This is a genomic window from Streptomyces sp. T028, from assembly GCF_048159505.1.
Taxonomy (GTDB): domain Bacteria; phylum Actinomycetota; class Actinomycetes; order Streptomycetales; family Streptomycetaceae; genus Streptomyces.
Window position 1 is genome coordinate 1 of record NZ_JBLRVZ010000003.1, and the last position, 106,760, is coordinate 106,760.

Below are 106,760 nucleotides of genomic sequence, written 5' to 3' on the forward strand. Positions count from 1 at the left end.
CGCCCGGCACTCCCCCAGCCTTCGGCCGGGGGGACCCCCAGAGCACGCACCGAACGCCGCTCCTTCTCCCACGGAGATCCATCAGAAGGGCCCTGGCCCGCGTCAGACGGGTATCCGCACCACCAGGTCCGCCCGCCCCCGGGTCGCGGCCACCAGCTCGGCGTTGCGCCGGTCGCTGCGCTCCACCCAGGCCGTCGCCTCCTCCTGCCCCTTGCCGAACTCCACGTGCCGGGCGACGAGCCGGCGGACCCGGTCGTCCTCGTCGGCCTCGCAGAACCACACCTCGTCCAGCGCGGCGCGTACACGGGGCCACGCGCCCGTGCCGAGGAGGAGGTAGTTGCCCTCCGTGACGATCAGCCGGGCCGTCGGCGGCACGGGGACGGCTCCCGCGATCGGCTGCTCCAGGACCCGTTCGAAGCCGGGTGCGTAGACGATGTCCTCGCCGTCCGTCCCCTCCCGCAGCCGGTGCAGCAGGGCCGCGTACCCGGCCGCGTCGAAGGTGTCCGGCGCGCCCTTGCGGTCCCGGCGGCCGAGCCGGTCGAGCTCGACGTCGGCGAGGTGGAAGCCGTCCATCGGGACGTGCGCCGCCCAGCGGTCGCCGTCCCCGTTCAGTTCCCGTACCAAACGCTCGGCGAGGGTCGTCTTGCCCGCGCCGGGGCTTCCCGCGATGCCGAGCAGCGCGCGCCGTCGGCCGTCCCCGGCGAGGGAACGGGCCCGGTGCAGCAAATCGTCGAAAGTGAGCACACAGCAGAGTGTCGCAGTCTCCTGGAAGGAGACCCGCAGCGAGAGGAGGGCGACCGTGTCCGACGACGAGACGCAGATCCGCATCCTGATCACCCGCTGGGCCGACGCCGTCCACCGCGGGGACCTCGACACCGTCTGCGCGGGCCACGCCGAGGACCTCGTCATGTACGACGTGCCGGCGCCGCACGAGGGCATCCGGGGCCTGGCCGCGTACCGGGCCTGCTGGCCGCCGTTCTTCGCCTGGCAGGCATCCGGCGCCCGCTTCGACATCGACACCCTCGACGTCACCGCCGGCCCCGACGTCGCCTACGCCCACGCCCTGCTGCGCTGCGGAACGCCCCAGGAACTCGCCGAGAGCCCCACCCTGCGGCTGCGCCTCACCTTCGGCCTGCGCAAGGAGCACGGCCGCTGGCTGATCGCGCACGAGCACCACTCCTTCCCCCACGACTGACGTCATACAGGCGGGGCTCCCGGGGAACCGGACTCTGTATGACGACGACGCTCGGCCTTCCCGAAGCCATCCAGGCGTGCCTCTTCGACCTCGACGGGGTCGTCACCCGGACGGCCGTGGTGCACGCGGCCGCCTGGAAGGAGACCTTCGACGCCTTCCTGCACGCGCGCGAGGGCGAAGGATTCCGGCCCTTCGACGCGGGCGAGGACTACGAGCGGTACGTCGACGGCCGCCCCCGCGCCGACGGCGTGCGCACCTTCCTCGCCTCCCGGGACATCCACCTGCCCGAGGGCGGCCCCGACGACCCGCCCGACGCACCCACCGTCCACGGCCTGGGCAACCGCAAGAACCGACTCCTCCTGGACCGGATCCGCACCGAGGGCGTCCAGCCCTACGACGGCACCCTGCGCTACATCGAGGCGGCACGCGCGCGTGGACTGCGCACGGCGATCGTCTCCTCCAGCGCCAACACCAAGGACGTCCTGCAGTCGATCGGCGCCGAGCACCTCTTCGACGTACGGATCGACGGGGTCGTGGCGGCCGAGCGGGGCCTGCCGGGCAAGCCGCGCCCCGACACCTTCCTCGCCGCCGCCCGCGACCTCGGCGTCACACCGGCCCGCGCCGCCGTCTTCGAGGACGCGCTGGCCGGGATGGACGCCGGGCGGGCCGGGAACTTCGGGTACGTCGTGGGCGTTGACCGCGTCGGACAGACCGACGCGCTGTACGCGCACGGCGCCGACGTCGTCGTCAAGGACCTCGCCGAGCTGGGAGGGCAGGCGTGATCACCCACCGTGCGTACACCGTGGAACCGTGGTGCGTGCGCGAGACGGCGCTGGGCCTCGACGTCCTCGCACAGAGCGAGTCGGTCTTCGCCCTGTCCAACGGGCACGTCGGCTGGCGCGGCAACCTCGACGAGGGCGAACCCCACGGCCTGCCCGGCTCCTACCTCAACGGCGTCCACGAACTGCACCCCCTGCCCTACGCCGAGGCGGGCTACGGCTACCCGGAGTCCGGGCAGACCGTCATCAACGTCACCAACGGCAAGGTCCTGCGCCTGCTGGTCGACGACGAGCCGTTCGACCTGCGCTACGGCCGCCTCGTCACCCACGAGCGGGTGCTGGACCTGCGGCGCGGCATCCTGGAGCGCAGCTGCGAGTGGACCTCGCCGGCCGGGACCACGGTCCGGGTGCGCTCGACCCGGCTGGTCTCCCTCACCCAGCGGGCCGTCGCCGCCGTCGCCTACGAGGTCGAGGCCGTCGGCAGCCGCTCCCGGGTGGTGATCCAGTCCGAGCTGGTCGCCAACGAGAGCCTGCCCGACCCGGGCGGCGACCCGCGCGCCGCCCGCGCCCTCAAATCCCCGCTGGAGCCCGAGGAGGACGTCGCCGTCGGCAACCGGCTGCGTCTGGTGCACCGTACGAAACGCAGCGGACTGCGGGTGGCCGTCGCCGCCGACCACACCGTCACCGGACCCGCGCGGACCACCACCAGCAGCGAGAGCAACGTGGACGTGGCCCGGCTGACCGTCACCTCCGTGCTGGAGCCGGGCGAGCGGCTGCGGGTGGAGAAGCTCGTCGCGCACGGCTGGTCCGGCGCCCGCTCCCGGCCCGCGATGAGCGACCAGGTGGAGGCCGCCCTCGCCGCCGCCGGACACAGCGGCTGGCAGGGCCTCCTCGACGACCAGCGGGCCTGCCTCGACGACTTCTGGGCCCGCGCCGACGTCGAGGTCGACGGCGACGAGGAGATCCAGCAGGCCGTCCGCTTCGCCCTCTTCCACGTGTTCCAGGCGGGCGCCCGCGCCGAGCAGCGCGCCATCCCCGCCAAGGGCCTGACCGGCTCCGGTTACGACGGACACGCCTTCTGGGACACCGAGACCTTCGTGCTGCCCCTGCTCACCTACACCGCGCCCGACGCCGTCGCGGAGGCCCTGCGCTGGCGGCAGAACACCCTCCCCACCGCCCGCGAGCGCGCCGCCCTGCTCGGACTGAGCGGCGCCGCGTTCCCCTGGCGCACCATCGAGGGTTCCGAGGGCTCCGCGTACTGGCCGGCCGGCACCGCCGCCTTCCACGTCAACGCCGACATAGCCGACGCCGTCGTGCGCTTCGTCGCGGCCACGGGCGACATCGAGTTCGAGCGGACCACAGGCGTCGAACTCCTCGTGGAGACCGCCCGGCTGTGGCGCTCGCTCGGCCACCACGACACCCACGGCACCTTCCACATCGACGGCGTCACCGGCCCCGACGAGTACAGCGCGGTCGCCGACGACAACACGTACACCAACCTCATGGCCCGCGCGAACCTCCTCGCCGCCGCCGACGCCGTCGAACGCCACCCCGAGGAGGCCGCCCGGCTCGGCGTCGACGAGGAGGAGAGCGCCGCCTGGCGGGACGCCGCCGAGGCGGTGCACATCCCCTTCAACCACGACCTCGGCGTCCACGAACAGCACGCCGGCTTCACCCGCTACCAGCACTGGAACTTCGCCGGCACCCGCCCCGACCAGTACCCGCTCCTGCTGCACTTCCCGTACTTCGACCTCTACCGCAAGCAGGTCGTCAAACAGGCCGACCTCGTCCTCGCGATGTACACCTGCGGCGGCCACTTCGACGACGAACAGCTCGCCCGCAACTTCGCCTACTACGAGCCCCTGACCGTCCGCGACTCCTCGCTGTCCGCGTGCTGCCAGGCCGTGATAGCCGCGCAGGCCGGCCATCTGCGCCTCGCCTACGACTACACCGCCGAGGCCGCGCTGATGGACCTGGCCGACCTGGAGCAGAACACCCGCGACGGACTCCACATGGCCTCCCTCGCCGGCACCTGGACCGCCCTGGTCGCGGGCTTCGGCGGACTGCGCCGCGACGGCACGAGCCTGCGCTTCTCCCCGCGCCTGCCGGAGCGCTTCAGCCGCCTCGCCTTCAGCGTGCAGCTCCTCGGCAGCCGGCTGCGCGTGGAGATCGGCCCCGACAAGGCGACGTACACCCTGCTGTCCGGCGGACCCCTGACGATCCGCCATCACGGCACACCGCTCACCGTGAACGGGGACGGCCCCGTGGTGCGCCCGGTGCCCCCCCCGCCGGTCCGTCAGGCCCCCGGCCAGCCGCCGCACCGGGCACCGAAGAGCCGTTGAGCCGTACACGTGTTTCCCGGCCGCCGGGGGCAGGTAGGTAGTGGGTGTCGGCGACCGCGGGTAGGCGAGGGGGAACGGGCATGATGGTCGCCCACCGCAACACGAGGCCGGACGGCCCAAATGCAACACCGTGACGAGTAGCGCCCCTTCAGGGGCGCGGGGCTCTGCTCATATGCGGCTCCGCCGCGGGGCGCGACCAGCCCCATACAACCCGCACCCGCCCACCGGTCCTCAAGAGGCCCGTACCACCCACTCCCTCCGCCACCGCACCAGCTGCTGAGCAGGATCCCCGGTATAAGACCAAGGCGTACGCGTGGCCCGCTGCCCCAGCACCCGCAGCAACGGCGCGCCCACATCCTCCGCATCCGCCCAACAGGCCGCATGAGCAAGATAGTTGAAGTCCCGCAGCTCACCGGGCGCCACAACCGAGTCCGGCCGCCCGCTGATCCACCGCTCCCACGTGCGGCGTACATCGCTCACCGCCCCGTCGTTGTTCCAGTGCTGGGCGAGCCCCACCCGGGCGGGGCGCCCCTGGGCGGTGTCGGCGGCGTACCGGTACTCCTCGACACGGGCGTACTGCACGAGGACCGGCAGCGGGCAGCCCGGTGGGGCCACCCCCGCCGCGTCGCGGGCGAAGTCGTACATCAGGCCGTGCGACCCGTGCCAGCGGGCCGAGTAGTAGTGCAGCACCTGGAGGTGTCCCTCCATGCTGTACGGGTCGCGCTGGTGCAACTCGTCCCACCAGCGGGCCAGTTCCTGTCGGCGCACCCCGGACGGGTAGAGGCGCGCCACCGAGATCAGCGAGACCCACGGCGTGGGGTCGGCCGGGTAGGCCTCGGCGGCCGACAGGCACGCCAGTACGGCCGCGTCGATCCGTTGCTGGTCGATCGGCACCCCCCGGCCCGCGGAGATGGCCAGGTTGAACGCCCGTGCGGTCTCCGTGGCCGCCCGCAGCACGAGCGCGTCCGCGCTCTGCGGCTCGGCGGCCAGCCAGGTCTCCGCCGTCGAACTGCCCGCGCAGACCTGCGCCAGCAGCCGTACCCGGTGGCCCCGGGCGAGCCAGTCCGGGCCGGTCGTGCGCAGTAGTTCCCGCAGCCCCTGCCAGCGGCCGATGACGATGTCGTGCCGGGCGGAGGAGAGGGACACGTCCCCGCAGTCGGGGTCGAACTCGGGGGTGAATCGGTCGCGCGCCATCGGTCGGGTTCCCCTCAGAAGTCGGTGGGGAGACCCTCGTACGCGGTGGCGTGCGCGGCCGCGTGGCCGTCGGGCGCGTAGTCGGCCTCGACGGTCCGCGAGGCGTCCAGGCGGGCCGGGCGGTAGTAGTCGCTGCCCTTGCGCCAGTACCAGAGCATCGGCACCAGGCCCACGGCGAGCCCGCCGATGCCGATGGCGACGGCCGCCGGCTCCAGTTCGCCGAGCGACTCCGCGAAGATCCAGAACATGAACACGGCGCCGAACAGCGGCCACAGCCCGCCGAGCAGGAAGTCCGACGGGGACCGCAGCAGGGTCTTGCGGTAGGCCACGACCGCCGCGAGCCCGGCGAGACCGTAGTAGATCGCGATCTGCAGACCGATCGCCGAGATCGCGTCGGCGAGGATGTCGCCCACCGAGCCCAGCGCGTTGGAGGCCACGAACATCACCAGTGCCACCCCGCCGACCACCGCGATCGCGATCCACGGCGTGTTCCAGGTGCGGTGCACCCGGCCCAGCGCGGACGGCATCGTACGGTCGCGGCCCATCGCGAACAGCGAGCGCGTGACCTGGATGAGCGTGGTCTCCAGGGTGGCGATCGTCGACAGCATCACCGCGACGATCAGCAGCTTGCCGCCCCAGCCGGGGATCAGCTCCTCGCCGAGCGCGGCCAGCACGTTGGCGCCGTTGTCGTCGATCTGCCGGGCGCTGAGGATGACGTTCACCGCGATGGTGAACACCTCGAAGAGCAGGAACACGATGCCGACGCCGATCAGGCCCGCGAGGCCGGTCGTACGGCGGCTGTTGCGGGTCTCCTCGCTGAGGTTGCTGGTGACGTCCCAGCCCCAGTAGTAGAACGCCGCGACCAGGGCGCCCGAGGCGAAGCCGGAGACCCCGTCGAAGTGGCTGAACCCGAGCCAGGACCAGTCGAACGACAGCGCGTTGTCCTGGGTGTGGAAGCAGGCGAGCAGCGCGAACAGCGCGAGGACCGCCAGCTCCACGCCCGACATGATCAGCTGCGCGCGCACGGTGAGCCGGGCCCCGCCGAGGACCACCGCCAGCATCACCAGGAACCAGGCCGCGCCCACCACCGTCGACAGCGCGGTGTTGTCGGCGAGGCCCTCGTCGAAGAGGGCGAGCGTCATCGAGCCGGCCGGCAGCGAGCCCGCCACCATGAAGATCGTGGCCGAGACGACGAGTGCCCAGCCGCTGAGGAAGCCCAGGAACGGGTGGAGGGTCCGGCCCACCCAGGAGTAGCTGGCTCCCGCGTTGACGTCGATCCGGCTGAGCCGGCTGAACGCGAGCGCGATGCCCAGCATCGGTATCGCGCAGTACAGCAGCGCCGCCGGGCTGGCCAGGCCCACCGCGCCGACCAGGACCGCCGTCGTGGCGGCGATGGAGTACGCCGGGGCACTGCCCGCGACCGCCATCACCACCGTGTCGAAGGTGCCGAGGACGTTCGCCTGCAGCCCTCTTCCGGTGCTGTTGCTCATGCTCGTGCTGCTTTCCGTCGTGCACATGGGGGGTGTGGGTGGAGCGCCGCCGGGCACCGAAGGGTTGACCTCGGGAAACGTCGACGGGGAAAGCCACGGCGGTGACCTTCCGCTAAGCGTCGCGGGACGGTTACACCGAGTGTGCGAGTGATGATAGCCCCACCTTTTCGGCTTTCAAGATTGACGGGTGGGTAACGTGCGCCCCCTCGCGCGCCCCCCCGTGCCGATTCACTCCCCGATCCGGTCCAGCTGCCGCAGCCGGTTGGTGGCGTCGAGGGCCGCGACCTTGTACGACTCCGCGAGCGTCGGATAGTTGAACACCGCGTCGACCAGATAGTCGACCGTGCCGCCGCAGCCCATCACCGACTGGCCGATGTGGATCAGTTCCGTCGCGCCCGTCCCGAAGCAGTGCACGCCGAGGAGCCGGCGGTCCTCGGGCGAGACCAGCAGCTTCAGCATGCCGTGCGCGTCGCCGATGATCTGCCCCCGGGCCAGCTCCCGGTAGCGGGCGACGCCCACCTCGAACGGCACGCTGTCCTCGGTGAGCTGGTCCTCCGTCCGCCCCACGAAGCTGATCTCCGGGATGGTGTAGATCCCGATCGGCTGGAGGTGGTGCATCCGCGCCACCGGCTCCCCGCAGGCGTGGTACGCGGCTGCCCGGCCCTGCTCCATCGAGGTCGCCGCGAGCGCCGGGAAGCCGATGACGTCACCGACGGCGTAGATGTGCGGCACACTCGTGCGATAGTGTTCGTCGACCTCGATCCGGCCGCGCGGATCCGCGACCAACCCCGCCTTGTCCAAGGCGAGTTCATCGGTCAGGCCCTGCCGGCCCGCCGAGTACATCACCGCGTCCGCCGGTATCTTCTTACCGCTGGCCAGCACGGTCAGCGTGCCCCGCGGATGCCGCTCCACGGCGGCGACGGTCTCCCCGAACCGGAAGGTGACCGCGAGATCGCGCAAGTGGTACTTGAGCGACTCGATGACCTCGACGTCGCACATGTCGAGCATCCCGGCCCGCTTCTCCACCACCGTGACCTTGCTGCCGAGCGCGGCGAACATCGAGGCATACTCCATGCCGATGGAAGTCTAGGATTCACTAGTATTCCTTTCCCGGGGGTGATCCATGCCGAGCAGCGGCATCAACGACACGAAGAAGCCCAGATGGAACACCGGCAAGACGGTGCCCCAGACATTCCGCCCCGACAGGCGACCGGGCATCCCGACCAGGCCCTGCCTCTACACGCGCCTCTCCTACTCCCCTGACGGCTCCGTGGAGAAGGTCGAACGGCAGGAGGCAGACGGGCGCGCGATGGGAGCACGTCTCGGCTGGCCCGACTTCTGCTGCGTCTACGTCGACAACAGCCGCTCGGCGTGGCAGCGCAACCGCAAGCGGCCTGACTGGGACCGCATGCTCGTCACGATGGACGCCTCCCGGGCCATGCTGATTTCCGGCGACGCGAAGGCCGACCACGTCCACGACGGCATCATGACCTACCACGGGGACCGCCTGATCCGGCAGCCGTACGACCTCGAGCTGCTGCTGAACATCGCCGATACCCGGCAGATCCCCCTCGCCTCGGTCTCCGGCGTGCGCGACCTGTCCAGCCCTGATGACCGCTTCATCCTCCGGATCGAGGCCGCTCAGGCCTGCCGGGCTTCCGACGACACCAGCCGGCGCGTGAAGCGCGGGCGCCTGGCGACCGCGCAGCGGGGCCGGATGCGGCCGGGCGGCCGGCGCACCTTCGGATGGGGGCTCCCCACGGGTGAGACCCGGAAGGTGATTGACGCGAAGACCGACGAGGTGCGCGAGGTCCGGGTGCTGGACTACGACGCGGTGGTCCCTGAGGAGATCCAGCACCTGAAGCAGTGCGGCGAGCTCGCCCTGGCTGGCATGAGCGTCCGGTCTGCCTTGCAGTGGATGAACAACCACACGCTCACCTCCGGGGGCCGCCCATGGACGTCACGCGGCCTGAAGACGGCACTGACGGGCTACCGGATGGCCGGTCTCGTCGAGAAGAACGGCGACCTCTACGAGGCCGTCTGGGGGCCGGTCTACGCGGATGACCGGGAGACCGCACTGGAGATGGTGGAGGCACTGCGTGCGATCTTCGCCGTCAACCTCGACGAATACGGCTACCACGGCCGCGCACGGAAATGGCTCCTGACCGGAGTCGCCGAATGCGCTGACTGCCACGCACCGAACTCTGCGCAGCCCAACGGCGGCACCTGTCCGACGAGCCCGCTCACCTGCCGAAAGCCACACCGGACGTTCTCCCGCAAGCCGATCAACAACACCCCGTACTACTACTGCACCGGCTGCTTCAAGGGCCGCACACAGGCCAACCTTGACGCCTACATCGAAGGCCGGGTGCTGCGGCTCCTCAACTCCACGCCGTTCCTCAAGCGGCTGGAGAAGAAGCGGCAGGAGGCCCAGGCGAAGCGGCCCAGTTACGCCGCGGAGATCGCGGTACTGCGGGCGCGGAAGAGGGAGACGGAAGAGAAGCTGAAGAAGCTGGCCAATCACCCGAACCTCGACCCGCTCGTACTCGCCGAGTCCCTCGCGAGCTTCGACGAGAAGATCACCGAGCTGGAGGGCAAGGAGGGCGCCGCCGAGCGCACGGACCTGCTGGATCGACTGGCCGGAATCTCCCGGGAGGCGTGGGAGGACCTGGACATCAATGTGCGGGCCGAGGCGGTCAGGATGCTCTTCCGGGTGATCGTGCACCGGACGACACAGCGGGGACCCGGCTTCGACCCGGACACGGTCAAGCTGCTCCGCCGCAGGGCAGGGGAGCACGACGACACCGAGCAGACCGGCGCAGGCGCCGGCCTCACCGTCGTCACGTGACCATCCCCGTTCTGGCCGGGCCGCCGCCTCCGGAAGGTGGGCGGCGGCCATACGCCGGACCTCAGACGCCGAGACACAGCGTCAGCTCCACTAAGGCCCGAACCCTCAGGCACCGGCCGGTGGCGTCGCCGCCAGATGCCGACGGTGTCGGCGTGGTGGGCTCCGACAGCGACGGGGACGGTGGTGAGGGCGAAGGGAGGGCGAAGCTCGGCGCAGCGCGTGAAGGCGCCGCAGAGACGCTCCGAGCGGGGCGTCGGGCTGGCGCAGATGTCACCGCGGATGCCCCCGGGCCCATGCCGACGTCACCTGCACCCGAAGGCGGGGAGCCGGCGGGTGATGACTCCGGGGGCGGAGCGCTCCCGCTGGACGCGCGCCCGCCCGGTGTGCCCGGCTCGGACGAGACGCTCTCCGGCGGCGGCGGAGTGGGCCCCAGGTCGTCCCCTGGTCCGCCGTTCGTCACCAGGAGCAGGGCGGCCGCTCCCAGTGCGATGGTGGCCGCGGCCCCGCTGGCCACCATCGTCGCGCGGCGCCTGTGCCAGGTGTCGCGCAGTCTCGCCAGGGCGGCTGCCACGCCGCCGCCGAGGTACAGGCTGAGATGTCCCTTTCTGCGGACAGGGACCGCTGGTGGTTCGTTCACTACTGGTCTGGATCCCCCACGGATGCCGATCTCGTGCAGGATCCGTTCGCAGTCGCGCTCGACGCGTAGCTGTGTGAGCTGCCAGCTGAGTTGCCTCAGCCGCCGGAAGAGCAGATACACGATCAGAGCGAGTGCGCCGAGTGCGCCCGCGAGAATGGATCCGATCATTCTCATCCCCTACGAGCAGCACGCGGTTCAACTGTTTGTGCAGTGCAGGTGTCGAGAATGCGACAGTATTTGACTAGGTCGCGCGCATATATGCGGATCGTGATCCGGTCGTAACACAGCTATGGGTATGGAGTTACGAAGCGTTACGGCTGGGAGGGTCGCTGCCCTTCTCTGCTTCCTCGGCCGCCTCGATCTTGGAGGCCAGAGTCCGTAGAAGTAGGGCCTTCTCCCTGGCGCTGCGGGGCTTCTCGTCGAGCGCGTTGAGGATGACCCCCTGCTGCCACTCCTCCAGTTCGGCGAGCGGGGCCGCCTCGGCTGGTGGGGCGGCGGCAGCCTTCGAGCGCTCAAGCTCCCGCAGGATCGTGGCTGCGTCCTCCCGGCCCGTCTCGGCCAGCCGGTCGGAGGTGATCGGCAGGACCCAGGCCATATGGGCGAGCGTGATGGCCGGCGCAGTGACCTTGCCCCAGTCCTTCCGGTAGCCCTTTTCGATTTGGCGCCATCGGCTGCCGCTGAACTTGATCTCCATTTTTGCCGCCGCGGACTCCGGGCTGAGCCCAGAGGCCTCTCGGACGAGGCGGATCAGTCGGGCCTCCGCCGGCGGTGGGGGTGACGCCGGTGCTCCCATGGCCGTACTCCCCTGCCCTCTCCTGTTATTGGACTTTGTTGGACTGTACCGGACTGTGAGTAACCCCTGCCTAGGGCTCCACACACAACCTCCACACTTGGAAGATCCGAGTACGAGGCCGAAAGGCAATGTCAAAGAAAGTCACAGCTACCGATCAGTAGCGCCTTGTACTGTCCGACTCAGTCACATACAGTCCTAGACATGAGAACCCCAGTGGATCCCCAGCGACTCACGCATCGCCGGGTCAACGCGGGCCTGAGCCAGACCGACCTGGCAAAGGCAATAGGGGTCAGCAAGCAGCTCGTCTCCGCTGTCACCCTCGGCAAGGCCTCTTTCTCGCCAGAGAAACTCGCCGAAGTCGCGAAGGTTCTGGGCTGCGCGGTCGATGACCTCCTCGTCGACCAGGCCCACGACCGGGTGCGACAACTGGTCGAACTCGTCTCCCTCGGGACGGTTACGGTCGGACCCGAAGACCTCGGCAAGGTCGCCGAGATCCTCGGATGCGACCTCGCCGACCTGCTCCCCGAAGACCTCGCCGCCGTCGCCGAAGTCCTCGGCTGCGACGTCGCCGAGCTGCTCCCGCAGGGCGACGCCAAGCCGGAGCTCGTGCGGAGGCCGGCCTGATGTCCGGGCGGATATGCCGCACGGCACAAGAGGCGTTCCAGGCCGGATGGGACGCGACCTGCGACCACGGCCGTGACCCGGGGGAGTGCCGCCAGTGCGGCCTCACCGACACGGAGATCGCCCGGCTTGTCGTCCTGCTCGGGCATCTGGCAGTCCCGGCGCCTCAGGGACGTGCGGCTGCCTGATGCGCTCCCTGATCGACGTCGTCTGCCGCTGGGTCTGCCAGACGTGCGGCCACCGCAACCCGGTCTTCCGGTTCGAGTGCCGCCGCTGCCGAACCCCCCGGCCCTGAACGCACTGAGGGCCCGCCGGACGCACCCGACGAGCCCTCGATCCACCAGCCATCCATCACCAGAAGACGAAGAAGGTGGACCAGATGGGATCCAGCATCCCATACCTCGACCTCACAGTCCCGAGGCCGACGTTCGTCCCGCCGCTCGACATCGCCCGCGCCCAGGCCTACGAGGTCCTCGCCGAGGCGAACGCGCTGGACCTCGAAGTCGTCGACTCCTTCACGATCGCCCGCCACTTCGGGGGCGTCATCGAGGTGCTCCGCCAGGTCCTGACCGCGCTTGACGCCGAGGACGGCCGCCATGCCTGAGCCGCTCACCGACGAGTACCTGAAGGAGATTCAGGACCGGATCGCCGCCGCATCGAAGGCCCCGTGGACGGTCCGCCTGGACGACCACTTCGGTGAGCCGTGCGGGTTCGGCCCGTTCACCTGGGTCGAGTACCCCGAGGACGACATCGCCCACCTCGATGCCGACATCACGTTCGCCGCCCACGCCCGGGTGGACGTCCGGAACCTGTACGGCGAGGTCTCCCGCCTGAACGGCGAGGTCTCCCGCCTGAACGAGCGCATCCGGCAGCTGGAGCGCGCGCAGGGAGGCGGCTGCTATGGCGCGTGACACCTTCGCCTTCCCCTGGGCCCGCTCGTACGATGCCGACCAGCTGTCGGCATTCATCGAGGACCTCTGGGGTGCCGCGTCCGGCGACGACGACCTCGTCACCCTCGACGCGATCGAGGAGGCCATCGCCCGGCATCAGCCGACGCCTGACCGCCCGATCACGGAGCGGGAAGCCGAGTTCCTCGCGTACCTGGCCGACGGACTCACCTACGGGCAGATCGCGTGTGCGGTTGGCCGTTCGCCTTCGTGCGTCACGACCACATGCAGCAACGCCTTCAGCAAGCTCGGCGCACGCAACGCCACCCAGGCGGTCGCCGTCGCCGTCCACCACGGCTGGCTGCCCCCCTTGCGCCTGCCCGATCCGCCGAAGTCTCTCGCCATACACGGTCCGCGTAACTGGCGGAAACTCCACGCCCAGGCCGCTGCCCAGATGCGCGAGCGCCCCCTGTCCTTCGTCGACGTGGGGCCGTACGCCTCCCGCAACAGCGCCCACCGGGCAGCTCAGCGAGTCAACGCCGGCCTGCTACCCGAGTTCAAGCCAGCGGGGGCGTTCGAAGCCCACCCGCGCCGAACCGACGGCACCCGATGGGGCCTGCGCATGCGCTACCTCGGCGAGCCCGCCAACCCCACCACCGGAGGTACCCCGTGACCGTCGACACGCCCGCCCGGAGCCTCGACTACCGGGGCACGCCCGTCGCGAAGATCCGCACCGGCCGGGCCCCGGCCGCCAACCGGCCCGGCAACCAGGCCCGGATCGGGGGCCGTCGATGAGGTACGCAGTCGTAGCGCCCGACGGCACGCTCACCCACCACACGGGCGAGCCGGACTGGCCCGCGCTCCTCGGCCCCGAGGGCAAGGCCCGCGTCCACCTGCCCGGCGCTGCTGTCGCGGGCTGGGCCAACGACGTAGGCCTGCTCTTCCCCAAGCGGTACCCGCTGAACGTCGTCGGCTCGTGCGTCCTGATCGCCCTCGGCGCCAACGTCCAGCCGTACCACGGTGCTGTCGTCCTCACCGGCTGGAACCCCGCCAACACCCCGCGCGGGCTGCTGGAGATGGAGCCGCTGCCGCAGCCGGAGTTCCTCGACACCGTGCACGGCGACGTCGTCAAGGCGCTCGCCGGGCAGACCCCGCGCGAACTGTCCCCGTCCTGGGCGGAGTCCATGCGCGAGGTCGCCGAGCACATCCGCGCCCCCTTCACCCCGGAGATCACGATCCGGACGGTGAAGCTGTGACCGAGCTCGCGGAAGCACTGCGCCGCATCTGGGACAGCCCGGAGACTGCCCCGAGTAGCCCGTCCGGGCGCGCGTACCGGCCCATCGCCGGATCCGATCAGGACCAGCTGACTCCGGACGGCGTGTCGAACCCGCTGTGGGACGTCGTGCGGTGGATGCCCGCCGAGCCGTACTGGGGCAACGAGGGGCCGTTGAGTCCCTACCCGTACGCCGTCGGGACCAGTGCCATCGGCCGCTTCACCGACCTGGGCGCCGACCGCAGCACCCTGTGCACGAAGTACGCCTGGTCCATCGTCAGCCCCGGCGATGTGGCATGGATGGTGCAGGTCCTCGACGGCCGCGCGGTCGTCGAGATCGGCGCCGGAACCGGCTACTGGGCGTGGCAGCTGGAACAGGCCGGTGTCGACGTCGCCGCCTACGACCCCAACCCGGTTGGCGACAACCGCTTCTGCACCGGCGGCCCGTACACCACCGTGCTGGCCGACGACGCCTCCGCCGTCAAACACCACCAGGACCGCGCCCTGCTCATGGTGTGGCCGCCGTACGGCGGGGAGCACGCCCGGCATGCGCTCGCCTCGTACAAAGGCGACCTGCTGCTGTACGCGGGCGAGGACGCGGGCGGATGCACCGCCGACAACGAGTTCTACGAGCTGCTCGCAAACGAGTGGGACGACGGCGCTACCGCCCCGCAGCACGTCACGTGGTGGGGAATCCACTGCTTCCTGGCCGCCTACCGCCGCAAGGAGGCGACCGCGTCATGACCGAGACCAGCCGCCCGCCGTTCACGTCATCCACCGCCGCCTCGGGCACGCGGGCCGCCGTGGAAGCGAAGGCCGAGGAGGGGCAAAACCGTACGGCCCCGCTGACGCGGCCTGCGGCGGGCGGCTCCCCGACCCCCTGTCCGGCGTCAACGTCATCCGCCGCCGAAAGGACCGGCACGGAAGCGAAGACGGAAGAGGAGCGGCCCTCGCGCGCTGCTTGCGCTCCGATGACCCCGTCTGCGCCGGACAGGGCCCAGGCCGCCGGGACGGCGACAACCCCCACGGCCGCCGTCCCGGCCGCCGGGCCGGAGGCCCTAGTCACAGCCTCCGGCCCGGCCACCCCCACCGCCCGCCTCCTCCTGCCCGCCGGCGCCCCCGAGGACGTGTGGCGCACCGCCCGGCAGACCGGGATCGGCGGCAGCGATATTGCGGCCCTGCTCGGCATGGACCCCCACCGTGGACCGCTCAAGGTGTGGCTGGAGAAGACCGGCCAGGCGCCTGCCGACCGTGACGTCCGCCTGGAGCGCGCGGCCCGGCGCGGCCACCGGCTGGAAGGGCTGGTCGCCGAGTTCTTCGAGGAGGAGTCCGGCCTCACCGTCCTCGACTCGCCGGGCACGCTCCAGCACATCGACCATGCGCACTGGATCGCCAACCCCGACCGGCTTGTCGCTGCTCCCGGCGGTGGCCGCGACGCGTTCGGGATCTGGGAGGGCAAGACCCGCACCTGGCGGTCCGCCCGCCTGGAGGGCTGGCACGGAGACCAGGCACCTGACCGGCCCGCCATCCAAGCCCACTGGTACCTGACGGTGACCGGCTACCGAGTCGGCTACGTCGCCGGGCTCATCGACGACGACCTCGAATGGTTCCGGCTGGAGCGCGACGAGGAACTCTGCGCCCTGCTCGCCGATGCCGCCGACCGGTTCTGGCACGAGCATGTGCTGACCGGCATCCCGCCCGAGGCCGACGGCCTGTCCGCCACCGCCGAACTCCTCGCCCGCCTGTGGCAGGCCCGCGAAGAGGCCACGGTCGAGGTGGACCCGGTCGAGGCGATGCACCTGAACCAGCGGCGCCGCGAACTCAAGGACGCGATCGGCGCCCTGTCCGGCCAGCTCACCACGGTCGAGAACCGGATGCGGCAGCTCGCCGGAGACGCCGAGGTCGCCACGGTCGGCGGCAAGCCCGTCTTCACCTGGCGGCAGAACGGCCAGTTCGCACACGCCCGCTTCCGCGACGAACAGCCCGAACTCGCCGCCCAGTACACCCACCTGGTCCCGGCCGTCGACGCCGAACGCCTCGCCGAAGACCACCCCCAGACGTACCGCACCTACCGCGCGCGCGTCCTGCGTACGCCCTCGGAAGGATGACCATGTCCGAACTCAAGGATCGCGTGAAGGCGGCGGCCGGCGGTGACGAGCAGCCGCAGCAGCCGCCCGTCACCGACCTGGCCGTGGGCGACAGCGTCCGCCAGTGGCTCCAGCGCCGCGAGACCTTCTTCATCGAGGCCCTCCCCAAGGGCGTCGACCCCGTCCACTTCATGTCCGTCGCGCACGCCCTGATGCCCAAGCTCAAGGACTGCACCCCGGCATCCATCCACCACGCGCTGCTCGCCTGCGCCCGCTTCGGCCTGGAACCCGACGGCCGCCAGGCGGCGATCATCCCGTACAAGGAAGTCGCCACCTTCCAGCCGATGTACGAGGGCTACATCGAGCTGATGTACCGCCATCCCCGGGTCGACTCGGTGCACTTCGGCTGGATCCGCGAGAAGGACCAGTGGGACTACGAGCCCACCGCGCCCTCCCCGCGCGACTTCTTCCACAAGCCGCGCGTCGACCTCACCGAGGACGAACGCGGGCGCGTCGTCCTCGCGTATGCCTTCGCGTGGATCGACGGCCGCCGCTCCCAGGTCATCATCCTCAACCGCCAGCAGGCCGAGGCCATCCGCGACAAGTACTCCAAGGCCTACCGGAACGCCGAGCGCAAGGGCCTGAAGGACTCGACCTGGCACACCGACTTCGACGCGATGTGGGCCAAGAGCGCCGTGCTACGTCTCCGGAAGGTCGTGCCCACGTCCATCGACCTGGCCGACCTGCTCCAGGCCGACGACGACATCGACGACACCAGCTCCGCGCCGCCGGTCATCAGGGGCACCGTCATCGCCCGCGACGACCAGGACGGCGAGCAGCCACCGGCCGGCACCTGGCCGGAGACCGCACAGCCCGGCTCCCGCGCGCATGAGACGGACGCCGAGGGCGGTGAGCAGGCGTGAACAGGCAAGAACGAGAGAACCTCGTCAAGCAGATCACCGCACAGGGCAACCGCGCCGTGCTGGAAGAGGAATGGACGCCCCAGCTTGCTCTGGACGTCATCCGCGAGAACCGGCGACGCCACGCAGGCGAGGCCCGCACCCGCGTCCTGTCCCACTTCGGCGGCCACCTCGCCGAAGACCTGGCCGCGAAGACAGGTGTCGCCCCGGCGGACATCGTGACCGTCCTGCTGCTGGTGTCGTCCACCCTCGCCGGGCCCGCGCTCCACCACCAGCTCCCCGGCGTCCTCGTCACCGACCTGCTCGGCTACGCCGCCGACGACCTCGACCGGCAGGCGAACGGCGGTGATGCGTGGTGACCACGCCCGCACTCCAGCTCACCGTGTACGGCACGCCTGGCCCGCAGGGGTCGAAGACCCGTAACGCGCACGGCGCCATGTACGAGTCGTCGGCCAAGGTCAAGCCGTGGCGTGAGGCCGTGAAGTCTGCCGCCCTGGACGCGCTGCACCACGACGACGCATGGGCCGCCCTCGACGGCGCGGTGTGGGTGGACGTCCAGTTCTCCCTGCGCCGCCCGAAGCACCACTTCGGCACCGGCCGGAACGCGGGCCGCCTGAAGGAGTCCGCGCCGCACTTCCCGACCGGCAAGCCGGACTTGGACAAGCTGATCCGCTCCACCCAGGACGCCTTGAAGGACGCCGGGGTGCTCGTCGACGACAGCGTCGTCGCCAGCCTGTCCGCCTCGAAGGTCTACGTGCTCTGGGGCGATGCCCTCCGTACTCCCGGCGCCGTCATCAAGGTCTGGCGCCTGAACGACCTCTACAAGGAGCCCCCGGCATGACGCAGTTGAAGTTCGACTCGAAGGTGTCGGCCAGCGCGCAGGAGGCGTTGGAGCCGCACATCCGGCCGGTGTACGCGACGCCCGCCTCCCGCCGCCTGTTCATCGGCGAGTTCGCGGCGATCGAGCGCACCGAGCCCGCGCCCGGCACGGAGAAGGAAGCGTCGGTCCGGGTCCGCATCGTCTCCCTGGAGCTCCCGAACGAGGGCCAGGAGGGGTACGTCCGGGAGGCGCTCCGCTTCCTCCACCTTCAGCGCACGGCCCGCGGAACCCTCGACGACGACGGGCAGCTGGAGCTCGACGAGTCGACGCTGCGCCTGACCGGCGGACAGCTCGCCTACCTGGAGACCGCGCGACTGCGGGCCGCGCTGGGCCACTGGTCCTCGTACGCCCGCCGCGTCCTGCACACCCCGAACCTCACGGTCTCCGAGGTGCTGCACGAGATGAAGACCGTCGCCGACGGGCTCACCGCTGGCCTCGACGGCGCCATCCCCGACAGCGAAGCCTGACCAACTCCCCGCCCCACCACGCCCCGAGAGGAGGTGACCCCCATGCCTCAACGTGTTCGTGTCCCGCTGCGCATCATCGTCGGCTCGTACAGCGATTCGGTGCTGCCCGTCTACGTGAAGATCGCCGCCCTGGAGCGGAAGACGACCGGCTGTGAGGCGAGGGTCGCCTACCTCGCGCCCCTGGTGGGTCTGGCCCGTTCCACCGTCGAGGCGGCGCTGACGGAGCTGATGCGGCCGGCGCCGGACGACGACGTGATTGAGCTGACCAGCCAGCAGCGTACGAAGTCCGGCGGCGACGGGGAGTCGGCAGTGCGCCGTGTCCGCGCCACCGACTGGCGCAAGGAGCACGGGGCGTGGGTTCCCACCCGCGCCGCCGAGGCTCTGTCGCCGCGCCAACTGCGCTGCTACGCCGCGATCAGCTACGCCACGGCGACCGGCGTCCACATCACGCTGGCCGAACTGGGCCGGGTGCTGCGCCACCGCTCTGGCGAGTCCGCCGATGTGCCGCTCGACGTCCGCTCGGTACGGCGGATCCTGCGGGAGCTGGAGCGGCTCGGCTGGATCAGCGTGCAGAAGCGGGCCGGCTACCGGGGCCGCAACCTCTACACCTGCCACGACGAGCCCACCCACCCGGTCCTGACTGCGGACACTGGGGAGGGGGTGGGTGCGGATCTTGGACAGGGGTCCCTCGCGTCTAAGGAACACCACCAGACTGACTCACCGGATGATCCGCCCTCTGCCGCCTTGGACATCCGCCGTAGGCGAGAGCAGGTAGTAGCGCGAGAGCCTGTGGAAAACCCTCCGCTGCCGCCGTCGCTGCGCCGCCCGTACGCCGGGCCTGAGCTGAGTCTCTCTCCGAGGATCTGGCGAGTCCTCCAGCCAGTGAAGAGCCTGCTGCCGGGGCTGTCGCCGTACGTGGTCCGTGCGTTGGCGCGGGAGATCGGACGGCAGCTCGACGAGGGCCAGGCGCCCGAGCGGCTGCGCCGACGGCTGGAATTCCGCCTCGCGTCCACGGACACCATCCGCGACCCCGGCCGGTGGCTGCTCGGCGCGGCCGTTGTACGCCACGGATGCGGCCTCGTCGCCTGCGAGTCCGGCCGGATCTGGCACAGCGGGCACGAATGCGCCGTCTGCGCCCGCGACCGGGCCGCCATAGCCAAGCTGCGCCGCATCGAAGCCGAGCTCGACGAACGCGAACAACAGCTCGGCATCCGCACTCCCTACCAGCTCCCCGCCGGGCGCCCACAGCCCAAGGCCCTGCCGCCCGGGAGGCCCACATGATCGACGACACCGACCTGCCCCGCCCGGCCACCGGGCAGCTGCTCGCCCTGGCCGAAGCCGCCCGCCCCGACTGGTCCCCCGATCAGCTGCGCGACGTCCTCGGACAGCTCCGATGCCGCGAGGACATGAGCTTCGGCCGCCTCCTGGTCGCCGTCGCCCTGCTGATCGCCGACCCCCAGGCCGAACCCCCAGACCTCCTCGCCGGCCGACCCGAGCCGTGGCGCCACAGTCGGCGCCCGGCCGGTCCCGAGACCTACCAGCGCGGGGTCGCCGCCGCTCGTGCGGCCCTGCACCACACATCCGAATCCGACTGTTCCTGAAGGGAGGCGATGGCGATGACCGCAACGCTGCACATCGGCCGTCGCACCACCCCGCACCACCCGCTCGCCGCGTTCACGACGTGGCTGACCAGGCTTCTTCCCGGCTCCGGGAAGAGGACCACGGGCATCACGCCCGACACCATGGCCGCCTTCGTGGAGGCGATGGACATCGAGGCGCTGCGCCTGTCGCTGCCGCTCGACGACCCCGACCGGCACGCCCTGGAGAACCCGGCCGTTGAGGACGCGTTCGCGCACCTCGCTGACGCCTGCCCGGTCAAGGCTGCCGCCTTCAGCATGCGCCCGGCGGACCGTGAGGAACTGTTGCTGGCCACCTGCGACGCCTGGTTCCGGCACGCGCATCCCGCGCCCGAGCACCGGTGGAGCACGGATGTGCGCGCCGAGTACGAACTGCTCCTCGACTCCGTCCGCCGCTGCTTCCACCCCGGGGGTGCTGAGTGAGCACCCGCCCGACCGAGTTCACGGCGACCGCCGACACCCGGCGCGCCCTGCGCGAGCAGCTGTACACCCTGTTCGGACGCCAGGTGAAGGAGCTCCGCATCACCCGCGTCACCTGGCCGGAGGGCAAGAAGTGGGTGGCCATGGTGATCGGCACCCACGGCCGCGAGGTGCCGGTGCGCGACTCCGGCCTCCACCACCAGGCCGCGCTCGTCATGGGCGCCGCGTTCCCGGCCGCCAACTGGTCCAAGGCGCAGGACTACGACGTTGCCACCGGCGTACTGCGCGAGCACGTCGTACGGCGGCCGGCCGCCCTGCGGGGTGACGACCGGTGAGCCGCGTTCCGGCCCGCGCTCTCGTCTGCGACCGCTGCGGTGAGACGTTCGGCAGCGGATACCTCCCGCTGGTCACACTGCGCCGCCAGGCCCGTACGGCTGGCTGGCGGCAGGGCGTTGCCCCGGACCTCGACCTGTGCCCGGCCCACCCCAAGGACGGTGCACGATGACCCGCCCCACGGGGACGCCGCGCCCGGACCACCAGCACGCTGCCGGGCAGGCCCGTCAGATGCCCGGCCAGTGGGTGCTCGCGGGGACGTACGCGAGCAGCGCCAGCGCGAAGGACACCGCGAACCAGGTCCGTACCGGCGCACGCATCCCCGCGTACCTCCCGGCCGGGTCGTTCGAGGGGCGCATGGAGCTCACCGACGACGGCACCGACCTGTACGTCCGCTACGTCGACGACCAGGCCGTCCGCGACTTCCGCGAGTCCATCGCCTCCGGGCTGACCGAGGACCTCGCCGCCTTCTCCCGCCGCCTCGAAGCGGCCGCCACCAGCAAGGACACCTGACCATGCACGACACGCCACACTCGCTCGCCGGGCAGACCGTCACCGTCCTGCCCGCGGCCCCCCTCTACTCCTACGCGAACACCGAACCCGTGCAGCTGCGTGTGGAGGACTGGCACGACCGCGTCTTCGGCCAGTCCTGGATGACCTACGACGGCCACGCCGCTTCCCTCGGCTACGCGATGCGCTCCGCCATGGGTGGCCTGCCCACCGACAACGAGGTCCTCTACGGCAAGTGCGACCGCGGACTCGGTCACCTCGTGCACGTCAGCGAGATCAAGGACGGTGCCGCATGATCGCCCGCGCCCTCGTGCGTCGCCTGCGCACCTACCTGTCCGACGCGCAGACCCAGCGCCTTCGCGCCCAGCTCACCGAGGCGAGCGACCGCAACCGCCTCCTCGATGAGCGGCTGGCCACCCTCCAGGCCGCGAACGAGGGCGCCTACCGCGAGCTGGAGAAGGCGACCGGCGGTGCCCGCTTCGACAGTGAGCAGCCCCTCGGCAGCGTGCCGCCCGGCGGCCTGTTCGCCTGGACCACCCAGGAGGAGGCGTGATCGAGGTCGTCTTCCTCGCCCTCGGCTGCGGCGGTACAGCGGCCGTCGCCTACGCGGTTGCGCCCGCCGGCCGAGGCCTGCACCGCTACGTCGTTCCCCGCTCCCGACTGCGCGCCGAGGCCGTCCGCCTGTCGGCCGAAGTCGAGGACCTGACCTCCCGGCTGGTCGCCGTCGGTGCTGAGCTGGAGGCGGTCACCGGCCAGCGTGACGAGGGCCGCCGCCTGCTCGGCAAGGCGGAGCAGCTCGTCACGGACGCCGAGGCCGAGACGCGCGAGCTCCGGACGGCGAACCAGCAGCTGCGGGCCCTGCTCGCCAACGCGAACGCGGTCCGGCCGCTGGTGCCCGTCAACGCCCTCACCGCCCCCTCAACCCCCAAGCCGTCGGCGGTCGTCGTGCCCCTGCCCGCCTCCCCGCTGGCCCACAGCCCGGCCGCCGAGCCGAGCTGAACAGACCCGCTCGCCGCCGGGTGTTGGGGCCCCGGCGGCGAGCGGCACCATCAACATCCTGGAGCACACGTTGAAGAAGAAGCCCACCCCCATCACCACCCGCCTGACAACCACCCGCCTGATCGAAGTCGTGGCCGAGGACCTCGGCACGACGCCGAAGGCCGTCCGCGACACCGTCATGGCCGTCTTCGACGCCATCGCCCGCGCCACCGCGAGCGGTCACGACGTCAACGTCACCAACTTCGGCACCTGGGTCTCCTACCGGGTCAAGCAGCGGACCGCCCGCAACCCGCAGAACGGCGACACCTTCCCCGTCGGCGCGCACCGCGCCGTGCGGTTCCGGGTGGCCCCGCACCTGCGTGAAGCCGCTCGCCTCCGCGACCGCAAGGCCACCATCCGCAAGGCGCCGAAGGGCAGCAAGACGCCCCAGGCCCCGGCCGACACCGCCACGGAGTGACCCATGAGCGCATACACCGGGTCCGTCCCCGAAATCGGGGCCCGCCCCCGCGACTGGATGGATCGGATGGCGTGCCGGAACGAGGACCCCGACCTGTTCTCCGACCCCGCCACCGAGCACGAGGCACGCGTCATCTGCGTCATCCGCTGCCCCGTCCGCACCCAGTGCCTCGCCAGCGTCAAATCCGTGGAGGCGGGCACCTCACGCAAGGATAGGGACGGCGTCGTCGCCGGTCTCACCCACAACGAGCGCTGGCGCTGCGACGCTGCGGCGTACCGCTCCAAGGACGCCACGCCCGCCCTCGTGTTCACCGAGGTGCCGCGATGCGGCTCGTACACGGCGCTGCTGCGGCACCTGTGGCTCGGCGAGCTCGTCGACCCGGAGTGCTGGAGCGCCGAGGTGCGCCGCGAGCGGCTGAACCAGACGACGCTGGCCGCCCAGCGCGCAGCAGCGGCCGAGACCACGGCCGATCCGCAGCAGGAACAGCAGCCCGAACCGGCCGAGGAGAAGTCGCGCCCCGAACCGCCGACCAAGGGCGCCACACCGCACGAGCGGCGGGTCTACGGGCTGTGGTCCCAGGGGCTGAGCGACCTGCAGATCGCCCGCCGCATGGCCATCAGCGTCCCCCAGGTGCAGCGCGCCCGGGGGCGGCTCGGTCTGCTGCTGTCGGGCGAGAGCGTGAGGAAGGCGTCATGAAGGTTCGAGCCGATGTCGCCGAGATGCTGCGGGCAGGCGTCCCGCACAGTCGCATCGCCCGCGAGCTGGGCGTCAGCCAGGGGACCGTGCGACGGACCAACCATGCCCTCGGCCTTCCCGCGCCGCTCCGTGGTGGCAGGCCCAGCAGGTACCCGACGCTTGTCGCAGTCTTCCGCGGCAACAGCGAAGAGACCGAGGACGGCCACGTCCGGTGGACCGGCTACCGCGACGCGTCGAGCAACACGCCGCTCCTCTTCTACGCCGGCGAGAAGACCCCCGCGCCGAAGGCGGCGTTCCAACTGCACTACGGGCGCGAGCCGATCGGCAAACCGCTCCCGACATGCGGCATGACGGGCTGCATCGCGGGCGCACACCTCGCCGACCGGCCCATGCGGGAGGCCAACGCGCGGGCCGACGCCGCCTACGACGCGATCTTCGGCGCCCTGTCCACCAACGACGAACCCCCGCAAGGAACCTGATGTCCACCCTCGCCTGGATCGCCACGGCCGTCGCCATGCTGGCCGTCCTCGGCCTCGGCTTCAACCTGCCCGACCACTGGTTCTGCGGCCTGCTCGCCCTGGCCGCCGTCCTCGGCGCCGCCGACGCCGCCTACCGCGAACAGCGCGGCTGGGCGCTCGGCCTGCTCGCCCTGGCCGTGCTGTTCTCCGGCGGCGGACTGCACGCCGCCCTGCGCCCCGGCCGCGAGCGGGGGCCGCGGTGACCGCCGACGACATGCACACCGTCGCCGTCCTCGGCGGATGGTCCTTCCTCTTCACCGCCCTCGCCGTCCTCAGCCTCATCGTCGGCGTCCTCGCCACCTTCTACCGGCTCGCCCTCACCGTCCGCGCCCGCCACCGGCGGCGCCGCGCCGCCCGCCAGGCCGTCGCCGACCTGGCCACCTGCCGGGCCATCGACGCGCTCGGCACCACCACCAACCCCACCGAAAAGTAAGGACCCCACGTCATGCACTACGGCTCCCTCGCCGCCACCGGCGCCAGCCTCACCATCGGCGGCATCGTCCTCGACCAGGTGTGGCTCGTCGGCCTCGCCGTCGCCCTGGTCGTCGGAGGCGCCCTCCTCGTCCGCGCCGGCTTCCGCCGCGGCAAGACCCCCCAGGACATCTGATGCGCGCCCCTCACGCCTGGTGGGCAGGCAACAGACGCAACCTCGCCCTCGCCGCGCTGCCCCTGCTCGGCGCCGCCCTGTGGGCCATCGAGCACGCCATCGCCACCGCCCTCGCCTTCACCGGCCACGGCAACTCGATGGCCTTCGCCTGGCTGGTCAGCTTCCTGCTGCTGTGGTGGATCCCCCTGTCCTGGCTGGAGAAGCCCGCCACGGCCAACCCCCGGCAGCAGCGCCTCCTCGATGCGCTCACCGTCACCGTGCAGGTCCCCGTCTACAACGAGGACGAGAACGCCCTACGCGCCTGCCTGCAGTCCCTCTTCGACCAGACCCGGCCCGTGGACCGCATCCGCGTCGTCGACGACGGCAGCATCGACAAGGCGACGAACACCCCCATCACCTACGAGTCGACGAAGGCCTGGTTCCTCGAGGAAGCCGCCCGCCGGGGGATCGGCGGGACGTGGGACCGCACCGTCAACCGCGGCAAACGGCACGCACAGATGCACGTCCTCGCCGACGACCCGGGCGACATCTTCGTCACCCTCGACTCGGACTCGATCCTCGACCGCGACGCCGTCGGCGAAGGCCTCAAACCCTTCAAGGACCCCAAGGTCAAGTCGGTCGCCGGGTGCGTGATCGTCCTCAACTCCCGCACCAACCTGCTGACCCGCATGCTGTGCATGCTCTACACCCCGTTCACCCGCGGCTTCCGGTCGGCGCAGTCCGTCCTGAAACGGGTCATGGTCAACTCCGGGACGCTCGCCTTCTACCGGGCCGACGTCGTCCGCCCGTACGTCGGCAGCTACGAGAACGAACGCTTCCTCGGCCGGCCGATGCAGATGAACGACGACTCGATGCTGACCATGTACGCGATGCTCGCCGGGGACACCGTCCACCAGCCGTCATCCATCGTCTTCACCCTGGTCCCGGAAACCTGGAAGCACTACCGCAACCAGTCCATGCGGTGGATGCGCGGCACCTTCGTCCGCACCTTCTGGTGGATGAAGTACATGCCGCTCACCGGCGCCGGCTTCTGGATGCCGATCGTCGAACTCCTCCAGCTGCTGCTGTCCGTCGTGATCCCGGTCGCTCTGGTTGCCGACCCCGCCCAGCGCGCCCACGCGAGCAGCCTCGTCTGGTCCGTGATCCTGGTCGCCCTGGCGATGAACTGGCTGATCGCCCTGCGCTTCTTCATGGTCGCCCGCGACGACGAGCCGCTCGCCTTCCACATCTGGCTCGTGCTCCTGGCCCCGCTCGCCGGCCTGTGGCGGATGTTCGTCCTGCGCCCCATGCACCTGTACGCGATGGTCACCTGCTGGAAGGTCGGCAAGTGGGGCACGCGCGACGCCGTGGAGGTCGCCGCAGTCGCCACCCCGAACCTCCCGGCGCCAGTCCTGCCGGACGAGGACACCGTGCAGCTCCCCGGGATCCCCGTCGCCAAGCTCCTCGACCCCGACACGGAGACCACCCTCACCCTGCCCATCCCGCGCCAGCGCACCGCGCGCGAAGCCGCCGCATACGCAACGGCTGAGGAGTCCGGCCGATGAGCGACGACTGGAACACCCCGCAGCCCCGCCTGTTCGTGCTCCAGCGGGACACGGACGTGACGGGCGTGTCCGGTCCCGGGCCGGTGGCTGACGGCGTGCTGTGGCCGGACGGCACGGTCGTCCTGCGGTGGCGTGAGCGCCCGTCCACATCAGTGTGGGACAGCTTGGACCTGATGCTGTCCGTGCACGGGCACGACGGGGCGACCCGCGCCGTGTGGGCCGATGAGGACACGGTCCCGGTGGCCAGCCACCTGGAGGCGGGCGAGCGCGCGCAGAAGGAGATCGAGCGGCTGCGCGCCACCGCCGGGCGGGCCTACTTGCTCGCCGATCGCTGGGAGGCCGCGCACGGAGCCTCGCAGTTCCTCGTGCGGGCCGCCGGTGCCGAGCTGCGCGACGAACTGGATGGCGCGGCGCAGGCCTGCGGCGAGGAGTGCGCGGAGGGGCACGTGTACGCCGGACGCTGCGAGAAGGCGGCCGCCGGGGACCTCAGCGGCTACTACGCGCCCGACCCGCCGATCGGCTGCCTCAACTTGACCCAGGCCGCGCCGGACACCCGAGCGGACAATTCCGGGCCCACAATCCCGAACCACCAGGTCAACGAGGGCGAGTCGGCGGACAGTCCGGCGGACACCGTCACCGACCCGGCATGGCTGCGCGAGCAGTACGCCACCGCCATCACGGCCGAGCACTACCGGCGGGCACGCGAACAGATCGTCGCGTCCCCGGAGGAGCACAGCGCCGCGATGGCCGACGCCGTGATGGGCGTCCGCGACCGCGCGATGGACACGCTGCATCGGCGCGTGGCCTTCGTCCAGGAGATGCGCAAGGGAGGTCGGGAGCAGATTAAGCGCCTGCGCGCCGAACTTCAGCGGTACACGGAGGCCGAGTCGGCCGATGCTGCGGCCGGGTCGTACGCCCACCGCGCCGAGCAGGCCGAGGACGCGCTCACCGAGGCGCAGCAGCTCGTCAGCATGATGGGCGAACTCATCGGCGCGGAGCGGCGGATCGTGTCCACCGCGATGGTCCACCGCGACGACCAGGGCGTACGCGTAGAGGCCTGCGATGGCTGCGGCCGGGACCACATGGCCGAGCTAGAGAAGGAGATCCGGGAAGCCGACAAGGCGTACGCCGAGGTGTTCCCGGCCGCTGCCGACGGGCCCGCGCGCCCGGGTCGTCTCCCCGAGAGTGCCGTCCGCACCCCGCGCCAGCGCGCCTACGAGGCCGTCAACGCGTACATCGAGAGCCTCGGCGACCGGCTGCCGACCACCAGGGCCGCCCGCACTGCGCACATCTGGCTCGCCGTGAACCGCGCCCTCGACGCCGCCGGACACGCCGCCGCCCCCGAGACGCTCTGCCGTCTCCCGCACGAAATGGAGGCCTAACCGATGGCCATCGCCGTGGACTTCGACGGCGTGATCCACGCCTACACCAAGGGCTGGCACGACGGCACGATCTACGACCCGCCCCTCCCCGGCGCCCTCGACGGACTGCGCGCCCTCATGGAACACGACGCGGTGTTCATCTTCACGACCCGCGACGTGCAGCAGGTCGCCAAATGGCTGCTCTCAAAGGGCTTCCCCATCCGGCTGGGACACGACGGCCCGTTCTGGAACGAGCGCGGGCGGCTCCTCGTGACGAACCGGAAGCTCGCCGCGACCGCGTATCTCGACGATCGCGCTGTTCGCTTCGTCGACTGGGACCAGGCGCTCGCCGACCTCGACCGCATGAGGGAGGCGTGATGGCGCGCCGTATCAGGGCCGCGTCGGTCGAGCAGCTGCTCATCGACCAGGGCCACGAGTTCAGCGAGTTCGAGGCCGGCGAGTGGGACCCCGGCTTCCGCGTCGTGCAGGCCGGGACCCGCAGCGTGCACGTCTTCTACGACGGGCCCGGCGAGGCTGACCAGCTGGAGGCCATCACCGCCGAGCTCCGCGCTGCTGGCTACCACGTAGTGGCCACCCAGCAGGACCGCGGCGGCCGTCGACGCCTGGAGGTGACCCGCCCGTGAAGCAGCGTCTCGTCATCGACTGCCACGAGCTGTGGGACAAGGTGGCTGGCCAGCGTGACGGCCTGCGGGCCGTACAGCGGTGGCTGCGCCTGAACGGGATCGAGCCCCGCGACGTGCCGCTGGACTCGGAGATGGTCATCGAGGACAGCGCGTTCGGGATGGTCATCCGCTACACGGCTTACCTGTACGACGACGAGGGCCGGAAGTACGTCGACCCGGACGCCCCAGAGTTCGCAGCCTCCGAGGACCGCACGGCCGTGCTCAGGGTGGCCCCGGAGCCGCAGTGGCTGACCGCGACGGGCGGTGAGATGTGAGCACCCCCACCGAGGAACTGCGGGCCGCCGCGGGGCGCCTGCGCGACAACCGCAACTGTGAGGGCTACCTCGTCGACTGCGACAGCCGCGAGCTGTTGGAAATGGTCCGGATCCTGCTCGGCGCCCGGGAACCTCTGATCCGCTGGCTCGAGGACGCAGCGACCATTCACCTCCCCGACAGCGAATGCGGCTACTGCGATGGACAGCGGAATCCTCTGAAGTTGCCGTGCCCGGCCTTGGTCGTGGCGCGCGCCATCAACACGGCCAGCAACCCGGGCCCCGGGCAGGACGGCCACATCGAGGACAAGCTCAGTGGCCGCTCCCTCTACGAGCAGCTGCGGCGCGCGGCAGGCGAGGCGCTGTGACCGCGCACCCCATCCCCGAGAACGCGGGCTGCTGGTGGCTGGTGTCCGGCAAGGAACGACGCCTGCACGCTGTCACCTTCCTCCTCGTCAGCACCGCCCGAATGCGGGCCTCCACCGACGACATGCGGCCGGTCCCCGCGCGCGCGGTGTGCGGGCTGCGCCGCCGCTGGTCGATGCCCGGCCTGTTCTCCCGCCTCGGCCGGCGCCGCTGCGTCCCCTGCTGCCACGCCCTCGGCATCCCGCCCGGCTACGGCACCCCCGCCAACGAGAGCTACCGCAAGGAGCACACCGATGGACGCTGAACACCGCGTCATCACAATCGACCGCCACGAGTGGGTGCTGAAGACCCCCGCCCACTACACCGAGGTGGAGAAGGCCGTCGCCGCTGCCGAGAACCGGCGGGCCGCCCTGGCCGCCAAGGGCACGCACACCGGGGACGTCCACATCACCGGCGACGGCGACGAGGTCATCGTCTCCTTCGAGGCGGAGCGGCCCAAGAACCCCAAGCGGGGCCGCGACCTCCCGACGTACGAGGCGGAGGCCCCCGATGCCGAGGTCTGAGCATGAGCCCGGCGGTGGCCAGGCACCGGCGACACGGATCGAAGTCCGACAGTCGCCCGGCGGCGAACTGGTGGCGTGGCAGGTCGAGGGGCCGTGGGATCCGGAGGCTCTTGTTGAACTGATCGTTGCCATCGACGAGGAACTGCGCCTGGGCGAACGCCTGGGCATGTCGTTGTGGGACGTCGCGGCAAAGAAGGCGTCAGCCCAGCACCTCGACTACCAGGTCACGAGCCGACCCCGCGCGCGCCGCGTCCTCACGTACCGGCTCAAGGGGGACGACCTGTTTCTCCCCGACGACGCTAAGAACGAGGGCACCAGTGCGGACGCTTGACGCCTTGGTCGCCGACCTCGTGGACCGCTGGACCGGCGACCAGGATCACCCCGGCGACGGCGGCCCCGGACTCATCCACCGCTTGGACGACCTCGCCCTGCGCACCGCTCAGCCCCGGGAGGCCGGCGGTCACTCGACGCCCGGCTCCCGGCCGCCAGCCTCCCTCGACGCCGTGCACTGGGCGACGGCCATCAAGGCCCAGGCGCGGATCCTCGACATGGAGCTGCGCGGCTCGACGCACATGCAGCGCTGGGACCGTGCGTTGAAGGCGCTGCCCGCAGGTGCTGAGGCCACGGGCCGGGTGGGGGAGGTGACGTCGACGGTGGGCCGCTGGCACTCGACGTGCCGGACGATTCTCGGGCTCCAGGCGCCGTCCCGGCTGATGCGGGGCGTGGTCTGTCTGGTGTGCGGTCAGGCGACGATCCACTGTCGGCCGGACGAGGACCGGGCGCGCGCGTGGTGCGTCAACGGGGAGTGCTCCGACGGGGAGACGGGGCGCCCGGCCCGCTATGAGGGGAGCCGCCTGTACCTGCTCACGGCGAACCGGGCGTCGTGAGCGGCGGTGCGCCGGGTGACCGGCGGGTGATCAACAGGGCGTAGTGCGGCGGGTGTTGTCAAAGAAATTACGACTTAGGCATTGTGGCGAGTCGTACATTCTTGTACTCTGTTTGACATGGGGCAGAGCTTTCGCCCCGGCCCAACCGCTGTGAGGGAGGCAGCCGTGAACGCCATCACCCGCCGGACCACCGTCGCCGAATACCTGATGCGGCGCGGCATCCCGGCCGACTGGCGGTACGGCTCGCCCCTCGGCAGGGTCGCCGCCGAGATCTACCGGCAGACGTACCGGCGTGAGCCGGGCCGGGCCTTCCGGTTCATCAACGGCCGCTTCCGCCGTGTCATGGCCTACCGGCCTTCGGAGACGCACGTCCTGACGGCCGCGTGGGACTGCTACGGCAGCACCGCCGGACGCACCCCGGCGCCCGCCGTCCCCGCACGCCGCCCGGCCTCGGTGTGGAGGGGCAGCGGCGACGCCATGCGCTGGACGCCCAGCAGCGCCCCGCTCCGCAGCCACCCGTAACCCGTCCACCCGTCCCGGAAAAGGGGGAGCCATGTCCGACACGCTGCTCCGCGCACTCGACCTGATCGAGCCCGGCGACCTCGTGATCTACCACGGCACCATCCGCAGCCTGCACGGCCTGTGGCTGGCCGTCCCGTGCCCGTGCCAGATCTGCAAGGCCATCGACGCCTTCGGCATCGCGGACGTGCGGTTCGCCCTCGTCGACCCGTGGGCCGAACGGTCCGGACCGCTCCACGCCCGCCGCCAGTCCATCACCCGCTCCGCCGCCTGCGCCTGACCACACCCGGACCAACCCCGGAGGGGGGAACCGTGAGCACCACCGACGTCAACCAGCGATTCCACGACCAGCGCACCGCGCTGGTGAAGGCCACCGGCGCCCGCCGCCGCGACGACGGCACCTACGCCGCCAGCGTCGGCTACGACCGGGGCGAAGTCATCGGCCGAGACGGCCTCGACACCTCGCGCGGCACCGCCGCCCTCTACACGTCCACCCCGGCCTGGCACGGCCTCGGCGAAGTCGTCCCCGGCGGCATCTCCGACATCGACACCGTGCTCCGGGTCGCCCAGATCGACTTCCGCGTCGACAAGGTGCCCGTCCGCTACCGCTACGACGGCCGCGACCGGATCATGGAAGACCGCTGGGTCACCGCACGCACGGACACCGGGGCAGCCCTCGGCACCGTCGGCCAGCGGTACACCGTCTTCCAGCAGCGGCGCATCTTCGAGTTCCTCGAAGACCTCGCCGACACGCACGGCGTGCTGTGGGAATCCGCCGGAGCGCTGCGTGGCGGCCGGAGGGTGTTCGTCACCATGCAGGTTCCCGACTCGATCGTCATCGACCGGGGCGGCCTGGATGACGAGATCCGCCTGTTCATCGTCGCGATCAACTCGCACGACGGCAGCTCTCAGGCCGAAGTCGTCGTCACCCCGTGGCGGGTGGTGTGCGCCAACACCGAACGCTTCGCCCTCGCCGACGCCGCCTCCCGGTGGACGATCCGGCACACGGCCAGCGGCCTGGTGAACCTGGACGAGGCCCGCCGCACGCTCGGCCTGACGCTGCGCTACGCCGAGGCGTTCGAGGCGGAGGAGACCGCGCTGGCCCGCACCGACCTGGCCATCGACGACTTCCACAAGGTGATCGCCGACCTGTGGCCGGTGAAGACCGACGAGGGCGGGGTGGCCACCAAGCAGGCCGTCACCATCCACAACCACCGCCGCGACGTCCTCGACAACATGCTCCGCCGGGAGATCGACCGCGTCGGACAGACCGTCTACGCCGCCGAGCGCACGATCACCGACTACCTCGACCACGTGGCCATGATCCGGCCGCCGAAGAGCATCACCGAGGAACTCGCGCGCGCCACGCGGCTGCTGGAAGGCACCGACGACGACGTGAAGACCAAGGCCCACAAGCGGCTCCTGCTGCTCACCCGGGCCTGACAGACCGGCGGCCGGGCCTCCCCCCTACCGGCCGCCACCCCGGGCCGCGCCCCGTTCCCCCACCCTCCTCGGCGGGGCGCGGCCCACCACAACTCAATACCGAGGTGCTGTAGCTCAGTTGGCAGAGCGCGGATCTTATAAGTCCTGAGGTCGTGGGTTCGAGTCCCACCAGCACTACTCCACCAGCCTTACGCACGACTGGAGTTGTGATGACCGAACCCACGGTCACGCCGTACCCCGAGACGCCCGCGGCCGTTGCGGCCGCCGTCCTCGATCAGGTCGAAGCCCATCCCGAAGCCTTCTACATGGGCGCCTGGGTGGAACTCGGCGCGGGGAACTACCCGGCCCTGCTCGCCAGCGTCGCCCCGGCGTGCGGCACCACCCTGTGCGCCGCCGGATGGGCCGCACACCTCACCGGCTGGCACATCGTGGTGCTCCCCGACGACGACCCCGTGGAGGACATCATCGTCGTCGAGGACGACGGTACCGAGTCGGTGACAAGGGGCTCCGTCTTCGCGGAGAAGGACGGGGAGCGTCGCCTGATCGGTCAGGTCGCCGCCAACGTTCTTGGCCTAACCAGGACGCAGACATTCTGGTACGGCGACCCCGAGACGGCCCTGTCGCGCCTGCGCCAGATCGCGGGCCGCGCCAAGGACGAACACGAGCCGGACATGGACGCGGGCACCGGCCACGGCGCCTACGAGTACCGGTAGCCACCCCCGACCGCCCGGCGGCCGGACATGCGACCGCGTCACACCGCCAGACTCGCTTCCCGTCGCCGGGCCCACCCCCCCGGAGTACCCCGTGCCGTTCACCGTTCAGGTCACCGAAACCGCGACGTACGACGTGCAGATCAGCGACGACCAGGCCGCCGAGATCCTCGCGGAAGTCTTCGCCGACGACACCGACCGGATCGCCGACTACCTCGACACCGACCGCGACTTCACCGCCGTCACCGACCGCAGCATCTCCGGCGCCACGCCGGACAAGACCCACGACTGACACCGAGGACCGTCATGCCGAAGCCCCGCCGACCCCGAGCGGTCCGGCCGCCCGCCCGCGCGGCAGCCCTGCCGCGCCACGGCGGACTGACCGTCCCGTGGATCACCGGCTGGTTCGACGGTCGGCCCTACTTCGGGGTCAACTTCCCGGTCCGCCGCGTCCAGGCCATCACGTACCGGCTGTGCCAGTTCTGCCGCCAGCCGCTGGGGCGCCGTATCGGCCTCGTCGTCCGGCCCGCCGACAGCACCGCCGGATACGTCGACGAGCCCGGCATGCACCCCGAGTGCCTCGACTACGCCGTCGCCGTCTGCCCGATGCTGAACAGCACCATGGACCGGTACCGGGCGAAGCCGCCCGCCGCCGTGGCCGGCCTGCTCGCCTCGACGCCGGCGCGCGCTGGGAAACCCGCCGAAGCGTACGAAGCCTGGTTCATCACCCCGAACGGCTACGAGATCGCCTACGGCCCCGACGGCACGGTGCTCGGCATCCGCCTCGACGTGCCCGTGCTGATGAAGAAGCCCGTGCGCGCTGCCGCACGCCCCCGCCTCACCGACGAGCACGCCGCCCTGCTGCGCGCCGTGCTCGACCTCGAATCCTCACCCGAAGGACCGGCCACACCATGACCACACCCGCCCGCACCCTCACCCAGGCCGCCGAACTGGTCCGCGCCTTCAACCACGACACCATCAGCACCGGCGCCGACTGGCAGTTCCCGCCGCACGCGTACGACGCCATCGGCAACCTCGCCTACCTGGCGCGGATGCTGCCGCAGGCCATCGTGCAGACCCTCCAGCCCGTGCGGACCACGCACGAGCAGGGCCGCGTCACCATCGACGGCGGCGGCGACCCGGCCAAGGCCGTCGAGCACCTGCGCACCGCTGTGGCACACGCCGCCGAAGCCGCCCAGCTGCTCGCCGACGCCCTGGACCACGCGCACGCCGCCGTCAGCCCCATGGGCCTCGACACCCGCGGCCTGCCCGGCTTCGGCGACGAGGGCTGAGCGCAGTGGCCGACCCCAAGCGCGTCCGCGCCCAGGCCGCAGCGGACGCGCAGGCCGCCGCGAAGTGGAAGCGGGTCCACTTCCGCGACAACCGCGACCCGGCCACCCTCCGCCCGCCCCTCATGGTCGGCACGCCGGACGACAAGCGCTGCTGGTGCCTGGAGCCCCTCGGCCACGACTGGCCGGGCAAGGACGACGGTGCACCCCACCCCCGCAACACCCCGAAGGAGAACGACTGATGGCCACAGGGCCGTTCCACTACCGCGAGGCGGAGCGTCTTTCCGGTATGGCGCACCACTTCACCTACGGCGACGGCGCCGATCCGGTTGCTGGCGGAGCGCTCGCCACGGAGGCGCTGGTGCACGCGACGCTCGCCCTGGCCGCCGCGACCGCCATGAGCGCGCCGGTCGAGGGTTCCGAGCCCGGCATGGGATCGCCGGAGTTCGCCGCCTGGTACGAGGCCGCAGGTGTCAAGCCTCAGCTGAAGGACGGTGACCCGGAATGAGCACCACCCCCACGTCGTCGCCGCGCACCGTGCCGTGCCCGCCGTCCCCGGCCGGCTGCGGTGCGCCCGCTGGCGCATCGTGCACGAGCCACGGAGGCACGCGCGAGCGCCACAACTTCCACCGGGCCCGTACGGCCGCCCTGGAGGCCGCACGGATCGCCGCCGTCCCGGCCGCGAAGCTCGTCGCCGACACCGGCGCGTGGGTCCGGCATGGCAAGCACGCCGCCGACCTGCTCGACAAGAACGGCTTCACCGTGGAGGCCGAGCAGCTGCGCCGTGCCGTGTCCGAGGCCAACGGCCACATGTCCGCCAAGCAGGCCATCGCCTTCCTCGTTGACCAGGCCCAGGGTGGTGAGGGCTGATGACTGCACCGCTGACGCCGGAGCGCGAGCGGAAGATCCGCCGGGACTACGCCGACTCCCACCCAGGCGGCACCGTTCCCACGCTGCTCGCCGAGATCGACCGCCTCCGGGACGAGCTCGCCGAGGAGAAGGCCGACCGGAACCCGCGCCTGCGCTGCCTGATCGTGAAGGCCGCACCGGACCAGGACCTCTACGTCGGCTGGTCGAGCATCGCGGAGGGACCCACAGGGGCATGGACCCGCGCCGAGGCGCTGGCGTACGGCTTCCCGCGCTCCCGCCTCGACCGCGCCGACGCCAACGGCAGCAGCGCGCTCGGCGACTACCGGCCCGGCCTCTGGGACGACGACGGGTTCATCGCCGAGCAGCGCGGCATCCTGCGCCGCGACCGCATCGGCGACTACGCCCAGCTGTACCTCTCGGGCCGAGAGGACGCTGCGTTCGATCTGCTGGAGCCCTTCGAGGGAGAGAAGGAGGTGCGCCGGTGAGCGCCGACCCGCAGCGCCCGGAGGTCGACGATCCCCGTGTCCTCGCCCTCGCGAAGGCCCGCCAGCACATCGCCCATAGCAGCCCATTCAACTTCGTCTGCCCGCCGTGGGACGGCCTTAGCGAGCAGGAGCAGCATCTGTCGCTGCTGGACGCCCGGAACTACCTGCGCGCCGCGATCGTCGCCGACCTCATCCCCGCCGCAGGTGCTGTGCCCGGCCGGGCCGGCGACATCGAGCGGGAGAAGGACACCAGCGGCGGGCACGAGCCGGCCGAGGGCGAGTCCACTCCAGCTGAGCCGCTGATTGTGTCCCGGTACGACGCCGCCCTGGAGCCCGCCCCGGAGGAAGAGCCGGTCTTCACGGTCGGGGCGATCGCCGAGGACGGGCATCCGGTCGCTCTGTTCTTCGACCCGGAGGCGCGCCGGAAGGTCGCCGGCTGGCTCGCGCCGGGCGACGCCGCCGAATTGGAGCGCCTGCGCGCCTTCGCCTCCGCGACCGAGCGGCGGCACGACGAGATCCGCGCGCAGCTCGCACGCATCGATATCCGCGACAGTGCCGAAGCGTGGGACCTCGGCATGGCCATCCTGGCCATCCTCGACTGGCCGGTGCACCCCGACAGCCGCCCCGTGCCATCGCTCGCCGACGTATTTCGAGCCCGCATCTACGACGCCCTGACCGAGGCCGCCGAGACCGGGCCCCTATCGGCTCTGGCGCTCGCCCAGATCCGCCAGTACCTCGCCGAGGTCATCACGGCCGGTCTTCTGAGGCGCCATGGCGCGCCATGTGAGCAGGTGGCGCGCGCCACCGATCCTGACGGAGCGGGCCAGTGAACATGCCTGCGCCGCTGACCATCGCCGCGCGCCGCGCCATGGTTAAGGAGCTGATGCGCCAGGAGCCGGGCATCAGCGCCAGGAACATCGCTGCTCGGCTCGGGGTCGGCAAGGACACGATCCGCCGCGACGTCGCCGAGATCCGCCTGGCGCAGAGCCAGGCCGCGCCGCAACCGGCCGTCGGCGAGCCGGAGTCCGCGCCGGATGCGCCGGACGCCGCCCCCGAGGCTGCGCCACCTGCGCCGCCGGAGGAACCACCGTCTGCGCCGGATGCGCCACCCGCCGAGGACCGGCTCACCGTGGCGTACGACGACCAGCTGCTCGCCGGCCTGGCCACGCTCGCCGAGGCCGGGCACACCCCCGAGGACGCCATCCGGCTCGCTGTGACCTTGCTCGCCCGCGCCTATGAGGGCGCCTGGCGGTTCGGCCTCTACCCCCACGGCGTACGGCCGCGCGTGCGCCTCGTCGACCTCTACCCGTACAACCCGAAAGGCACCACCCCGTGAGCCGCGTCTACTTCCACAGCCCCACCCGCGACGCCGAACTGCGCGGCTCCGAGCGAGCCTGGCTGCGCGGCCTCGTCGAGGACCTGGCCGTCGGCATGCTCCGCCTCGACGACACGACCCGCTTCGACCGGCTGCTCAGCCTCGTCAGCCCGCACCACTACGTGGCCAAGCACGCCGACCGGGAGGGCCCCGGCATGCCGCTGGCCACCGTGTACCGGCTCGCCTTCTCCCACGACGACACCTGGACGACACCCCTCATGCAGCACCGCGGCCGACGCATCGACACCTTCTCCCTCACCCTGAACACGGCGATGTTGCTCGGCAGCGAGCAAGTGCGGCTGGCGGCCCGCCTCCACGGCCAGTGCGAGCTTCACGCCTGGGTTGACGGGCCCAACCGGGCGTGGCTCGCCGACGTCATGCAGGCCGGCGTCGACTCCGGCATCTACCGGCGCCGCCTGCCCTACCACGGGCTCAACGGGCCCGAGGCCGGCCGGTGGTCGGAACAGGGCTGGGACGACGTGATCGCCCTGCTGCGCGAGCGGGACGACGAGCCGGTCGTCACCTCCTTCTCCGTCACCGACCAGTTCCCAAACGAGGGCCCGGACGGGCAGTACGGAGACGACTGGTACGACCTGGGGAGCGCCGAGCAGTGGCGCATCGGCATGGAGTGGCTCCGCCAAGCCCCGGGCAACCTGGAGCTGGGCCCCGGCCAGGAGAGCTACCGGTTCGAGCACAACCTGACCATCCTCGACCTCTTCGCGCCGAACTGGGAGGAGCGCCTGGAGCGCGCGCTGAACCCGGAGTCTGGTGCGCAGTCGGGGGAATCCCGGTGAGCGGGGGCAGCGCCATCGCCGGGTACTGCCCGATGGGCTGCGGCGAGACCCTCCAGCGCACACAGGCCGCGACGATCGCCTGCGGCAGCCCGCACTGCCCGCGCCCCGACGCCGTCGCCGCGCTCCTGGCGGATCAGGAGACCGAGCACGTCGTCCAGTTCGACCCTGACGGCTTCACCATCCGCCACCCCTTGCGCGAGCGGCTCGACGACGACCTGATGCGGTGCGAACTCCACCAGTTCTGCACCAGCCTGCCCGGGCCGCCCCGCGACGGCTGCGGTCAATACCGGGCCATCTTCCTCGGTCCCAGGGACTGGGTCTTCCGGCGCACTGGAGGCGAACAGGTGTGAACTACCGCCCGTACCCCGACGCCGACCGCGCCCGGCACCAGGTCGAGCGCCATCATCCCCGGGTGGTCGTCACCATCCAGCCGGACGGCCGTGCGTTCGGCGAGGCCCTGCGCCGGCTGTTCGCCGCGCTGCCCACTGCGGGGGCCTTCGCTGCGAACGCCACCGCCTCCAGCCGCTCCGTCGAGCAAGCAGCCACCGACGCCGAGGCCCTCAGGCAGGCCACCATCGAGCACCCTCGCCGCACCGGGAAGACCACCATCACCGCGGCGATCGCCGAGAGGGTGGTGGAGGTCGGCGAGCACGTCCACGTCACCACCCGTGACGGCCTGCGGTGCGCCGGCGGCGACCCGACTTGCTCGGCTGCGAGCAAGGAGCCGGACCGGTGAGCACCGCCCGCATGCTCGATGCTGCCCTCCCGCTCCTGTGGCTGCTCGCCGTCCTGGTGCTCGTCGCCCATGCCGCCTGCCGGTGGACCGCCCGCCGCCTCGCCCGGTACCTGCGCGCCTACGCCGACCAGATGCAGTCGTACAACCCGCTCCGCAGTGAGCCGCCCGGCATCCGGCACGCCGCCGACCTCATCGACCCACGAGCCCGCAGGAGGTACCGGTGACCGTCATACGCCGGCCCCAGCGCAAGCTCACGGACGCCGACTGGGACGCCGTCAACCGTACGAAGCTGTTGAACCTGCACGGGGCGCTCATCATGGGCATCGTCGACCCGGTGCCCAACCCGTCGCCCATGTCGGAGGCAGACGGGGCGTGGGTGCGTGAGCACGTCTGGCCGGAGCACCTCCACGAGATCGACCGGAAGTACCCGTTCGGGTTCTGGCGGTGGGCCCACTGTGAGCGCGGCACGTGCTGGAACTGCCTCAACCGCCGGTGCGACATCTGCGTCCACCGGCAGGAAGGCGGGCCCGCCGTCGACCGGAACGAGGAGTGGGTCCACAACCACCGCGGCCGGGTCGTCGCCCGCTTCATCCTGCGCCCGGGTGGCGAGCCCTGCGTGTGGTGGTGCCGCTGTCCCTGCCCGAAGACCGGCGCAGCCCCGGCCAGGCCCCAGCGCCGACAAGCCGAGCCCGCCCCTCCACCGCCAGCACCCGCCCCCGTGCCCCCGCCGACGCCCGTCCCTCCCAGCTCCGACCCCCAGGCCGCCCTGTTCAACCTGGAGGTGATCAGCCAGTGAACCTGATCGAGAACCCGGAGGCGGATCCGCTGTGGGGCGGCCTGGTCGTCGCACACGAGGCAGGCTGCCGCTGGATCGCCGTCCGCATGCTCGTCAACCACCGCCTCGTCTGCGTGCCCGACGACGACACCACTTGCTCGGGTGCGAGCAAAGAGCCGGACCGGTTCCCGGCCGGCCCGCGCGACCCCGTGCGCCCGGGGGGGGGTAGAACAGCGGGCATTGTCAGTCCCTCGTGCCATCCTTCCCTCCAACTCTGTACGAAGGGAGGTGAAGACATGTCGAAGAAGCACCAGGCGGCCGTGGTCATGGTCGCCGCTATGGCCGCACAGGCGTACCTGGGCAAGGTCGCCAAGCAGCAGGGCGCTGCCCTCGGCCTGCCCGTCTTGGCGGTCGGCCTGATCGGCTACGCCATCACGGCTGCCCTGTAAGGCAGCCAGGCCCTGGCTCTGCCGCCTCATTCGGCGAAGCCAGGGCCCACCACGTGTGCAAGCCATCAGCGTGCCACACCGCACAACTCACACAATCAGAACCAGCCAGGAGGACGAATGCCTCTCGACCAGGAGACCAAGACCAAGGCCGATGCCCAGGCCGCGCTCTACACGGCCATCACCGAAGCTGTGGCCGAGCTGCGCGAGAACGCCACGGCGACCGCTCAGGCCGAGGGCCTGAAGCACCTCGCCGAGGCCTATGCGTGGGTCAGCAACACTTCACAGCCGCACTGACCGGCTAGGCTGGAGAAACGGCAGGGCGCGCACGCCGACCCGCAAGGGGAAGGTCCTTGGGGCCCGCGCACAAGGACTCCCGCTAAGGGGTGACGCGAAGGGAAGGGAGCCGGAATACCCGGCGAGGCTTCCGCGAGCCTGAAGAGCGGCCCCTGTCACCCCGCCCACTGAGAAGAGCCCCGCCACGACGCTGATCGTGGCGGGGCTCGCTCATGTCACAGCCATGCCACGGAGCATGCACAGCGCATACACCACCCGCACAACACCCCCACAATGACGGCCGTACACACCGTCCTTGGGGGGACCATGAGCACCAGAACCGCGCTCGCCACCATCGCCATCCTCGCCGCCACACTCACCGGATGCGGCAGCAGCGACAACGCCGACGCCAAGCCAAAGGCCGGCCTCTCCGAACCCGCCGTGACCATCACCGCCACGGCAACCAAGCTCCTAAGCGAAGAAGAGGTCAGCCAGCAGTGCACCGATGCCGTCGCCGAGGCCGCTCCTGAGTGGGACGATTGGAACCTGGACCTCGCAGGCTGGCAAGAGGACCCAAAGACGCCCGAAGTCTGTAAGACGCTCGACAATCTCACCTTCAACATCGCGTTCCTTAAGGGCCTGGACATTGCGGCTGCGTGCGATACTCCGGCCGCCCTACCTGGCAAGTGCTGATGGCCGTGACATTCTGAACGTGCCCTTCGTAGCTCAGTCGGGCGGGCAACGGCCCACGGGCTGGCCCCGCGCAGAGCACCGAGCCGGCCTAGCGTTAAACGGTGGTCGCGGGTTCGAGTCCCGCCGAAGGGCTCCACAGAGTTCCCGAGGGGTGGCTGCCGCTCTCCCGTAACCTGGTGCACCCGGCAGATCACTTCGGGAAGCGGTAACCGCGAGGCCCGTGACGGCGTCCCGTCCTAGGCAACGGGACGCCGTGAGCCTTCCATCCGAAGACGTGGCTCGTCGGCGCCCTTTCGAATCCACGGCAGCGGGCACACTTGAGGCATGAGCACACCAGTGGGCAAGGACGGGCGACCGCTCGTGACGACGACCATGGCCGCCTACTCGCTCGGCATGAAGGCGTCTCACTTCCGCGTGTGGGCCCACCGCCACCACATCAGCCCCGCGGACTACCAGCCCAACCCCAGCCGCGGGCAGCGCACAGCCCTCTGGGATCTCGCGGATATCGCCCAGGCCCTTGACAAGAAGCACAGCGCCGCTTGACGCGCTGACCTGCGGTAGCCCATTCTGTGCCATGGTGCACGTAGTGCCTCTGAAGCCCGGCTGAGACAGCCGGGCTTTCTGCTGCCCCGAGGAGTAAGCCCCCATGGCGAACATCGTCTTCAATGTCGCTCTCGGGCGGCTCGCCTACTACGCCAGCCTGCCCGCCGCGAACGACGCCCTGATCATGGTGCCGTTGGAATCGTCGGGGCTCGTCGCGGATTCCACCATGCGCGACTACGACACCCTGTCCGACCTCCTCGCCGGCGCCTCCAACGAGCAGACGACGGTGGGCCGCAAGACTCTCGCGTCGGTGTCCGTGACGATCAACGACACCAACGACCGCGTGGACATCGACGCCGCCGACGTCACCTGGACGTCGCCGACCGGGAATGCGATCGGGGCGCTGGTGATCTGCTACGACCCGGACACCACCACGGGCACGGACGCCGACCTGATCCCGCTCACCAAGCACGACCTGACATGGACCCCGGACGGCAACAACTTCGCCCTGACCATCGCAGACTTCTTCCGGGCCAGCTCCGCCGCATAACACCCAGCAGCCCGACGGCGAGAGCGGGAGGTCGCCGTGGCGAGCTTCACCGACGACTTCAACCGAGCCGACTCCAGCGACCTCGGCGCCAACTGGGTTGAGGTGTCCGGCGACTGGTCGATCGTCTCCAACCAGCTCTCCCCGGGTGCGGCAGGCGGCACGATCATCCTGCGCGCCTCTGGCGCGATGGCGACCAGCGACAACTACGCGCAGGCCACGATCGCCGCCACCACGGCGGCCAGCCATGGCGTGTGGTGCCGCGGCAACAGCAACATCACCAGCGGCTACCTGTGGCGCAACGACGGCACAAGCTGGAATCTCTTCTCGGTTGTCGGCGGTTCGTTCACCTCCATCGGCAGCTACGCGGCCGCAGCAGCGCCGGGCGACGTGGCGAAGGTGCAGGCGGTCGGCAGCACCATCAAGGGCTACGTCAACGGCGTCGAACGCGTCTCGGTCACCGACACCGGCGTCGCGACCGGCACGAGCGTAGGCATCCGCTCCGAGTCCACGTCCGCGATCCGCTTCGACGACTTCGCCGCCGCCGACGTGACCGCCGGCGCGACCCTCACCACCGCGGCCTCCACCGAGACAGCGCAGCCTCTCACGGGCGCGAAGACCGCAGACCTAGGTATCGCCTCCACGTCCGAGGCGGCGCAGCAACTGGTCGGCAGCAAGACGGTCACCCTCGGCACCGCACTGGAAACCGCCGCCGCACAAACCCTCGCGGGGACCGTGAGCCGAACTCTGGGCACAGCCGCATCCGTCGAGGAAGCCCAGCCGCTCACGGGCGCCAAGAGCGCCACCCTCGCCGTGGCCTTGGAGACCAACACCGCGCGGCCCCTCATACCAGCTGGCACCGACGCGGACATCGACATCACCGTCGGGGCACCGTACAGCGCGCCCTACTCGGCAGGCGCACCGCACGCCGACGACTGGGAGGTGGGCACACCGTGGTGATCCCCGCCAGCTCCACCGAGTACCTGCACATCCCCGTCACCGCCCCGACAGGGGTAGATCTCAGCAGCACCACGCCGAAGATCGCCATCCTGCCCATGCAGAACCGGGCCAACCCCACGGTCGGGGACTGGAAGACCGGCGAGTGGGCCAGCGCCACCGAGGCCCGCCTCCTCGTCGGCCCCGACGGAGGAGCCCTCACCCTCACCGCGGGCGACTACCGAGTCTGGGTGAGCGTTGATCCGCCAGGCAGCGAGAACATCGTCCGCCTCGCCGGCTACCTCGGCATCACCTAACGCTTCCACGGCCGGTCCTTGCCGCCCGGCCTGAACGTCACCTCCGGATCCGGGCCCGTACGACGCTGCCGAGCAGTCGCTGCCACCGTCCCCAGCATGAGCAGGCCGCCCAGCATCATCAGCGCCGGCGCGAACCCCATCCACATGCCCAGCATGAACAGCGCCAGGCCCACCACGAACACACCGAATGCCGCATCGGTTCTCATCTGACCCCCCTAAGGCGAATGCCGACACCGTAGCGGGACGGAGACGTGATGGGCAGGCGAACGGGCTGGCGAGTGTGCTCCACCCCCGGCTGCCCCGAGTACACCGACCAGAGCGGCAAGTGCGACGGCTGCCGCGCCGAAGCCGAAAAGCAGCGCGGAACCGCCCGACAGCGCGGCTACGGCCGCGCCCACGAGACCAAGTTCCGGCCCGGCGTCCTCGCCAAGCACCCCACCTGCGTCCTGTGCCGCGCGCAACCCAGCGTCCACGCCGACCACCACCCGCTCAGCCGACGCGAACTCGAGGCCCGCGGCCTCGACCCCAACGACCCGAAGTACGGGCGCGGACTGTGCGGCCCCTGCCACTCGTCCGAGACCGCCACACATCAGCCCGGAGGGTGGAACCGGTGACCGCGATCGACTACGACCTGGAGTTCCTCGAGAACGGGCGCACCATCGAGCTGATCTCCATCGGCATGGTGTGCGACGACGGCCGAGAGTACTACGCCGTCAACTCCGAGATGCCGGTCGACCGCATCCTCAACCACCAGTGGCTGAAGGCCAACGTGTGGCCACACCTCCCGCTGCGCGGGTACAAGCCAGCGCCGCAGATCAACGCGCTACAGCAGAGCGACGGCATCCTCGACCTGCACGACACCCGGGTCCGCCCCAAGCGGGTCATCGCCAACGAGGTCCGTGACTTCATCCAGGCCACACCCGACGCCGAACTGTGGGCGAACTACGGGGCCTACGACCACGTCGCCCTGGCCCAACTCTGGGGGCGGATGGTGGACCTCCCCGAGGGGATCCCCATGTTCACCCACGACATCCAGCAGGAACGCTCCCGCCTCGGCATCCCGCACGACGCACTCCCGCAGCAGCAGGCCGGCGAACACAACGCCCTCGCAGACGCCCGCCAAAACCAGACCGTACGACGCTGGCTCACCAAGCACAGCGCGCAGCCGGGACAGCAGCAGGCATGAGCCACTCAGACGACAGCACCGACAGCAGGGCCAAGCCCATCGGTCACATCCTCGACAGCCTCGGTGTCGAAGCCACTGTCGAGGACGGCGAGCTCGTCGACGGCGCCATCGTCCTGCTCAAGGTCATCGACACCGACGGCGACACCAGGCTGAGCATGGCATGCAGCGACGGACTCGGATGGATCGAGCGCACAGGCATGCTGCGCACCGCCGAACTCATGGAGTCGAGCCCTGCAAGCCACCACCAGCTCCCCGACGACGACTGAGCCGGCCCCCGCCGGCCGCGCAGCGGCCCGCCAGAGGGTGGCGCAGCGCCCAGCAGACCCCAGACGGTCACCGAACGGCACGACGATCACGCTCGACCATCACACTGCGTGGTGATCACCTGGGGGGTTACCCCTTGATCATGATCTCTGCCGGACCGCCGGGGAGGGCGTTTTCTGTCTGTACGGATCCCAGGGTCGGCGCGACGCCACTCCTGGTGACCGTGCGTTACACCGTGTCCGGTGCCGCGATGGCCCGGCTGACGTGCCGTGATGGCACTTGAAGGGGGCATCGCATGCCTCAGATCCCGAAGGACCCGAAGACGCGGCAGCGCCGCAACAAGACCTCCACCGCGCGCCGCCTGTCGGGTGTGCCGGACGACTTCCCGGTGCCGACGCTGCCTGCGGGCAGGCGTTGGCTGAAGGCGACGCGGACCTGGTGGGACGACGTGTGGGCGTCGCCGATGGCGTCGGAGTTCGTGGACGGCCGGGTGGATGTGCACGGCCTGTTCATGCTGGCCGTCCTGGTGGACGACTTCTGGCGTGAGCCGTCGTCCTCCCTGGCGGCGGAGATCCGGTTGCAGCGGCAGTGCTTCGGGCTGACGCCGATCGACCGCCGGCGCCTTCAGTGGGAGATCGACCGGGGCGAGGACGCTTCCGAGCGGACCCGGCGCCGCCGCAACGCCGCCGTGCAGGCGTCCGCCGACAGCGACGACGAGGACCCTCCGGGGCAGGACCCGCGGAACATGCTGCACGTGGTGTAGGCCGTGGGCGTCCTGATCGTCCCCGAGCCGGACGCCGAACCGTGGCCGACGCTCGGCCGCCAGGTGTGCGAGTTCCTCGAGGAACGGTGCGTGCACGGCCCGGGGGACCTGCGCGGCGAGGACTACCGCCTCGACGACGAGAAGCGGGCGCTGATCTACCGCTGGTACGAGGTGTACCCGCCGGGGCACCCGCGGGCCGGGCGGCGCCGCTTCAAGCGGGTTGCGCTGAGCGTGCGGAAGGGCACGGCGAAGACGGAGCTCGCTGCGGCGGTCGCGTTCGCCGAGCTCCACCCCGAAAGCCCGGTGCGCTGCGACGGCTTCGACTCCCGGGGTCGGCCGGTCGGGCGTCCGGTGCGCGACCCGTACATTCCGATGGTCGCGTACACCGAGGAGCAGACCTCGGACCTGGCGTACGGGGCGCTGTACGTGATGTGCACCGAGGGCCCGGATGCGGACCTGTTCGACGCCGGTCTGGAACGCATCATGCGGGTCGGCGGCGACGGCAAGGCGCAGGCGCTCGCCTCCAGCCCGGACTCCCGGGACGGGGCGCGCACCACCTTCCAGCATTTCGATGAGACCCACCGGTTCGTGCTGCCGCGGCTGCGGGACGCGCACCAGACGATGTTGGCGAACATCCCCAAGCGCATGCTCGCCGACCCATGGTCGCTGGAGACCACCACCACCTACACCCCCGGCGAGGGCTCGGTGGCGGAGGGCACCCACGAGTACGCCGAACTCGTCGCGCAGAAGAAGACCAAGGACCGGACGCTGTTCTTCTTCCATCGCGAGGCCGCGCCCCGCGAGGACGAGGACCTCACCGACGACGGGCAGCTGCGTGCGGCGATCCGGGAGGCGTCCGGGCCGGCCATCGCGACGTGGCCGGACTTCGAGGGCCAGGTCGACTACATCGCCTCCCTGTACAACCAGCCGGACACGGACCGCTCGTACTTCGAACGGGTGTGGCTGAACCGGCGAGTGCAGGCCGGCCGTCAGGCGTTCGACGTGCAGCGGTGGCGCGATGAGCTCGCGCGGCCCGGCTTCGTGGTCCCGGACGGGGACCCGATCACGGTCGGCTTCGACGGAGCCCAGTTCCGCGACGCGACCGCCCTCATCGCCACACACATCGCGTCCGGCTTCCAGTGGCCGCTGGGCATCTGGGAGTGCCCGCCCGGCGAGGCCGAGTGGGAATGCCCCGAGGGTGAGGTCGACGACACCCTGATCGCCGCCTTCGACCGGTGGCACGTCATCCGCGTGTACGCCGACCCGCCCTACTGGGACGGCATGATCGTCCGCTGGAAGGGCCGGTGGGGCGAGAAGCGGGTCACCGAGTGGTGGACGAACCGGCCGAAGGCCATGGCCTACAGCCTGCGCGCCTACCACCGGGCGATGAAGGCCGGCGACGTCACCCACAACGGTGACGAGGTCCTCGCCCGGCACATCGCCAACGCCCGAAAGCGCGTCCTGAAGATGCTCGACGAGGACGGCCAGCCTCTGTGGGTGATCGAGAAGGAACGCCACGACTCCCCGTTCAAGATGGACGGCGCGATGGCGGGAGACCTGTCCTGGGAAGCCCGATCCGACGCCATCAAGGCTGGCCAGGGCCGCCCGAAGAAGAAGTCCAAGATGCTGATCCTGAAGTGAGGTGAGCCGTGGAGCGCACCGAGCAGCAGTGGCTGAAGCATCTGATCCAGTGCCACGACCGGGAGAAGCCCGAACTGAAGCTGCTGGACGACTACTACGAGGGCGAGCAGCCGCTGTCCTATCTGGCGCCCGAGCTGCAGGCGGAGATGGACGAGCGGATCCGGCAGGTCGTCGTGAACTGGCCGCAACTGGTCGCCGACAGCCTCGAAGAGCGCCTCGACGTGGAGGGCTTCCGCTTCCCGGAGGAGGCGCAGGCCGACGCGGAGCTGTGGCGGATCTGGCAGGCGAACCGGCTTGACGCCAAGAGTCATCAGGGGCATCTGGACGCGCTGGTGATGCGCCGCGCCTACGTCATCGTCGGCGCCCGCGAGAGCGACCCGGCCACGCCGCTGATCACAGTGGAGTCCGCGCTCGACGTGTACGCGGAGCATGATCCGCGTACGGGCGCGGTCGCCGCGGCGGTGAAGCGGTGGTGTGAGGAGTACGACGACCAGGCGCCGGTGGAGCACGCGACGCTGTACCTGCCGGACGCGACGTCGTGGTGGACGAAGGACCGCTCGGGGACATGGATGGAGGACACCGGCGAGGAGGGCGAGCCAACCCGGGACGATCACGGGCTCGGTGAGGTGCCGGTGGTGCCGCTCGCGAACCGGGCCCGGCTGAAGAAGCCGGGCGGTGTCAGCGAGTTGAAGGCCGTGATCTCACTGTCGGACGCCGCCTGCAAGATCGCCACCGACATGATGGTCTCCGCCGAGTACCACGCCACCCCGAGGAGGGTGGCCTTCGGATTCGGCGAGGACGACTTCCAGGACGAGCAGGGCCGCAGGGTCAGCGCCTTCTCCCGGATCATCGGCCGCGTGTGGGCGACCGAGCGGCGCCGCGGCTCCGGCGAGGACGGCGGCGCGGATGTCTTGCAATTCCCTGAGGCGCAGCTGAAGAACTTCCACGACACGATCGGCCAACTGGCGTCGCTGGTCGCCTCCCTGGCCGGTCTGCCGCCGCACTTCCTCGGCCTGACCACCGACAACCCCGCCAGCGCAGACGCGATCCGCTCCTCCGAGTCCCGGCTCGTGAAGCGGGCCGAACGACGTCAGCGCGAGTGGGGCGAGGCGTGGGAGCAGGTGATGCGGCTCGTGCTACGCATCCGTGACGGCGTGTGGAACCCGGACGTGCTCAGCCTGGAGACGATCTGGCGGGACGCCTCCACCCCCACGATCGCGCAAGCCGCCGACGCCGCCACGAAGCTGTTCACGGCGAAGATCGTGCCGCTGCGGCAGACCCGCGAACGGCTGCGGTTCTCGCAAGCGGAGATCGCACGCATGGAGGAGCAGGACGAGGCCGACGCGCAGAACGCCATGCAGCGCATCCTCGCCGGGGACCTCGCCGCCCTAGAAGCCGGGCCCAAGCCGCCCGCCGAGGATGATCCCGAGCCTGAGCCGGCGGACGCGGCGTGACCACCGCGGCCCCCGAACGGCTCACAGCAGTCGAACTGGCGCAGGCGTACTACGTCGCCCAAGCCCAGCTGACACGCTCCACCGTCGACCGGGTTCAGGAGCTGTGGCGGGAGCTCGACCGGCGGGACCTGACAGGCTCGTGGGAGGCCCTGGTGGGTCCGGCCGTCTTCGACACGGTCACGGCCGGGCAGATCGCCGCCGCTGGGCACGCCGACCCGTACCTGGACGCCATCGAGACCGCCGACGGCGACGGCCCGGACGGCACCGCCCGGCTGCGGGCCGCTACCTTCGCCGGACACGCCTCCGACGGCCGCGCCCTGGACTCCCTGCTGTACCTGCCGGTCATCACCACCAAGGAAGCCATCGGCGCCGGACTGTCCGACGTCGAGGCGATGATGCGGGGCCTGAACCAGCTGCTGAAGATGGCCGCCACCCAGATCGCCGACGCAGGCCGTACGGCCGTCGGCGCCGGGATCGCCGGACGCCGCACGATCCAGGGCTACATCCGGGTCGCCACCTCCCCGTGCTGCGCGCGCTGCGCGGTCCTGTCCGGGAAGGAGTTCGGCTGGAACCGTGGCTTCCAGCGCCACCCGCGCTGCGACTGCATCCACGTCCCAGCCACCCTGATCGCCCGCAGCAGCCTGCGACGCGGCCTCCTGGAGCACCGGGAGTTCGCGCCGACCGTAGGCGGGCGCGGGCCGCGCGGCTTCGTCGACGCCCGCACCTACTTCAACTCGCTGTCCCGGCGCGAGCAGGACCGCATCTTCACGGCGGCTGGCGCGAGGGCTGTCCGCGACGGCGCGGACATCACCTCCGTGGTCAACGCGCGCCGGGGGATGTACACGGCCAGCGCCTACGGCCGCACCCTGCGCGCCACCCGCGAAGGCACCACCAGGCGTGGCGCCTTCTACCGGGCGGAGCGCGCGCGTGCGATCGCCGCCGGGCAGGTTCCGGCCGACATCGGCCGCGCCTTCCGGCTCCGCACCCCCCGGCTCATGCCCGAGGAGATCTACCGGCTCGCCGAGAGCCGGGATGAAGCGATCCGCATGCTGCGGCGCTTCGGCTACCTCGACTGAGGAGCCCCGTACGGCCGCGCGCGACGCGCGGTGCTCACCGATTCCCGCGACGGGAGACCCATCCCCATGCACAACACCCGCACGACCTGGCTGACTGCTGCCGCGCGGCCGTGGTTCAGCCTCACTCGGCACGACGACCCCGAGCCGACAGACCCCAAGGACCCGGCCGACCCGGAGCCGAAGGACCCATCGGACGACCCGGAGCCGACGGACCCCAAGGACCCGGCAGACCCGGACGACCAACTCGGCGACGCCGGCAAGCGGGCCCTGCAGAAGGAGCGCGCGGAGAAGACCGCAGCGAAGAAGGAACTGGCCGCCGCCAAGAAGGCCCTGGCCGACGCACAGAAGACCGTCCAGGACTACCAGGACCGCGACAAGTCCGACCTGGACAAGGCCACCAGCCGGGCAGACGCAGCCACCCAGCGCGCAGAGGCCGCGACGGCCCGCGCCGTGAAGGCCGAAGTCAAGGCCGCAGCCTCCGAGTTCGCCGATCCGGACGACGCGGTCGCGTTCCTCAACCTCGCCACCTACGCCGACGACAGCGGCGAGATCGACACCGAGGCGATCGCCTCCGACCTCGCCGATCTGCTGGAGCGCAAGCCGCACCTGAAGAAGCAGGCGACCGCGCCGGAGCCGAAGCCGGGACCGAAGCCCGACCCCAGCCAGGGGCCGCGCAAGGACCCGCCGCCCACCGACTGGCGCACCGCCGACCGGACCGCCGTCGACGCCGAGCTCGCCAAGTACGGCGTGAAGCTGCGTCGCTGACGTGATCCGCATCCGTGCCCGGCTGGAGAGCGGCCGCACCTCGATCGAGGTCGACGGCCACGAAGGCCACGTCGAGGACGGGCGGGTCTGCGCGGCGGTATCGGCCATCACACAGACCGCGCTGCTCGGCCTGGAGCAGGTCGCAGCACAGCACCCGGACCTCGTGTCCGTCGAGATAACCCAGGAGTAAGACATGACCCTGACCGCTCGCCGGTCGTGGTTCCGGCTCGACCGGCACGACGGCCTTCGCACGCTCATCCCGTCCCCGGCCGCCAAGGCCCGCGCGACCGCGCGGCCGTGGTTCGACCTCGGCCGGCACGACGTCCGCTCCACGCTGCCGGCCGCGATCCGCGCCATCATGCAGGACGGGCTCCTGGACCGGATGTTCCACGAGTCCCTGCTGCCCGAGCTGCTGTTCCCGCAGATCGCCGACCCGGAGCCGTGGCAGGGCGGACTCGGCGACCGCCGGATCATGACCCGCAACGGGCTCATGACGCCGGACCCGACCGCCATCACCGGATCCGACGCCACCACTGGCACCTACGACATCGAGCAGTGGGAAGTCGTGATGGACCAGTACGGCAAGGCCATCGAGACCAACATGCTCCAGAGCGCCATGACGCTCCGGAGCAAGTACCTCAACGACGTCGGCCGGCTCGGCATCCACGCCGGGCAGACCCTGAACCGTCTGGCCCGCAACAAGCTGTACAAGGGCTACGCGGGCGGTCGCACCTTCTGCCGCACCGCCGGCACCTCGGACACCTCGATCGTGGTCGCGTCCACCGACGGGTTCACGCACGTCCTCGTCAACGGCGTGCCGACCGCGGTGTCCGCATCGAACCCGCTGACCGTCAGCATCGAGGGCGTCGCGAACACCGTGACCGGTGTCGACACCGGCACCGGCACCCTGACCCTCGGCACGGCACGAGTCGACGTCGTCGGCGACTCGGTCGTCTCGGCGCAGGCGCCCTACACGGTGCGCGCGGGCACCTCGAACGACAGCGCCTTCGACCTGGGCGCCGGCGACCTGATCAAGTTCTCGCACTTCCGGGCCGCGGTCGCCCGACTCCGCCGGATGAGCGTCCCGGCGGCCGAGGGCGGCAACTACATCGCCCACATCGACTCGGTGACCGAGAGCCAGCTCTTCGAGGACACCGAGTTCCAGAACCTCTACCAGGGCCGCGCAGAGTCGGAGACCTACCGCAACCTCGCCCTGGGCGTGTTCGGCGGCATCGTGTGGGTCCGCAACGAAGAGGTGCCCTTCCTCACCACGGCGTCCACCGGCTACGAGGACCTGACCACGACCGTGCACCGGCCGATCGTGGTCGGCAGCGGCGCCCTGGTGTCGTCCCCGTTCGAGGACATCTCCGGTCTGCTCCGGGAGACCGGCGTCGCGGACGTCCCCGAGATCGCCATGATCAACGTGGCGCCGGGTGTGGACGTCGCCCGCATCGTGCGCCCGCCGCAGGACCGCCTCCAGCAGGTCGTGTCCACGTCGTGGTCGTGGGTGGGTGACTACGGCGTCCCGTCCGACTCGCTGGCGAACGGCGACCCGGCCATGTTCAAGCGGGCCGTCGTCCTGGAGCACAGCGCCAGCTGACCGCACGCCCCGCCCGGCTGCCGAGCTGGGCGGGGCCTTCGAGAGGAGGACCTCGTGCGCGTCCGCGTCAACGAGAACATCAAGCTGTTTCAGGGCCATGTGCCCGTACGGCTGGCGGAGGGGCAGGTAGTCACAGGCGAGCTGGCGGCGCTGCTGCTGGAGCGGGCCCCGGCGAAGGTGACCTGCCTCGACAGCGATCAGGCCGAGGCCGTCCAGGAAACGCCGCAGCACCGCGAGCCGTGTGAGGACGGCAGCGTGTGCGGCGGCCCCCACTGCCCGCCCGCGAGCGACCCCGACGGCGCCCCGGATGGCGTGCCCGACCCGCCCCCGTCGGACGAACTCGACATCACCGCCTCGGTCGGCAAGGTCCTCGACTGGGTCGGCTACGACCCGGAGCGGGCCGCCCAGGCGCAGGCCGCCGAGCAGGCCACGGCCAGCCCCCGCGCCACGCTGCTCAAGCAGCTCGCCAAGCTGATCGACGGCTGAGGGGAGGTCACCGTGGCTCTTCCCCCGCTGGCGACGGTGGCCGACCTCGAAGCCGCCATGCAGCAGCCGGCGGGCTCACTGCCCGTCGCGTCTGCCGAACTGGCGCTGCGCCGCGCCTCGGCCCGCGTGCGCAGCTACACCAGGCAGGACATCACCTTCGTCGAGAACGAGACGATCGAACTGCCCGGCGGCGAACGGATCCTGAGGCTGCCGCAGCGGCCCCTGGTCGTCGACGCCGGGCACCCGCTCACCGTGGTGGAGCTCGGCGAGATGGGCGGCCTGGAGGTGACGCTCACCGAGAACACCGACTTCACCCGGCTCGGCAACGAGCTGACCCGCGGCTACCCCTGGTATGCGCCCCGGCGCACGATGGGCTGGCCGTGGCGGCAGCAGCTGGGCGTGTGGGCGCCCAGGGTGCGGGTCACCCAAAGCCACGGCTACGTCGACGAGATCCCCGACGACATCGTCGACGTCGTTCTCGACCTCGCCACGCTGAACATGTCCAACCCCGACAACCTGCGGTCGGTGTCGATCGACGACTACAGCCGTACGTACGCCTCGGAGACGATCGGCAACGCCAAGCTCACCGCCGGGCACAAGGAAGACCTGCGCCCGTACCGGCGGCCGGCGTTCTCGGTGATCCCGTCATGACCGCCCTCGAGGCGGCGCTGGCTGCGGGCCGGGCTGAGGCCGAGGCCCTGATGCGGGACACGGTCACCTTCTACCGGCCCGGCGAGGACCTGTTCGACCAGACCACGGGGCACGTCGTGCCGGGCCCTCCGCTCGTCACCTTCTACACGGGCAAGGCCCGGGTGAAGGTCGACCAGCTCGCCGACTCCGACGTGCAAGCCGGCGAGCAGGAAGTCACGCTGCGCCAGTACAAGGTGACGATCCCGTTCTCCACCGGCCTGCCCGCCACGGGGCAGCGGCCTCGGCCGGGCGACGTCATCGACGTGACCGCCTCCCCCGACCCGCGACTGGCCGGCGTACGGCTGTGGGTGACGGGCCTCCAATACAGCGGCACAGCCACGGCGTGGCGGATCATCGCGGAGGACCGCTCGTGAGCATCAATGCCAACACCCGGCAGCTGGACGCGCTCGCGGCCGTGTTCCGCGTCAACGCTGTACGCGCCCAGGTGCAGGCGACGGCAGTGGTGCGGCGGGGCGCCCTGAACGTGAAGAACGGCTGGCGGGCGAACGCCACGGCCACGGCCGGGCAGCATGCCCGCCTGTACCCGTCGTCCATCAGCTTCGACATGCGCCCGCACCCGCGCGGCGCGTCCGCGGAGATCGGCCCGGACAAGGGCAAGCCGCAGGGTGCGCTCGGCAACTTGCTGGAGTTCGGGTCGGTGCACAACCCGCCGCACATGGACGGCGCCCGCGCGCTCGCCGCCGAGGCTGCCGCGTTCACCGCGCACGTGGCCGCGATCGGCACGCAGATGGGCCGCGGATGAGCACGCCCCCGCAGGTGTTGCCGCACCGCAACGCCGTGGCGGAGGCCCTCGAGACGGGCGGCCTGCTGGTGGGGCTCGGGCAGGCCCCGCCGACCGCACCGCCGAACGGCACGGCCTACGAGTACGCGGTGCTCTACTTCGCGCCCGGCCAGTCCGTCTCCGAGTCCCTCGCGGACGCCCGTACGGACTTCGACACCGTCTTCCAGGTCACCTGCGTCGGCAAGACCGAGGAGCGCTGCCTGTGGGTCGCCGACCAGGTACGCAAGGCGCTGCACGGGCCGCTGACCGTGGACGGCCGGAAGACATGGCGGCCGGAAGAGCTGGGCGGGCCTCCGGTGCAGCGCGACGACGACGTGACCCCGCCGCTGTTCTACGTGCCCATCCAGTACCACCTCAAGTCCACGTCCTAGGAGGAGCCTCGTGGCCACTCTCACCACCCAGACCATCGTCGCCGCCGGACTCGACCCGACCTACGCCGCCGCCTCGGGAGGCGGGGACAAGGTCACACCGGGGCCGACGACGTTCCTCCACGTCATCAACGGCGGCGGCAGCAGCGTCACCGTCACCGTCGCGACACCCGGCAACTTCTACGCCGCCGTCGCGAATCCAGACCTGACGGTGACCGTCGGCGCGTCCGGCGAGCAGATGATCCCCATCCCGCAGAACCCGTTCGGCGACCCGGCCGACTCCGGTCTGGCAGCCGTCACGTACTCCGGGGTCACCTCGGTGACCGTTGCTGCCCTGCGCATCTGACCTCCCACCCCAGCCCACGCACGCCCCGCCTGACGGGGCTTTTTTCATGCCCCGAAGGAGGAACACGTCATGTCCGACGTGATCAACGATGGCAAGACCCGGGTGTACTGGGTGACCACCATCGCCAGCATCGCCGCCCCGACCGTGGCCGAACTCAACGCCGGCCTCGACTTCACCGCGAGGATCACCCCCGACGGCCTGAACATCCCGGCGGAGACCGCCGACGTCGACAACAGCTCGCTCGCGTCGACGTTCACCACCAACCGGGCCGGCCGTCGCAGCTTCAGCCCCGAGGTGACGTTCAAGCGGGGCGACACCGCAGGCGATGACCTGCCGTGGACCACGCTCACCTACCAGACCCTCGGCTACCTCGTCGTGCGCCGCGTCCTGGCCTACACCACGGCGTGGGCGGCCGCACAGGCCGTCGAGGTCTACCCGGTGGAGTGCGGCGAGCGCAACAGCATCCCGCCGGCGCCGAACGAGGTCGCCAAGTTCACGTCCCAGATGAAGCTGCGCAGCGAGCCGAACACGGCCGCGGTGGTGGCGGCCTGATGCCGGACATCAAGGAGATCCTGGCGAAGGCGAAGCCGCGCGAGCACACGGTGCGGATCTGCCTCGCCGGGGATCTCGCGGCCGAGGTCGACCGGCTGGAGGCCGAACTGTCGGCGGTGTCGAACTGGCAGGCGCAGTCCATCGCGGACAAGCACCCGGGCATCGAGATCGCCGAGAAGATCGCCGCCGCCCGGGAACGCATGCGCGAGGCCGAGGTCGAGTTCACGTTCCGGGCGCTCGGCGCGAAGGCATGGTCGGATCTGGTGGCGCAGCATCCGAGCGCGAAGGAGGACGAGTCGTGGGATGAGGAGACCCTCCCCCCGGCTCTCGTCGCCGCCTCCGCCGCAGACCCGGTGATGGCCCCGGAGGACGTCGCCGCACTGTTCGAGCAACTGAACATGGGGCAGCGGCAGGAACTCATCAACGCGGCGTGGACGGTCAACGGGGAGGCCACCGCTGTCCCTTTCGCGTTGCACGCCTCCGCGATCCTCGCCTCCCTCACCGACGGGAAGTAGAGGCCGCACGCGCCTGGGGCGTGCCGCGCTCGATCTTCCTCGGGCGTCCGTGGCCGCAGCCGGGTGAACCGCTGTGGCTGGACGAGGACCGCGAGTGGGCGCTCGCCCTCCAGTACATCGAGGCGGACGTGTGCCCCGACTGCCGTCAGCCCTGGCAGGACGCCACCGACGCGAAGAACGAGGGCGCCTGGAACGCCCACCTGGTGCGCTGCCACGCCTGCGCAACAGCAGCCCGCAAGACCACCGAATTTGAGAACAACGGCGGCGACATGCGCGGCCTCCACGTCCAGCTGACCAGGGGGTGAGCCGTGGCCGTCCGTACCGTCTCCGTCATCCTCACCGCGGACATCACCGCGTTCCGCGCCCGGATGGGCGAGGCGTCCCGCACGTCGGCCCGCACGTCGAGCGACATCCGCACCTCGATGCGGAACGCGGGCCGCTCCCTCAATCAGGTCGCCAACAACCAGAAGAAGACCCTGAAGATGATTCAGGGCGCATCCATCGGTCTGGTGGCCGCGTTCGGGTTCGCCGTGGCCGCGTCCGCCCGGTTCGAGAAGGCCATGTCCAACGTCAAGGCCGTCAGCCAGGCGTCGGCCGGGGAGATGGTCAAGCTGCGGTCGGCGGCCCTTCAGGCGGGTCGTACGACCGCGTTCAGTGCCGTGCAGGCGGCCGAGGCGGAGCACGAGCTGGCCAAGGCCGGCGTGTCCGTGGCGGACATTGCCGGTGGCGCGCTGAAGGGCGCCCTGAACCTGGCGGCCGCAGCGGAGATCGATGTGGCGGAGGGCGCGGAGATCGCCGCGAACGCGATGACCGTGTTCGGGCTGAAGGGCAAGGACGTCGGGCACATCGCAGACCTGCTCGCCGCCTCCGCCAACAAAAGCACGACGGACGTGCACCAGATGGGCATGTCGCTGCGCATGGCCGGGCAGGTCGCCTCCCAGACCGGCCTGTCGCTGGAGGACACGGTCGGCGTCTTGACGCTGTTCGCGGCGGAGGGCCTGAAGGGCTCGGACGCCGGCACGTCGTTCAAGGTGATGCTGCAGCGGCTCACCCCGCAGTCCAAAGAGGCGCAGGCCACGATGCAGAAGCTGGGCTTCTCCGCCTACGACGCGAACGGGAACTTCGTCGGCCTGGAGGAGATGTCGCGGCGCATGCAGGAGGCGTTCCGCGGGCTCACCCCGGAAGCCCGGAACATGGCCATGGGTGTCATCTTCGGCTCGGACGCGGTGCGCGCCGCGAACATCATCTACAAGTACGGCGCGGAGGGCGTGCGCACGTACACGAACGCCGTCAACGACCAGGGCTACGCGCAGGCCGTGGCGATGACCCGCATGAACAACCTGATCGGCGACCTGAAGCTGCTGCGTGCCGCCCTGGAATCCGCCCTCATCGAGACCGGCACGGCGGCCAACTCCGCAATGCGGGACATGGTGCAGTGGGTCACCCGGCTCGTGAACATCTACAACGCCCTTCCCCCGGGACTGCAACAGACCGTCGGCCTGATGACCGGCCTGGTCGGCGTCCTCGGCCTGGCCGGGGCGTCGATGCTGCTTCTGCTGCCGCGCATCATGCTGGTGCGCCGAGAGCTGATGGCGATGGGCGTGACCGCCGCGACAGTGCGGGCGCAGATGATGACCCTCGGCCGATTGGGGCTGGTTCTGGGCACCCTGTCTGCGGTCGAGTGGGCCGTCAACAAGCTGGTCGACCAGTTCGACGAGGCACCGCCCAACGTCACGAAGATGACCAATGCGATGGTCGACTTCGCCAAGAGGGGCAAGGTGTCGGGCGAGCTGGCCCGCAACTTCGGCAAGGACCTCGACGGCCTGGGCGAAGCCGTGGGACGCATCGCCCACCCCAGCGTGCTGAAGCGCACCAAGGACTTCTTCTCCACGTTCGACCCGTTCGGCGAGACGGACCTCGACGACGCCCGCGACAAGATCAAGGGCATTGACGAGTCGCTGGCCTCGCTGGTGACGTCCGGGAACGCCGACATCGCCGCAGAGAACTTCAAGGCCTACGCGGCGGCCGCCGAGGAGAGCGGCACGTCCACCGAGAAGTTCCTCACCCTGCTGCCCGGGTACGCCGAGGCCCTCACCAACGCGGACACGCAGGCCAAGCTGTCGGCCGACTCGCAGGGGGCGCTCGGTGATGCGAGCGCGATGACCTCGGGTGAGATGGCCGATGAGCGGACGGCTGCCGAGAAGCTGACGGACGCCCTGGAGACGCTCAACGGTGTGGCCATCAGCGCTGCTGAGGGGCAGATCGGATTCGAGCAGTCCCTGGACGACCTGAAGGAGGCTGTCAAGGAGAATGGCACCAGCCTCGATGTGACGTCGGAGAAGGGCCGCGCAGTCAAGTCGGCGTTCCTCGACTCGGCGAAGGCCGCCCAGGACTACGCGCAGTCGGTCGCCGACCACAAGGGTTCCGTCGAGGCCGGGAACGCGGTGCTGGAGGACAGCATCGGCGCGCTGAAGCGCACGATGAGGCAGGCCGGGTTCACCGACAAGCAGATCAAGGACCTGATCGGCACCTACGCGCAGCTGCCGCCGAAGACGACGACGCAGATCATCGCGGAGACCCAGAACGCGCTCGCGGACCTGGAGACCGTTCAGGGCAAGGTGCGCTCCACGAAGGGTAAGACCATCACGGTCGACGCCCTCACGAAGGAAGGCCAGAAGGCCCTCGAAGACCTCGGCTACAAGATCTCGCGGACCAAGGGCAAGAAGGTCACGATCACCGTGCCCACGGGCGCGCAGCAGGCCCAGATCAGGGCTTTGCAGGCGGCGATCAACGCCCTTCGGAACAAGACCGTCACCATCACCACGCGCCGCGTCACGATCGCCACGTCCAACACCTCCGGCCGTCCCGCGACGGGTGAGGGCGGTGTGTCGAAGTACGCGTTCGGCGGTGTCGTCGGGCGGGCCCGGGACGGCCTCTACATTCCCGGCTATGCGCCCAGGGTCGACGATCAGCTGATCCTCGCCTCCAAGGGTGAGGGCGTGCTGGTTCCCGAAGCTGTTCGTAAGGGCGGCCGGATGACCGGGCTCGGCCCCGACGGGTTCGTTCAGGCCCTCAACTCGTGGGGCCGCTACGGCAGCCACATGATGATGCGGTTCGCCGACGGGGGCCTCGTCGGCTACGCCAGCGGCGGCACCGTCAAGAAGAAGCCCACGCAGTCGCAGATCAACGCCCGCCGTGAACTTCCCGGGGACTTCGGCGACTTCTCGCGGGCGCTGACCAAGTCCGCCTCCGAGATCAAGTCCGCGTCGAAGGCTCTGGCCACCGACCTGAAGAAGCTCGGCAAGACCGGCTGGAAACTCGCGGGTGAGGTCGACAAGACCAGCCGCAAGCTCCAGGCGCTCGCCGCCCGCCGGGACAAGGTCCGCGAACAGATCGCCGCAGCCAAGCAGTTCGCCGCCGACCAGACCGGCAGCGCCAAGGAGTTCATGCAGCTCGGCACCGGTGCCACTGCCGCAGATCTCATCGCTGGGCTGAAGCAGCAGCAGACGACCGTCGCCCGCTTCAAGAAGGACGTCGAGACCCTCCAGAAGCGGGGGCTGAACAAGGACCTCCTCGCGCAGGTCATCGAAGAGGGACCCGGCGGGGCCCTGGCGGGCAAGCTCCTGGGCGCGTCCGCCGCGGAGCTGCAGACCCTCAACCAGATGGCCGCGGCCGGCGCCAAGCTCGCCACGAACGTCGGCCGCACCACCGCCGACGCCATGTATGACGCCGGAAAGAACGCGTCCAAGGGGTTCCTTGCCGGGCTGATCGCCGAGGAGAAAGCCCTCCAGAAGGAGATGGACAAGCTCGGCGAGAAGCTGATCAAGGCCATCAAGAAGGCCCTGAAGATCCAGTCGCCTTCGCGGCGTGCCCGCGACGAGATCGGCAAGAAGTTCGGCGCCGGCGTCGTCCTCGGCGTCGACGACTCCCTCGCCGACGTACAAGCCGCAGGCACGCGCCTGTCCGCCGCCGCCATCAACTCCCTCTGGGGGCGCCCGACCGCAGGAGCCACAGCCGGCACCGGCGGCGGCCAGTTCACCGGCGAGCTGTACCTCGACAGCGGCCAGTTCCTCGGCGCGGTCAGCGGCACCGTGGGGCCGATGATCCGCGACTCGGAGCAGCGGCAGGCGTTCCGCGCGAAGGTGGGGAGGCGCTGAATGGCCATCTCCTACATCGCCGCCGGGGCGCTCTCCCAGGCGGCGACCAGCATCACGCCCGCCTTCCCGGCCGGGGCGACCTCGGGGCGCCTCGCGCTCCTCCAGGTCGTCTCCGGGCACCCCGACGACTCCATTCCGTCCACGCCGTCCGGGTGGACGCTGCTTGAGTCCTTCTCCGGTGGCGGCGGCACGTTCGGCTCCGGCACGGGCCCGCGCAGGCTGACCTGGTTCGTGCGCATCCTGACCGGCACCGAAGCGGCCCCGACCACGAGCCTGCCCACCGGCACCGGCTCCGTGATCGCAGGCCGCATCCACGTGCTGTCCCGCAGCGCAGGCATCAGCTGGCGGTGGGCGGCCAGCAGCGGCGAAGACACCACCTCCGGCACCGCATTCTCCGCCGCCGGCGCATCCGCCCTCACCTGGGCTGCGGGCGACTTCGCGGTCATCGGCTACGCCCTGCCGGTCAGCACCGCATCGCTGACCGCCGAGGCCATCACCGCGACCGGCATCACCTACGGCACCGTCACCGAGCAGGCCGACGACCAGATCACCTCCGGCAACGCCGGGCGCCTTGCGGCCGCCACGGCCTCGGTCACGGCCGGGTCGGGCACGCAGGCCCCCACCCTGGCGGCCACCGCCGCAGCGGCCACCACCGGCGTGGCCGGCGTGATCCGGCTCCGCGAGGCCAGCGCCGACATGGAGGCGTCCGCGCAGTCCGTCTTCCCGCCCCGCAACCTGATCTCCGCGACCGGCCTGCTCGCGGACGACATCGTCACCGTCAGCCTGTACCGGCAGGTCGGCTCCACCCTGACCGCGGTGCGCGCGGCCACCAGCGTGGACGTCACCGGCCAGGATGCGCTGCTCCGTGTGGATGCGGAGCAGCCTTTCGGGGTCGCCCACGAGTACCTGGCCGTCCTCACCGACGTCAACGGCCTGACGTGGCAGGTCTACTCCTCCACCCTCACCTCGACGGTCACCTCGGACGTCATCTCTGACGCGGTCCGGGGCATCGGAGCCGCCGTCACCATCGTCTCGTGGCCGGACAAGAAGCGATCCCGGGACTCCAGCGTTTTCAACGTGGGCGGCCGCATCGTCGCCGTGAGCCGACCCCGCTCGCCGGCACAGGCCACCGTGACGGTGCGCACCGAGACCGATGCCGCCGGAGACGCCCTGCAGACCGTGCTGGACGGCGCCACCGAAGGCGTCATCCTCATCCGGAAACAGGTCACGCTGGAGGGCATCGACAACCACCTCGCCGCCGTCTCCGACAGCGAGGACCGCACCTGGTACAACGACGTCCGCCACTGGCAGCTGGAGGCGTACGAGACCGAGCCGTGGCCCGACGCGATGGAGGCAGCCGGGTACACGCTCCAGGACATCGCCGACAACTACACCAGCCTCCAGGACCTGGCGGACGACTTCCCCGGCACCCTGCTGGACATCGCCATGTTCGATTTCGGGGGCTGACGTGCTGGAGATGTCCGCCCTCGCTCTCGCAGCCGTACAGCGCTCCCACACCATGCGCGTGCGCGTCGAATCCTGGCGTGACGGCGAACTCCTCGCCGACGACGTGCCGGTGGACACAGGAGGCGAGGACCGAGACCGGAGCCTGACCGTGCCGGAGCAGGTCAAGCTGACCGTGCCGCGCCGCGACCGCGGCGTCGACTGGGATCCCGGCGCCGCCACGGACCATCCCCTCGCCTCGTACGGGCAGCAGCTGCACATCTCCTACGGCGTCGACATCGGCGACGCCTTCGAGTGGATCGACCGCGGCTGGTTCCTCGTCAGCAACACCGAACCGGACGACGACTCCGTCAGCGTCAGTTGCGAGGGGCTGCTCAGCCTCGTCGACGAAGCCAAGTTCGTGGCCCCGTTCCAGCCGTCCGGAACGCTGGTCAGCACCGTGCGTGCTCTCGTCGAGCCCGCCCTGACGGTCGCCTTCGACGGGACACTCGTCGACCGGTCGGTGCCCGTCGGCATGCAGTGGGACTCCGACCGGCTCGCCGCCCTCAATGAAGTCCTCGACGCGTGGCCCGCCGTACCCCGCGTCACCGAAGACGGCTACCTGCTGATCGAACCCCTCGTGGACTCAGGAACCCCCGTGCTGTCCCTCACCGACGGCACCGGCGGCACCGTGGTGCGCTGGCTCGGCAACTCCAGCCGGGACGGCGCCTTCAACGCGGTCGTAGCCCGCGGCGAGGACGCAGACGGCAACCAGATCCAAGGCGTCGCCTACGACCTCGACACCGCCAGCCCCTACTGGTACGGCGGGCCGTTCTCCCCGCTGCCCGTGCCCTACCTGTTCGAGTCGCCCCTGCTGACCACGGTTGCGCAGTGCCGCACAGCCGCGCAGACCACACTGGCCCGTCTGCGCCGCTCGGCATCACGCATGCTCACCGTAAGGATGGTGCCGCACCCGGGCCTCGTACCCGGCGACGTCGTCTCCGTGACCGGAGCCGGCCTGACCGCACAGCCCTGCGTGATCGAAAAGCAGTCACTGCCGTACGCGCCGGGCGAGATGCAGCTCACCGTGAGGACGCTCAATGCCTGACCTGAGCGACTTCAAGGCATCCCTCGCCCAAGGCGGCCCGCTGATCGGCTATGCCGCCTCCACCGTGTCCAGCGGCGCCTGCACCGCCACCGTCGCCGGCATCGACACCACGGTCCGGGTCGTGTCCGGCCTGACCGTCGCCGTCGGCGACATGCTGCTCATCCACCGCGTCGGCTCGGCCTACATCGCCACCAACGTCGTGTCGGCGGCCCCCGCCGTGCCGCCGACACCACCACCTCCCCCCGAGGACGCTCCCGACACGGGTGACCCGGCGCCCACACCGAAGCCGACCATCACCACAGGCACCCTCACCTGCCCGCCCGTCGCCACGGCCACCTACCGCGGCACTTCCTGGCGCAGCGACGGCGACCCGGTCAACAGCTTCGACACCTACCAGGGCCGCTACGCCGGATCCAGCTTCGGCAGGATGACGGGCTGCGCCTTCTACGGCAGCAAGCCGCGCAGCATTTCCGGAGCCACCGTCACCAAGGCGACGCTGAAGGCACGACGCCTGTCCGGCGGTGACTTCGCCGCACGCACCGCCACCCTGCGCCTGGTCTCACAGTCCACCCGGCCGTCCGGCGCACCCACCCTCAACGAGTCCACCAGCGGTCCTTCCCTGGCGGTCAACGCGACAGCCAGCGCCTTCGTGATCCCCAACAGCTGGGCCCAGGCCATGGTCGACGGCACACGCGGAGGTCTCGCCATCAACGTCAACAGCGACAGCCCGTACATCCGGATGGCGGGGCGCGGCTCCTGGTCTGTCGCGTGGACGCTGACGATCAACTGGCGCCGCTCCAGCTGATGCCCCTCCATCCGTCCGGCCCGCCTCGCGCGGGCCTCCCGCGTGTGCGCGAAAGCGAGGCGTCGTGACCCAGCAGACCACCCACGGCATCGTCTACCCAGAGAGCACGGACCACACCAGGACGTGGGAGCACTGGCAGGCGATGGCTGAGTCCATCGACCCGCAGTTGACCGCCGCGAACCGGCAGATCTTCACGGCCTCCGGCACGTGGACGAAACCCGCCAACGCCAAATGGGTGAGGGTGCAGGTGCAGGCGGGCGGCGGTGGCGGCGGAGGATGCCCGGCCACCACCGCCAGCGAGACGGCCGTCGGCGCGGGCGCCCAGGCGGGCGGCTACGCGGAGAGCTTCATCGCAGCGTCCTCGCTCGGCGCCACCGTCGCGGTGACCGTCGGCGCGGCCGGGACCGGCGTCTCCGCCTCCAACGGAAACACCGGCGGAACCTCTTCCTTCGGTGCGACCGTCTCGGCGACGGGCGGTACGGGTGGGGGCGCCAGCGCTGCCAGCGGCGGCACCAGCGGCGTCAGCGGCGCGCAGGGCACCCAGACCATCACCGGCGACATCGCCGTCCAAGGGTCCGGCGGCGGGTGCGGCCTGAAGATCGCGGCCACGAACTCGGTGTCCGGGGCTGGGGGCACCGCCGTCCTGGGTGGGGGTGCGCGGGGCCTCGCGGGCAACACCGGCGCCCTGAACGGATCCAGCGCGGTCGGCTTCGGCGGCGGTGGTGGGGGAGCGGTCGCGGGATCCAACGCGTCCAGCGCGCTCGCCGGCGGCGACGGAGGCGCAGGCCTGGTCATCGTCACGACCTACTTCTAGGCATCCGCCATGGCCACCGTTGAACGGCGGGACGCATCCGTCCTCGAGCAGTGGGACCTGGACGCACGCGTTTACCGCCGCTACGACAGCGGCATCCTGGTCGAAGAGCGGCCCTTCACCGACGCGGAGAACACCGCCGCCGACAGCCGCCTGGCCGAGGAGGCCAGGCAGAGGAACCGAGCGCTGCTGCTGGAGCGGGCCCGTACGGCGCTCGCCAACAACGCGGCCTACCTCGACGCGGCCACCGCAGGGACGGCAACCAACGCCGACCACATCGCCCAAGTGCCTGCCCTCACCCGGCAGATGCAGGCCCTCATTCGGCTCATCGTCGCCTCCGACCTCCTCGATCAGACGTAGCGGAGGCGCGGTGGTCAAGCTTCGTGCCTTCGGCGTGGCGCTCCTGCTCGCCCTCGCGGGCTGCGGCACCCAGGCGGCCACCCCCGGCAGTACGCCGTCGCTCGGCATGGCCGGCATCACGGCCACGGATCAAGTCGTCGCCACCACGCTCCCGGTGGACCAGGCGAGCGACACCTACCGGACGATGCTTCGGCAGGTCGTCCCCGTCGACGCCGGAGACCTGCTCGACATCGAGGCCTGGGCGCGCATCACCAACGAGACCGGCTACGTCGTCGGAATCGGCTGGCACGTCTGGGCGTACGACGTCGACAGCGGCCTGGGCAGCTCCGGCCCCTGGACGCGAATCTCGCCAATCGACGGCGACAACGTCGACCCACCCCGCCACCACATGCCCCTGGCGATCGACACGATCTACCAGGTCCCCGCGGACTGGCCGACCAGCCACCGCATCACCGTCGTGCTCCGCGCCGACGCCCACTCCACCGCGGCCGTGTCCGGCGACACCGTCACCGTCGACCAGGACTACGGGCACCTCACCGTCCGCCGCTGGATCCCCCTCACCTGACCAGCTGTGCCACCGCCCGCCCCGAGCCGACCGGCCGGGGCATTTTTCATGCCCTGAGGAGGGCTCATGTCTCAACAGACCCCGTCCGTGGGGCGGGTCGTGCACTACGTCAGCCACGGCACGCCCGTCCGCCAGGACGGGAGCCAGGCGTTCCCGCCCGCATGCCGCGCGGCCGTCGTCACCGAGGTCGACCCGGCGGACCTGGGGCGCGTCGGCCTGGCCGTACTCAACCCGACCGGCCAGTTCTTCCACCCCCTCGCCGCGGGCGGCTGCTCGTACGACGAGGGCGGAGAGACGCCGGGCGAGCCGGACTGTCCGAACGCGGAACAGCACGGGTCCCCGTTCCGGTTCTGCGCGTGCGGGTGGATCGAGGCGTCACTCAAGGGCGGCACCTGGCACTGGCCGGAGCGTGTGTGATGGCCAATCCGCTTACCGCCGACCAGATCGTCAAGGCCCTCAAGGCGGAGGGCCTGACCGTGCACGAGGTGCGCTCGTGGCGCACCCATAACCGCAACAGCAAGGGCGCCTGGGGGCCGCTGAACGGCGTCATGCTGCACCACACCGCCGGAGTCAGCAGCGGCATCGTGGACTACTGCTACAACGGCAGCTCCGACCTCCCGGGTCCGCTGTGCCACGGCGTCATCGACAAGAAGGGCCACGTGTGGCTCGTCGGCAACGGGCGCGCCAACCACGCTGGCGGCGGCGACCCGAAGGTGCTCGCCGCGGTAGTCGCCGAGAACTACGGCGACCGCCCGCCGACCACCCGCGAGCACCAGGGTTCTTCGGGTGCCGTGGACGGCAACAGCCACTTCTACGGCTTCGAGTGCGTCAATCTCGGAGACGGCAAGGACCCCTGGCCCGATGCCCAGGTACAGGCGATGGTCAAGGCGTCCGCGGCGATCTGCCGCGCCCACAAGTGGACAGCGAAGTCCGTGATCGGGCACCTGGAGTGGTCCGACTGGAAGTCCGACCCCAGAGGCGCGGCGGTCGCCATGCCCATCCTGCGGACCTACATCAAGACATGCCTCGCGGCGAAGGCCGGTGCCTGGACGCTGAAGCCTCCCGCCACCCCGGCCCCGAAGCCGCCGACCGTGGAGGAGCGCCTCACGGCCCTGGAGAAGCGCGTCGCCACGCTGGAGAAGGGGGCCTGACCATGGCCAAGGATTCCACGAAACGCACCGCCCGCACCGTCCTCCAGACCGCGCTCGGGATCGCCGTGCTGCTCCCGGTCATCGTCGAGGCCGCAGGCATCCCCGAGACGCTGCCCTGGGTGGCGGGCGCGCTCGCCGTGGCCGGCGGGGTGACCCGGGTCATGGCCGTCCCGGCCGTCCAGGCCCTGCTGCCGTCGTGGCTGCGGACCGACACGGCGAGCCGGGAGTGACCGCCCCGGTCCCGGACCCGACGACGAACGTTGCGGTCGAGCTGGAGAAGCTGCGAGGGGAGATCAGCACGGGGCTGGAGAACATCAAGGGCACCCTGAACATCCTGGTCGAACGCACCACCCGCACCGACGCCGACGTGCGCCAGCTGCGTGCAGACGTCGAGAAAGACGTCGGTGAGCTGCGGGCCAAACTGGAGCAGTTGGAGGCCCGCCGCTTCCCGCTGCCGGTCCTCGGCGCACTGACCACCGTCGGCGCTCTCCTGGTGAGCGTGATCGGCCTCATCGTCACCCGCTGAACAACCACGAGCCCCCGTCGTCCGCCTTCTGCGGGCGGCGGGGATCTTTTTCGCGTTCCACCTATTGCGGATTCCGGCCAGCGTGGCGCATTGTGATCGTCCCGTCACCTCACCGGTGTCCCCTCAGGGGCCGCCACCTCCCGGGGGTGATGGGCGCGCCCCCGCCCCCCTAGGCAGGGCGCTGTACCGGTGTCCCGGCCGCACGTTCCCCCCGTTGTCGGCCGGGACACCGTACTGAGCAGAGTGTGCTTGCGGGGCCCACGCAAAGCGGCCCCCACCGTGGAGCGGGGGCCGCAGAGCCCACCCCTGGAGTCAGGCTCCGGGGTACCGTTCTGGTGTCGAGTCAGAACGGAGCTCAGTATGCCCGACGGAACGGACAACCACATCGGTACGCGCGTGCGGATCGCACGCAACGCGTCAGGGCTGACGCAGTTGGAGATGGCCGGATTCCTCGATCGCACCGAGCATTGGGTGCAGCAGGTCGAGACGGGGCGGCTGCCGCTGGATCGCTACTCCCTCATTACGGCCATCGCCGACGTCACGGACGTGGATGTCGTGTGGCTGCTCGGTCAGCCGTACCGGCTTCAGCGTGACGGGGGTTCCCTGGCCCACGCCTACATCCCTGCCCTGCGGACCGGGCTGCGCCGTGCCGGTCTCATCCTGTCCGGGCACCCGGGCCTGTCCCCGCAGGGCACGCCTCTTGCCTCCGAGGACCTCACCACCCGGACAGCGAAGGCCAACGAGGCTCGGCAGGCCGCGAATCTGCCGAAGGTGGCCACCGTGCTGCCGGGCCTGATCGAGGACCTCAACACGGCGCTCCTCACGCACGACGGTCCGGCCCGCGAGAAGGCCCTCACGCTCCTGGTGGATGCTGCCCGCACCGCCCGCATGTGCCTCAACCAGCTCGGGTATCCCGACTTGGCGTGGGTGGCTGCTGAGGTGGCTGCCGGTGCGGCGACGGTGCTGGATGATCCGATCGTGAAGGCGGCCGTGGCGTGGGACCGGTGCGGGGCTCTGCTGCACCAGGCGTCGCTGCCGGAGGCCACGGCGGTCGCCGATGCCGCCCTGCGTGACCTGGAGCCGCTGGCCACCTCGCGCAACCCCGAGCAGAAGGTTCTCTCTCTGCGGGGGGCGCTGCACCTGCGGGCCGCAGTCGCTGCGGCCCGCGGTTCCCGCGCCGATGACGCGTGGGCTCGTATCGATGAGGCCCTCGAGGACGCCAACCGGCTCGGCCCCGGCTGGCATGACCTGGAGCAGCAGACGGTCTTCGGCCGTGGCACGGTCGGCGTGCATGCCGCCGAAGTGGGTGTCGAGGTGCAGCAGCCGGACACGGGGCTGACCAAGGTGAAGAACGTCGACATCAAGTCGGTCCCCAGCAAGGAGCGGCAGACCCACTACGAGATCGACAGGGCGCGCGCCTACGAGAAGATGGGCCGTCTCCCCGCCGCAGTGGTCACCCTCAAGTCGGCAGCGGCTGGAGCCCCTTACTACACGTACGCGGATCCCATGGCTCGGGCTCTGGTGCAGAACTTGGCGCAGAAGGGCGTTCCTTCGCAGGCATCGGCCCTGTCGTCGCTGATCAGGAACATGGAACTCGTCCACTAGGCACGGCCGCTGACGACGTCTCAAAACGACCCTCAGAATTTCTGAGGGTCGTGTCCTTTTTCCCGGTCCATCGTGGATTGCCTCACTGAACGTCAATAAGTGATCACCGCGAGGGACTTTATGCACGGTCCGATCCAGACCCGTGATCCCGCCTCCTGTGCCGACGCCTACGCCGGCATCCTCGGGTGGCCCGTCGCCGTCGGCCACCGGTACCGGCCGCGCGGCGGCTGCACGTGCGGCGCGCTACAGGACTGCCCGACGCCGGGCGCGCACCCGAGACCCGGGACGGTACCCCTCACGTCAGCCGCGCAGCTCACTGCCGAACTGGCGGTGTCCCCCGGCGCGTCCCTGATCGCGCCGACGCTGCCCTTCGACGTGATCGTGCTGCCCAAGTCCTACGGGATGGCGGCGATGGCCTCCCTGGACCGCGTGGCGCCGGTGCCGTGCCTGCTGGACGGGGAGCGCGCGGCCCTGTTCGTGCTGCCGTCAACGGCCCGATACCTGTTCGGCCCTGAACCGCACCCCGCTCTGGACGTACGTTCGGGGCCGAACGGCTGGGTGGCCCTGCCGCCCAGCCACAGCGTCCGCTGGGACACCCCGCCCTGGAACGAGCAGACCCACCAGCCGCTTCCCCTGATGCACGGCCAGGACCTGAGCCTGCACCTCGCCGCAGCGCTGCGGGCCGCAGGGATGGCGACTGCGCAACCGACATGACCGACACCAACCGACAGACCCCGGCGACCGCGCGAACGGCCCCGGGGCTTGGCCGACCTGAGGAAGCAGGCGACATGGCGAACCGTACAACCCGGCAAGGTCCCGTAGCACTACGCCCCGTCGAAAGTGAGCCCGGCGTGCTGGTGCACACCGGCGCTGACCGGCGGCTGGCCGCCGAGCACTGGCTGCTGTCCACCCTGGCCGACCCGCGGAAGGGCCGCGCCGAGTGGCAGAACCACGGGGTAGCCGTCCTGCCGCTCGGCACCCTGTTCTCCGCGATCCGGCTTCCCGGAGAGCTCGTCCTCTCCGTGACCGGCGCCCGCTCCCTTCCGTCCGCCCAGATCGACGCGGTGCTCAACGACGCCCTCGGCGGCGCGCCCGTCATCTGCGACCCCCGCCACAAGCGCTACTACGTGCTCGTGCCGGCGAGTGTCCCCACTTCGTACCGTCAAGCGGTCGAGGAGTGGCGAGTGGCGGACGTGGACGCGCTGGGGCGCGGATGCAGTCTCGGCGTTCCCGACCTGGAGCGGACGCAGCCGCGAGCCTTCGAGTCGTACTGGTCGGTGCCGATGGAGTCGGCGGCCATGCTCGGCGCGGCACTGACCGTCGCCCGGTTCATCGCGGCCGGCCGCCATCTGATGGCGCCCGAGCAGCTGTGACCGCTCCCGTCCTCGCCCTGGTGCTGGCGCGGACACCCAACTGACGCACCCCCACGGCGACCGCAGGGTCAGGGTCGCACCCCAAGCCCCGCCGCGCGAAGGTACGGAAGCCTCGCGTGGCGGGAACCCCCGCCCCGTCGAATCTCCCGCAAGAGTCCGGCGGGGCGGGCCCAGGAGGAGAAACTGATGGATCCCGTAGGCGCACAGCCCCTTCCGCCCCCGGCGCCCTTCATGCTCGGGTGCCGCGAGTGCGTGCGGCTGCTGCGGGAGGTGGCCGACACGGTCGCCGCCGACACCAGCTGTCTGGCCGAGCTGCACGCGGTCGCCCGCCACATCGTCGAGGACCACCCCGACCAGATTCCGGCCGCGCACACCCGCGACTGTGACCGCTGCCCCGCCTACGCCGCCCGCAACGACGGCGACCCCGGCCAGCTGTGGGCGGAACACCGCGCCCGCGACCTGTTCCTGCCGGAAGCCGTCGCCCGCCTGCTGTAGCCGCGGGCCCTCAAGCACCCGCCCTTCCCGGGGCGGGGAGAACAAGCCTCGGCGGGCGCACCGACCAAGTACAGCCCGCCGAGGTGTCCACACCAACCGCAATGGGAGGACGCATGCAGACAAGCACCCCCCAGGCCGCTGCCGCAACGAAGGCGCGCGACCTGATCCCGGCCGAGGCCTTCGCGGGCGTCGCCGCCACCGTGCTCGACAACAATCAGGGCATGGACCAGGCCCTCGCCGAACGCATCACGGAGGAGGCGATCAAGTTCGTCGCGACCTGCGCCGCGTTCCCGGGCCGCGGCCTGCGCCCGTCGAGGATCGTCGACGAGGGCTGGCACGCCCTGATCCTGCACACCACCGTCTACCAGAGGCTGTGCAGGTCCGAGGGCGGCTTCGTTCACCACGTGCCGGAGCGGCCCGACCCGTCCCGCCACAACCCGGGCGAGCTGGAGCGCACGAAGGACGCGATCCGCGAAGCCGGGTTCAGCGTCGACGAGATGCTGTGGCTCGCGCCGACCGACACGACGATCTCCGTGGCCGCCGACTGCGAGCACACCGGCGGCAACTGCGCCAACTGCATGGACGGCGGCTCGAACTGACACGTTCGGGTGAACCGTCTGCCGTTGTGGGGCTGGCGCCCCTACGCTGCCGGACACGAGTGGGGAGGCACACCATGCAGGAATGGACGGACCCGCGGTACCAGTCGGCCGTCGACACACTGACGGCGGCGCGCTCCACCGCGCCGGCCGAGGCCGCCAAGCGGTGCCGAGGATGCCTCGGCTACGGCGCGCGGCTGATGCTGGTGTCCGGCGGAGGGCAGATCCGGATCGGCTGCACGCGATGCGGTGAGACGGGCCAACAGCCCGCGCCTGCGCCGCGCCGCCGCAGCTGACCCTCCTACGGCCCCGCTCGTCTGCTGCCCCCCGTGGCGGATGGGCGGGGTCTCGCCATGTGTGGGCGCCGGTCAGTCTTCGAGGATCGAGATCGTACGGCCGAGGACGTGAGCGATGGTGAGGAGCTCGCTGTAGCGGGGGTCGCCTTCGCCGCGCTCGATGCGCTGGAGGGTCGACCGGCTCAGGCCGGTCGCTTCGACGAAGGTGTCCTGGGTGTACCCAGCAACGGTTCGCAGGTCGGCGATGCGTTCGCCCAGCTCGCGACGCCTCTCGATGATCCAGTCCGGGTTGTCGCGGGGCACTCGACAAAATTGGACTGATCATGGTCCTATGTCAGCACCAGCCCTGACGCTTTTTCTGATGGTTTGTCAGAACAGGTCGGTTGGTATCTGAAAGCGCCCGCCCTGCCGGGGACCGGAAGAACCTAGCGGGGCGGGTTTTCAGGCGCCCGGCGCTTCCAGCCTGGGGAAATGCGCCGGGTTCACACCGGGTGTGTTTGGCAGTGCATCGGCATATGCCGAACACACGGTCCTGAATCAGTCATTCCGGTCTCATGCTCCTGGAGTGCGACAAGCCCCGCCGGGCGGAGGACCGGAAGCCTCCGTCCTGGCGGGGCTGCCGTGCCGCCCCTCGCGCCCTCGGAAGAGTTCTAGTGATTAGTTGTCTTCCATTCCGATCACACCGGCGCCCACGATCACCATGGACCGCGGCACCCGCTCGATCGTCAGGACGTTGTCGGAGTCGAGGATGGTCCGCCCGTCGAACTCCACGCTGTCCGGCCGCGCCGGCCGGGTGCCGGTGGCGATGACGATGTGCTCGGCGCCGATCGTCCGCTCCTGGCCGGTGACCTCCCGCAGGGCGATGGTGTGGTCGTCGACGAACCGGCCCGTGCCGGAGAACAGCGAGACCTGGTTGCGGGACAACTGGCTGCGGATGACGTCGGTCTCACGGCCCACCACATGCTGGGTGCGCGCGGTCAGATCGGCGACGGTGATGTCCTCCTTCAGCCGGTAGCTCTGCCCGTACAGATCGCGCTGGGTGAGACCGGTGAGGTACAGCACCGCCTCGCGCAGGGTCTTGGAGGGGATGGTGCCGGTGTGGAGGGAGACTCCGCCGACCATGTGGGGGCGGTCGACGACGGCGACTCGGCGGCCCAGTTTGGCCGCGGCGATGGCGGCCTTCTGACCGCCGGGACCTGATCCGATGACGAGCATGTCGAAGTCGGGCACCCTCCGCAGTGTGACAGCGACGGGTGCCGCGGCGAAAGAGGCCGAAGAGCGGGGAAGGGCCTAGGGCAGCAGCTTCTCGATCGCGCTCGGGCCCTCCTCGGCGAGCTTGCGGCGGGCCCACTCGAGGTTGCGCGGGGTGAGGTCGCGGCCCGTTGCCAGGACCATGTCCTCCGGCGACACCTCGGTGCCGGTGCGCGTGTGGAGCAGCTTGTCCGGGGTGACGCGGTCCGGGGTGGGCCGGGCGGCGCCTGACTGTGACGTCGGCATGGTGTCTGCTCCTCGCGTCCGAAGGAATGTACTAACACCATTCATCCTTGCGGCGCACCCTGCAATCCCGATCACCTCATGGCCATGACGCCCGAGATGCCGAGAAGATCAGTCGGGCGTGTAATGAGCCCATGGCACCCACCACCGCCGGGAAACCGCGACGCGGGGGACTGCGCAGGCTCGGCGCCTGGTGCGCCCGTCACTTCCTGATCGTCATCATCGCCTGGCTGGTGGCCCTGGTAGCCCTCCAGCTGATCGACCGCGCCGTCGGCGGTACCTACGAGGACAACTTCCAGCTCTCGGACACCCAGTCCCAGAAGGGGCTCGACGTCCTCCAGGAGCACGACCCGCAGGCCGGCGGGTACAGCTCCCAGATCGTCCTGCACGACGACCAGCCCCTGAGCGCGCTGAGCTCGCAGATGTCCACCACGGTCGGCGACCTGCAGAAGCTGCCCCATGTGCTGTCCGCGCAGAACCCGCTCTCGCAGACCCCGACCAAGGTCGGCCCGGTGTCGAGCGACGGCAGGACCGGTTACATCACCGTCCGCTTCGACGAGCAGCCCAACACCCTCGGCGTCGACTACCTGAACGGCGTCGACCAGGCCGTCCAGCCGCTGCGGGCGGCCGGCGCCGACGTCGAGTACGGCGGCTCGCTCGGCGAACTGGACCGCCCCAAGGCCGACGACCGGGTCAGCGAGGCGATCGGCTTCGCGGTCGCGATCGTCGTCCTGCTGATCGGCTTCGGCAGTGTCGTCGCGGCCGGACTGCCCCTGGTCACCGCACTGATCGGGGTCGTCGGCGGACTCGCCATCCTCGGGCTGCTGGCCGCCGCGTTCACCTTCGCGACCGTCTCACCGACCCTCGCCACCATGATCGGCCTCGGCGTCGGCATCGACTACGCCCTGTTCCTGATCACCCGGCACCGGCAGAACCTGATGAACGGCGCCGATCCCGCCGAGGCCGCCGGACACGCCGCAGCCACCAGCGGCCGTGCCGTCCTGGTCTCCGGTACCACCGTGATCATCGCGCTGGCCGGCCTGTACGCGTCCGGGGTGTCCTTCATCGGCAAACTCGGCCTCGCCGCCGCCGTCACCGTGGTCTCCGCCGTCGCCGGCGCCCTCACCCTCGTGCCCGCCCTGCTCGGGCTCATCGGCCACGGCATCGACCGCTGGCATGTACGCAGACCCATCGCCGAGACCGACGCCGATCCGGGCGCCACCCCGCACGGCACCTGGCACCGCTACGCCAAGCGCGTCGAGCGCAGACCCTGGGAGTACCTCGGCGCCGGCCTCGCCGTGATCGCGATCCTCGCCATCCCCGTCTTCTCCATCCAGCTCGGCCACATCGGCGACGGGGCCGACCCGACCTCCTTCACCGACCGGCGGGCCTACGACCTGATGACCGACGCCTTCGGACCCGGCTCCAACGGGCCCCTCACCGTCGTCATCGACCAGACCGACGTCCCCTCCGACCAGCGCTCCGCCCTCGAGACCCAGGCCCAGAACACCCTGAACGCCGTGCCCGACGCGGCCACCGTCACCCCGCTGACGACCACCCAGGACGGCGACGTCATGATCGCCACCGTCTACTCCACCCAGTCCCCGCAGGACGCCACCACCACCGACCTGGTGAACCGGCTCAAGGACACGACCCTGCCCGACGCGGTCTCCGGCTACGACGCCAAGGGCTACGTCACCGGCACCACCGCCGCCCAGGTCGACTTCCTCGACATCGTCGCCAGCCGGCTCCCGCTGATCATCTGCGTGGTCGTCGGCCTCGCCTTCCTGATCATCCTCGCCGTCTTCCGCGGCCTCCTCGTCGCGGTCAAGGCCGCCGTCCTCAACGTCCTGTCCATCACGGCCTCGTACGGCGTGGTCGTCGCCGTCTTCCAGTGGGGCTGGGGCGGGCCCGCGCTGGGCGTCAACGGCGACGTGCCCATCGAGAGCTATGTGCCGATGATGATGTTCGCGATCATCTTCGGCCTCAGCATGGACTACGAGATCTTCCTGCTCTCCCGCGTCCACGAGGCCTGGCTGCGCACCGGCGACGCCAAGGACTCCGTCGCCCACGCCCTGGAGATCACCGCCCGGGTCATCACCTGCGCCGCCCTGATCATGGTGAGCGTGTTCGCGGCGTTCATCATCAGCGACAACATCGTCGTCAAGATGCTGGGCCTCGGCCTCGCCGTCAGCGTGCTGATCGACGCCACCGTCGTCCGGCTGCTCATGGTGCCGGCCGTCATGACCCTGCTGGGGGAGAAGGCCTGGTGGACCCCGCACTGGCTGGACCGGATCCTGCCGCACATCGACGCCGAGGGAGACGCGGAGACCCTCACCGGTCCGCACGCCAAGGCGCGAGAACGAGCATCGTGACGTCGTCACGGACGGCGATCGTGCGCTCGACGTCCAGCCGCATGTCCCGGCGGCTGCGCACGAACGCCACGAACACGCTCAGCAGGGCGACGAAAGACACCGTCAGCAAGGTGCCCGGCACACCGGTCGCCACCGGGCGGTACGACAGGACCGCCGGCGGCGGGATCGCACCCAGCGCGGCACCGGCGTGCGCACGCCGGGAAAAGGGTTGGACGTCCCGTCAGACGATCTTCTAATGTGTGACCGCACGCCCGGACACCACGGAAGGAGGCGAGCGCCGATGAAGCTCTCACGCATCCCGCGCTCCCGTTCCGTGTTCCCGGCGTGCCGCGTCTGACCCTCGTCCGACGCCCGGGAGCGCATCACGTCATTCGCATCCCGGAGGAACTTCCGTGACCGATCTGGTCATCCGCGCGCTCGACGAGCGCGACATCCATCTGTTCGACACCCTGCCCGACCCGCTGGACAACGCCGCGGCCTTCCGCAACGCCACCTACCGGCCCCACTGGAAGCGGGTCGCCCTGCGCGACGGGCGGGTCGTCGCCCGCGCCGCCTGGTGGGGCGGGCCCGACGACACCGAACCGCTCACCGTCGAGTGGTTCGACTTTGCCGACGGCGAGGAGGAGGCGGGCGCCGAACTCCTGCGCACCGCACCCTGGCAGGTCGGCCTGGAACTGGTCCTGCCCGGCGGCTGGCGCGAGGACCCGGCCCTGCGCGCCGCCGCCGAGGCCCGCTGCGCGGCAGCCCGGGCGGCCGGCCAGGCCCTGCTCGTGGAGCGCTTCGTCTACCGCTGGACCCCGCAGTGCGGACTGCCCGAGCGCCCCGGCCGGCTGACCTTCGCCCCCGAACCCGACGACGCGGTGTTCTTCGACGCCCTGCGCCGCATCCACTCGGTCACCCTCGACGCCCACGCCCGCAGGGCCATCGAGAACGGCGGGCTGGACCAGGCCGCCCAGGAGGAGCTGGACTTCTTCCGTTGGTGCCCGTCCCCGCGCGAATGGTGGCAGGTCGCCCGCACCCCGCAGGGCGACCTGGCCGGGATCCACATCCCGGCCCACAACCCCTCCGGCCCCTGCGTCGGCTTCATCGGCGTCCTGCCCGAGCACCGCGGCCACGGCTACGCCTACGACCTGCTCGCCGAGTGCACCCACTACCTCGTCGAACGGGGCGCGGAGTTCATCGCCGCGGCCACCGACCAGGGCAACTTCCCCATGGCCGCCCACTTCACGAAGGCGGGCTACCCCGTCGTACGGGAACGGGCGAACTTCGAACCGAGCTGAACCGAGTTGAGCCGCGCTGATCAGCGTGGCTTGCCGACGCCTCGGTCCAGCAGGGCCTCGGCGTCGGCGAGGATCTCGGTGACCCGCAGCCCGAAGGCGGCGTCGCACGGGTGCGCGCGCCCGTCCCGGGCCGCGGCGAGCAGTTCGTCCGCGGCCCGGGACAGGGCGTCGGCGGCACTGCCGGTGGGTTCGGGAAGGCGTACGACCCCGCCGTCGCCGTAGAGCTCGACGGCCGCCCCCGACGCCGCGGGCGGGGCGGTCAGACTGAGCGTCACGGTGCTGGAGGCGCCGCCGGTGTGCTCCAGCACCAGGTGGACGGTGTCGCGCGGGCCGGGTCCGGCCGCCGTCACCCGGCGGACGTCGCCGAGGACCGGCAGCAGCACCGACAGGGCGTGCGGGCCCACGTCCCACAGGGCGCCCTTGTCCCGCCGCCAGGGCGTGGCGAACGGGCTGTCGCTGTCCTCGGCGAACACCGAGCCCAGCCACCGGGCGTGCGCCGTGAACCAGCCCCCGGTCTGCGCCCGCGCGGATATCCAGTCGGCGGGCTCGGTCAGGTACCGGGTGGTGAAGAAGACCACCGAGGCGACCCCGGCCTCCTGGGCCGCCTCCACCACGGCGCGCGCCCGTTCCGGGGTCGTGGCGACCGGCTTGTCCAGCAGGAGGTGACGGCCCGCCCGGGCGGCCCGGACCGCCAGCTCCGCCTGCACGTCCGGCGGCAGCGCCACCGCGACCGCGTCCACATCCGCGAGAAGCGCGTCGACGTCCTCGTAGGTGCGGGTGCCGTGACGGTCCGCCAGTTCCTTGGCGGCCTCCGGGCGGCGGCCCCACACCCCGGTGAAGTCGAGGCCCTCGTGCGAGGCGAGGACCGGGCCGTAGACCATCCCGGCCCATGGGCCGGTACCGAGCAGACCGATGCGCATGCCGCTGAATCTCCCCTGCAGGTGCGAGGACACGCCGAACACCGGCGAGCTTCGCACACCGGTCCGGTCCGGGGACACCCCACGGTTCGGCGCGGCTTCAGCGCAGCGAGGGTGCGGCGAAGTCCGTCAGGAGGGCGTCCGCGTGGGCGAGACCGTTCTCCTCGGAGATCTCGCGCGGCGACTGGGCGGAGCGGACCGTGGCGAAGGCGACGCCTCCGTCGTCCTCGAAGAGGCACCCGTGGACGGCGGGCCGGGCCAGGCTGTTGTAGGCCCAGTGCGCCGAGAAGTAGTACGCCCCGGTGTCGTGCAGGGCGACCAGATCGCCCTCGGCCAGCTCGGGCAGCGGGTGCTCGTGCGCGACGACGTCCCCGGCGAAGCAGAGCGGACCGGCGATGTCGTACGGCACCAGCGGACCCCGCTTGGGTGTGCCGTCCGGGCCGTAGGCGGTGACCCGCAGCGGCCAGGACTCCGGCATGAGCACCGTCCGGGTCGCCACGTGGGCGCCGGCGTGGGTGAGCGCGATCCGGCGGCCGCCCGCCTCCTTGACGTACTCGACGAGCGCGGCCGTGACGCCGTTCTTGGCGAGCAGGGAGCGGCCGAACTCGGTCACCACCTGGTAGCGGCCGTCCAGCAGGGCAGGCTCCACGGCGGTGAGCGCGGCCACGTACTCGGCGTAGGTGGGCGTGACACGGTCGTCGGCGAAGTTCACCGGCAGTCCGCCGCCCAGGTCGAGGCCGGTGACCTGGCGGCGGCCTGCGCGCGCGTCGATCTCCTGGGCGAGCCGGTGCAGTGCCGCGAGCCCCTGCGCGATCAGCGGCAGCGGACAGCCCTGCGAGCCGACGTGCGCGTGCAGCCGGGTGAGCCACGGGCGCCGCGCGAACGCCTCGACGACCCGCTCGCGGGCTCCCGCGTCGCACAGGGCCACACCGAACTTGGAGTGGGCGGTCGCGGTGCTCATCGCGCCGATGGTGCCGCTGCCCACCTGCGGATTGACCCGCAGCCCGAGGACGGAGGGGCAGTCGTCGGGGCGCAGCGCGTCGATCCGGTCGAGTTCGGCGAGGTTGTCGGCGTTCAGCGCGACCCCCAGTTCCAGCGCCTCACGGATCTCGCCGCGGGTCTTGGCGGGGGAGTCCAGCACGATCCGGGCCGGCGCGAAGCCCGCGTCCAGCGCCAGCCGCAGCTCACCGGGGCTCGCCACCTCACAGCCCATACCGGCGTCGGCGACCAGCCGCAGCACCGGGACCAGGGGGCAGGCCTTGGCCGCGAAGGCGTGCAGCACGTCCGGCACGCCCGCGAACGCCTCCCGCAGCGCGGCGACGCTTGCGCGCACCCCCCGGACGTCGAGGAAGCCGGCCACGGGCCGGTCCTCCGCCAGCAGCCCCTCGGCGACCGCCTGCCGAAGGGCGAGCGCGACCTTCTCGGTGGAGAACGACACGTCCAGGTCTCCTTCGCATCAGGGGCGGGACCCCTCCAGGTTGACCCCCGGACGGGCCCTACGTCTTCGGAGACCCGCACGAAAGCCGGGTTTCGGGTCGTCGAGGTCCACGCCGTACCGGCGCCTCGTCCATCCGGGTGTCCTCCTCGGCGTTTGCTCTCGGGGCCGTGGGACCCGCGTGACTCAGCGTGCGCACCCGCGTTACGTACGGCACGAACCGCGTGGCGCGATCGTGCCCCCGGAGGGTGATGTGTGTGCCTCGTGTGCATGAATCGCCCAGGTCCGGGCACACGCAGCGCAACAACCGTAGAGAGGGGCGCTCGTGATCGTTCCGGACCCCAAGGTAGCCAGGACGTTGCTGACCCGGTACGCGACGCTGAGGATCGCTCAGGCGGAGCAGGAGCGGCCGGAGACGGCCCGGGAACTGCGTGACGTGACCTACACGCTCTGTGTGCTGATGGGCACGTCGGACGTCCGGGAGGCGCTCGCCGCGGCGGACGCACTGCTCGAGTCCCGGGCCGCAGCGACCGGCAAGGGGTTGTCACTCGCCGTCTGAACGGTGAACCGGGCGCGGCCGGGACTCCCGTGGGCCCCGGCCGCGCGGCGCTCGCTCAGGAGGCCGCCGAACCGCAGCGGTCGGCGGACCGGGGGCCCGGCCGCGGGGACGGTCCGGCCAGCCACTCCGCGATGGCGCGCGCGATCGGCTGACCGGTGTCCACCTCCACGAAGCCGAACTGCCCCGACTGGTTGCACTCCAGGAACCACCAGGTGCCGTCGGCGTCCTCCGCGAAGTCGAAGGCACCGTACGCCAGTTCCGCCTCGCGCAGATACGTCCGTACGGCGTCGGCGAGCCGGGCCGGTACGTCGGCGGGCCGCCACGGCGTGGTGGAGGGCGCGTACCGCACGTCCACCACGTCCGGATCGGCGCCCGGGACCGTGTCCTTGCGGGCGGCGAGGATCCGCTCACCCACCGCGGTCAGCCGGATGTCCGCCCGCTTGGCTATCCGGCGCTGCAGCAGGGTCGGACCGTAGGCCACGGCCGAGAAGTCGGCGCCGGGCGGCACCCGGGTGGTGGGCACCGCACGCGGCGGGTCCTGCGGATGCGCCCCGGACACCGGCTTGACCACCAGGTCCGGATAGCGCTCCGCGAAATCCCGCGCGGCCTGCGGGAAGGTCGTGATGAGGGTCGCGGGCACGGGCAGCCCGCTGCGCTGCGCCAGCCGCAGCTGCCACGGCTTGTGCCGGGCGCGCAGGGACGCGTCCGGATGGTTCATCCAGCGCACGCCGGTGCCCCGGAGCATGCCGTAGAGGGCCTGCGAGGCCTCTTCCGTGAGCCACTCGGACGGCTGGGCCGCCCGGGCCGCCGCGGCGCCCGGCCGGCGCACCCACACGGACCGCAGTCCCTCCAGGCTCACCAGCCGGCCGGCCGAGGACAGATGGCCTCGGAACGCACCGTGGACGAACTCGCCCGACAGGGCGACGGTGCTGGTCAGATCGGCCGGGTCGAGCCGGACGACCGGGACGCCCGCGGCGTTCAGGTGGACGACCACCATGTCCGCCGTGACGTCCTCTTCGCAGGTCAGGATGAGCACGGTCATCTTGCGCGGCCCGTGCTCAGTCGTCGAAGTGGGTCTTGGACCCCGCGGTGGAGGTGGTGGTCCCCAGTTCTCTGAGCAGGGCGTGGTCACGAGCGGCGACACGGCCGTCGAGGAGTACGTTCAACTGCAGTCCGGGGTCATAGGCGTACGGAGTTGCGAACTCCAACTCCGCCGCAGGGCGTGCGTAGTTGAGCGCGAACGGTTGCATGTTCTCTCCCTCGTCGGTACTGCCTCGATCAAGCGGTGCCGCTGTGCGACGTCACTTGGGCCCGCTGCATTAGGTGCGACCTTCAGTCACTTATACGAATCGAACGGGTGGTTGGTTTCCTTACTCTCCGTGATCATCGGCGAGTCGGGGTTCCAACAGGGCGCGGAGCAGGGGAGATGTGCCGAACGGGGGGTGAAAACGTCTTCAGATACGGTCAGTTGGGGTGACCGAGGAGTCGGGGACACGGCGCAGGGAGCGCAACGCGAGCAGCAGGACACCGATGTCATCGAGGTAGACCGGATCGGGCAACAGGTCGGTCGGTAGCACCAAGTACACGACCGCGCCCCAGAACACCCAGCGCGGACCGGTGGGCAGGCCGGCGCGTCTGAGGTCCCGGCGGGTCCGGACAAGCCGGACCAGCACCGCGGCGGCGCACGCGAGAAGGGCCGCGGCGAGTACCGCGGCGACGATGAAGAGCGTGGTGGTCGTGTCCATGGGCCCCCCTCCGGGTCCGTCGCGCGGTGTGCCGCCCTTGTTGTCGATTTCCCCGATTTCGGTTCCCGAATTCCCCTTTTCCGGCGGGATTACCTCACAGTAGGGCGGCACAGGCCCCGGCGACGCCGGATCAGCGGCCCTCGGGCCCGTCGGAATCGACGGTGTCGACGGTCTCCCCGTCCGTGTCCACCCGGTCCTCCCGCGCGGATCCCGGCGCCGATGCCGACGCCGGACGCAGGCCCTTGGTGGTCTCCTTGAGGCGCTCCAGGGTGCGGCCCCACTGCTGGAATGGGGAGCCGCCCTTCTTCGCCGGTGCCGGGCGCTGGGGCTCGATGCCGGCCTCGGCCGCCGCCTCACGGTAGGCGGCCAGCGCCTCGTGGGCCTGTTCGGCGGCCTCCCGGTACAGGTCCCGGGACTCGGTCATCGCCTCCAGGGCCTCCTTGTACATGGCCACCAGCTCGCGTTCCCGGGTGAGTTCCTCCTCCAGGGTCAGCAGCTGCCACTTCTCCCTGAGCAGGGTGAGCGCGGCGTCGCCGCCCTCCGGCAGCGGCGCGGGCAGCGCGACGTAGCGCCGTACGGCGTCCAGCACCTCGGTCGGATGCGAGCCGTCCAGGAACACACTGCGCACCGAGAAGGACCCGGCGCCGTACCCGTCCGGCGCGGGGCTGCCCGGCAGTACCAGCGCACCGCCGCGCGGCACCTCGACCCCGAAGTCCTTCAGGGCCCAGTTCACGGTCCGCAGCTGGTGCGGTGCCGCCCGGTGCTCGACCACCCGGTGGCGCAGGCCCGGCGGCAGCAGGGAGACCAGTGAACGCCGACCCCGCTCGTCGGGCGTCATCGCCTCGTGGACGACGACATCGACGGTCCAGGTGTCGCGCAGGGCCGCCCGGAGGGTGCGACGCAGATCCTTGTCGTCGGCCGGAAGCGGGTTGGCGTCGAGGAAGCGCAGACCGGTCACGGTCTCGTGGCCCCACGCGGTGTCCGTTCCCCACGGCCAGAACATCTCGGCGGGTGACGGCCACCGCGGGTCCCAGGGCTGCTCCGCCTCGGCGACCAGCGTCCACTCCTGGCCCCGGCCCGACCACTCCGACAGTCTCAGCCGGGCCCGCACGGTGACGTCGTCGGGTACATGCCATCGGGCCTCGAAGGCGGATTCGCCCTCGGCGCTCTCGCTGTCGGGAAGCTCCCGGAAGTCCTGGAGCTTCTCGCTGTCCTTGAGCGCCTGGAGGTGGGTGCGCAGCACGTCCGGGGCGGTGGGACCGGTGTGGCGGCCACGGCCGAGCCAGACCGTGGCGGGGGTGGTGGGCGGGGCGGTCGCGGAGATGTGCATGAGTCCGGTTCGTGAGCGGTGGACGAGGGCGATGAGCCAAGGCCAAGTATCGCGCGCCGCGGGGTGTGCTTGATCACCCGGGGGCCGGGGCCCGGCCTGCCTCGAGGTGCGCCTTCCCCGCCTTGCGCGCCGTCACGCCTCGCGCAGGCACCTTCGTACGGGGTGTGCGCCGAGCGCACGGGGTGGCCGCCGTTCACCACGGTCGCCGTCCGCACACCCGTGGGAACACGGTGCCACGCCCCCGAGAATCGACCTCGGCGGCCAGGACCCGCCCGTCATCCGCGTCGGGGCGGGCCCTGGCCGCCCCGTGCCGTGTGCCGTCAGCCGCCCAGATAGGCCAGTTCCGGGAAGTGCCGCTGGTAGGCGTCCAGCAGGCGCTTGGCGACGGCGTAGGAGTCGATCAGCGGGTGGATGGTCAGCGCCCGCACCGCGTGGGCGCGCTCGCCGGCCGTCGCGGCGTGGATCACCGCGCGTTCGACGGCCTTGACCGAGCACACCAGACCCGTGCCGTGGTCGGGCAGCGGGGCCCCGGCGATGGGGTGGGCGCCATTGGCGTCGACATGGCAGGGGACCTCGATGACGGCGTCGTCGTCGAGCACGGGGACCCGCCCGCGGCCTCGGACGTTGAGGATGAGCGTGGCCCGTTCGTCGAGCGCGATGGCACGCATAAGGGCGAGGGCGACCTGCTCGTAGCCACCGGACTCCAGGTCGCAGGAGTCGCGTTCGCCCATGCCGACGGCCTCGCGGTTCTCGGCCATGTACGTGGTCTCGCGCTCCAGCCGGGTGGCGTCCCAGGCGTTCCAGGCGGCGCGGGGCACGGACTGCTCCGGGGACGGGGACGGGGACGCCGACGGGGCCAGAGCGTCGTAGAAGCGCTGCTGCTGGGAGTGGAGGAAGGCGCCCCGCGTCTGCTCGGCGGCCCGTGCCGAGCGCACCGACTCGCGGCTGAAGTAGTAGTAGTGCAGATACTCGTTGGGCAGCGCGCCCAGGGTGCGCAGCAGGTCGGCGCCGAACAGTCTGCCCTCCTCGAACGAGGTCAGCGCGGCCTCGTCCGCGAGCAGGGACGGCAGCAGGTCGCGGCCCTCGGCGTACAGGCCGCGCAGCCAGCCCAGGTGGTTGAGGCCGACGTAGTCGAGGCGCACGCGGGCGGGTTCGACGCCGAGCGCCCCGGCCACCCGGCGGCCGAGGCCCACCGGGGAGTCGCAGATCCCGATCACCCGGTCGCCGAGGTGCGCGGTCATCGCCTCGGTGACCAGACCGGCCGGGTTGGTGAAGTTGATGACCCACGCGTCGGGGGCGAGGGCGGCGACCCGGCGGGCGATGGCGACCGCGACCGGGACCGTGCGCAGGCCGAAGGAGATGCCTCCGGCGCCGACCGTCTCCTGGCCGAGGACGCCCTCCTCCAGGGCGATGCGCTCGTCCGCGGCCCGGCCGGCCAGTCCGCCGACGCGGATGGCGGAGAACACGAAGTCGGCCCCGGTGACCGCCTCGTCCAGGTCGGTGGTGACGGTGACGGTGGGCGGGTCGGGGTGGCCGGCCGCCTGGTCGGCGAGGACCTTGCGGATGATCGCCAGCCGGGAGGCGTCCAGGTCGTACAGGGTCACGTCGGTGACGCGCCCCGCGCCGCGGTCGCCCAGCAGCGCCCGGTAGACCAGCGGGACGCGGAAGCCTCCGCCGCCCAGGATCGTGAGTCTCATACGCCGACCACCTTGTTCATACGTGAGTCACCGTTCATACGTGAGTCACCGTGCTCATACCTCGACCACCTCGACCCCCGCCTCGCGCAGCCGTGCACAGGTCTTGCCGTCGCCCGGCGCGTTGGTCACCACGACGTCGAGGTCCTCGGGGCCGCACACCCGGGCCATCCCGGTGCCGGGGAACTTGCCGGCGTCCGCGACCAGGACCACCTGGGCGCTGGCGGCGATCATCGCCCGTTTGACGGGCACCTCGACGGCGGTGGTGTCGAGGACCTGCCCGTCGGGGCGGACCCCGCTGGTCCCGAGGAACAGCCGGTCGGCGTGGACCTGCCGCAGGTTGTCCTCGGTGAGGAAGCCGACCAGGGAGCGGTAGTCGCGCCGGACCACCCCGCCGAGCAGGATCAGCTGGACGTCCTTGTCGTCCTGGAGCTCCTCGTACACGGCCAGGTTGCTGGTGATCACGGTGAGGGACCGGCCGTGCAGCTGGCGGGCGACCCGGTGGGCCGTGGTGCCAATGTCGAGCAGCACGGTCTCGCCGTCCTTGACGAGGTTTGCGCACCAGGCCGCCAGGGAGTCCTTGGCCTCGACCCGGACGCCGGCCACGTCGGCGAACGGATCGTCCTCGCCCACGACGGGCGCGGCACCGCCGTAGACCCGTTTGAGCAGGCCCTCGTCCTCCAGTTGCGCGAGGTCACGGCGGATCGTGGCCTGACTCGCCCCGACCCTCTCGGCCAGGACGGCCACCGAGGTGGGCCCGTCCGCGCGCAGCGAGCGCAGGATCAGCTGATGTCTTCGGTCAGGGAGCATGCGGCAGACCATACTCGCGAACTCGCCAAACTCAAGCAAAGTCGCGCATGAATGTCTCGATACTCGCTTGACCCTTGTCAAACCCGCGCACCGGGTGCACTCTCTTGCGTAATTCGGAGCCCAGGTCCGGACCCCACTCCGGTCGGCCGAAGCGGATGAACGGCGCTTTCCGCCGTCTCGGACGCGTCGGCACCGTCTGAGAGGACCAGGTCACGCACCCCGGGTGGCTGAAGGGTTCCACCCACGCCGATGCTCTTCAGCCACCCGGCCTCCCCGCCGCGCACCCACCACGGCCCCGACACACAGGTCCTGCCGGACATGCCGGACACGCCGAACCGCCGAGATCTAGGAGAAGATCGTGGACCTTTCCCGCAGACGATTCCTTCAGGCCGCCGTACTGACGGCCGCCGCGGCCGGCGCCACCGCAGCGTGCGGCGGCGGCTCGGCGTCGAGCGGCAGCAAGGACAGCAAGAACCTGACCTTCTGGTACTGGGCCGGCGGACTGAGCGACAAGGTCGTGGCGGACGCCAAGACCCACTTCTCCGACATCACCCTGAAGACCTCCGTGGTCGGCGGCGACTTCAAGACCAAGCTGCTCACCGGTCTGCGGGCCGCCCAGACCGCCCCCGACATCACCGGCATCAAGGGCGAGGACATCGCCTCCTTCCTGCCCAATGCCAACCGGTTCGTCGACCTGAACACGGTCGGCGCGAAGGACCTCGCCCCGGACTACCTCTCCTGGAAGCTGAAGCAGGCCACCACACAGGACGGCAAGCTCATCGGCTTCCCCATCGACATCGGCCCCTGCGCCACGTTCTACCGTGAGGACCTCTTCGCCAAGGCGGGCCTGCCCACCGACCCGGCCAAGGTCTCCGCCGCACTGTCCACCTGGGACGACTACTTCGCGGCCGGCGTCGAACTGCACAAGGCCGTGCCGAAGACCTACCTCGTCAACAACATCGGCTCGGTGTTCTCGATGATCGTCGGCCAGGGCGCCACGCGGTTCATCGACGAGGACAACAAGTTCATCGGCGACCAGGACCACATCCGCACCGCCTGGACCACCGCCGTGAAGCCCCACACCCTCGGCATCGACGCCAAGATCAACGACAACACCTGGAACGCGGCCATCGGCAACGGCACCCTGGGCACAGAGATCGGCGCCGCCTGGCACGCCCTCGACATCAGCAACGCCGCCCCCGGCACCAAGGGCATGTGGCGGGTGGCGAGCCTGCCCGGCGGGGCCTCCAACCTCGGCGGCTCCTTCCTCGCCATCCCCGCGACCAGCGGCAACCCCGAGGAAGCCTTCAAGATCATCAGCTGGATCCTCAGCCCCGAGAACCAGGCCCGCGGCTTCACCGACGCGGCCCTCTTCCCGACCGCCCCGGCCGCCTACAAGCTGCCCGCGCTGACCGGCGGGGACGCCTTCTTCGGCGGCCAGAAGACCATCGAGATCTTCGGCCCGGCGGCCGAGAAGATCCCCGCCGCCTACGAGGCACCGGCCGACGCGGCGGTCTCCGCGCCGTACTTCAGCGAACTGACCAGCGTCGAGGCCAAGGGCAAGGACCCGGACGAGGCCTGGAACGACGCGGTGAGCCAGGCCAAGCAGATCGCCCAGCGGCAGGGAGTGAAGTGACATGTCGTCAAGCCCGGTAGCCGGTCCGGCACCCTCCGGACCGACCTCCGGACCCGGCGCCGGGCCCCTCGGGCAGGCCGCTCCGGACCCCTCGCGCGGTCCGGGGCGGCGCGCCCCCCGGATCCGGCCGGTGTCGGCCGGGGCCCGGCCCGGGCCACGCCGGCGGGTCCTCAGGCACTGGCCGCAGTACCTCGCGATCTCGCCGTACTACCTGCTGTTCTCGGTCTTCATGCTCTTCCCGGTGCTCTACACCGTGTATCTGGCGTTCCAGAAATGGGACGGCATCGGGGAGATGCAGTTCGTCGGATTCCAGCAGTTCCGCTTCCTGTGGGACGACCCGGTGTTCTGGATGTCCATCCGCAACACCCTGGTCATCTGGGTGCTGTCGACCGTGCCGATGCTCTTCATGGCGCTGGTCCTCGCGGTCCTGGTGAACTCCACCAAGAGGTTCACCGCGTTCTACCGGGTCTGCCTCTTCATCCCCAGCATCACCTCGCTGGTGGCCATCGCGATCTTCTTCGGCGCGGTCTTCAGCAACAACTTCGGCCTGATCAACGCGATCCTCAAGGCCATGCACCTGTCGGCCGTGCCCTGGATGAGCAACGAGTGGACGATCAAGCTGGTCATCGCGGCGCTGATGACCTGGCAGTGGACCGGCTACAACGCGATCATCTATCTCGCCGGACTCCAGGCGATCCCCTCGGAGCTCTACGAGGCGGCCCGGATGGACGGGGCGGGCCCGGTGCGGCTCTTCTTCTCCATCACGATCCCGCTGCTGCGGCCCATCATCCTGTTCACCGTGGTGATCTCCACGGTCACCGGTCTGCAGAGCTTCACCGAACCGCAGGTGCTGTTCGGCAGCGACGCGGCCACCAACCCCAACTCCGGCGGACCGGGCCAGGCGGGCCTGACCACCCTTCTGTACTTCTACCACCAGGCCTTCGACAACAACGACTTCGGCTACGGCGCCGCGATCGTCTGGGCCTTCTTCCTGCTGATCCTGCTCATCGTCGTCATCAACTGGAGCCTGGTGCAGCGTAAGGAGCGACGGCCATGAACGGCTTGAACCGCAAGCGCCTCAGGGGCATCAGCGTCCATGTGATCCTGATGGCCGGCGTCGTCATCTCGGTGTTCCCGTTCTACTGGATCGTCGTCATGGCGACGAACACCTCGCAGGACATCTACAGCTACCCGCCGAAACTGTGGTTCGGCGACAACCTGCTGACCAACCTGCGGCACCTGTTCGCCAGGATGGACTTCTTCGGGTCCCTGGCCAACACGATGACCGTCGCGGTCTGTACGACCGTGCTGGTGCTGTTCTTCGACTCGCTGGCGGCCTTCGCCTTCGCCAAGTACGACTTCCCCGCCAAGAAGTTCCTCTTCGGCGTGCTGCTGTCGATGTACATCCTGCCGACCCAGCTGGCGATCATCCCGCAGTACGAGATCATGGTGCAGCTGGGCTGGCTGGGCACCCTGAAGGCGCTGATCGTGCCCGCCGCCGCCAACGCCTTCGGCATCTTCTGGATGCGCCAGTACACCGCCACCAGCGTCCCCGACGAACTCCTCGACGCCGCCCGGATCGAGGGCGCCGGGTTCTTCCGCCAGTACTGGCACGTGGTCCTGCCGTGCGTCCGCCCGGCGCTGGCGTTCCTCGGCATCTACACCTTCATCGCCGCCTGGAACGACTACATCCTGCCGTTGGTGATGCTGGTCAACCCGGACAAGCTCACCCTCCAGGTGGCCCTCGCCCAGCTGTACGCCGGCCACTCCACCGACTACAGCATGGTGATGTCGGGCGTGCTGCTGTCGGTCATCCCGCTGGTGCTGGTGTTCACGTTCTTCGCCCGCGGTTTCATCGCCGACGCCACCAAGGGGGCCCTGCGCTGACCTCCGCGGCCCGGGCCCGGGCCGCGTCAGGGCGGGGGCATCCCGGCCGGGACGTCGGCCGGGTCGGGGCCGCCCATGTCCAGTCGGAACGGGGGATAGGCGTCCGTCATCAGGGTGACGTAGGCCGCGACGCGCAGGACCCAGCGGTTCAGGCCTGTGATCAGGTCGAACAGGTCCCGGGGGTACTTCTCGGTGAAGAGCAGGATCACGGCGGCGATGATCGCCAGGACCGTCACCAGGCCGCCGTCCCACCAGCCGAGGTGCCAGCCTCCGACGAAGAAGCCGATGACGATGTAGTGCGGGATGGCCAGCAGCCACCACTTCACGAGGACCAGGCCCCGGGAGAGCCGCTCGGGGTAGGCGATGTCCAGGCGCGCGGGGTAGTCGGGCTCCTCACCCAGGCTGAACGGCGGATAGCGGTCGGTGGCGAGGGCGCCGTACGCGTAGTAGGTGACCCGCCAGCTCCAGCGCAGCACGCCCAGGTTGAAGTCGAACAGGGCGCGCGGGTAGCGCTCGGTGAAGAGGATCGCGAAGAAGGCGATCACCCCGACCACCGTGGCGGCGATCCACAGGAAGAACAGCACGATGATGTGCGGGATCACCAGGATCCACTTCACCAGCCACAGCCAGCGCGAGAGAGGTGCGTCGAGCCGCGCGGTTACCCGGACCGGGGCAGGCATGGGATGCGACATTGCTCCCGCCTCCTGACGTCACATGCGTTCCTCCTTCCACTCTGCCCCCGATGGCGGGACTGTGCAGGGCCGGGTCAGAGGCGGATGACGATCAGAGCGGTGTCGTCGGTGTTGCCGGTCGCGGGGAGGAGGTCGGCGAGAAGCGCGTCGGCCAACTGCTCGGGGTCGTCCTTCCGGTGGCGGGCGAGGGAGCCGGCGAGCCGGTCCAGGCCGGTGTCGATGTCCTCCGTACGGCGTTCGACCAGCCCGTCGGTGTACAGCACGAGCGTGGCGCCCTTGGGGAAGGACGTGCGGGCCTCGGGGCGCGGGAGGTGCTGGGGGCGGGCCGCGAGCGGCGGGTCGGTGGCCCCGTCGAGGAAGCGGACGGAGCCGTCGGGGTGCAGCAGGGCCGGGGGAGGATGGCCGGCGGAGCTGTAGGTGATGGTGCGCTCGTCCCAGTCGACGAAGGTCGTCACGACCGTCGTGGACTCGGCGCCCTCGACGGAGCGGGCGTACAGGCCGAGGGCCTCCAGGGCCTGGCCCGGGCCGTCGGCGACCCGGCAGGCCGCGCTCAGCGCGCTGCGCAGCTGCCCCATGACACAGGCCGCGGCCAGGCCGTGACCGACGACGTCACCCACCGCGACCGCGAGCTTCCCCCCGGGCAGGTCGGCGAGGTCGTACCAGTCACCGCACACGTTCAGCGCGCCGATCGCGGGCCGGTAACGCACCGCCGCCGCGTGCTCCCCGGTCGGTCCCGGCGCGGGAAGCATGGCCGCCTGCAGGGCCAGCGCCACCTCGCGCTCGTGCGCATGCGCCTGGCGCAGCCGCTCGTTGACCTCCTGCAGTTCCCGCGCGCGGGTGTACAGCTCGGCCTCCAGCACCCGGGCCCGGCTGTCGTCGCCCGGCCCGCCGAAGGCACGGATGAGATCGGTGACCTCCTCCACCCGGTGCACGATCAGCTCCACCTGCCCGTCCGGGCCGAGGACGGGCGCGTTGACCGGGCTCCAGAAGTGCTCCTGCCAGTGGCCGGGCCGGTCGGAGTCCTCGATGTCGTAGCGGAGCAGCGCCATCGTGTCGCGCTCGCCGGTGGCCACCGTGCGGAGCATCGACGTCTCGGTCTCCTGGCGGCCGGCCGCCGCCGGATCGTCGGGGTTCTCGGGGAAGACGTCGAAGATGTAGCGGCCCAGCAACTGCTCGCGGGTGCGCCCGGCCAGTCGTACGAAGTCGTCGTTGGCGTCGGCGTACACGAGATCGGGGGTGAGCAGTGCCACCATGCCGGGCAGGGCCCGGAAGACCGCCGCGTAGTCGATCTGCGGTTTCCTCATGTCCTGCCTGTCTGGTTCGCGCGGGGCGTCGGTGCCGTTCCACGATAGGAGTGCGGACGCGTCCGAGGCAGCCCGAAGCCGAGGACGGAGTCCGGGGTGAACGCCGCGGTCACGGTGGCCTCGGCGGTTTCACCCATCCGAGCGACCGCTCGACGGCCCGCTTCCAGTTGTCGTACTCCGCCTCCCGCCGCCCGGGGTCCATGTCCGGCAGCCACTGGGCCGCCCGGTGCCAGTTGCGGCGCAGGACCTCCAGATCGGGCCAGTAGCCGGCGGCGAGCCCGGCGGCGTAGGCCGCGCCGAGGGAGACTGTCTCGGCGACCATGGGCCGCACCACGGGTACGTCGAGCACGTCCGCGACGAACTGCATCAGCAGGTTGTCCGCCGTCATGCCCCCGTCCACCTTGAGCTGCTTCAGGGCCACCGACGAGTCGGCGTTCATGGCGTCGACGACCTCCCGCGTCTGCCAGCCGGTGGCCTCCAGCACGGCCCGGGCCAGATGCCCCTTGGTGATGTACGAGGTGAGGCCGACCATCACCCCGCGCGCGTCGCTGCGCCAGTGCGGGGCGAACAGTCCCGAGAAGGCGGGGACGATGTAGCAGCCGCCGTTGTCCTCGACCGTCCGGGCGAGCGTCTCGATCTCCGGCGCGCTGCCGATCAGCCCCAGACGGTCACGGAACCACTGCACCAGCGAGCCGGTGACGGCGATGGAGCCCTCCAGGGCGTACACCGGCGGCTGCTTACCGATCTTGTAGGCGACGGTGGTGAGCAGCCCGTGCCGGGACCGCACGAGGTCACCGCCGGTGTTGAGCAGCAGGAAGCTGCCCGTCCCGTACGTGCACTTCGCCTCGCCCGGCGAGAAGCAGGTCTGGCCGAACAGGGCGGCCTGCTGGTCCCCGAGGGCGGCCGTGATGCGCACACCGGGCAGGAGCGAGCGGGCGGTGCCGTAGTGCTCGGCGGAGGATCTGATCTCGGGCAGCATGGGACGCGGCACGCCGAAGAACTCCAGCAGCTCGTCGTCCCAGGTCAGCGTGCGGATGTTCATCAGCATGGTGCGGCTGGCGTTGGTGGCGTCGGTGATGTGCAGCCCGCCGTCCGGGCCCCCGGTCATGTTCCAGATCAGCCAGCTCTCCATCGTGCCGCACAGCACCTCGCCGTCCTCGGCGCGCCGCCGGAGCCCGTCGACCTGGTCGAACAGCCAGCGCAGCCGCAGCGCGGAGAAGTACGTCGACGGGGGCAGGCCGCACCGCTCCAGGAAGAACTCGTCCCCGGGGTCGCTCCGGAGGGCCGTGACGAGCGGTTCGGTGCGGGTGTCCTGCCACACGATCGCCCGGCCCAGGGGAGCGCCCGTGCTCCGGTCCCACAGCACGGTGGTCTCCCGCTGGTTGGCGAGACCGATCGTGGCGATGTCCTCCGCGCCGACGCCGGCGCCGGACAGCATCTCGGGCACGATCCGCCGCAGGTTGCGCCAGATCTCGACGGCGTCGTGCTCGACCCAGCCGGGCCGGGGGAAGTGCTGCTGGTGCTCACGCTGGGCGACCGAGGCGAGCCGTCCGTGGTGGTCGAAGAGGATGCATCGGGTGGAGTTGGTGCCCTGGTCGATGGACATCACATACCGTTCGACCATGATCGGGTCTCCCTTCCGATGTCTTCCGGCGACCGTCTTCCGGTGATCGTCTTTCGGCGATGTCCGCGGGGCGGGGGCGGTGGTCACCAGCGGCTCGCGCCCAGGTCTCTGGAGATCGCCCGGGCGGCCTCGCGCAGCAGGTTGACCAGATTCGACCGCGGATGCCCCTGGCTGTCGCAGACCCGCTCCAGCTGGCCGGACAGCCCGATCGCGCCCACGACCAGGCCGCCGTGCCCCCGGATCGGCGAGGCGACGCCGGCCTCTCCCATGCTCATCTCCTGGACCTCGTCGGCCCAGCCGCGTTCACGGATCTCGGCGAGCGCCCGGTTCAGCCCGCTCCGCTCGACCAGGGTGTGCCGGGTGTAGGCCTCCAGTCCCGCTTCCAGGGCCGACTCCAGGGGTGCGGTGCCGAAGGCGAGCAGGACCTTGCCGAGCGAGGAGGCGTGCAGCGGCAGCAGTGAGCCCACGTCCAGGGTCTGGAACGAGTCGTCCGGCCGGAACACGTGGTGGACGACGAGGACCCTGCCCTCCAGGGGAGTGCCCAGCCGGACCGACTCCCCGCTGCGGGCGGCCAGCGCGTCGGCCCAGTTGATGGACCGCGAGCGCAGTTCGTTGACGTCGAGATAGCTGGTGCCCAGGTGCAGCAGGGCCGCCCCGAGCTGGTATTTTCCGGTGGCCGGGTCCTGTTCCACGAAGTCCACGTGCTGGAGAGTGCGCAGGATGCCGTGGGCGGTGCCCTTCGCCAGCCCGAGCGAGGCCGCCACCTCGCCGAGCCCTAGACGACGGGGTCCGCCGGCGAGGAGACGCAGGATCGCCGCCGCCCGTTCGATCGACTGGACCGGGCCGGTCATGAGCCGAGCCTATTACCGCGCTGAGGGCTTCGCCCCCGCTGCGCGGGGACCGGCGATCACCTGACGGCCGCACCGTTCGGCAATGCCGACCCACATTCGTTGACCCCCTCCCCTTTGGTCCCTAACGTGCACTGAGGTCCGGCAAGAGCGCCGGTGCCCGGTATCGGCCGACTGGATTCACCGGAGGAGAGAAGATGGCGGTACAGCTCGGCATACTGCCCCGGGAGACAGTGGAACACGTGTATCCGCTGGCGCCCGTCCCCGGGGCCGTCGCAGCCGTACGCCGGCGCGTGGGGGAGGTCCTCGCCGACTGGAAGGTGTCCGAGGACATCGTCGACGACTCGCTCCTCGTGGTGTCGGAGCTGCTCACCAACGCGATCGTGCACGCCCTGCCCCCGGCGGAACTGAGGCTCTCCTGGACCCGGGGCGACGGGCCTGGCACCCTGCGGGTCGAGGTCACCGACGCGGGCCCCGCCCTCGTGCCGGGCCAGACGCGCGCCGACATCGACCCGGACGAACACGGCCGCGGCGAACAGATCGTCCACGCCCTCGCCGCCCGGCACGGCAAGCGGGTCCACTCCGGCGGGGTCACACGGTGGGCGGACCTCGTCGCCGCGTGAGGTGCATGTTCCAGCGGAAAATGCCAAAGCGGTCCCCGTTGGCCGGTACTTTCCGTAATCTCGGTGTCACCCGTACTGTCTCGGACACCCGTACCCCCAGCAGACCCCTGCACCTCCGGGTCGCTCCAACGACCCCTTCCCGCCCCGCACTTGCACCGCTCCTGCCGCCCACGCGCCGAAAGGACACGGTCATGGCCGTCGAGGCCGAGGTTCTGAACGAACTGCAGCGGCTGCGCACGCGCGTGCCGCAGCTGAGAGGGGCGCTCGCGGCCGGCGCCGACGGGCTCGTGCTCGCCCGGGACCTGCCCGACGTCGAGGCGGAGGCGCTGGCGGCGCTCACCGCGGCGGCGCTGGGCGTGGGTCGCCGGATGGCGGACCTCGCGGCGCGCGGCGAGTTCCGCGAACTGCTCGTCCGCGGCGCCGACGGATACGTCGCGACCTACGCCGCCGGCCATTCCGCCGTGCTGACGCTCCTCGCGGACGACCGGGTCAACGTCGGCCGACTCCATCTGGAGGGTCGGCGCAGCGGCACCCGCATCGCCGAGTTGATGGCGGCGACCTCCACCCCCGACGGGCCGCCCCGCCTCCCCGGTGGGACGACCGCCCCCACGGCCCAGGGCCGACCCCTGGGCTCCCTGCCCCTACGCATCCCCCCGCAGTCCCGCTACGGCTCCTGACCGCCGGGCCCCGCCCCGACGCGCGGCGCGGGAGGCCTCCGGCCGCCCGGAAGAAGCCCGGGCACGACTGCGGGAGGGGCCCCGGGGCCCTTCTTGGCGTCGGGTCCAACCCCGACCTCCGACGGACGGTGGGCGAGTGGGCATCGCCACGCCGGCCGTTCGTCAGGCGGCGGAGATCGCGGTGGACGTTCAGCCGCCGGTGCCCTCCGCCTCCGCGCGGCCGCGGCGCCTGCCGACGCCGCGCCGTCGGCCCACCACCCGTTCCGGACCGGGGCCGGGACCGGAGCCCGAGGGGGCGCTGAAGCCGCCGGGGACGAGACGGGGTGGCGCCACCGTCGGGACCGTGGGCGCGGACGACGGTCGGCGGGCATCACCCTCCGGCTCCGCGTCCCTGGGCGGGGGCGGCGGCGGGACGGCGCGGCCCAGCACGCGCGCGTGAGGCATCAACGGGGCGCAGGCGGAGCACACTTCGGTGAGCGTCCACACCTGGCCGACCGCCGGGTCGTGCCGCAGCACGAGGACCACCGAGCCCGCGCAGTTGACCCGGGTGCCCTCGTGCAGCGCGCACCGCTGGCGCCGGCACCAGCAGGCGGCGTCGTGGTGCACCGCCGCCGCTCTGGCGTGCGCGGCCACATGGGCCTCGGCGAAGCGGCGCAGCGCCGCGAGATCCCGGGAGCGCGGCGGCATCGCGCACGCCGACGAGCAGGTGACCGAGGCGGTGCGGTCCCGGTGCCCGACCACACGGATCGTCCAGCAGCGGCCGGGACGGCGGGCCGAGGGGGCGTCAGGGTACGTAAGAGCCAAAGCACATGTCCTTCGTGGCGTTCGTGGGGGGAGGGCGACGAGTCCGGAACGGTTCCGGCACGGCGACCCGCCGGAAGAAGTGACCTCGTTCACAGCATGCCCGTGCCGGAGCGGACCATTCGCGCTGTGCCCCCCTTGGCGGACACCCCACTGTCCGCGCCTACCCCTAAGCTCCCCCCATGAACACCGGGGAACCCGACAGACGCGTCGTCGATGGCCGATTCGAGCTGCTGCACCGGCTCGGGGGCGGAGGCATGGGGTGGGTGTGGCGCGCCCGCGACCTGGCACTGCACCGCGACGTGGCCGTGAAAGAGGTACGGCCGCCGGATCCGGCGCTGGCCGAATACGACCCCGAGGGCGCCCGCATGCTGCGCGAACGCGTCCTGCGGGAAGCCCGCGCGATGGCCCGCGTCCACCACCCCAACATCGTCACCATCCACCACATCGTCGACGGCGGCGAGAACACGTATCCCTGGATCGTGATGGAGCTGGTCACGGGAGGCTCGCTCCAGGACCGGCTCCAGCAGGGCGTGTTGACCCCGGTCGAGGCCGCGCGCGTGGGGCGCGAGGTGCTGTCCGCGCTGCGCGCCGCGCACGCCGTCGGCATCGAGCACCGCGACGTGAAGCCGGCCAACGTGCTGCTGCGCCCCGACGGGCGGCCCGTGCTCACCGACTTCGGCATAGCCGCCCTGCGCGAGGCCACCAGCCTCACCGCCACCGGCTCCGTCATAGGCTCGCCCGACTTCATGGCACCGGAGCGTGTCACCGGCAAGGACGGCGGCCCGTCCGCCGACCTCTGGTCGCTGGGGATGCTGCTCTACGTCGCCGTGGAGGGGTACCACCCCCTGCGCCGGTCCAGCACCCTCGCCACCCTGGCCGCCGTACTCGCCGAGGACGTTCCGCCACCCCGGCAGGCGGGTCCGCTGACCGGTCTCCTCACCGCCCTCCTCGTCCGCGACCCCCAGGCCCGCCCGGACGCCGGGGCGGTCGACCGTCTGCTCGCCGCGGTGACGGGGGAGGCGGCGGATGCGCCGCCGTCGCCGCCCGGTGCCTTCGGGGCCCCGGTGGCTCCGGCCGCGGGCACCGCCGCGCAGGCCCCGCCCACGGGTTTCGGGCCGCCGCCCCCGGTCGCCACCGCCGGGTCCTACGGCCATCAGGCCACCGGCTTCACCGGCGCGGCCACCTCGTATCAGCTCGCACCGCCGACTCCCGTACCCGCGTCCGTGCCCGAGCCCACGCCTGCCCCCGGCGACGCGACGGCCGCGACCCTCCCCACCCCGCGCGGGTCCGGCCGTATCTTCGCGGAGACCGTCGCCAAGGCCGTCATCGGTACCGCTCTGACAGGTGCCCTCGTGTGGGCGGTCCCGCACTTCCAGGACTTCGGCGCCGACACCGGGACGTCCGGGTCCGGGGGCTCCGCCTCGCAGGGCGGCACGTCGAGTTCCGCGTCCGGCGGGCAGTCCGACGACAAGCTCGATCTGCTCACCGAGGACGGGGTCCGTACGGTGGTGAAGAAGCTGAAGGCCGCGGCGGGCAGTTCGAAGGTCACCAGCCTCGTGGTGTACCCGGAGTACGCCATCGCCGAGGTGCCCGTGAAGGGCAACGCCAAGCTCTACGACCGCTACGAGTACCGGGGCGGGGACGTGGCCGTGAAGGACGGGCCCGGCGGCACCGTGACCAGCGGAGAGACCCCCGTCGACCTGGACACCTTCAACTGGGACGCCGTGCCCACCCTGCTCACCAAGGCCGGCCGCTCACTCAACATCAGCGACCCCACCAGCCGTTATCTGGTGATCAACCCGGCCTCCACGGTCTTCGACGACCCCCCGACGATGAACGTCTACCTCGCCGACGACTACGGCGGCGCCTATCTGGAGGCCGACCGGAAGGGCAAGGTGATCGAGGCCCACCCCCGCGACGACGGCTGACGCCGCGCCGCCTTCAGTGGGGGAACGCCCGTGGCTGCCGCAGCACGGGGAGTTCCTCGCGGAACTCCTCTATCCGGGTGCTGATCTGCCGCATCAGGACGGTGTCCGTGAGGCGGTCGAGGTAGAGGTTGCGACGCGCGAGGCCGACCGCGTCCACGCAGAAGTACAGGGACATCAGCGGGTTGACGAACAGTTCGCTGTTCCGGGTGCGGTCGGTGAAGCGTACGTCGCCGAAGTCACCGCGTACGGCGGCGGCGACGGAGCCGTTGACGATGCTCGGGTGCCCCGGCGTCGAGGCCTGGGCGTGGGCCACCGCGTCCAGGTACAGGGAACCCTCGCGGCTGTCCCGGGGCAGGGAGAACGCGCCGAGGTAGGCGCCCTCGCGGTCCAGCGCGGCCAGGTTCTCCAGCACCAGGGAGTGGTTGACGCCGTGGTAGGCGTCCACGCCGAAGCCCAGGCAGGCCGCCAGCCGGTGCTCGACCTCGTCGAGCGCGTGCACGGCGGCCAGGCTGGCCATGTCCTCCTCGGGCGTGCCCAGTCCGTGCTCGTCGCCGCGCATCAGGATGTCCGTGCCGCCGTCCACCAGGACGAGGGCGTCGACCCCGCCGAGGTGGTCGAGGAGCGCCCGGTAGGCGTCCCGCAGCGGAGCGACGCCGGTGCGCGGGAAGGCGTACACCGTGGCGGGCAGTCCCTGCCCCTCGAGCCAGCGGGCCAGGGCGTGTTCGGGGAAGTAGTCGCCGCGGGCCGGCGTGTCGGGGCGCACGGCCGCCACGTCCGGCTCCAGCCAGACCTCGGCGGGCAGACCGTACAGCTCCGTGAAGGACAGGTTGGCCAGGTGGACGTCCTTGCCGGCCGACCGCAGCGCGAGCGCCAGCGGAAGACCCGCGTACACGTCGAAACCACCGCCAGCACCGGCGACGAGCACCCGCCGCGCATCACGCAGCCGGGTGAACAGAGGAGGCTCGTGGAGGGAGAACACCCCGGGACGCTAGCAGGGGACGATCATGCGGCCCAGCGTTTTCCCCGACGGGCGCACAGGAACCGGGGGCTGCGGGCGCGGAGCGGGCAGGAACGAGCCGACGGCCCCGGCACGCGCACGCGGACATGCGCGGTCCTGGAATCGCCGGCTTACGCGGGTATGCCCCGGGCCCCGGGGGTCGTACCGGGCGCGGCGCCCGGGCGTTGGCACCGGGGTGATCCTCGCGTCGGCGCCGAAGCGGGCACGCCGGGGTGATCCCCGGGTCGGCGCCCGGGTGGGTGTGCTGCGGGCGGCCTGGGCGGGGGCCTGTTGGCCGTGTGGGGCATGCTTGGCTGGGGCTTGGTGGTGATATCGGGCTGGGCGCCTGGGTGGGTGTGCTGCGGGCGGCTTGGGCGGGGGCCTGTTGGCCGTGTGGGGCATGCTTGGCTGGGGCTTGGTGGTCATGTCGGGCTGGGCGCCTGGGTGGGTGTGCTGCGGGCGGGCCGGGCCGGGCCTGTCGGCCGTACGCGGGTTTGTCCCCCGGAGCTCGGGGGCATACCGGGCGCCGCGGCCGGGCGTTGGCACACGCGGTCATTCCCAGGGGGCGCCTGGGCGGGCGGGCGCGTGGCCGGGCCTGGGCCCGCCGGTTGGGCGTGGGTCGGGGGCCCGGTGGCGTTGTGCCGGGCCGGGCCCCCGGGGTGGGGCAACCTTTACGCGCCGCTCTCCCGCAGCATGTCCTCGCGTTCGACGAGCTTCACGCGCTCGCGGCCCTGCGGCTCGCCCAGTGCCTTCTCGGCGGCGTCCAGCTTGTACCAGCCCTCCCAGGTGGTGAAGCGGACCTCGCGCTCGGCGAGGAACGCGTCCACCGCCTCCGGCTCCGGCGAGGACGGGGCGTGCAGCCGGCCGTTCGCGTGGTCGTCCAGCAGGTTCGACACGGTCTCGTTGGCGTCGCCCTTGGTGTGGCCGATCAGGCCGACCGGGCCGCGCCGGATCCAGCCGGTGACGTACACCGACTGCAGGTGCGCGCCGCTCTCCTCGATGACCCGGCCGCCCTCGTCCGGCACCGTGCCCGAGTCGAGGTCCCAGGGCAGCTTGGGCAGCTTCTCGGAGAGGTAGCCGACCGCGCGGTAGACCGCGGTGAGGTCCCAGTCCTTGAACTCGCCGGTGCCCTTGACGTTGCCGGTGCCGTCGAGGGCGGTGCGCTCGGTGCGCAGACCGACGACCTTGCCGTCCTCGCCGAGGATCTCCGTGGGCGACTCGAAGAAGTGCAGGAACAGCTTGTGCGGGCGGTCGCCGGTGTCGCGGATCGCCCAGTTCTCCAGCGTCTTGGCGACCATGTCGGCCTGCTTGTTGCCGCGCCGGGTCGCGATCGAGCCCTCGTCGTAGTCGATGTCCTCGGGGTCGACGATGACCTCGATGTTGGGGGAGTGGTCCAGCTCCCGCAGCTCCATCGGGGAGAACTTGGCCTGCGCCGGGCCGCGGCGGCCGAAGACGTGGACCTCCAGCGCCTTGTTGGCCTTCAGGCCGTCGTAGACGTTCGGCGGGATCTCCGTGGGGAGGAGTTCGTCCGCCGTCTTGGCGAGGATGCGGGCGACGTCGAGGGCGACGTTGCCGACGCCGAGGACGGCGACCTTCTCCGCCTGAAGCGGCCAGGTGCGCGGGACGTCCGGGTGGCCGTCGTACCAGGAGACGAAGTCGGCGGCGCCGTAGGAGCCGTCGAGCTCGATGCCCGGTATGGACAGCTCGCGGTCGGCCATCGCGCCGGTCGAGAAGATCACCGCGTCGTAGAAGGCCCGCAGGTCGTCGATGCTGATGTCGGACGGGTAGTCGACGTTGCCGAAGAGACGGATCTGCGGCTTGTCGAGGACCTGGTGCAGGGCGGTGATGATGCCCTTGATCCGGGGGTGGTCCGGGGCCACGCCGTAACGGATCAGTCCGAACGGGGCCGGCATCCGCTCGAAGAGGTCGACGGAGACACCGGGGTCGGCGGCCACATCGGACTTGAGCAGCGCGTCGGCGGCGTAGATCCCGGCGGGGCCGGCTCCGACGATGGCTACCCGCAGGGGGCGGGGCATGATCAGGTTCCCTTCGAGTGGCGACAGATCAACTCGGAGGAAGCCTAAACTGAGGCATACCTAAGTCGGTACGCGGGTCCGGTCTATGGACTCATAAACGTCGTTTATGAGTCAGTGGCCGCATCAACCCCGTTACGGCAGCGGCTGTTCCGCCCAGATGACCTTGCCCGTGGGCGTGTACCGGGTGCCCCAGCGGTCGGTGAGCTGCGCGACCAGGAACAGTCCACGGCCGCCCTCGTCCGTCATCGCCGCGTACCGCAGATGTGGCGAGGTGCTGCTGGCGTCGGACACCTCGCAGATCAGGGTGCGGTCGCGCAGCAGCCGGACGCGGACCGGTGCGAGGCCGTAGCGGATCGCGTTGGTGACCAGCTCGCTCAGGATCAGCTCCGTCGTGAAGGACAGCTCCTCCAGGTCCCACACCGCCAGCTGCGCGGCGACGGCCGACCGCACCTCGCCCACCGCCGCCGGGTCCACCGGTACGTCCCACTCGGCGACCCGGTCCGCGCCCAGCGCCCGGGTGCGTGCCACGATCAGCGCGATGTCGTCGTTCGGGCGGGCCGGCAACAGCTCGTCCAGGACACTCCGGCAGGCATCCTCCGGCGTTCCGTCCGCGCTGCGCTCCAGGGCCGTGCGCAGCAGCTCCAGACCGGTGTCGATGTCCCGCTGCCGGTCCTCCACCAGCCCGTCCGTGTACAGCACCAGCCGGCTGCCTTCCGCCAGCTCCAGCTCGGCCGTCTCGAACGGCAGACCGCCCAGGCCCAGCGGCAGCCCGGCCGGTACCTCGGCGTACTCCACCCGGCCGTCGGGGTGGACCAGCGCCGGCGGCGGATGTCCGGCCCGCGCCACCGTGCACCGCCGGGACACCGGGTCGTAGATCGCGTACAGACAGGTCGCCCCGGACACCGGCCCATGGGCGCCGTCCGCCGCCTCGTCCTGGTCGATCCGGGTCACCAGCTCGTCCAGCAGCCCGAGCAGCTCCTCGGGCGGCAGGTCCAGCGCGGAGAAGTTGTGCACCGCGGTGCGCAGCCGCCCCATCGTGGCCGCCGCGTGCAGCCCGTGCCCGACCACGTCCCCCACGACCAGCGCCACCCGGGCCCCGGACAGCGGCAGCACGTCGAACCAGTCGCCGCCGACACCGGCCTGCGCCGGCAGATAGCGGTAGGCGATGTCCAGCGCGTTCTGCTCGGGCAGGGTGCGCGGCAGCAGACTGCGCTGCAGCGTGACCGCCATGCCGTGCTCACGGGTGAAGCGGCGCGCGTTGTCGATGGAGACCGCGGCCCGCGCCACCAGCTCCTCCGCCAGGGCCACCTCCTCCGGGTCGAACGGCTCGGGCCGCTCCGACCGCAGGAAGCTCACCACGCCCAGCACCAGCGAGCCCGCCCGCACCGGCACGGTGATCAGCGAGTGGATGCCGAACTCCATGACCTGCCCGGTCCGCTCCAGATCCTGCGCCCGCCAGCCCGGCGCCTGAGCCAGCCGCGCCTCCAGGACGGCCCGTTCGGTCATCAGGGCGCGGGCCTGTGGCGCCGAGTCCACGAACCGGATCCGCTCACCCACCGCGTACAGCGGCGAGCCCTTGCGGACCCCGCTCATCGCCGTGCGCCGCAGCGCCCCCCGCGTCTCCGGCTCCTCCCCGGCGAGGACCGCGTCGAACAGGTCGACGGTGACGAAGTCCGCGAACCGGGGCACCGCCAGCTCCGTCAGCTCCTCCGCCGTACGGGTCACGTCCAGGCTCGTGCCGATGCCCACCCCGGCCGCGTACAGCAGGTCCAGGCGCTCACGGGCCGCCTCCGCCCGGCCGGACAGGGCGCGCAGCTCCGTGGAGTCACGCAGCGTGGCGACGCTGCCCGCCGGGCCGTCCGCCAGATCCGTGGGCCGCTGGTTGATCGCCAGCAGCCGGTCGCCGACCAGATGCACCTCGTCCGTGACCATCCGCCCGGACGCCAGCAGTTCGGCGGTACCGGGATCGAGGCCCAGGTCCAGGACCTGGCGGCGCTCGGCGTCCGGCGGCAGGTCGAGCAGGCGGTGCGCCTCGTCGTTGGCGAGCAGCAGCTCGCCGTCCCCGCCGACGATGATCACCCCTTCGCGTACGGCGTGCAGCACCGCGTCGTGGTGCTCGTACATCCTGGTCATCTCGCGCGGCCCGAGGCCATGGGTCTGCCGCAGCAGCCGGCGGCTGACCAGCGCGGTGCTCGCGGTGGCGAGGGCGAGGGCCACGGCGGCGGTGCCGAGGACGAGCGGCAGCTGACGGTCCGCGTTGCCGCCGACGTGCTCGGTGGTGATGCCCGACGACACCAGGCCGACGACCGTCCCGTCGGGCGCCTTCACGGGGACGACGGCCTGCACCAGCCGCCCGATGGTGCCGTCGACCTCCTCGACGACGGTTTCACCCTTGAGGGCCGGCTCGATGGTCCCGACGAACTTCTTGCCGATGCGGTCCGGCTTGGGATGGGTGTAGCGGATGCCGTCGGTGTTCATCACGACGACGAAGTCCATGTCGGCCGCCTCGCGGGCGGCCTCGGCCGACGGCTGGAGGACCGCCGTCGGGTCCGGGCTCTCCAACGCCTCGACGATGCCCGGGGAGTTGGCGAAGGTCTGCGCGACGGCGACGGAGCGGTTGCGGGCCTCCTGGGTGCTGTCGTGCCGCACCTGCAGCAGCAGCGCCACCACGGCCGCCACGACCAGCAGCAGCACGATCGCGACCTGCAGCACGAACACCTGGGCCGCGAGAGAACGCCCGCCCAGTGCAGACTCGGGCGCACGTCGGACTCCCGGGCCCCGGGGACGACGGGCCGGCCGGGCACTCGGGCGCCCCAGGACACGTGCCATGTGCCATTCCTACACTGCCCGGCCCCCTGAGGCGAGAGGCGTCACACAGGGTCACGGGACGCGCCCCTCACGCGCTCTCTCCGTGATCTCCGAGAGGGGTGGGGAGGGTGGCGAGCAGCAGCGCGATGTCGTCCGGACGGTCGGCCGCCTGCCGTGCCGACGCGGTCAGCCGATCCGCGACCTTCCCCAGGGAACGCCCGCCGCCGCCCGCGTCGCCCGCCTCGTCGAAGGCCGTGCGCAGGGCGGCGATGCCCTCGTCGATGTCCCGACCGGGCCGTTCCACCAGCCCGTCCGTGTACAGCGCCAGGATCGCGCCCGGCTCCAGCCGCAGTTCCGTCACCGGGTACCGGGCGCGGGGGTCGACCCCCAGCACCACCCCGCCCGGCAGCTCCACCACCGTCGTACGGCCGTCGGGGCCGCGCAGCAGCGGCGGCAGATGGCCGGCCCGGGCCGCCCGCGCCCGGCCGGTCGCCGGGTCCAGCCGGACGTAGCAGCAGCTGGCGAACTGACCGGGGTCGAGGTCGATGAGGAGGTGGTTCGTGCCGGCCATGACCTCCTGCGGCGGATGGTCGCCGAGCGCGAACGCCCGCACCGCGCTGCGCAGTTGCCCCATCGTGGCCGCCGCCTGCACCCCGTGCCCCTGGACGTCCCCGATGACCAGCGCCAGCCCCTCGCCGGCCTCCACGACGTCGTACCAGTCGCCGCCGACGTCCATGCCCTCGGTGCCCGGCAGATAGCGCCCCGTGGTCTCCACGCGCGCGTGCTGCGACAGCCGCCGGGGGAGCAGGGCCTGCTGGAGCCCGCGCGCGAGGGCCGCCTCCGTGTCGTAGCGCTGGGCCTTCTCCATCGCGTGGGCGATCAGTCCGGCGAGCGCGGTCAGCACGGTGCGCTCCTCCTGGCTGAAACGGCGCGGGCCGTCGAAGCCGAGGATGCAGGAGCCGACCGGCCGGCCCGAGGCGATGAGCGGGAGGAAGGCGCGGGCGCCCCGGGTCGCGTCCAGTTCGATGCCCGGGTAGGCGGCCGCCAGTTGCTGCATCGAGTCGAAGAACAGCGGCCGGCCGGTGGTGAGGGTCTCCACGCCGGGCAGCCGGGCGTCCAGGCCCACCCCTTCGAACGGCGCGAGGAAGCCCTCCGGGAAGCCGCTCTCCCACGCCAGGTACAGATGCCGCTCCTGCAGCAGGTAGATCGCGAGCCGGCGGCCGCCGAACGCGGGCAGCAGCTCCTGCATGACCACCGCCGACACCTGGCGGGCGGTCACCGCCTCGGTCAGCGCGATCGCCAGCACGATCGGCCGGTACAGCGGGGCGGTCTGCGCGGCCGGGGCCGGCGCCGGGGCCTCGGTGTCCACCGGTGCGGGAGCCGCTTCGGGCGGGACACGGCTGGCCGGGACGGCGGTGCAGGTCAGCAGGTCCGGGCCGGGGTGGACGGACAGGCTCAGCCAGTCGCCCTCGAACACGCGCGGGCCGTCGGCGGGCCGCCGGACATGGAAGTGCACCGGCTCCGGCGACAGCAGCGCACCGCGCAGATGCTCCTCGCAGGTCGGCTGGTTCAGCCAGGGCACGGCCTCCCACAGCGGCCGTCCGGCCAGCTCCTCGCGGTCCACGCCGAGGAAGTGCGCGGCCCGGGCGTTGGCGTACACGACCAGCCCCAGCCGGTCGATGCAGAACACGCCTTCCGGGAGCAGATCGGCGGCGCCGTCGGCGAGGGCGCCCGCGCCCGGATCGAGCAGGACGCCGGTGACGGACCCGGACGGCCCCTCGGCCGCCGCCCACAGCTCCAGCAGCCGCAGCCCGCCCTCCGTGGTGCGCACCTCCAGCGGCAGCGGCGGCGGACTGCCCCGCGCCGTCTCCCGCAGCAGGTCGGGGAGCCGGTGGGCGTCGGTCGGGTCCACGGCCCGGGCCAGCGCCTCCAGCGTGCCGGGTACGTCCCCCGGCGGCAGCCCGAACAGCGCCCGCGCCCGCTCGTCGGCGACGACGGTGTCGGACGCCGGGTCCCACGAGAACCGGCCCACCCGCCCCGGCGCCGGTCCCGCCGCCGGCGGCCGTATGCACACAGGTTCCTCGTCCCAGGTGGCGCGCCTGCCCCCGGCCTCCAGCCGCACCAGCTCCGCCGCCAGACCGTCCGCGACCCGCGCCAGCCGCTCACGCTCGGCCAGCACCTCCGCCGCGTCGGCGGCGGCCGCCCGCAACACGATCAGCACCCCGAAGGACCGCCCCTCGGCCGCGACCGGGACGTACAGCGAACCGAACGGGAACGGCAGACCCGCCGCCAGCTGCGGATACCGGCGCATCGCCTCCGTGGCGTTCGCCAGCACCACCGGCACGCCCGTCCGGTGCACGTCCACCACGGGGAACGGCCGGTCCACATGCACCCGCCACCAGGGCCGGAACAGCCGGCCGGGCAGCCCCGCGAGCACGGCGAGCCGCAGCATCCCGGGGGCGCGCGAGCACAGGTACACGCCCCCGGCGCGCCCGTCGGCCGCCCGCAGCGCGTCGACCGCGGCCGCGGTCAGCAGCGCGGCAGGCGGCCCGGACGGCCTCCGCTCGTCCCCGGCGCTCCCAGTCATCGGCCCTACCTCGTCCGTGCGCCGCCGCATGGCGACGCCGCGTGGGCGACACAGCAAGAATGCGCCACACCGGCCGGAATGTGCATCCGGACCCGGGCGATCCGACCGGGGACACGACACCGGGTCTCACCGGTTCGCGGTCAGGCCGTCGTGTGCAGAGTCGTCTTCGCCAGTTCGTACGCCGGGAGCATCTCCTCGTGCTCCTCGTCGTCCAGGCCGCCGAGGTGCAGGACGACCGGGCCGTCGGGGGTGACCACGGCGAGGGCGTGGGCGGTCTTCGTCTCGCTGCCGTCGCCCGGCGTGACGTACTCGACCTCGGTGCCGGTGACGTCGCCCGCCTCGAAGGTGCCGTACCTCTCCCGGGCGGCCCCTTCCTCGGCGGCCACGAAGTCCTCCAGTACGGCGCGGGCGTCGGCGTCCCCCGGCTCGCCGGTCCACACCCGGAGGAACCCGATGTTCCCGGCGGGCTTGGCATCGATCTCGCAGGCCATGGTGACGGGCCCCTGGCGCAGGAACGCGTCGGCCAGCTCGGCCAGGTCCTCACTCACGCCGTCCACCTCCGCCCCGGCGTCGACGGCCTTCGGCTTCCAGGACTCGGCGACGTCGAAGGTGACCGGCAGCTCGCAGGCCGACCCGGCCGCACCGACGCTCGCCCCGCGTCGCGCGACCTCGGCCGCCGCCGACCTTCCCGCCTCGCCCTCGGCCCCGTCGGCGCTCCCGGCCCCGCTCCCGGTCGCGCAGCCGGTCACCAGTCCCGTCAGCATTCCCGTCAGCACGACGGCCAGGGCCAGCCCCCGCCGTCCGTTCCCCACCCCGTGGCGCACCGCGCTGTCTCCTCTCGATACCGGCATCGATGTCGGCGGTGCACTGTAACGCGGGAGGTCAGCGGTCCCGTACCGGAATACGGCCGTGCTCGTCCGGGCCGGTTCCGGCGCGGGTTCAGGCCTTCGGGTGAGGACGGGTGACATACCGTCACATCCGCCGCCCGGCCGGGCACCCGTGGCCGTATCGGGAACACCACGCGACAAGGGGGATCCATGGCCGAGCCGACCCGCCGCAGACTGCTGGGTTCGGCCGCGGGCGCGCTGGGCGGGGCCGCCGCCCTCTCCCTGCTCCCGCCGAGCGTGCGCAAGGCCGTCGCGGCCGGACCGCCCCGGCGCGGCTCGCTCGCCGACGTCGAGCACGTGGTCCTGCTGATGCAGGAGAACCGATCGTTCGACCACTACTTCGGCACCCTGTCCGGGGTGCGCGGCTTCGCCGACCCGGACGCGCTCACCCTCGACACCGGCCGCTCGGTCTTCCACACCTCCGCGCTGCGGTTCCTGGAGCGGCTCACGGGCGTCGAGGCGGTGGCCGCCCTGCCCGCGCACACCCTGCCGGGCGGGACGCAGACGCTCCCGCAGCAGGAACCGGGGAGCCGACCGCGCGTGTGACTCTCCGTCATCGTCCGGGTCCCCGCAGTCGCGGTCGGCGCGGGACTGATCCTCGGAGGCCCTCCTCGCGTCTTCACAGGAGCGACACCGGCCGACCCGCCGGGGTGGCGTCTCCCGTCGGTGACGTGCGTCGATCCCGCCGCGCACCGGAGGGGGAGTTGTTCCGACCGGCCCGGACACGGACGTCCGTGCGACGAGTTTCTTGGGGGACCCCTTGGTGATCCTGCGTCCAGAGGTGGAGGGGCGCCGCACCGGCCGTGCCGGGGACGGCGAGGGCGGACGGCGCCGCGGCGTCCCCGTCCGTGCGGCCGCGTTCGTCGGACGGACGCTGCGCGACGAGTTGTACGGCATCGTCGTCGAGCCTCTGCGGCAACTGCGCCGGCGCGGCCCCGGGGCGCTGCTGCTGGCGTTCGTGGCC

138 protein-coding genes, 2 tRNA genes and 4 pseudogenes (1 of these 144 running past the window's edge) are annotated in these 106,760 nt (G+C 71.3%); 116 read left to right on the forward strand and 28 right to left on the reverse strand.

Translation table 11 applies throughout. The features are described from left to right. Positions 1 to 102: 102 nt before the first annotated feature. On the reverse strand, positions 103 to 744 hold the full coding sequence (locus ACLZN2_RS02395; RefSeq protein ID WP_416976633.1) for a nucleoside/nucleotide kinase family protein: 642 nt from the start codon (positions 742 to 744) through the stop codon (positions 103 to 105). 55 nt (positions 745 to 799) lie between these two features. Here ACLZN2_RS02395 and ACLZN2_RS02400 point away from each other — a divergent pair, with 55 nt between their 5' ends. From ACLZN2_RS02400 to ACLZN2_RS02410, 3 genes are read left to right on the forward strand one after another with little or no spacing between them, the layout of a single operon-like run. Next, on the forward strand, positions 800 to 1,195 hold the full coding sequence (locus ACLZN2_RS02400) for a YybH family protein (protein WP_416976634.1): 396 nt from the start codon (positions 800 to 802) through the stop codon (positions 1,193 to 1,195). Positions 1,196 to 1,233: 38 nt separating this feature from the next. Then, positions 1,234 to 1,977: an HAD family hydrolase gene (locus tag ACLZN2_RS02405; protein ID WP_416976635.1), complete on the forward strand. Its 744-nt coding sequence runs from the start codon at positions 1,234 to 1,236 to the stop codon at positions 1,975 to 1,977. Continuing rightward, entirely contained in the window at positions 1,974 to 4,316 is a 2,343-nt protein-coding gene (locus ACLZN2_RS02410; protein WP_416976636.1) for a glycoside hydrolase family 65 protein, read from the forward strand. Before ACLZN2_RS02405 ends, ACLZN2_RS02410 begins: the two co-directional genes overlap by 4 nt. A gap of 231 nt (positions 4,317 to 4,547) precedes the next feature. Here ACLZN2_RS02410 and ACLZN2_RS02415 read toward each other — a convergent pair whose 3' ends face one another. From ACLZN2_RS02415 to ACLZN2_RS02425, 3 genes and pseudogenes are all read right to left on the reverse strand, one after another. Then, positions 4,548 to 5,510, reverse strand: a complete 963-nt coding sequence (locus ACLZN2_RS02415) for a hypothetical protein (protein ID WP_416976637.1) — start codon at positions 5,508 to 5,510, stop codon at positions 4,548 to 4,550. Positions 5,511 to 5,524: 14 nt separating this feature from the next. Continuing rightward, on the reverse strand, positions 5,525 to 7,000 hold the full coding sequence (locus ACLZN2_RS02420) for an APC family permease (RefSeq protein WP_416976638.1): 1,476 nt from the start codon (positions 6,998 to 7,000) through the stop codon (positions 5,525 to 5,527). 228 nt (positions 7,001 to 7,228) lie between these two features. After that, positions 7,229 to 8,080: pseudogene (locus ACLZN2_RS02425) on the reverse strand (FAD-dependent oxidoreductase); the annotation flags it as partial. 43 nt (positions 8,081 to 8,123) lie between these two features. Here ACLZN2_RS02425 and ACLZN2_RS02430 point away from each other — a divergent pair. Next, on the forward strand, positions 8,124 to 9,848 hold the full coding sequence (locus ACLZN2_RS02430; protein WP_416976639.1) for a recombinase family protein: 1,725 nt from the start codon (positions 8,124 to 8,126) through the stop codon (positions 9,846 to 9,848). A gap of 938 nt (positions 9,849 to 10,786) precedes the next feature. On the opposite strand, the gene ACLZN2_RS02435 is transcribed toward ACLZN2_RS02430, so the two are convergent. Then, positions 10,787 to 11,179 (reverse strand): hypothetical protein, encoded by a 393-nt coding sequence (locus ACLZN2_RS02435; RefSeq protein ID WP_416976640.1) that lies wholly within the window; start codon positions 11,177 to 11,179, stop codon positions 10,787 to 10,789. Between the two features lie 300 nt (positions 11,180 to 11,479). Here ACLZN2_RS02435 and ACLZN2_RS02440 point away from each other — a divergent pair, with 300 nt between their 5' ends. The 65 genes from ACLZN2_RS02440 to ACLZN2_RS02760 all read left to right on the forward strand — a co-directional run bounded on the left by ACLZN2_RS02440 (position 11,480) and on the right by ACLZN2_RS02760 (position 43,020). Continuing rightward, positions 11,480 to 11,902, forward strand: a complete 423-nt coding sequence (locus ACLZN2_RS02440; protein WP_416976641.1) for a helix-turn-helix domain-containing protein — start codon at positions 11,480 to 11,482, stop codon at positions 11,900 to 11,902. Beyond that, a complete protein-coding gene (locus ACLZN2_RS02445; protein WP_416976642.1) occupies positions 11,902 to 12,087 on the forward strand; it encodes a hypothetical protein in 186 nt (61 codons plus the stop codon). Before ACLZN2_RS02440 ends, ACLZN2_RS02445 begins: the two co-directional genes overlap by 1 nt. Positions 12,088 to 12,278: 191 nt before the next feature. After that, the gene (locus ACLZN2_RS02450) at positions 12,279 to 12,503 is read left to right on the forward strand and encodes a hypothetical protein (RefSeq protein ID WP_416976643.1); all 225 of its coding nucleotides are present in this window, start codon (positions 12,279 to 12,281) and stop codon (positions 12,501 to 12,503) included. Beyond that, on the forward strand, positions 12,496 to 12,810 hold the full coding sequence (locus ACLZN2_RS02455; protein ID WP_416976644.1) for a hypothetical protein: 315 nt from the start codon (positions 12,496 to 12,498) through the stop codon (positions 12,808 to 12,810). The genes ACLZN2_RS02450 and ACLZN2_RS02455 overlap by 8 nt, the downstream gene beginning before the upstream one ends. Beyond that, on the forward strand, positions 12,800 to 13,459 hold the full coding sequence (locus ACLZN2_RS02460) for a response regulator transcription factor (RefSeq protein ID WP_416976645.1): 660 nt from the start codon (positions 12,800 to 12,802) through the stop codon (positions 13,457 to 13,459). Before ACLZN2_RS02455 ends, ACLZN2_RS02460 begins: the two co-directional genes overlap by 11 nt. After that, entirely contained in the window at positions 13,456 to 13,581 is a 126-nt protein-coding gene (locus ACLZN2_RS02465; RefSeq protein WP_416976646.1) for a hypothetical protein, read from the forward strand. The genes ACLZN2_RS02460 and ACLZN2_RS02465 overlap by 4 nt, the downstream gene beginning before the upstream one ends. Continuing rightward, positions 13,578 to 14,042 (forward strand): hypothetical protein, encoded by a 465-nt coding sequence (locus ACLZN2_RS02470; protein ID WP_416976647.1) that lies wholly within the window; start codon positions 13,578 to 13,580, stop codon positions 14,040 to 14,042. The genes ACLZN2_RS02465 and ACLZN2_RS02470 overlap by 4 nt, the downstream gene beginning before the upstream one ends. Then, complete coding sequence (locus ACLZN2_RS02475; RefSeq protein WP_416976648.1) at positions 14,039 to 14,803, forward strand: hypothetical protein; 765 nt, start codon at positions 14,039 to 14,041, stop codon at positions 14,801 to 14,803. The genes ACLZN2_RS02470 and ACLZN2_RS02475 overlap by 4 nt, the downstream gene beginning before the upstream one ends. Further along, the gene (locus ACLZN2_RS02480) at positions 14,800 to 16,167 is read left to right on the forward strand and encodes a YqaJ viral recombinase family protein (protein WP_416976649.1); all 1,368 of its coding nucleotides are present in this window, start codon (positions 14,800 to 14,802) and stop codon (positions 16,165 to 16,167) included. Before ACLZN2_RS02475 ends, ACLZN2_RS02480 begins: the two co-directional genes overlap by 4 nt. A gap of 2 nt (positions 16,168 to 16,169) precedes the next feature. Further along, positions 16,170 to 17,069, forward strand: a complete 900-nt coding sequence (locus tag ACLZN2_RS02485; protein ID WP_416976650.1) for a recombinase RecT — start codon at positions 16,170 to 16,172, stop codon at positions 17,067 to 17,069. Continuing rightward, the gene (locus ACLZN2_RS02490) at positions 17,066 to 17,425 is read left to right on the forward strand and encodes a hypothetical protein (protein ID WP_416976651.1); all 360 of its coding nucleotides are present in this window, start codon (positions 17,066 to 17,068) and stop codon (positions 17,423 to 17,425) included. The genes ACLZN2_RS02485 and ACLZN2_RS02490 overlap by 4 nt, the downstream gene beginning before the upstream one ends. Then, positions 17,422 to 17,907: a RusA family crossover junction endodeoxyribonuclease gene (locus ACLZN2_RS02495; RefSeq protein WP_416976652.1), complete on the forward strand. Its 486-nt coding sequence runs from the start codon at positions 17,422 to 17,424 to the stop codon at positions 17,905 to 17,907. The genes ACLZN2_RS02490 and ACLZN2_RS02495 overlap by 4 nt, the downstream gene beginning before the upstream one ends. After that, positions 17,904 to 18,413 (forward strand): hypothetical protein, encoded by a 510-nt coding sequence (locus ACLZN2_RS02500; protein ID WP_416976653.1) that lies wholly within the window; start codon positions 17,904 to 17,906, stop codon positions 18,411 to 18,413. The genes ACLZN2_RS02495 and ACLZN2_RS02500 overlap by 4 nt, the downstream gene beginning before the upstream one ends. Positions 18,414 to 18,455: 42 nt before the next feature. Further along, positions 18,456 to 19,694 carry a hypothetical protein gene (locus ACLZN2_RS02505; RefSeq protein WP_416976654.1) on the forward strand — a complete coding sequence of 413 codons (1,239 nt, stop codon included), beginning with the start codon at positions 18,456 to 18,458 and terminating at the stop codon, positions 19,692 to 19,694. After that, the gene (locus ACLZN2_RS02510) at positions 19,691 to 20,014 is read left to right on the forward strand and encodes a hypothetical protein (protein WP_416976655.1); all 324 of its coding nucleotides are present in this window, start codon (positions 19,691 to 19,693) and stop codon (positions 20,012 to 20,014) included. Before ACLZN2_RS02505 ends, ACLZN2_RS02510 begins: the two co-directional genes overlap by 4 nt. Positions 20,015 to 20,029: 15 nt before the next feature. Further along, positions 20,030 to 20,473: a hypothetical protein gene (locus tag ACLZN2_RS02515; protein ID WP_416976656.1), complete on the forward strand. Its 444-nt coding sequence runs from the start codon at positions 20,030 to 20,032 to the stop codon at positions 20,471 to 20,473. Continuing rightward, entirely contained in the window at positions 20,470 to 20,805 is a 336-nt protein-coding gene (locus ACLZN2_RS02520; protein ID WP_416976657.1) for a hypothetical protein, read from the forward strand. Before ACLZN2_RS02515 ends, ACLZN2_RS02520 begins: the two co-directional genes overlap by 4 nt. Then, positions 20,802 to 20,975 (forward strand): hypothetical protein, encoded by a 174-nt coding sequence (locus ACLZN2_RS02525; protein ID WP_416976658.1) that lies wholly within the window; start codon positions 20,802 to 20,804, stop codon positions 20,973 to 20,975. The genes ACLZN2_RS02520 and ACLZN2_RS02525 overlap by 4 nt, the downstream gene beginning before the upstream one ends. Beyond that, the gene (locus ACLZN2_RS02530) at positions 20,972 to 21,316 is read left to right on the forward strand and encodes a hypothetical protein (protein WP_416976659.1); all 345 of its coding nucleotides are present in this window, start codon (positions 20,972 to 20,974) and stop codon (positions 21,314 to 21,316) included. Before ACLZN2_RS02525 ends, ACLZN2_RS02530 begins: the two co-directional genes overlap by 4 nt. A 2-nt stretch (positions 21,317 to 21,318) precedes the next feature. Further along, the gene (locus ACLZN2_RS02535; protein ID WP_416976660.1) at positions 21,319 to 21,609 is read left to right on the forward strand and encodes a hypothetical protein; all 291 of its coding nucleotides are present in this window, start codon (positions 21,319 to 21,321) and stop codon (positions 21,607 to 21,609) included. Beyond that, a complete protein-coding gene (locus tag ACLZN2_RS02540; protein WP_416976661.1) occupies positions 21,606 to 21,866 on the forward strand; it encodes a hypothetical protein in 261 nt (86 codons plus the stop codon). The genes ACLZN2_RS02535 and ACLZN2_RS02540 overlap by 4 nt, the downstream gene beginning before the upstream one ends. Next, on the forward strand, positions 21,863 to 22,312 hold the full coding sequence (locus ACLZN2_RS02545; RefSeq protein WP_416976662.1) for a hypothetical protein: 450 nt from the start codon (positions 21,863 to 21,865) through the stop codon (positions 22,310 to 22,312). Before ACLZN2_RS02540 ends, ACLZN2_RS02545 begins: the two co-directional genes overlap by 4 nt. A gap of 70 nt (positions 22,313 to 22,382) precedes the next feature. After that, positions 22,383 to 22,769, forward strand: coding sequence for an HU family DNA-binding protein (locus tag ACLZN2_RS02550; protein ID WP_416976663.1), 387 nt, complete (start codon positions 22,383 to 22,385; stop codon positions 22,767 to 22,769). A 3-nt stretch (positions 22,770 to 22,772) separates the two neighbouring features. Next, positions 22,773 to 23,465, forward strand: coding sequence for a WhiB family transcriptional regulator (locus ACLZN2_RS02555; RefSeq protein WP_416976664.1), 693 nt, complete (start codon positions 22,773 to 22,775; stop codon positions 23,463 to 23,465). Further along, positions 23,462 to 23,944 carry a helix-turn-helix domain-containing protein gene (locus ACLZN2_RS02560; protein ID WP_416976665.1) on the forward strand — a complete coding sequence of 161 codons (483 nt, stop codon included), beginning with the start codon at positions 23,462 to 23,464 and terminating at the stop codon, positions 23,942 to 23,944. Before ACLZN2_RS02555 ends, ACLZN2_RS02560 begins: the two co-directional genes overlap by 4 nt. Beyond that, a complete protein-coding gene (locus tag ACLZN2_RS02565; protein WP_416976666.1) occupies positions 23,944 to 24,186 on the forward strand; it encodes a hypothetical protein in 243 nt (80 codons plus the stop codon). The genes ACLZN2_RS02560 and ACLZN2_RS02565 overlap by 1 nt, the downstream gene beginning before the upstream one ends. Further along, positions 24,183 to 24,416: a hypothetical protein gene (locus tag ACLZN2_RS02570; protein ID WP_416976667.1), complete on the forward strand. Its 234-nt coding sequence runs from the start codon at positions 24,183 to 24,185 to the stop codon at positions 24,414 to 24,416. Before ACLZN2_RS02565 ends, ACLZN2_RS02570 begins: the two co-directional genes overlap by 4 nt. A gap of 12 nt (positions 24,417 to 24,428) precedes the next feature. Beyond that, on the forward strand, positions 24,429 to 24,590 hold the full coding sequence (locus tag ACLZN2_RS02575) for a hypothetical protein (RefSeq protein WP_416976668.1): 162 nt from the start codon (positions 24,429 to 24,431) through the stop codon (positions 24,588 to 24,590). Continuing rightward, positions 24,590 to 26,134 (forward strand): glycosyltransferase, encoded by a 1,545-nt coding sequence (locus tag ACLZN2_RS02580; RefSeq protein ID WP_416976669.1) that lies wholly within the window; start codon positions 24,590 to 24,592, stop codon positions 26,132 to 26,134. Before ACLZN2_RS02575 ends, ACLZN2_RS02580 begins: the two co-directional genes overlap by 1 nt. Next, positions 26,131 to 27,516: a hypothetical protein gene (locus ACLZN2_RS02585; protein ID WP_416976670.1), complete on the forward strand. Its 1,386-nt coding sequence runs from the start codon at positions 26,131 to 26,133 to the stop codon at positions 27,514 to 27,516. Before ACLZN2_RS02580 ends, ACLZN2_RS02585 begins: the two co-directional genes overlap by 4 nt. Positions 27,517 to 27,519: 3 nt before the next feature. After that, the gene (locus tag ACLZN2_RS02590) at positions 27,520 to 27,873 is read left to right on the forward strand and encodes a hypothetical protein (protein ID WP_416976671.1); all 354 of its coding nucleotides are present in this window, start codon (positions 27,520 to 27,522) and stop codon (positions 27,871 to 27,873) included. Continuing rightward, the gene (locus ACLZN2_RS02595; RefSeq protein ID WP_416976672.1) at positions 27,873 to 28,139 is read left to right on the forward strand and encodes a hypothetical protein; all 267 of its coding nucleotides are present in this window, start codon (positions 27,873 to 27,875) and stop codon (positions 28,137 to 28,139) included. Before ACLZN2_RS02590 ends, ACLZN2_RS02595 begins: the two co-directional genes overlap by 1 nt. Then, positions 28,136 to 28,453 carry a hypothetical protein gene (locus ACLZN2_RS02600; RefSeq protein WP_416976673.1) on the forward strand — a complete coding sequence of 106 codons (318 nt, stop codon included), beginning with the start codon at positions 28,136 to 28,138 and terminating at the stop codon, positions 28,451 to 28,453. Before ACLZN2_RS02595 ends, ACLZN2_RS02600 begins: the two co-directional genes overlap by 4 nt. After that, positions 28,450 to 28,818 carry a hypothetical protein gene (locus ACLZN2_RS02605; RefSeq protein WP_416976674.1) on the forward strand — a complete coding sequence of 123 codons (369 nt, stop codon included), beginning with the start codon at positions 28,450 to 28,452 and terminating at the stop codon, positions 28,816 to 28,818. Before ACLZN2_RS02600 ends, ACLZN2_RS02605 begins: the two co-directional genes overlap by 4 nt. Further along, positions 28,815 to 29,120 carry a hypothetical protein gene (locus tag ACLZN2_RS02610; protein WP_416976675.1) on the forward strand — a complete coding sequence of 102 codons (306 nt, stop codon included), beginning with the start codon at positions 28,815 to 28,817 and terminating at the stop codon, positions 29,118 to 29,120. The genes ACLZN2_RS02605 and ACLZN2_RS02610 overlap by 4 nt, the downstream gene beginning before the upstream one ends. After that, positions 29,110 to 29,379: a hypothetical protein gene (locus tag ACLZN2_RS02615; RefSeq protein WP_416976676.1), complete on the forward strand. Its 270-nt coding sequence runs from the start codon at positions 29,110 to 29,112 to the stop codon at positions 29,377 to 29,379. Before ACLZN2_RS02610 ends, ACLZN2_RS02615 begins: the two co-directional genes overlap by 11 nt. Next, entirely contained in the window at positions 29,366 to 29,710 is a 345-nt protein-coding gene (locus ACLZN2_RS02620; protein WP_416976677.1) for a hypothetical protein, read from the forward strand. The genes ACLZN2_RS02615 and ACLZN2_RS02620 overlap by 14 nt, the downstream gene beginning before the upstream one ends. Then, a complete protein-coding gene (locus tag ACLZN2_RS02625; RefSeq protein WP_416976678.1) occupies positions 29,697 to 30,266 on the forward strand; it encodes a hypothetical protein in 570 nt (189 codons plus the stop codon). The genes ACLZN2_RS02620 and ACLZN2_RS02625 overlap by 14 nt, the downstream gene beginning before the upstream one ends. A 165-nt stretch (positions 30,267 to 30,431) precedes the next feature. Then, entirely contained in the window at positions 30,432 to 30,788 is a 357-nt protein-coding gene (locus tag ACLZN2_RS02630; RefSeq protein WP_416976679.1) for a hypothetical protein, read from the forward strand. Positions 30,789 to 30,819: 31 nt separating this feature from the next. Beyond that, complete coding sequence (locus ACLZN2_RS02635; protein ID WP_416976680.1) at positions 30,820 to 31,065, forward strand: hypothetical protein; 246 nt, start codon at positions 30,820 to 30,822, stop codon at positions 31,063 to 31,065. 32 nt (positions 31,066 to 31,097) lie between these two features. Continuing rightward, the gene (locus tag ACLZN2_RS02640) at positions 31,098 to 32,228 is read left to right on the forward strand and encodes a DUF932 domain-containing protein (protein ID WP_416976681.1); all 1,131 of its coding nucleotides are present in this window, start codon (positions 31,098 to 31,100) and stop codon (positions 32,226 to 32,228) included. A gap of 103 nt (positions 32,229 to 32,331) precedes the next feature. Further along, positions 32,332 to 32,405 (forward strand) — tRNA-Ile (locus ACLZN2_RS02645). A 32-nt stretch (positions 32,406 to 32,437) separates the two neighbouring features. Next, on the forward strand, positions 32,438 to 32,941 hold the full coding sequence (locus tag ACLZN2_RS02650) for a hypothetical protein (protein WP_416976682.1): 504 nt from the start codon (positions 32,438 to 32,440) through the stop codon (positions 32,939 to 32,941). A 91-nt stretch (positions 32,942 to 33,032) separates the two neighbouring features. Continuing rightward, positions 33,033 to 33,230 (forward strand): hypothetical protein, encoded by a 198-nt coding sequence (locus ACLZN2_RS02655; protein WP_416976683.1) that lies wholly within the window; start codon positions 33,033 to 33,035, stop codon positions 33,228 to 33,230. Positions 33,231 to 33,244: 14 nt separating this feature from the next. Then, positions 33,245 to 33,853, forward strand: a complete 609-nt coding sequence (locus ACLZN2_RS02660; protein WP_416976684.1) for a cell envelope biogenesis protein OmpA — start codon at positions 33,245 to 33,247, stop codon at positions 33,851 to 33,853. After that, positions 33,850 to 34,230 carry a hypothetical protein gene (locus ACLZN2_RS02665; protein WP_416976685.1) on the forward strand — a complete coding sequence of 127 codons (381 nt, stop codon included), beginning with the start codon at positions 33,850 to 33,852 and terminating at the stop codon, positions 34,228 to 34,230. The genes ACLZN2_RS02660 and ACLZN2_RS02665 overlap by 4 nt, the downstream gene beginning before the upstream one ends. A gap of 5 nt (positions 34,231 to 34,235) precedes the next feature. Continuing rightward, on the forward strand, positions 34,236 to 34,469 hold the full coding sequence (locus ACLZN2_RS02670) for a hypothetical protein (protein ID WP_416976686.1): 234 nt from the start codon (positions 34,236 to 34,238) through the stop codon (positions 34,467 to 34,469). Continuing rightward, positions 34,469 to 34,735: a hypothetical protein gene (locus ACLZN2_RS02675; RefSeq protein WP_416976687.1), complete on the forward strand. Its 267-nt coding sequence runs from the start codon at positions 34,469 to 34,471 to the stop codon at positions 34,733 to 34,735. Before ACLZN2_RS02670 ends, ACLZN2_RS02675 begins: the two co-directional genes overlap by 1 nt. Then, positions 34,732 to 35,097: a hypothetical protein gene (locus tag ACLZN2_RS02680; protein WP_416976688.1), complete on the forward strand. Its 366-nt coding sequence runs from the start codon at positions 34,732 to 34,734 to the stop codon at positions 35,095 to 35,097. Before ACLZN2_RS02675 ends, ACLZN2_RS02680 begins: the two co-directional genes overlap by 4 nt. Further along, entirely contained in the window at positions 35,097 to 35,582 is a 486-nt protein-coding gene (locus ACLZN2_RS02685) for a hypothetical protein (protein ID WP_416976689.1), read from the forward strand. Before ACLZN2_RS02680 ends, ACLZN2_RS02685 begins: the two co-directional genes overlap by 1 nt. Then, positions 35,579 to 36,412, forward strand: a complete 834-nt coding sequence (locus tag ACLZN2_RS02690; RefSeq protein ID WP_416976690.1) for a hypothetical protein — start codon at positions 35,579 to 35,581, stop codon at positions 36,410 to 36,412. Before ACLZN2_RS02685 ends, ACLZN2_RS02690 begins: the two co-directional genes overlap by 4 nt. A 2-nt stretch (positions 36,413 to 36,414) precedes the next feature. Next, the gene (locus tag ACLZN2_RS02695) at positions 36,415 to 36,918 is read left to right on the forward strand and encodes a helix-turn-helix domain-containing protein (RefSeq protein ID WP_416976816.1); all 504 of its coding nucleotides are present in this window, start codon (positions 36,415 to 36,417) and stop codon (positions 36,916 to 36,918) included. Continuing rightward, the gene (locus ACLZN2_RS02700; protein ID WP_416976691.1) at positions 36,915 to 37,751 is read left to right on the forward strand and encodes a hypothetical protein; all 837 of its coding nucleotides are present in this window, start codon (positions 36,915 to 36,917) and stop codon (positions 37,749 to 37,751) included. Before ACLZN2_RS02695 ends, ACLZN2_RS02700 begins: the two co-directional genes overlap by 4 nt. Continuing rightward, complete coding sequence (locus ACLZN2_RS02705) at positions 37,748 to 38,101, forward strand: DUF6085 family protein (RefSeq protein WP_416976692.1); 354 nt, start codon at positions 37,748 to 37,750, stop codon at positions 38,099 to 38,101. The genes ACLZN2_RS02700 and ACLZN2_RS02705 overlap by 4 nt, the downstream gene beginning before the upstream one ends. After that, the gene (locus ACLZN2_RS02710; protein ID WP_416976693.1) at positions 38,098 to 38,487 is read left to right on the forward strand and encodes a hypothetical protein; all 390 of its coding nucleotides are present in this window, start codon (positions 38,098 to 38,100) and stop codon (positions 38,485 to 38,487) included. The genes ACLZN2_RS02705 and ACLZN2_RS02710 overlap by 4 nt, the downstream gene beginning before the upstream one ends. Continuing rightward, on the forward strand, positions 38,484 to 38,711 hold the full coding sequence (locus ACLZN2_RS02715) for a hypothetical protein (RefSeq protein ID WP_416976694.1): 228 nt from the start codon (positions 38,484 to 38,486) through the stop codon (positions 38,709 to 38,711). Before ACLZN2_RS02710 ends, ACLZN2_RS02715 begins: the two co-directional genes overlap by 4 nt. After that, a complete protein-coding gene (locus ACLZN2_RS02720; protein WP_416976695.1) occupies positions 38,708 to 39,283 on the forward strand; it encodes a DUF6248 family natural product biosynthesis protein in 576 nt (191 codons plus the stop codon). Before ACLZN2_RS02715 ends, ACLZN2_RS02720 begins: the two co-directional genes overlap by 4 nt. Before the next feature lie 275 nt (positions 39,284 to 39,558). Continuing rightward, positions 39,559 to 39,711, forward strand: coding sequence for a hypothetical protein (locus ACLZN2_RS02725; RefSeq protein WP_416976696.1), 153 nt, complete (start codon positions 39,559 to 39,561; stop codon positions 39,709 to 39,711). A gap of 117 nt (positions 39,712 to 39,828) precedes the next feature. Beyond that, positions 39,829 to 40,005, forward strand: coding sequence for a hypothetical protein (locus tag ACLZN2_RS02730; RefSeq protein WP_416976697.1), 177 nt, complete (start codon positions 39,829 to 39,831; stop codon positions 40,003 to 40,005). 306 nt (positions 40,006 to 40,311) lie between these two features. Beyond that, positions 40,312 to 40,677: a hypothetical protein gene (locus ACLZN2_RS02735; RefSeq protein WP_416976698.1), complete on the forward strand. Its 366-nt coding sequence runs from the start codon at positions 40,312 to 40,314 to the stop codon at positions 40,675 to 40,677. A 21-nt stretch (positions 40,678 to 40,698) separates the two neighbouring features. Further along, positions 40,699 to 40,813 (forward strand) — tRNA-OTHER (locus ACLZN2_RS02740). A 188-nt stretch (positions 40,814 to 41,001) separates the two neighbouring features. Beyond that, the gene (locus tag ACLZN2_RS02745; RefSeq protein ID WP_416976699.1) at positions 41,002 to 41,220 is read left to right on the forward strand and encodes a hypothetical protein; all 219 of its coding nucleotides are present in this window, start codon (positions 41,002 to 41,004) and stop codon (positions 41,218 to 41,220) included. 103 nt (positions 41,221 to 41,323) lie between these two features. Then, positions 41,324 to 41,770 carry a hypothetical protein gene (locus tag ACLZN2_RS02750; RefSeq protein WP_416976700.1) on the forward strand — a complete coding sequence of 149 codons (447 nt, stop codon included), beginning with the start codon at positions 41,324 to 41,326 and terminating at the stop codon, positions 41,768 to 41,770. A 36-nt stretch (positions 41,771 to 41,806) separates the two neighbouring features. Next, entirely contained in the window at positions 41,807 to 42,727 is a 921-nt protein-coding gene (locus ACLZN2_RS02755; RefSeq protein WP_416976701.1) for a hypothetical protein, read from the forward strand. Continuing rightward, entirely contained in the window at positions 42,721 to 43,020 is a 300-nt protein-coding gene (locus ACLZN2_RS02760) for a hypothetical protein (RefSeq protein ID WP_416976702.1), read from the forward strand. The genes ACLZN2_RS02755 and ACLZN2_RS02760 overlap by 7 nt, the downstream gene beginning before the upstream one ends. Here ACLZN2_RS02760 and ACLZN2_RS02765 read toward each other — a convergent pair. After that, positions 43,017 to 43,226, reverse strand: a complete 210-nt coding sequence (locus ACLZN2_RS02765; RefSeq protein WP_416976703.1) for a hypothetical protein — start codon at positions 43,224 to 43,226, stop codon at positions 43,017 to 43,019. The two genes, ACLZN2_RS02760 and ACLZN2_RS02765, sit on opposite strands and share 4 nt — an antisense overlap. Before the next feature lie 48 nt (positions 43,227 to 43,274). On the opposite strand from ACLZN2_RS02765, the gene ACLZN2_RS02770 reads away from it, so the two are divergent. The 36 genes from ACLZN2_RS02770 (at position 43,275) to ACLZN2_RS02945 (ending at position 70,819) form a co-directional block, all read left to right on the forward strand. After that, entirely contained in the window at positions 43,275 to 43,634 is a 360-nt protein-coding gene (locus ACLZN2_RS02770) for a holin (protein ID WP_416976704.1), read from the forward strand. Then, entirely contained in the window at positions 43,631 to 44,206 is a 576-nt protein-coding gene (locus ACLZN2_RS02775; protein WP_416976705.1) for a 3'-5' exoribonuclease domain-containing protein, read from the forward strand. Before ACLZN2_RS02770 ends, ACLZN2_RS02775 begins: the two co-directional genes overlap by 4 nt. After that, entirely contained in the window at positions 44,203 to 44,472 is a 270-nt protein-coding gene (locus ACLZN2_RS02780; RefSeq protein WP_416976706.1) for a hypothetical protein, read from the forward strand. Before ACLZN2_RS02775 ends, ACLZN2_RS02780 begins: the two co-directional genes overlap by 4 nt. A 293-nt stretch (positions 44,473 to 44,765) precedes the next feature. Beyond that, positions 44,766 to 45,233 (forward strand): hypothetical protein, encoded by a 468-nt coding sequence (locus tag ACLZN2_RS02785; protein ID WP_416976707.1) that lies wholly within the window; start codon positions 44,766 to 44,768, stop codon positions 45,231 to 45,233. Between the two features lie 3 nt (positions 45,234 to 45,236). Beyond that, entirely contained in the window at positions 45,237 to 46,874 is a 1,638-nt protein-coding gene (locus ACLZN2_RS02790) for a terminase (protein ID WP_416976708.1), read from the forward strand. A gap of 8 nt (positions 46,875 to 46,882) precedes the next feature. Next, positions 46,883 to 48,328: a phage portal protein gene (locus tag ACLZN2_RS02795; protein WP_416976709.1), complete on the forward strand. Its 1,446-nt coding sequence runs from the start codon at positions 46,883 to 46,885 to the stop codon at positions 48,326 to 48,328. Further along, a complete protein-coding gene (locus ACLZN2_RS02800; protein WP_416976710.1) occupies positions 48,325 to 49,404 on the forward strand; it encodes a hypothetical protein in 1,080 nt (359 codons plus the stop codon). Before ACLZN2_RS02795 ends, ACLZN2_RS02800 begins: the two co-directional genes overlap by 4 nt. Positions 49,405 to 49,470: 66 nt before the next feature. Next, a complete protein-coding gene (locus tag ACLZN2_RS02805; RefSeq protein WP_416976711.1) occupies positions 49,471 to 50,169 on the forward strand; it encodes a hypothetical protein in 699 nt (232 codons plus the stop codon). Position 50,170: 1 nt separating this feature from the next. Next, positions 50,171 to 50,359, forward strand: a complete 189-nt coding sequence (locus ACLZN2_RS02810; RefSeq protein WP_416976712.1) for a ribosomal-processing cysteine protease Prp — start codon at positions 50,171 to 50,173, stop codon at positions 50,357 to 50,359. Between the two features lie 3 nt (positions 50,360 to 50,362). Then, on the forward strand, positions 50,363 to 51,769 hold the full coding sequence (locus ACLZN2_RS02815) for a hypothetical protein (protein WP_416976713.1): 1,407 nt from the start codon (positions 50,363 to 50,365) through the stop codon (positions 51,767 to 51,769). A gap of 54 nt (positions 51,770 to 51,823) precedes the next feature. Continuing rightward, the gene (locus ACLZN2_RS02820) at positions 51,824 to 52,255 is read left to right on the forward strand and encodes a hypothetical protein (RefSeq protein WP_416976714.1); all 432 of its coding nucleotides are present in this window, start codon (positions 51,824 to 51,826) and stop codon (positions 52,253 to 52,255) included. A gap of 12 nt (positions 52,256 to 52,267) precedes the next feature. Continuing rightward, positions 52,268 to 52,906: a hypothetical protein gene (locus ACLZN2_RS02825; RefSeq protein WP_416976715.1), complete on the forward strand. Its 639-nt coding sequence runs from the start codon at positions 52,268 to 52,270 to the stop codon at positions 52,904 to 52,906. After that, on the forward strand, positions 52,903 to 53,319 hold the full coding sequence (locus ACLZN2_RS02830) for a DUF6093 family protein (protein ID WP_416976716.1): 417 nt from the start codon (positions 52,903 to 52,905) through the stop codon (positions 53,317 to 53,319). Before ACLZN2_RS02825 ends, ACLZN2_RS02830 begins: the two co-directional genes overlap by 4 nt. Continuing rightward, positions 53,316 to 53,708 carry a hypothetical protein gene (locus ACLZN2_RS02835; RefSeq protein WP_416976717.1) on the forward strand — a complete coding sequence of 131 codons (393 nt, stop codon included), beginning with the start codon at positions 53,316 to 53,318 and terminating at the stop codon, positions 53,706 to 53,708. Before ACLZN2_RS02830 ends, ACLZN2_RS02835 begins: the two co-directional genes overlap by 4 nt. Beyond that, positions 53,705 to 54,118 (forward strand): hypothetical protein, encoded by a 414-nt coding sequence (locus ACLZN2_RS02840; protein WP_416976718.1) that lies wholly within the window; start codon positions 53,705 to 53,707, stop codon positions 54,116 to 54,118. The genes ACLZN2_RS02835 and ACLZN2_RS02840 overlap by 4 nt, the downstream gene beginning before the upstream one ends. 10 nt (positions 54,119 to 54,128) lie before the next feature. Beyond that, positions 54,129 to 54,461: a hypothetical protein gene (locus ACLZN2_RS02845; protein WP_416976719.1), complete on the forward strand. Its 333-nt coding sequence runs from the start codon at positions 54,129 to 54,131 to the stop codon at positions 54,459 to 54,461. A gap of 69 nt (positions 54,462 to 54,530) precedes the next feature. Next, positions 54,531 to 55,013, forward strand: coding sequence for a hypothetical protein (locus ACLZN2_RS02850; RefSeq protein ID WP_416976720.1), 483 nt, complete (start codon positions 54,531 to 54,533; stop codon positions 55,011 to 55,013). Next, positions 55,013 to 55,528, forward strand: coding sequence for a hypothetical protein (locus ACLZN2_RS02855; protein WP_416976721.1), 516 nt, complete (start codon positions 55,013 to 55,015; stop codon positions 55,526 to 55,528). Before ACLZN2_RS02850 ends, ACLZN2_RS02855 begins: the two co-directional genes overlap by 1 nt. A gap of 20 nt (positions 55,529 to 55,548) precedes the next feature. Beyond that, a complete protein-coding gene (locus tag ACLZN2_RS02860) occupies positions 55,549 to 55,833 on the forward strand; it encodes a hypothetical protein (RefSeq protein ID WP_416976722.1) in 285 nt (94 codons plus the stop codon). Between the two features lie 3 nt (positions 55,834 to 55,836). Continuing rightward, positions 55,837 to 59,685 carry a phage tail tape measure protein gene (locus ACLZN2_RS02865; protein ID WP_416976723.1) on the forward strand — a complete coding sequence of 1,283 codons (3,849 nt, stop codon included), beginning with the start codon at positions 55,837 to 55,839 and terminating at the stop codon, positions 59,683 to 59,685. Beyond that, positions 59,686 to 61,152 (forward strand): hypothetical protein, encoded by a 1,467-nt coding sequence (locus tag ACLZN2_RS02870; RefSeq protein WP_416976724.1) that lies wholly within the window; start codon positions 59,686 to 59,688, stop codon positions 61,150 to 61,152. A gap of 10 nt (positions 61,153 to 61,162) precedes the next feature. Next, entirely contained in the window at positions 61,163 to 62,236 is a 1,074-nt protein-coding gene (locus ACLZN2_RS02875) for a DUF5047 domain-containing protein (RefSeq protein WP_416976725.1), read from the forward strand. Continuing rightward, positions 62,229 to 63,041, forward strand: a complete 813-nt coding sequence (locus ACLZN2_RS02880; protein ID WP_416976726.1) for a hypothetical protein — start codon at positions 62,229 to 62,231, stop codon at positions 63,039 to 63,041. The genes ACLZN2_RS02875 and ACLZN2_RS02880 overlap by 8 nt, the downstream gene beginning before the upstream one ends. A gap of 64 nt (positions 63,042 to 63,105) precedes the next feature. Beyond that, positions 63,106 to 63,855, forward strand: a complete 750-nt coding sequence (locus ACLZN2_RS02885; RefSeq protein ID WP_416976727.1) for a hypothetical protein — start codon at positions 63,106 to 63,108, stop codon at positions 63,853 to 63,855. 9 nt (positions 63,856 to 63,864) lie between these two features. Beyond that, a complete protein-coding gene (locus tag ACLZN2_RS02890; RefSeq protein ID WP_416976728.1) occupies positions 63,865 to 64,212 on the forward strand; it encodes a hypothetical protein in 348 nt (115 codons plus the stop codon). Positions 64,213 to 64,222: 10 nt separating this feature from the next. Beyond that, complete coding sequence (locus ACLZN2_RS02895; protein WP_416976729.1) at positions 64,223 to 64,777, forward strand: hypothetical protein; 555 nt, start codon at positions 64,223 to 64,225, stop codon at positions 64,775 to 64,777. Between the two features lie 66 nt (positions 64,778 to 64,843). Further along, positions 64,844 to 65,194 (forward strand): hypothetical protein, encoded by a 351-nt coding sequence (locus ACLZN2_RS02900; protein ID WP_416976730.1) that lies wholly within the window; start codon positions 64,844 to 64,846, stop codon positions 65,192 to 65,194. Next, positions 65,194 to 65,928, forward strand: a complete 735-nt coding sequence (locus ACLZN2_RS02905) for an N-acetylmuramoyl-L-alanine amidase (protein WP_416976731.1) — start codon at positions 65,194 to 65,196, stop codon at positions 65,926 to 65,928. Before ACLZN2_RS02900 ends, ACLZN2_RS02905 begins: the two co-directional genes overlap by 1 nt. Before the next feature lie 2 nt (positions 65,929 to 65,930). Further along, positions 65,931 to 66,158 (forward strand): hypothetical protein, encoded by a 228-nt coding sequence (locus ACLZN2_RS02910; RefSeq protein ID WP_416976732.1) that lies wholly within the window; start codon positions 65,931 to 65,933, stop codon positions 66,156 to 66,158. Then, positions 66,125 to 66,454 (forward strand): hypothetical protein, encoded by a 330-nt coding sequence (locus ACLZN2_RS02915; RefSeq protein WP_416976733.1) that lies wholly within the window; start codon positions 66,125 to 66,127, stop codon positions 66,452 to 66,454. The genes ACLZN2_RS02910 and ACLZN2_RS02915 overlap by 34 nt, the downstream gene beginning before the upstream one ends. 360 nt (positions 66,455 to 66,814) lie before the next feature. After that, positions 66,815 to 68,059 (forward strand): helix-turn-helix domain-containing protein, encoded by a 1,245-nt coding sequence (locus ACLZN2_RS02920; protein WP_416976734.1) that lies wholly within the window; start codon positions 66,815 to 66,817, stop codon positions 68,057 to 68,059. Between the two features lie 120 nt (positions 68,060 to 68,179). Further along, on the forward strand, positions 68,180 to 68,773 hold the full coding sequence (locus ACLZN2_RS02925; RefSeq protein ID WP_416976735.1) for a hypothetical protein: 594 nt from the start codon (positions 68,180 to 68,182) through the stop codon (positions 68,771 to 68,773). Between the two features lie 137 nt (positions 68,774 to 68,910). Then, a complete protein-coding gene (locus tag ACLZN2_RS02930; RefSeq protein WP_416976736.1) occupies positions 68,911 to 69,432 on the forward strand; it encodes a hypothetical protein in 522 nt (173 codons plus the stop codon). A gap of 186 nt (positions 69,433 to 69,618) precedes the next feature. Further along, complete coding sequence (locus ACLZN2_RS02935) at positions 69,619 to 69,927, forward strand: hypothetical protein (RefSeq protein ID WP_416976737.1); 309 nt, start codon at positions 69,619 to 69,621, stop codon at positions 69,925 to 69,927. Between the two features lie 113 nt (positions 69,928 to 70,040). Continuing rightward, a complete protein-coding gene (locus ACLZN2_RS02940; RefSeq protein WP_416976738.1) occupies positions 70,041 to 70,526 on the forward strand; it encodes a glycine-rich domain-containing protein in 486 nt (161 codons plus the stop codon). Between the two features lie 74 nt (positions 70,527 to 70,600). Then, complete coding sequence (locus ACLZN2_RS02945) at positions 70,601 to 70,819, forward strand: hypothetical protein (RefSeq protein WP_416976739.1); 219 nt, start codon at positions 70,601 to 70,603, stop codon at positions 70,817 to 70,819. Between the two features lie 72 nt (positions 70,820 to 70,891). Here ACLZN2_RS02945 and ACLZN2_RS02950 read toward each other — a convergent pair whose 3' ends face one another. The 3 genes and pseudogenes from ACLZN2_RS02950 to ACLZN2_RS02960 form a co-directional block, all read right to left on the reverse strand. After that, the gene (locus tag ACLZN2_RS02950) at positions 70,892 to 71,122 is read right to left on the reverse strand and encodes a helix-turn-helix domain-containing protein (protein WP_416976740.1); all 231 of its coding nucleotides are present in this window, start codon (positions 71,120 to 71,122) and stop codon (positions 70,892 to 70,894) included. 363 nt (positions 71,123 to 71,485) lie between these two features. After that, positions 71,486 to 72,049 (reverse strand): annotated as a pseudogene (locus ACLZN2_RS02955) (FAD-dependent oxidoreductase); the annotation flags it as partial. A gap of 60 nt (positions 72,050 to 72,109) precedes the next feature. Further along, positions 72,110 to 72,316 (reverse strand): hypothetical protein, encoded by a 207-nt coding sequence (locus ACLZN2_RS02960; protein ID WP_416976741.1) that lies wholly within the window; start codon positions 72,314 to 72,316, stop codon positions 72,110 to 72,112. 131 nt (positions 72,317 to 72,447) lie between these two features. Between ACLZN2_RS02960 and ACLZN2_RS02965 the strand changes: the two genes are divergently transcribed. Beyond that, positions 72,448 to 74,688, forward strand: a complete 2,241-nt coding sequence (locus ACLZN2_RS02965) for an MMPL family transporter (protein ID WP_416976742.1) — start codon at positions 72,448 to 72,450, stop codon at positions 74,686 to 74,688. Between the two features lie 13 nt (positions 74,689 to 74,701). Here ACLZN2_RS02965 and ACLZN2_RS02970 read toward each other — a convergent pair. Further along, positions 74,702 to 74,872, reverse strand: a pseudogene (locus ACLZN2_RS02970) (serine/threonine-protein phosphatase); the annotation flags it as partial. A gap of 208 nt (positions 74,873 to 75,080) precedes the next feature. Here ACLZN2_RS02970 and ACLZN2_RS02975 point away from each other — a divergent pair. After that, on the forward strand, positions 75,081 to 75,968 hold the full coding sequence (locus ACLZN2_RS02975; RefSeq protein ID WP_416976743.1) for a GNAT family N-acetyltransferase: 888 nt from the start codon (positions 75,081 to 75,083) through the stop codon (positions 75,966 to 75,968). Between the two features lie 20 nt (positions 75,969 to 75,988). On the opposite strand, the gene ACLZN2_RS02980 is transcribed toward ACLZN2_RS02975, so the two are convergent. Both ACLZN2_RS02980 and ACLZN2_RS02985 read right to left on the reverse strand, forming a co-directional pair. Then, complete coding sequence (locus ACLZN2_RS02980) at positions 75,989 to 76,888, reverse strand: Gfo/Idh/MocA family protein (RefSeq protein WP_416976744.1); 900 nt, start codon at positions 76,886 to 76,888, stop codon at positions 75,989 to 75,991. Between the two features lie 97 nt (positions 76,889 to 76,985). Beyond that, positions 76,986 to 78,323: a diaminopimelate decarboxylase gene (locus tag ACLZN2_RS02985; protein ID WP_416976745.1), complete on the reverse strand. Its 1,338-nt coding sequence runs from the start codon at positions 78,321 to 78,323 to the stop codon at positions 76,986 to 76,988. Between the two features lie 322 nt (positions 78,324 to 78,645). On the opposite strand from ACLZN2_RS02985, the gene ACLZN2_RS02990 reads away from it, so the two are divergent. After that, positions 78,646 to 78,879 carry a DUF5133 domain-containing protein gene (locus ACLZN2_RS02990; RefSeq protein WP_416976746.1) on the forward strand — a complete coding sequence of 78 codons (234 nt, stop codon included), beginning with the start codon at positions 78,646 to 78,648 and terminating at the stop codon, positions 78,877 to 78,879. A 55-nt stretch (positions 78,880 to 78,934) separates the two neighbouring features. On the opposite strand, the gene tgmB is transcribed toward ACLZN2_RS02990, so the two are convergent. The 6 genes from tgmB to ACLZN2_RS03020 all read right to left on the reverse strand — a co-directional run bounded on the left by tgmB (position 78,935) and on the right by ACLZN2_RS03020 (position 84,458). Beyond that, positions 78,935 to 79,921 carry an ATP-grasp ribosomal peptide maturase gene (gene tgmB / locus ACLZN2_RS02995; protein WP_416976747.1) on the reverse strand — a complete coding sequence of 329 codons (987 nt, stop codon included), beginning with the start codon at positions 79,919 to 79,921 and terminating at the stop codon, positions 78,935 to 78,937. A gap of 16 nt (positions 79,922 to 79,937) precedes the next feature. After that, positions 79,938 to 80,129, reverse strand: coding sequence for a putative ATP-grasp-modified RiPP (gene tgmA / locus ACLZN2_RS03000; RefSeq protein WP_055632657.1), 192 nt, complete (start codon positions 80,127 to 80,129; stop codon positions 79,938 to 79,940). A 204-nt stretch (positions 80,130 to 80,333) separates the two neighbouring features. Next, positions 80,334 to 80,624: a DUF1232 domain-containing protein gene (locus ACLZN2_RS03005; RefSeq protein ID WP_416976748.1), complete on the reverse strand. Its 291-nt coding sequence runs from the start codon at positions 80,622 to 80,624 to the stop codon at positions 80,334 to 80,336. Between the two features lie 130 nt (positions 80,625 to 80,754). Next, complete coding sequence (locus ACLZN2_RS03010) at positions 80,755 to 81,954, reverse strand: hypothetical protein (protein WP_416976749.1); 1,200 nt, start codon at positions 81,952 to 81,954, stop codon at positions 80,755 to 80,757. 320 nt (positions 81,955 to 82,274) lie between these two features. Continuing rightward, positions 82,275 to 83,651 (reverse strand): 6-phospho-beta-glucosidase, encoded by a 1,377-nt coding sequence (locus tag ACLZN2_RS03015; protein WP_416976750.1) that lies wholly within the window; start codon positions 83,649 to 83,651, stop codon positions 82,275 to 82,277. A gap of 54 nt (positions 83,652 to 83,705) precedes the next feature. Beyond that, positions 83,706 to 84,458, reverse strand: coding sequence for a DeoR/GlpR family DNA-binding transcription regulator (locus tag ACLZN2_RS03020; protein WP_416976751.1), 753 nt, complete (start codon positions 84,456 to 84,458; stop codon positions 83,706 to 83,708). Between the two features lie 358 nt (positions 84,459 to 84,816). Between ACLZN2_RS03020 and ACLZN2_RS03025 the strand changes: the two genes are divergently transcribed. The 3 genes from ACLZN2_RS03025 to ACLZN2_RS03035 are packed head-to-tail and all read left to right on the forward strand — an operon-like array spanning position 84,817 to position 87,981. Then, the gene (locus ACLZN2_RS03025; protein ID WP_416976752.1) at positions 84,817 to 86,094 is read left to right on the forward strand and encodes an extracellular solute-binding protein; all 1,278 of its coding nucleotides are present in this window, start codon (positions 84,817 to 84,819) and stop codon (positions 86,092 to 86,094) included. Position 86,095: 1 nt separating this feature from the next. Next, positions 86,096 to 87,151 (forward strand): ABC transporter permease subunit, encoded by a 1,056-nt coding sequence (locus ACLZN2_RS03030; protein WP_416976753.1) that lies wholly within the window; start codon positions 86,096 to 86,098, stop codon positions 87,149 to 87,151. Next, on the forward strand, positions 87,148 to 87,981 hold the full coding sequence (locus ACLZN2_RS03035) for a carbohydrate ABC transporter permease (protein WP_416976754.1): 834 nt from the start codon (positions 87,148 to 87,150) through the stop codon (positions 87,979 to 87,981). Before ACLZN2_RS03030 ends, ACLZN2_RS03035 begins: the two co-directional genes overlap by 4 nt. 26 nt (positions 87,982 to 88,007) lie before the next feature. Here ACLZN2_RS03035 and ACLZN2_RS03040 read toward each other — a convergent pair whose 3' ends face one another. The 4 genes from ACLZN2_RS03040 to ACLZN2_RS03055 form a co-directional block, all read right to left on the reverse strand. Beyond that, positions 88,008 to 88,661, reverse strand: a complete 654-nt coding sequence (locus ACLZN2_RS03040) for a DUF4389 domain-containing protein (protein WP_416976755.1) — start codon at positions 88,659 to 88,661, stop codon at positions 88,008 to 88,010. 86 nt (positions 88,662 to 88,747) lie between these two features. Beyond that, complete coding sequence (locus ACLZN2_RS03045; RefSeq protein ID WP_416976756.1) at positions 88,748 to 89,977, reverse strand: PP2C family protein-serine/threonine phosphatase; 1,230 nt, start codon at positions 89,975 to 89,977, stop codon at positions 88,748 to 88,750. 109 nt (positions 89,978 to 90,086) lie between these two features. Beyond that, positions 90,087 to 91,601 carry a glycerol kinase GlpK gene (glpK, locus tag ACLZN2_RS03050; RefSeq protein WP_416976757.1) on the reverse strand — a complete coding sequence of 505 codons (1,515 nt, stop codon included), beginning with the start codon at positions 91,599 to 91,601 and terminating at the stop codon, positions 90,087 to 90,089. 83 nt (positions 91,602 to 91,684) lie between these two features. Further along, on the reverse strand, positions 91,685 to 92,452 hold the full coding sequence (locus ACLZN2_RS03055; RefSeq protein ID WP_416976758.1) for an IclR family transcriptional regulator: 768 nt from the start codon (positions 92,450 to 92,452) through the stop codon (positions 91,685 to 91,687). Between the two features lie 194 nt (positions 92,453 to 92,646). Between ACLZN2_RS03055 and ACLZN2_RS03060 the strand changes: the two genes are divergently transcribed. Further along, positions 92,647 to 93,072, forward strand: coding sequence for an ATP-binding protein (locus ACLZN2_RS03060; RefSeq protein ID WP_416976759.1), 426 nt, complete (start codon positions 92,647 to 92,649; stop codon positions 93,070 to 93,072). A gap of 191 nt (positions 93,073 to 93,263) precedes the next feature. Beyond that, complete coding sequence (locus ACLZN2_RS03065; protein WP_416976760.1) at positions 93,264 to 93,749, forward strand: roadblock/LC7 domain-containing protein; 486 nt, start codon at positions 93,264 to 93,266, stop codon at positions 93,747 to 93,749. 189 nt (positions 93,750 to 93,938) lie between these two features. Here the strand turns inward: ACLZN2_RS03065 and ACLZN2_RS03070 are convergent, their stop codons facing one another. Then, a complete protein-coding gene (locus tag ACLZN2_RS03070) occupies positions 93,939 to 94,553 on the reverse strand; it encodes a hypothetical protein (RefSeq protein WP_416976761.1) in 615 nt (204 codons plus the stop codon). Between the two features lie 179 nt (positions 94,554 to 94,732). Here ACLZN2_RS03070 and ACLZN2_RS03075 point away from each other — a divergent pair, with 179 nt between their 5' ends. Continuing rightward, the gene (locus ACLZN2_RS03075) at positions 94,733 to 96,481 is read left to right on the forward strand and encodes a serine/threonine-protein kinase (RefSeq protein WP_416976762.1); all 1,749 of its coding nucleotides are present in this window, start codon (positions 94,733 to 94,735) and stop codon (positions 96,479 to 96,481) included. A 13-nt stretch (positions 96,482 to 96,494) separates the two neighbouring features. Here ACLZN2_RS03075 and ACLZN2_RS03080 read toward each other — a convergent pair whose 3' ends face one another. The 5 genes from ACLZN2_RS03080 to ACLZN2_RS03100 all read right to left on the reverse strand — a co-directional run bounded on the left by ACLZN2_RS03080 (position 96,495) and on the right by ACLZN2_RS03100 (position 105,733). After that, complete coding sequence (locus ACLZN2_RS03080; protein WP_416976763.1) at positions 96,495 to 97,460, reverse strand: DUF1152 domain-containing protein; 966 nt, start codon at positions 97,458 to 97,460, stop codon at positions 96,495 to 96,497. A gap of 689 nt (positions 97,461 to 98,149) precedes the next feature. After that, entirely contained in the window at positions 98,150 to 99,514 is a 1,365-nt protein-coding gene (locus ACLZN2_RS03085) for an FAD-dependent oxidoreductase (RefSeq protein ID WP_416976764.1), read from the reverse strand. 132 nt (positions 99,515 to 99,646) lie between these two features. Continuing rightward, on the reverse strand, positions 99,647 to 102,343 hold the full coding sequence (locus ACLZN2_RS03090) for a SpoIIE family protein phosphatase (protein ID WP_416976765.1): 2,697 nt from the start codon (positions 102,341 to 102,343) through the stop codon (positions 99,647 to 99,649). Positions 102,344 to 102,410: 67 nt separating this feature from the next. After that, positions 102,411 to 104,909, reverse strand: a complete 2,499-nt coding sequence (locus ACLZN2_RS03095) for a SpoIIE family protein phosphatase (RefSeq protein ID WP_416976766.1) — start codon at positions 104,907 to 104,909, stop codon at positions 102,411 to 102,413. A 140-nt stretch (positions 104,910 to 105,049) separates the two neighbouring features. Then, complete coding sequence (locus tag ACLZN2_RS03100; protein ID WP_416976767.1) at positions 105,050 to 105,733, reverse strand: lipoprotein; 684 nt, start codon at positions 105,731 to 105,733, stop codon at positions 105,050 to 105,052. Between the two features lie 213 nt (positions 105,734 to 105,946). Here ACLZN2_RS03100 and ACLZN2_RS03105 point away from each other — a divergent pair. Both ACLZN2_RS03105 and ACLZN2_RS03110 read left to right on the forward strand, forming a co-directional pair. Further along, positions 105,947 to 106,213 (forward strand): annotated as a pseudogene (locus ACLZN2_RS03105) (alkaline phosphatase family protein); the annotation flags it as partial. Positions 106,214 to 106,562: 349 nt separating this feature from the next. Next, a protein-coding gene (locus ACLZN2_RS03110; protein ID WP_416976817.1) for a hypothetical protein crosses the window boundary here: on the forward strand, positions 106,563 to 106,760 show its 5' portion. The gene runs 609 nt beyond the window's last position; only the first 198 of its 807 coding nucleotides appear in the window; its start codon is at positions 106,563 to 106,565; its stop codon lies beyond the right edge, outside the window.

What these genes read in the sequence shown, in the direction of transcription:
- ACLZN2_RS02880 (WP_416976726.1), top strand. Translation starts at nt 62,229, where the DNA reads ATGCCTGACCTGAGCGACTTCAAGGCATCCCTCGCCCAAGGCGGCCCG.
- ACLZN2_RS02565 (WP_416976666.1), top strand. Translation starts at nt 23,944, where the DNA reads ATGTCCACCCTCGCCTGGATCGCCACGGCCGTCGCCATGCTGGCCGTC.
- ACLZN2_RS03040 (WP_416976755.1), bottom strand. Translation starts at nt 88,661, where the DNA reads ATGCCTGCCCCGGTCCGGGTAACCGCGCGGCTCGACGCACCTCTCTCG.
- ACLZN2_RS02900 (WP_416976730.1), top strand. Translation starts at nt 64,844, where the DNA reads ATGTCTCAACAGACCCCGTCCGTGGGGCGGGTCGTGCACTACGTCAGC.
- ACLZN2_RS02780 (WP_416976706.1), top strand. Translation starts at nt 44,203, where the DNA reads ATGAGCCACTCAGACGACAGCACCGACAGCAGGGCCAAGCCCATCGGT.
- ACLZN2_RS03090 (WP_416976765.1), bottom strand. Translation starts at nt 102,343, where the DNA reads ATGGCACGTGTCCTGGGGCGCCCGAGTGCCCGGCCGGCCCGTCGTCCC.
- ACLZN2_RS02540 (WP_416976661.1), top strand. Translation starts at nt 21,606, where the DNA reads ATGATCGCCCGCGCCCTCGTGCGTCGCCTGCGCACCTACCTGTCCGAC.
- ACLZN2_RS02830 (WP_416976716.1), top strand. Translation starts at nt 52,903, where the DNA reads ATGACCGCCCTCGAGGCGGCGCTGGCTGCGGGCCGGGCTGAGGCCGAG.
- ACLZN2_RS02440 (WP_416976641.1), top strand. Translation starts at nt 11,480, where the DNA reads ATGAGAACCCCAGTGGATCCCCAGCGACTCACGCATCGCCGGGTCAAC.
- ACLZN2_RS02665 (WP_416976685.1), top strand. Translation starts at nt 33,850, where the DNA reads ATGACCACACCCGCCCGCACCCTCACCCAGGCCGCCGAACTGGTCCGC.
- ACLZN2_RS02680 (WP_416976688.1), top strand. Translation starts at nt 34,732, where the DNA reads ATGAGCACCACCCCCACGTCGTCGCCGCGCACCGTGCCGTGCCCGCCG.
- ACLZN2_RS02935 (WP_416976737.1), top strand. Translation starts at nt 69,619, where the DNA reads ATGGATCCCGTAGGCGCACAGCCCCTTCCGCCCCCGGCGCCCTTCATG.
- ACLZN2_RS03075 (WP_416976762.1), top strand. Translation starts at nt 94,733, where the DNA reads ATGAACACCGGGGAACCCGACAGACGCGTCGTCGATGGCCGATTCGAG.
- ACLZN2_RS03010 (WP_416976749.1), bottom strand. Translation starts at nt 81,954, where the DNA reads ATGCACATCTCCGCGACCGCCCCGCCCACCACCCCCGCCACGGTCTGG.
- ACLZN2_RS02485 (WP_416976650.1), top strand. Translation starts at nt 16,170, where the DNA reads ATGTCCGAACTCAAGGATCGCGTGAAGGCGGCGGCCGGCGGTGACGAG.
- ACLZN2_RS02980 (WP_416976744.1), bottom strand. Translation starts at nt 76,888, where the DNA reads ATGCGCATCGGTCTGCTCGGTACCGGCCCATGGGCCGGGATGGTCTAC.
- ACLZN2_RS02675 (WP_416976687.1), top strand. Translation starts at nt 34,469, where the DNA reads ATGGCCACAGGGCCGTTCCACTACCGCGAGGCGGAGCGTCTTTCCGGT.
- ACLZN2_RS02590 (WP_416976671.1), top strand. Translation starts at nt 27,520, where the DNA reads ATGGCCATCGCCGTGGACTTCGACGGCGTGATCCACGCCTACACCAAG.
- ACLZN2_RS02920 (WP_416976734.1), top strand. Translation starts at nt 66,815, where the DNA reads ATGCCCGACGGAACGGACAACCACATCGGTACGCGCGTGCGGATCGCA.
- ACLZN2_RS03065 (WP_416976760.1), top strand. Translation starts at nt 93,264, where the DNA reads ATGGCCGTCGAGGCCGAGGTTCTGAACGAACTGCAGCGGCTGCGCACG.
- ACLZN2_RS02765 (WP_416976703.1), bottom strand. Translation starts at nt 43,226, where the DNA reads ATGAGAACCGATGCGGCATTCGGTGTGTTCGTGGTGGGCCTGGCGCTG.
- glpK (WP_416976757.1), bottom strand. Translation starts at nt 91,601, where the DNA reads ATGGTCGAACGGTATGTGATGTCCATCGACCAGGGCACCAACTCCACC.
- ACLZN2_RS02840 (WP_416976718.1), top strand. Translation starts at nt 53,705, where the DNA reads ATGAGCACGCCCCCGCAGGTGTTGCCGCACCGCAACGCCGTGGCGGAG.
- ACLZN2_RS02770 (WP_416976704.1), top strand. Translation starts at nt 43,275, where the DNA reads ATGGGCAGGCGAACGGGCTGGCGAGTGTGCTCCACCCCCGGCTGCCCC.
- ACLZN2_RS03060 (WP_416976759.1), top strand. Translation starts at nt 92,647, where the DNA reads ATGGCGGTACAGCTCGGCATACTGCCCCGGGAGACAGTGGAACACGTG.
- ACLZN2_RS02500 (WP_416976653.1), top strand. Translation starts at nt 17,904, where the DNA reads ATGACGCAGTTGAAGTTCGACTCGAAGGTGTCGGCCAGCGCGCAGGAG.
- ACLZN2_RS02460 (WP_416976645.1), top strand. Translation starts at nt 12,800, where the DNA reads ATGGCGCGTGACACCTTCGCCTTCCCCTGGGCCCGCTCGTACGATGCC.
- ACLZN2_RS02785 (WP_416976707.1), top strand. Translation starts at nt 44,766, where the DNA reads ATGCCTCAGATCCCGAAGGACCCGAAGACGCGGCAGCGCCGCAACAAG.
- ACLZN2_RS02575 (WP_416976668.1), top strand. Translation starts at nt 24,429, where the DNA reads ATGCACTACGGCTCCCTCGCCGCCACCGGCGCCAGCCTCACCATCGGC.
- ACLZN2_RS02415 (WP_416976637.1), bottom strand. Translation starts at nt 5,510, where the DNA reads ATGGCGCGCGACCGATTCACCCCCGAGTTCGACCCCGACTGCGGGGAC.
- ACLZN2_RS02695 (WP_416976816.1), top strand. Translation starts at nt 36,415, where the DNA reads ATGCCTGCGCCGCTGACCATCGCCGCGCGCCGCGCCATGGTTAAGGAG.
- ACLZN2_RS02940 (WP_416976738.1), top strand. Translation starts at nt 70,041, where the DNA reads ATGCAGACAAGCACCCCCCAGGCCGCTGCCGCAACGAAGGCGCGCGAC.
- ACLZN2_RS02905 (WP_416976731.1), top strand. Translation starts at nt 65,194, where the DNA reads ATGGCCAATCCGCTTACCGCCGACCAGATCGTCAAGGCCCTCAAGGCG.
- ACLZN2_RS02725 (WP_416976696.1), top strand. Translation starts at nt 39,559, where the DNA reads ATGTCGAAGAAGCACCAGGCGGCCGTGGTCATGGTCGCCGCTATGGCC.
- ACLZN2_RS02890 (WP_416976728.1), top strand. Translation starts at nt 63,865, where the DNA reads ATGGCCACCGTTGAACGGCGGGACGCATCCGTCCTCGAGCAGTGGGAC.
- ACLZN2_RS02815 (WP_416976713.1), top strand. Translation starts at nt 50,363, where the DNA reads ATGACCCTGACCGCTCGCCGGTCGTGGTTCCGGCTCGACCGGCACGAC.
- ACLZN2_RS02445 (WP_416976642.1), top strand. Translation starts at nt 11,902, where the DNA reads ATGTCCGGGCGGATATGCCGCACGGCACAAGAGGCGTTCCAGGCCGGA.
- ACLZN2_RS02535 (WP_416976660.1), top strand. Translation starts at nt 21,319, where the DNA reads ATGCACGACACGCCACACTCGCTCGCCGGGCAGACCGTCACCGTCCTG.
- tgmA (WP_055632657.1), bottom strand. Translation starts at nt 80,129, where the DNA reads ATGCAACCGTTCGCGCTCAACTACGCACGCCCTGCGGCGGAGTTGGAG.
- ACLZN2_RS02505 (WP_416976654.1), top strand. Translation starts at nt 18,456, where the DNA reads ATGCCTCAACGTGTTCGTGTCCCGCTGCGCATCATCGTCGGCTCGTAC.
- ACLZN2_RS02510 (WP_416976655.1), top strand. Translation starts at nt 19,691, where the DNA reads ATGATCGACGACACCGACCTGCCCCGCCCGGCCACCGGGCAGCTGCTC.
- ACLZN2_RS02945 (WP_416976739.1), top strand. Translation starts at nt 70,601, where the DNA reads ATGCAGGAATGGACGGACCCGCGGTACCAGTCGGCCGTCGACACACTG.
- ACLZN2_RS02745 (WP_416976699.1), top strand. Translation starts at nt 41,002, where the DNA reads ATGAGCACACCAGTGGGCAAGGACGGGCGACCGCTCGTGACGACGACC.
- tgmB (WP_416976747.1), bottom strand. Translation starts at nt 79,921, where the DNA reads ATGACCGTGCTCATCCTGACCTGCGAAGAGGACGTCACGGCGGACATG.
- ACLZN2_RS02430 (WP_416976639.1), top strand. Translation starts at nt 8,124, where the DNA reads ATGCCGAGCAGCGGCATCAACGACACGAAGAAGCCCAGATGGAACACC.
- ACLZN2_RS02910 (WP_416976732.1), top strand. Translation starts at nt 65,931, where the DNA reads ATGGCCAAGGATTCCACGAAACGCACCGCCCGCACCGTCCTCCAGACC.
- ACLZN2_RS02925 (WP_416976735.1), top strand. Translation starts at nt 68,180, where the DNA reads ATGCACGGTCCGATCCAGACCCGTGATCCCGCCTCCTGTGCCGACGCC.
- ACLZN2_RS02580 (WP_416976669.1), top strand. Translation starts at nt 24,590, where the DNA reads ATGCGCGCCCCTCACGCCTGGTGGGCAGGCAACAGACGCAACCTCGCC.
- ACLZN2_RS02555 (WP_416976664.1), top strand. Translation starts at nt 22,773, where the DNA reads ATGAGCGCATACACCGGGTCCGTCCCCGAAATCGGGGCCCGCCCCCGC.
- ACLZN2_RS02435 (WP_416976640.1), bottom strand. Translation starts at nt 11,179, where the DNA reads ATGGAGATCAAGTTCAGCGGCAGCCGATGGCGCCAAATCGAAAAGGGC.
- ACLZN2_RS02420 (WP_416976638.1), bottom strand. Translation starts at nt 7,000, where the DNA reads ATGAGCAACAGCACCGGAAGAGGGCTGCAGGCGAACGTCCTCGGCACC.
- ACLZN2_RS02455 (WP_416976644.1), top strand. Translation starts at nt 12,496, where the DNA reads ATGCCTGAGCCGCTCACCGACGAGTACCTGAAGGAGATTCAGGACCGG.
- ACLZN2_RS02660 (WP_416976684.1), top strand. Translation starts at nt 33,245, where the DNA reads ATGCCGAAGCCCCGCCGACCCCGAGCGGTCCGGCCGCCCGCCCGCGCG.
- ACLZN2_RS02530 (WP_416976659.1), top strand. Translation starts at nt 20,972, where the DNA reads ATGACCCGCCCCACGGGGACGCCGCGCCCGGACCACCAGCACGCTGCC.
- ACLZN2_RS02470 (WP_416976647.1), top strand. Translation starts at nt 13,578, where the DNA reads ATGAGGTACGCAGTCGTAGCGCCCGACGGCACGCTCACCCACCACACG.
- ACLZN2_RS02560 (WP_416976665.1), top strand. Translation starts at nt 23,462, where the DNA reads ATGAAGGTTCGAGCCGATGTCGCCGAGATGCTGCGGGCAGGCGTCCCG.
- ACLZN2_RS02850 (WP_416976720.1), top strand. Translation starts at nt 54,531, where the DNA reads ATGTCCGACGTGATCAACGATGGCAAGACCCGGGTGTACTGGGTGACC.
- ACLZN2_RS02965 (WP_416976742.1), top strand. Translation starts at nt 72,448, where the DNA reads ATGGCACCCACCACCGCCGGGAAACCGCGACGCGGGGGACTGCGCAGG.
- ACLZN2_RS02515 (WP_416976656.1), top strand. Translation starts at nt 20,030, where the DNA reads ATGACCGCAACGCTGCACATCGGCCGTCGCACCACCCCGCACCACCCG.
- ACLZN2_RS02615 (WP_416976676.1), top strand. Translation starts at nt 29,110, where the DNA reads ATGGACGCTGAACACCGCGTCATCACAATCGACCGCCACGAGTGGGTG.
- ACLZN2_RS03035 (WP_416976754.1), top strand. Translation starts at nt 87,148, where the DNA reads ATGAACGGCTTGAACCGCAAGCGCCTCAGGGGCATCAGCGTCCATGTG.
- ACLZN2_RS02685 (WP_416976689.1), top strand. Translation starts at nt 35,097, where the DNA reads ATGACTGCACCGCTGACGCCGGAGCGCGAGCGGAAGATCCGCCGGGAC.
- ACLZN2_RS02805 (WP_416976711.1), top strand. Translation starts at nt 49,471, where the DNA reads ATGCACAACACCCGCACGACCTGGCTGACTGCTGCCGCGCGGCCGTGG.
- ACLZN2_RS02750 (WP_416976700.1), top strand. Translation starts at nt 41,324, where the DNA reads ATGGCGAACATCGTCTTCAATGTCGCTCTCGGGCGGCTCGCCTACTAC.
- ACLZN2_RS02855 (WP_416976721.1), top strand. Translation starts at nt 55,013, where the DNA reads ATGCCGGACATCAAGGAGATCCTGGCGAAGGCGAAGCCGCGCGAGCAC.
- ACLZN2_RS02480 (WP_416976649.1), top strand. Translation starts at nt 14,800, where the DNA reads ATGACCGAGACCAGCCGCCCGCCGTTCACGTCATCCACCGCCGCCTCG.
- ACLZN2_RS03085 (WP_416976764.1), bottom strand. Translation starts at nt 99,514, where the DNA reads ATGCCCCGCCCCCTGCGGGTAGCCATCGTCGGAGCCGGCCCCGCCGGG.
- ACLZN2_RS02635 (WP_416976680.1), top strand. Translation starts at nt 30,820, where the DNA reads ATGTCCGACACGCTGCTCCGCGCACTCGACCTGATCGAGCCCGGCGAC.
- ACLZN2_RS03030 (WP_416976753.1), top strand. Translation starts at nt 86,096, where the DNA reads ATGTCGTCAAGCCCGGTAGCCGGTCCGGCACCCTCCGGACCGACCTCC.
- ACLZN2_RS02620 (WP_416976677.1), top strand. Translation starts at nt 29,366, where the DNA reads ATGCCGAGGTCTGAGCATGAGCCCGGCGGTGGCCAGGCACCGGCGACA.
- ACLZN2_RS03005 (WP_416976748.1), bottom strand. Translation starts at nt 80,624, where the DNA reads ATGGACACGACCACCACGCTCTTCATCGTCGCCGCGGTACTCGCCGCG.
- ACLZN2_RS02875 (WP_416976725.1), top strand. Translation starts at nt 61,163, where the DNA reads ATGTCCGCCCTCGCTCTCGCAGCCGTACAGCGCTCCCACACCATGCGC.
- ACLZN2_RS02405 (WP_416976635.1), top strand. Translation starts at nt 1,234, where the DNA reads ATGACGACGACGCTCGGCCTTCCCGAAGCCATCCAGGCGTGCCTCTTC.
- ACLZN2_RS02450 (WP_416976643.1), top strand. Translation starts at nt 12,279, where the DNA reads ATGGGATCCAGCATCCCATACCTCGACCTCACAGTCCCGAGGCCGACG.
- ACLZN2_RS02585 (WP_416976670.1), top strand. Translation starts at nt 26,131, where the DNA reads ATGAGCGACGACTGGAACACCCCGCAGCCCCGCCTGTTCGTGCTCCAG.
- ACLZN2_RS02730 (WP_416976697.1), top strand. Translation starts at nt 39,829, where the DNA reads ATGCCTCTCGACCAGGAGACCAAGACCAAGGCCGATGCCCAGGCCGCG.
- ACLZN2_RS03020 (WP_416976751.1), bottom strand. Translation starts at nt 84,458, where the DNA reads ATGCTCCCTGACCGAAGACATCAGCTGATCCTGCGCTCGCTGCGCGCG.
- ACLZN2_RS02870 (WP_416976724.1), top strand. Translation starts at nt 59,686, where the DNA reads ATGGCCATCTCCTACATCGCCGCCGGGGCGCTCTCCCAGGCGGCGACC.
- ACLZN2_RS02735 (WP_416976698.1), top strand. Translation starts at nt 40,312, where the DNA reads ATGAGCACCAGAACCGCGCTCGCCACCATCGCCATCCTCGCCGCCACA.
- ACLZN2_RS02960 (WP_416976741.1), bottom strand. Translation starts at nt 72,316, where the DNA reads ATGCCGACGTCACAGTCAGGCGCCGCCCGGCCCACCCCGGACCGCGTC.
- ACLZN2_RS02650 (WP_416976682.1), top strand. Translation starts at nt 32,438, where the DNA reads ATGACCGAACCCACGGTCACGCCGTACCCCGAGACGCCCGCGGCCGTT.
- ACLZN2_RS03015 (WP_416976750.1), bottom strand. Translation starts at nt 83,651, where the DNA reads ATGAGACTCACGATCCTGGGCGGCGGAGGCTTCCGCGTCCCGCTGGTC.
- ACLZN2_RS03045 (WP_416976756.1), bottom strand. Translation starts at nt 89,977, where the DNA reads ATGAGGAAACCGCAGATCGACTACGCGGCGGTCTTCCGGGCCCTGCCC.
- ACLZN2_RS03095 (WP_416976766.1), bottom strand. Translation starts at nt 104,909, where the DNA reads ATGACTGGGAGCGCCGGGGACGAGCGGAGGCCGTCCGGGCCGCCTGCC.
- ACLZN2_RS02595 (WP_416976672.1), top strand. Translation starts at nt 27,873, where the DNA reads ATGGCGCGCCGTATCAGGGCCGCGTCGGTCGAGCAGCTGCTCATCGAC.
- ACLZN2_RS03055 (WP_416976758.1), bottom strand. Translation starts at nt 92,452, where the DNA reads ATGACCGGCCCGGTCCAGTCGATCGAACGGGCGGCGGCGATCCTGCGT.